This is a genomic window from Brucella sp. IR068 (genome assembly GCF_049065885.1).
Classification (GTDB): Bacteria; Pseudomonadota; Alphaproteobacteria; order Rhizobiales; family Rhizobiaceae; genus Brucella; species Brucella intermedia.
On sequence record NZ_JBAKHE010000010.1, the window covers coordinates 53069 to 168411 of the forward strand.

The window sequence follows — 115343 nt, forward strand, 5'->3', positions numbered from 1 at the left end:
AGCGCTTGTTCCTGAACTGAAACTCGAGAGTAAGAGAAGTCGCCATTCCCACCTCACATCGGAAGCAGGGCCATAGGCGCGTATCGAATGTGCTGCTTGATCAGGGCTTCGTACTGAGCGGTCAGCATCTTGCTGTCGAGCTTGATCTCAGCCTCCGTCAGCGCCGGCTGGCTGGAGAGGTGGATCAGCGCGAGGATGCGGGCGGCTTCCTGCAACCACTTCGGAACCTGATCGAGTTTGTAGGACTCCGCGTCATCTGCCGATGGTTCGAAGCCGTAGGTGTACTTGATCTCGACAGTCTGGCGGTAATAGGCCGTCTTCCAGTCGCGACCGACGCCTTTCTCCTTGTTCCAGACCAGCACAGAGCCAAGATCGGCCTGCTGAGCATCGGAAAACAGCATCGGATTGTTCGTGGCCGTCGCGGAGGTGATCTCGGTCACCATACCGTATGTGAGGCGGAACTCGGTGCGATTGACCCCTGGCTCCCGAATTGTCGGCTCGGGAACCCAGAACGTGTCGATGTGCTCGCCCCGCGTGAAGGTGGTATTCAGACGCGCTGCGATCTGAGGTTCAGCCGCGTTCAACGCCATTTTGATGGCATCGTTGATATCGGTCATGTCGTCGAAACCGAGCGGGTCCCGAATGTCCTTCACAGAGGCGAGCAGCATGAATTAGACCTCCAGGGCGCCGTCGGTAGAGTCGTCGATCTCCTGGTCTTCACCAGTGCCGGCGTCTTCCGGTTCCTTTTCCTGCTCGGCGGGTTTCTCGCCACCAACGGTATTCAGCTTGGTCAGAAGCTCTTCCTTCTTCGCCTGCTGCTTGCCTCGGTTAATGACGACGCCGCCCTTACCGGCTTTCTTGGCCGGCTTCGCCGCGGGTGCCGCTTCCTCTTTGTCATGGCCTTCGCCTTCACCGGAGACGAGAGCACCTCGTGCCGTGCCCGCACGCATGGCAGCGTCCCGCTCTTCCGCCGAAATATCGAAGCCAAGTACCTTGGAAATCGCGAGGTGGTGCGGCTTGCCAGAAGCGGTGAACGCGTCTTCATCGTCCACGTCCAGCTCATCGATCGCATCAAGGATAGCTGCATGGAGATCGGCCTTTTTGCGAGGCTTGTCGCCGGTGGCCGCAAGATCAGCAGCAGTGATACCCGTCACCTTGAACCGTTCATCTTCCATAAGTTCGAGTGCGATATCGACCGGAATGTCCTCGCGTGGAACGCGCTGAACGAACAAAATTCCGCGGGTGTTCAGGCTGCGCGGGCGAAGAAGTTCTACTTTTGGCATTGTGCTCTCCTTAGCTTTTCTGCCTCTCAAACAATAATGGGCAGCCTAAATCAGACTGCCCATTTTTGCAATTAATTGCATATCGCTTATTCTTCAGCGATGTTTTCGTAGGCCACGATCGCATCTGGCTCTTCGATCTGGAAGTCGACGCGGGTGGTCAGTACGATGATGTACACACGAGCCGTGATATCCTTGTCAAATTCCATCGAAACCTGACGCTGGATGCCAAAGATAAGGTTCAGCGGATCGGTGTACAGCCCTTCTTCTTCCGGCATCAGAGCAACGTCAGCAACGCTAGACCCGAAAGCAAACAGTGGGCTGTTGCCCTGCACCATGTTGTCACCGAGACCAGTACCGCGGTCAGCGAGGGTGTCCCGGTATTCCGTGGCGTTGTTGACCGACACGAAGTGGGTCAGAGCAGCCTTGTTCCGCTGATACTGCGACGGAAGCGACTTCAAGCCCTTCTTAAAGATAGACTTGTTGATCGTCTGATTGCCAGCATCGACCGCATGACCGGTGGTCTTGGCACGCTTCAACCAACCGTCGAGCTGGCTCAGGTAATCCTGATCGTCCTGGTCAGCAGCGTTTACGTACGCCTTGTCAGCGAGCAGCGCCAGCTCTTCCAAGTCGAGAGCAGCACGCTCAGCGATCAGGTCAATGATGGTCTGACGGAGACCGCCTGGGCCGGTGTTGGACGCTTCGTTGTTTGCCGAGATGGCGCGCTCGATGTTGTCTTCGAGAACGTCATACGGCAGACGAACTTCTGCGATCTGTTCCTTCGTATCCAGCTCGAGCTGTTCGGTCGTCGGCTTGGAGCGCTGAGCCTGGGTCAGAGCTACGCCGGAGGTGGCCTTGCGGAGGATACGCTTGCCGAAGCCGATCTTGTTGATCTTACGCTTCGGAGCCAGCATTTCGACCACACGGCACTGCCGGATCAGGGTCGGCTGTTTGATCAGCTTGCGAATGAAAGCGGCACCCTGTTCAGGGAGCAGTTCGCCGCCATTTGCGCGCAGGTCCTCGATCACCAGATCGGCTTTGCGGAGGAGGCTGGAATTGGTCGTCATGGATATAGTTCCTTTCGCTGTACTTTGCTTGCCTTCCGCATTACGCGGCGCTGATGCGAGAGATGGCAGTGTCGAGAAGTGGGATTTCACCGGAATGAGCTTCCGACTTGGAAGTGCGAACCCGGTCGCCCGGATCTTCCGCGAACACGGTGCCGTTCAGTGCCGCGTCGGTCTTGCGAGCCATGGTGGCTACCTGATCGACTCGGGCGTTCAGATCACCGACCTGCTTCTCCATGCGGGACTGGAGGCCGTTGACCTGTTCCGAGACGCTCTTCTGGAGGGCAGCGATTGCCGCCAGAATGTCGGCGTTGTCGGATTTCGTGAGATCGGCTGCGGTCGGCTTGACCTCGGCAGCCTGCTGGGCGCCCGAACCGGACTGGTCTTCAGGGAGCGTCTGCTGCTCACCACCAATCTTGTCGTCGCCTTCGTTCTTCTGGACTGGCTCTTCTTCCTTCTTCACACCGCCGAAGCGTGCGAGCCCGCTGTCGCCGTCCGGGATGGAGCTGCCGGTCGTGCCACCATTCAGCTTCATCTTCTTGTCGTCGGCAGAGGCGTGGGAAACGGCGCGCTGCGTGTCGGCAGGAGCGGCTGCGAAGCCACCAGCGTCACCAGGCTCATGGCCGGTCGGCTGAGGGACGCCCTTGAGCTCGTCCTTCTTGGCTTCTTCCTTCTCCTTGTCCTTCATCTCGTCTTTGCCCTTGTCGGCGTCAGACTTGTGAGTTTCGACAGGCTGTTCGTCGGGATTGCCGTGGGTCGGTTCGCCAGTGCTGTTAATTGCAGTGTGCGCGGCGTCGTCAGCCGTTGCGCTTGGCGTGGTTCCCGTGCCCTTACCAGCTTCGAAGCCGGCGCCAGTACCATTCTTGCCTGCATCAGCCTTGGCCAATGCGACTTCCATCTTGAAAGCCTGCACCGGCAGTGACGAAGCCATTGCCGTGACGTAGGTCTTGAAATCGTCAGCAGCCTTGGAAATTGCCTGGGCAGCCTCAGACGGGCTGGTTGCTTCGTAGAGGATATTGGATACCGTCGTGGCAAAGGCATCGTGTGCGGCGCAAAGCGTCGGGTAGAAACCGTTGGTCTTCAGGACGGTGAGGAAGTCCTTGGACTCGTAATCGTAGTCCATGAACGCCTTCTTCATATTCGATACGACAAAAGCCACACCTTCATTCGCCTTGATGACGACGGTGTCCTTTGCCGCGTCCGCGTTCTCCTTGGCGATGACGACGACGCCATCCTTCTCCACCGGAGTGTACTGCAGCGGGTCGAGGCCGGCGTCCTTGAACGTCTGAGCCAGAGCGGTAGCGTCGACGCCTGGCTGCACAATAGCCGCAACGACCTCCGGCACTTCAGGCTCGCCCTTGTTCAGAAGCATGCGGCCAATTTTGTACAGGTCCATGGGTTCATCCCCTTTCGTGATACGGAACGGGATGCGGTTCGCTCCCCGCTTCACCATTGATACGAAGTTCACGTCCGTCCCCACGAGTTCGGTGGCCTTGATCTCAAGCTTGGGCATTGAGCACTCCTTCGACGAACGAGAACCGGTGGGAGTGACCGTTCGAGTCCTCCGTGGCGGTTCCCCGCAAAATTCGATGCATGTGACCGTCGACGACGTCGGTGTGGCCGCCCAGGAAATTGCCGTCCTGGTCGTACTTGACGTAGAAAACGTGGGAGTGGCCTTCGGCCTCGAGCGTCAATCCCCGGATGACGTCGGGCATGTCGACCTCGATAACGCTGTCGACACGAACCCCGAAGCCATCAAGAGAGAAGCCGTTGAGCTCCCCGGACTTGACCAGGCTCCAGATCTCCGGATCGGGGACCTTGACGCCCAGCACCCAGCTCCCAGGAATGAAAGTCGGGTCACCCTCACGCGCAATGAAGCTTTCGACGACGTAGCAGCCACTTTCCTGCTGAGAGTGCTGGATATCGATCTTCTGAACGAAACCCTTGCGCATGAAGCCATAAGCCATCTCCTGGATGGTCTCGACCGTCATGAAGTCCCCCTGGCTGTCAGGGAACCCCGGCGCAAACACCTCACCAAAAACGAGCTGCTGTTCTTCGTCCTGCTTCTTGATCTGGATCGACTTCTGGCTCGCATCGCCCTTCAAAGCATGATGAACCGGGGCCGCTTGCGCGCCCTTCATCCACCCGTCCTTGAAGCTTGTTCCGAACAACCCGGTCTCCCCGTCTCATGTGCGTGTCACGAGCCGGAGAATACGCAGGGGTTTCCTGTTTGCAATTAATTGCAATGAAAGCGGACTAATACGTGTGCCGACGTCAAACCGACAGACCGGCTTCCACGATTAGTTCACGAACGAGATCGTAGTTCTCATCAGACCACGCCTGAAGAGCGGCCTCGCGCTTCGACTGGTCTTTGATCCTGTTGATGACGTCGAGCCATCCAGTGGGTTTCTCGAGCCATGGAGTTGCCGGTTTTGCGGGCTTTGGAGTCACTTTCGGCTTCTCTGGGAGAGCTGCTTCCGTGATCATCAACGATCCGATCGGGAACTCCTCGGTCACCGTACCAGTGAGCGAGAGGTAGCCGCGGCATCCGGGGTGATAAGGCGGGCTGCCGTAGCCTGCATTCTGCATGTCACCGATTGACATTGCATACAGACTCTTGAGGCCGGCCTTTGTCTGAAGTGGCCACGGAGCAAGTCCCTTCAGCTCTTTCGGGTCGGTGGTCGATAGCACGTTCATGGTGCGCGAGAACTCATTCTCCACGCGGAACGTCTTGCCATGCATGTAACGGCATACAGGGCATGTCAGCTCGTCCAGCACCTCATTCACCTGGTACGTGTCAATCTCGGCGTCGATCGCCTCTGCGAGGAAACCGAGAGACACCAGCCGGCTTGTCGTGAGGTTCGCGCCTATGTCGATGATCTTGCCGCCTTTGCCCATCACGGCGTTGTTCAGCTTCTCGGCAAGGCTGAGGTTTGCTGCCTTGTTCAGGCGGATTTCCTTGATACCGGATGACCAATCCTCCTTCACAGGTGCGAACACCTCTGGCCCGAACTCGAGGTCGAAGGTGAACGGCTCGATCTTGCTAATGTCGATTTCTTGGTTTTCGTCGTAAGAGATCGTGACGTGTGGTCTGTAGCTCGGGTGATCCCACGAGGCTCCCGAGTCTTCAAAGCGCTCGTGGTCGTCATGCAAGTCTTGGCTCTCAAAAGTGAGAACGATCGCCTTGCCGAACCGCTCTATGGTGCGCTTGCCGCCCGACGCACGCACACCAGGCGCAGAATAGCCAGGGTCGCCCCAATCAATGGGCGTTTTGCTGTAGCAGACGGTAACGTGCATCTCCTCTGGCGGAACAGCCGTCTTGAAGCCATTCAATCTTGCCCATGCAATCAATTGCACTGCGTTGAGCAATGGACGATGGACATAAAGCGTCTGCTTGCCCGACTTGGCGATGGCCTCCCGGAACTCGATCTCTTCCTGGCGGATAATCGCATGCAGCTCTTTGCGCAGCAGCTCGGCCCCGTCTCGCTCGATCATAAAATTCATCTGCTCGAGGGCTTGCTGCATCCCATACGGGATTTCAGCGGAGCCTGTCACAAAGCTCGTCTTTTTCAGATCCTGTGTGACATTCTGGGCGCCGAACAGGATCGAGGATACGGCCAGCTCCTCAAGGCGAGCGAAGTGGTTTCCCACAACTCCGTTCATCGTGATCTTGTCGACGTATTCGTGGGCGTAATCCCACTGCCCTTGGGCGAGCATCGGCTCCAGTGCCTTGATGTGCCGCGCTGCCTCCTTACGCCAACCAGCCCGCATCACAGCGGACTGGGTGGTTTCCAAGGCGATGAATGCTTTCGCATCAAGCATGTCTCACCTCAGTGTACGTGGCCGCAGCAATCCTGCTTGGCCAGGCTACGGTTCATGACGGAGATCGTGCAGGAAGCCAAATCCGTCAGCCCCTCGCTGTCGAGCGTCGTATCGATGAACTGAAGATCCGCCGACGCCTTCCGGAAGCGATCGAACCCCGCGCTGTCGAGTGAGTTGATCAGCGTGATGTTCTTGGCCAGGGCGACCGTGTCCCGGTTGCGGAGCGCGATCATAGTGTCAAGGGCTAGGTCATTCACGCCGCGATGCTCGATCTTCTCGACCGGGGTCGGTGTCTTGGCTGAGACCTTTGGCTTGGCCCCAGGTTTGGTCGGCTCGTTCTGGTTGGCCGGGATTTCCTTAGGGACCGGGACGATGTTGCCGTCCGCGTCGATCGTATGGCTGGCTCCCGTGAGAACACGAGGCTTGTCGCTGACACGAATGTCGGTGCCGCAGGCTTCGTTGATCTCGTAGATGATATCTTCCATGTCGACCTGATTGGTCTGGATCGCCATGTTGATGCCTTCGAGCTTGAGCGTGGCGTCTTCGATAACGAGCGGCTTGGATACCATCTTGTAATCGTGGAAGCCCAGCGCCTTGATCAGCTTCAGGCTGATAATCTCGTCGAACTCGTCGCGCTCCGGCTTGAACACCTGAGCCTCAGCAACCGTGTAGCTGGCGAAGGCGGTCGCGAACGAATAGTCGTCGGCCTTGCCCACGAAGATCGGAGGCAGGCGGAACGAGCGACGAATGCGGGTCTCGCACTTGTCGTCATAATTCTCGAACATCGCATCGTTCTGACGCTCGGCCCCGAAGCGTTCCACCGTCACGCGGACAGTGCTTTCCTTGTCCATGGAGCCGCCGGTGGGCTCAACCTCCAGCACCTGAATGCGGTTCTTCTGGCCGGCAGTACCCTGAGCCAACTTCTGATCGAGGGCGTTGCGTGTCTCGTGCTGGAGAGAGCCGCCTTGCAGGATGATCAGCGCCGGGGGGACGCCGCCATTATCGAAGAACTCCAGATTAAACTCTTCGGCCTTGCGGGAGCCAAGAACGGACGGCAGCTGGCTGATCCAACGGGGAACGCCATAAGGCGTGTGCGAGTCGGGAAGCAACGTGAAGTGGATGATCTCGGTGCCACGAATGTCCGCTGGCAGCCTGTTACCGACTGGTGACCATGAGCCCCGCTTCTTATGGACGTCGCGGGTTGCGCCGAACTCCTTGAAGTAAACGAGGCTGACTCCGTTCACCATCTGGCAGAAACGACGCTCGCGCTGCATGACGGTGATCGTCTCGTCCTTGCCGCGGCGCTTGACCGTGCGCTTGACTGGGATCGGATCGTCCAGCTTGACTAGACGCATCATCTTGGCGTCGACGCGACGAAAGAACACAATCTCGTCCTGCGGGTTGCGCAGCACTTCGAGATAAGCATTGCCAGTACGCTCGAGATCGCGGCGCAGTTCCTTGCGTATTGTCTGGAAGGAGACACCAGGCCACGGCTGGCTAAAGAAATCATTCAAGTGGTCGATATGTGTGTCGTCGTGGTGGTCCTCGGCTTCTTCGCCATCTTTTTCGAAGTCGTAGCCGGTGCCATCAACGTTGGTGACCATCGCCTCGACACAGGGGCTCAGGGCGTTGTTCTCCTGAGCGAGCCTGTCGAGACTTTTGAGGTTGTACGGTGGTTCGAGAATACCGACGTCGCGAGCGGCGCCGATATAAAGGTCCTGGTATTCGTCTTCACTTTCGAAGGCGTTGGCGGCTACTGCCTCACCATTCGCCTTCGTCACCTTTCCGCGCAGCTTATCGAGGACCGGGTCCCCGTCGCCCTGAAACTTTACCAGGCGCAGCTGAGGGCGATTGCCCTCTGTCTTGTTCTCGTCGCTCATCACACACCTTCTTTGTCAGCTGTCACTCCAGCTTACCGGTATGCAATTAATTGCACAATCATTAAGCGGCGAGTTTCAGCTTCTTCAGATCAGCGAGGGTTGCTCCTGCCTCTGCGTCCGCGGTGAACTTCAAGACAGGGTTCCACCCCAGCTCGTGGAAGGGCAGATTGCTCATGATTTCCGTGAGGCGTCCAGCCCACAGGGTCGCTTCGTGCTCCGGCACATAGGCGATCATGGCGTCGTGGATTTGTCCCACAATCTGCACTGGCGAGTTCGGGTAAGCATCCTCGATCAGCGCGATCGCCCAGCACATCATGTCAGTCAACGTCGACTGGATCGGGGAATTGATTGCCTGGCGCTCGGCTCGGGACTTGATTTCACGATCCCACGACTTGATCATCGGTAGGTGGCGGATACGGCCCAGTGGTGAGCGAACCTGTTCCGTCATGCTTACCAGTGTGCGCTGCTTCTCGTGGTAACCGAGCAGACCCGGATACAGCTCGAAGAAGGCGTTACGCATCGCTTCGGCTTCTGCGAAGGAGAGCTTAATGCCGTAGTTGGCCCACGCATACTGACGGAAGCCTTCGACCTGCATTCCGTAAAGGAGTCCAAAGTTGGCCGGCTTGGCATTTCCGCGGTTCTTTTCGAATGCGGCTGCCAGTGCGGCGTCTTCGCTGTCCTTCCACTTCAGGAACTCCTGCACGTCCACCTGAGCAAGCTTGGCTCCGGTCAGTGCGTGGAGGTCGAGGCCGTCCATGTACGCCTGGATCATGGTCTTCTCGTTCGCCACGCAGGCGACGACCTTCAGCTCGCCCTGGCTGTAGTCGAGAGACAGGACGACATAGCCCTTCGGCGCCGGGAAGCATTCGCGAATGCGCTTGGCCCACTTGGTCTTCTTCGGCACCACCTGGAACGGCGGGTCTTTGGCCGACAGGCGCCCCGTTACGGTGCCGCTTTCATCGTCATCGTGGCCTTCGAACTCCGCACGACCGAGGAAGTATGTCGTATGGAACTTGCCGTCCGGACGCAGGTGCTTGAGAAAGCCTTCCACGAAGGTCGAGAGCGTTTTGGCCGCCGAGTCCATCTCGGTCAGGACACCAACCATCTCCATGGCCGCCGGCACATCTGCAAACTGGCGAAGATGGGCCTTCGCCATGGAAGGTTCGCCTGTCTTGCCGGTGGTCATCTTGGGCTTGAGGTTCAACCCGTGAGGGGTGAAGAAGAACTCCTTGAGGATGGATGGCAGTAGCGGGTTCTTACCAGCCGCGATCTGGTCGTCGATCCGGTCCCGGTACTTGATCCGCATCCGGTTCGGAAGGATTGCAAGCGCCTTGTCCTGGTTCTCCTTGACTACCTTCTTGAGGTCATCGCGGAGGATCGCGAACTTCTCCTGATCCACACAGACACCACGGCGCTCGATCTTCTCGAAGGCGCGCGCGGCAGGATGAAGGATGGTGATGTAAAACTTGGTCAGTTGCTCGTCTTCAGCGAGCTCGTCCCGGAGGTTGTCGGCCACGCGTTGGGCCGCATCCGTGTCGCCTCCGGCATAAACGAGGAAATCGTCATTCGCCGGGATCTTCTCCATGTGGCCCTTGTCGTACTTGTCGTTGAAGCTGTCGTCATACCCACCCATGTCCGTCCGAACCTTGGCGTGGATATTCAGGCTGTTCGACAGGTTCTCGTTCAGCAAAGTTCCGACTAGCATGTTGTCGAACTTGAAGTTCGTGCACTCAATGCCCCACTTCTCCGCGATCCAGATCAGGTCGTACTTGCCGTTGGAGAAACGCAGCTTCACCTTCGGAGACGTCAGGAGCCACTGGATCTGATCGAACAGCGGCACGTTGGGGTCGAGATCTATCGGGCGCTTTTGCGGGCCCAGATACAGAACTTCCGCGGTCATCGGCTTCGCAGTGAAGCTGATCGAGACTATGTCCTTGTCCGGATACCACGGATAGAAGCCCATCGTTTCGGTATCGCAGGCTACGTCGACGGCCTTGCCTGTCTTGGCGTACCGTTCCTCGATCCAATCGATCATGGGCTGGTAAGTGTTCACCCATTTATACTGGCCGAGGTTCGGCAACGGAGAACCGGTGCGCATCACGCGGGCCGCCAGGCGAACGTCCCAGGCGAGCAACTCAATTTTTTCCGGCTCGGTCATCATCGAGTACGGGTCGAACGTCAGGAGGTAATGCCCGCCACCCCGCTTCAATGGCTTTTCCCGTAATGAGTTGAGAGTCAGGTTCTTCTGAACCAGACCCTCTCGCCGCATCGTTTCCAGTGGCTTGCTGCCGCAGACAAGGACTACGTCCCCTTTCCCGGCCTCCGGCACAGGGTCCTCCTCTTTCCACGGTACGAACTTGTGAGCCGGAACGTCGGGCCGGAACGACCTCATAATCGGGCCAAAGGTTTTCTGCAGGAGCGAGGTTTCTGACGTTGTCCAAATCAAAATCGTCATATCGTACTTTCAGTGCAGTTAATTGCAAATCAGACGGCAGCGAGCTCCGTCCACTTGTGCTTGTCGATCTTCATGAACGACTTAACGACCGCCTTGCCGAGAAGGTTGAGGCAGCTCTTTATGTCTTTTGGCTTGTAGTTTTCGATCCAGTTGTGGCTCTGCTCCATGTGAGCGAGATTGAGCAGATGAACGGTGATCTTGCCTTCTGGGTCGACTTCAACCAGAGCCGCAAGGTTTCCGCCCACCTTGGCGATGATGGCGATACGGTTTCCGATCAGCCCGGAAGAAACAACCTTCTGGTTAAATTCGAATACCTCACCGTGGATACGCCACTTCTTGATGCGCCCACCGGTCAGCTTGCCCGAGTAGCCTTCACCATCCAGCGCCATACCGAGCGCATCGGCCAGCGCGTAGACGCGGTTCGTGTAGCTCACTTCTCCCATACCAGCTTCCCCTTGAAATTCACGCAGCTCCACTTGCCCAGCGTGATGCCTAGAAACGACAGAACGAACTGCACCTTGTCAGACGTCCTTTCGGTCACATGAAACGACACCTTCTCCTTGGTGAGGCTGGGGAACAGTGATTCTGTCTCGATAACGTCGCCGGGTTCAAGCGCGTCGAATTGCTCTCTAGTGAGCATGATCATCCTCTTATTTGTTGATGACAGCCAGGTTCGGTATCGGTGTCTCCAATCCGATGCCAAGACCGGTAAGAATGGCTCCCAGCGTTTTGTTGGCGAGACTGATATCGTCACCAACATCGAAGTGAACCGAGGCGTAACCATCACCCTTCGATAGTTTCGAAAAGCCGACGGACTGTATCTGATGCTGGTACTGGCTCCAGTTGGGGCCTTCTATGCGAACAGACAACTGGCCCTTCTTTAGCCGAGCAGCAATCCTCAGATCCGAATTAGCACCCACCATGAAATATCTCGATCCCGGCGACGATCCGTGAACCGGTTGATACATGTGCGTGGCATCGCGCAATTTCACCAGATCCGCTGTCTTGATCTTATCCATGTCAAACATCGGCCAGAGCGTCCCCGCATTAGGAACTTGCTGGGCCGCCACAACTGGATGCTGCATTGCAGCGCTGGCGATTGTCGCTACGGATGCCTGTTTTACCGCCTCCGAAAAGGTCATCGGAGTTTTGGTGATTGGCGGCAGCTTACCCAAAGTTCCGGGCAACTGTTCGGGCGCAGGGGGCAACGTGTCCAGATAAGCCCCGTACTTGCTTTTGATGTGTTCGACCACGACCATCATTTGATGAGCCAGAACAGACATTTTGGCCGAGGTCAGGTTCCCCTTCGCAAGGTTTGCCAGTTCTATCAAGCCGAACTTGACGTCATATGTGGCGACAACCCCATAATGATCAACAGTCGGCACCTGAAACAGGAGCGCAGACGACATGAGGTTGACCTTGAGCGGGGACTTGCGAAGCCACTCGATATCGGCGTCGGGAATGTTGAGCTTTTTCAGAACGGTCCAGGCTGTCGTGTTCGCCTTGCCGGTCACCTTGATATTCACAGCCACCACTAACCTCCTTGTATCGGATAGCCCTTCATTTTGATCTTACTTGAGGGGCCTGCTTGTGCAATTGAAAATGCAATTAACTGCACAATTAAAGCATAATGCTATTCCCAAATCGAGCCGGCGCCCTTTAGATATCCATACACCTTGGCGGTCGCCTTACTGGAGCCGGACCGCGACGAGTAACTGCCGAAGTCCTTCACATTGGACGACTTGTTCGAGCCCTTGCTGTGCGAGCTCTTACTCGCCTTCGATCCTTCGACCTTCTTGATACCGAAATGCTCGTGCAGGAAGTCCATCTGGGACTTCGACTCGACCGCCTTCTGACAGTAGTTCTCCCGCACGTAGGTAACCGCATCCTGCTCACCGAAATCGGAAACGAGAGCCGCGAGGAATGTCCCCGTACGACCGTGTCCACCGATGCAACCACAATGCACCTTGCGACCATCCTCGAGCTGCTGCCGAGTCCACTTGACCAGCTTCTTGAACTCGTCCGGCTTCTGCGGAACGCCCATGTCCTGAATGCGGAAATAGACCTCGTCACCCTTCTTCCATGGGTAATGGCGCTCGGTCCAACGCATCGACCCGTCGAAGCCGATATACACGTCAGCGTCCAGAACGACAGGATCGGAGCAGGACCCGCCGTAGATCACTAGTTCCGTACCTGGAAGCTTCAAGGGCGGGTGTTTCGTGTAACACCTGTGGGAATTTGACCAGTTCTTGCTGGAGCCCGTGTACCCCTTGCTCGACCCGCTGAACAGGTCATCTGAGGAGTACCTCGCCCCCCGCGAAACGGATCGGTCATTGCTCAGTATGTCATCCAGGCTCTTGCGCGGCATGCTGCCCTCCATGGCTAATGCTTGTTGGTCGAGAGCATGTGACTGGCTGCGATACCCAGCCTCATACGCCGCCCACTCTGCTGTGTCTTGGGGGTGTGGGTTAGCTTTCCCCTCACCCCAGAAATCGTCGGCGCCCAGAATGAACGCCTGCTGCTCTTCGCTCGTTTCGTAGGTCACGCAGCCTCCCGGATCAGTTCGATCTTCTTCACATGAAGCTCGGGCATTACCACAAACCAGTTCTTCTCGAACTCGGCCTTCTCCTTAGCGGCCTTTTCCTTGGCTGCTTTTTTGGCGGCGGCCTCTGCGTCCTTCTTCGCCTGGGCAAGGGCTGCGGCCTTCTTCTCGGCTTCGGACGCCTTCTCAGACATGCCGTACTTGTCCACCTGCACGGTCTTTTCGGACGGATACTTGTGCACGGAGCCGAGGGCTTCCACGACATACCAGTCGACGTAGTCGCCAATGTCCTCGGGGAAGCGCTCTTTCAGCTGCTTGAACGTGCCCGTCATCTGCTTGTCGGCAAACTTCGAGATTTGCGCGTCGTCCATCACCGCTTCCGGTATTTGGCCCGAGCGTTGCACGTCGAGGATGCGCATCAGCGTGTGCGAGTACATCGAGTAAAAGTGGCCCTTGTTGAAGATCGGGCCGTTGTTGTGTGACAGCGTCCAGATCGTATCGAGCATCATTTCCGCGGTGAACTCGCCATTGACGAAGCGAGCCAGACAGTCAGTCACCTGCCCCCACTTCTTGCCGCCGTATCCACCGTTCCAGATCGAATTGTAGAACTGCCAGCGGATGCACTCGACGAAGTTGCCAATGGTCGTGTTCGGCGGGCTGCTGACCAGCTTTTCGTGGATCGAGCCTTCACCGCCCGACATTTTGAACCACTTGGCGGTCGCGTCACCGAACTTGGCAACCATCTTCGGCACATCAGCCGAGAGCGACTTATTGTGGCGAGCCTCGCGGGTACAGATCACCAGCAGATAATAGAAGGCCCGCATCGCCATCGGCACCATGCGGTTGTGGTAGGCTTCCACCCATTCTAGATCCCACTTTTCCAACGGCTGCAGCGGATCGTACCGTGAGGATATCAGCGCCACACCGTGGTTCATCCCATAAAACCAAAGGGCTTCCTTCTCCGGCACCGTGTTCGACGCCGTATCGGCTGCCTTGAATTTCTTGAGGGCGGCAGACACCATGTGCACTGGCACGTTCGACATGTCCCGGTTTGAAGTCAGAACCCGAGATTGATGGTAGGCCAGCGTATTCTTGGGGTCAGTCAGCGCCATCCTTGCACCCTCCTTGGTATGAATAGCTTATCGGTACTTTGAAGGAATACCGAACGGGGTCAATGGTTTAACCCCGTCTGATTGCAATTAATTGCATTGTCCGAAGCAATTCACCACTTGAGGCGAAGCAAGTTACGAATACGCTCGCGCCATGCAATGCTCTGGATGACCGCCTGGACATGGCTCACATCGAAGCCCGCGACATATGCGGCCTGCATGTCAGTTTCTACAGCGTGAGGCGTGTAAGTGGACCGCACATACTTCACAGGGTCCGCGATGCCTACCGCCTTCGCGATCAGTGCGAGGAACAAGCCGGTTCGCCCCCAGCCGCCCATACAACCGACATAAACGCTGTCGCCACGAATAGCCGCGGTAATCGTCTCGATGAGAGCGACTTCGACTTCCCGGTCATCTTTCGGGATGCTGAAATCCTGGATTGGTAAGTGAACGTTTACGCCCACGACAGGAACCTGCTCGGCGCGGACGCAAACCCCGAAGGTCGCCTCTTTCACCTTGGCGTAGTTGTTGAACGGCCCTCCGATGATATCGAACTTCATCCAGGCGAAGCGCCACCCAAGAGCGATAGGCATTACACCGTTCGAACCGGCTGGCTTGGTTGAGGTATGCGCGTTCATGTGACCCTCCTTGGTCATTGCTGTTGAATTATCGGCTTTTAGGACGCCGGGAAATCAACCCTGGTTACGTCCGTGATCAGATCGCCAACGACGCGAAGAACGAAGTTCTGAAAACGTCTGTTGCCGTATTCGTGAGTGACCGGGGCCGATCGTGCGGCCATACGGATCAATCTTTTCTCAGTGTCTCCGTAGACACCCATTTCACGCCCGCGCTCGATGGCTTCTGGCGTCGTCCTGTATTCCTTCGCCATTAGTCGACCTCCACCGCCCGCATCTTGTCACCCCGAAGGATCAGGATGCCCTTGGGGGCTTCAATGGCGACCCTGACTGTTCCGAGTGGAGGATTGGAGCCTGCAGAAACAAGCACGTCCTCCATAATTTCCTCGGACTCGGCGTCAGTGATCCGGTAAACCTTTCCGGCAGCGTCGATCATTTCGAAATCGTGCGGGGCATGGATCTGCCCCACAACGAAGCAGTTGTCTCCGATGTAGACGTCTTCTCCGTTTTTGAGGCTGAGCACCAATGCCATTCCACATACTCCTTTTGCAATTAATTGCAACACTATGCCATCTGCGACAAAGTCGAAAAGACTGCATAATCAACGGGAACAGCGCGAGGCTCATCACCTGCTCCAAGCACCTTGAAGCCTGCAGCGTTGAATACTGCCGCTTCTGTGGCCGACAGACCCATCACGCGCAGACCCGCAAGCTGCTCCCGGTGAGCGTAGAGCGCTTCCATCAGGACCGTGCGGAAGTCGTCCTGAAACGGATCGAAGCCAAACACTGCGACCAACCCATGGTCAATTTCCGGCATGAGTTGATCGGGTGACCGAACGTCGAGGATCGTAAAATCTCGTACCGCCGAGATCGACAGATCTTCGAGCAAGGCTTCCACGACCTCCTTATGTCCCCACCAGTGAGCGACCTGCACCACCTGTGTGTCCTGATCAGTCAGGTCGAAGAGCGGGGTGCCGGGTATGGCATTCGTAACCTGGCAGCACCAAAGACCAACGGTCTTGACGGCAGGCAACTGGGAACTGTCAACGACCGGAACTTCGGTATCGACCCACACCTGTCCCGTGGCCCCGTCGATCGTGACACGGCTTGCCGCCTTCAGCTGGCTCCAATCAAGATCGGTGCACCCCACCACGCACGGCTTATCCATGGCTCGAGCAACAACTGCCGCATGGCTGGTAGCGCCGCCTGTCTGCGTCAGGATACCCAAGGCTGCATTCATCCCGGCGATATCGTCAGGCGTCGTCTCATGCGTCACAAGGATGCAAGGCTCGGTGCAATTAACCGCATCATCCGAACTGAACACGGGCTTCCCGCTCACCACACCGGGGCATGCCGGCAGGCCAACAACATCGGGCTTGAGGCCGAACTTCGGGTCGATGATCGGTCGCTTCACCACACGATACTGCTCTGGCGTCAGTCGTCTCAACGCTTCTGCATAGTCTATCTTTTCATCTTCTACGAGGTCGACGGCGATCTGGAATGCCGCGGCTGCCGACCTCTTACCGGTACGCGACTGCAGGAGGAACAGCTCGCCCTTCTGAACCGTGAACTCGATATCGACCATGTCGACATACGCATACTCGAGATCCGCGCAGAGTTCTTTGATCTGCTCGTATATCTCCGGCCACGGCTGAGGCAATTCGGGCATCTTCTCAAGGTTCACCGGGGTCCGGATACCGGCCACCACGTCCTCGCCCTGCGCGTTCTGCAAGAACTCGCCCATGATCTTGTTTTCTCCGGTCGACGGGTTGCGGGTGAACAGGACGCCCGTCCCCGAGTCATCGCCCATATTACCGAACACCATGGCCTGTACATTCACGGCGGTCCCCATGGACGCGCTGATGTTGTTCAGCTTCCGGTATTCGATTGCCCGAGGGTTCATCCAGCTGTCGAAGACTGCCTTGATGGCGGCCTCCAACTGCTCATAGCGAGTGTCTGGGAAGTCGAAGCCCTTCTCGTCCGCGAAGACTTCCTTGTAACGAGCGACCAGCGTCTCGAGGTCGGCTACCGTCAGGTCCGTATCCCCACTCGCGCCGACTTCCTTTTTCAGGTCCGTCAGGGTCTGATCGAAACGCTTCATCGGCACACCGAAGGCGGTCGCACCCAGCATCTGGATCAGGCGGCGGTAGCTATCCCAGGCAGCTCTATCTCCGATGCGCTTCTCCCACTGTGCCATGACTTGCGTCGTCAGGCCGACATTCAGGATCGTGTCCATCATGCCTGGCATGGAGATAGGAGCGCCGGAGCGAACCGAAACGAGCGGGGCGTAGCCGAACTCCCCGGTTAGCCAGACGTCCCGCAGATCAACCTCGTCCATGATCGCCTTGATCGCGTCCTTATAGGCGAGCTCGAGCTTGTTCTCCTTCATCTTGGAGAGCTCGTTGCAGACTGTCGTGGTGATCGTGAAACCGGGCGGAACAGGCATGCCGGCCTGGGCCATCATGACCAGACCGGCGCCCTTACCTCCGAGGATCTTCTTGGCTGTTTTCTGGTCCTTGTCGGTCCAGTCGCAGAGCTTGCCAGAGAAGCGGAAAATCTGATCCTTCACCTGTTACCCTCCTTGGTGATTGGTGCTTGTCCTCACTTTAGAGAATGACCGGGAAGGATCAAGGGAAAATGCAATTAATTGCATACTAAACGTAGAGGCCCTGCAGCATGGCGCGGACCATCAGCTTACCGGCAGCGTCCTTCCATTTCTGCTCCTCAAGTCGCCAGAACGGGCCGGTGTCGCCCTTCTCCTTGTGCTCGTCCTTGACGTCGTCCATCAGGAGCATCGACACGAGGACGGCCTGGTTCTTAACGTCCTGCCACTTTCCTTCATCGATCAGGCGAAGGATCAGCATTGCGCAGATCATAAGGCCCTCGCGGGGATCGTCGGGCGAGAGGTCATGCAGGAGGCTGGTGGCAATGTCGTCCGTCTTCTTTGCCAGGCGAGCAACCGATAGATCATCGAGGCCGGCGAGAGGAGCGGCCACGGCCACATTCAGGTGCTGCATAACGTCCGAACGCACTTCGTATCCGGTTTTCTGGCATTCCTCCAGCATCAGAAACAGCATGTGTGCCGGCACCATCTGCTCGGTCACGTTCTTGTCCCTTGCGCGCATGTCCAAAGGGGCGTGATCCATCATCTTTCTCCAGTGTTGCTCCCCAGCTCGTCGCCAGGTCGTCGATTTCATACTCTGTCGCTAATTTTACGGTGCTGCCGTCGAGGTCATAAGGAATGCCTCGGACGTCCAGCTCCGCAGTGAACCCTTGGAGGTTCGTGTCAGACCACAGCCTAAGCCGATGCTCGCTCATTACTGATCTCCCTACCGTACTGGTCGACGCGGGTGTAGAACTGCTCGCGCTCTTCCTTCTTGTCGATCGAGTTCTTGCTTGCTGAGGTCTGGAACTTGGGTCGCTTGTGCAGCGGGACCTTGTGCTTGACCCAGATCTCTCGGCGGTTGGTGAGCCCGATCGCCACGCCGGCCATGGAGTCAGAAACGTCCTTCGACCCGTTTGGCGGGTGATCGATTTTGTTGTCCTTCTGGTTGATTTCGAGCGTAATAAGCTCCTTCTGAGCCTTCGGGTGGGCGGGCGCTCTTACGCGCGTGTCGTAGAATGCCTGCTTGAGCAGATCGTAGGCGTATGTGTCGGTATCCATGGACTGGTAGCCCACGATGAAGCCATTATTGTGCAGCACCTGCATCGAGTCTTTCGACTGATACTGATCGAACGTTACCCACTTGATCGGCATTTTCAGTCTATCGCGCAGTAGGTACAGCAGCTTGCGAATGTTCTCGAACTCGATCTCACCACCGCGCGGCGGGCGCACTTCCAGAATGAAGTCATATTGGATGATGGGCAGCGCCTCGACGTAATCGCCACGGTTGACGTCGACGAAACCAGGCACATGCCCGACCGTCACGCCGGCACTGTCCTTCGACACGGCCAAGTCAATATGTGCAAAGCGTGGCTCGAACGGATTGACGAAGCGCTTCGGATAAACCTCGAGCTTGGTCGCCTTAAAATCGCAGTCCTCCCTAGAGAGGATCGATGGTACTTTTCCAAAGCAGGAGGCTACCGCTTCCGTGTTCAGAATGAACGGATGCAGTGCCATGGTTGCGACACCGGCAATGTCTCGCAGCGAGGACAGGATATCATTCTCGAACTTGTCCTTGTGCTCGATCGGGACTTCCATGACCAGATGATTGTCGGTCGGATCGATATCCTCGTCGTCATCAACCAGCCGCGGCTTGCGGGTCTCGTCCCCGATGAACACCTTGAACCAGAACGGATGGTCGATGCCGTACTTTTCCTCGTCCCGAACGCCCTTGTGGAACAGATACTGCTCGGGCCGGATCTCCCAGCGGCGCTTATCGTAAATGTAGATCGTGCTGAACCCGCGCTTGGCGATCTGGGCACGAGCCTCTTCTTCCTTCTTGTCGGTGAACTGGCCTGGGTAGTTACGAGACGACACTAGGCAGAGCATCCCCGGCAGCACACCAAGCTGCATGAAGCGGGACTCACGGCGTCGGGCGATCGAGTTGTAGTTCTTGACCGCCTGGTCGTGCGTGCCGCCGTCCTTCGACTGCTTGGAGTTTTCGGTGACGGCCATGAAGTTGACTTCGTCGATGATGCCCCCGATCACGTTCTGGCCGATAGCAGCAGCGTCGTGACCCGCGACGGGCTTCACATAGACGTTGCGCGGGAACACCAGCTGGCTCTCCAGCCCGGTATCGAACATGTAGTTCTTCTGGAAATACGGGGCTTCCTCGACCATGTTGCGGAAACGCCTGTAGTCGAGGTCCTGCGCGAGGTGCTTGTTGATCGACTGGAAGATGATCAGAATTTCCGACGTGCTGTCCAGGTCGAACATCTTGTGCGGATCGGCCATGCAGCTCAGCAGATAAAGCTGATACGCCTGCGTGTAGAGCGCCAGGTGGGTCTTGCCCACGCCGATACCGCCCGTGAGGACCGTTTCCGTGTATTTGCCCGAATTGATTTCCAGCCCTTCCTTGATTAGGGCCGGCCACACAGAACCAGGCTTGTTGAGATAGGTCGGGGCGTCCACAAACGTGCGAAAATCGACGGGGATCGCCCGCCAAATGTCAGGCTTCATGGCCTTCTCGCGCACGAACGCGATGGCCATCAGGAGATACTGGAGCTTCTCCTCCTTGTTGGTGATGGTCTTTCCGACCGTCCAAATGGCTTCACCCTGCGGACCCATCGTCTGCAGGATGCGGAAACATTTCGATAGCGGGTGCTCCCTATCTGTCTTCGGCGCTGAAGGCTTCATTCTGTTCCATCATCTCAATCGACTGGTAGAGTTGTTCTTGTTCTTCGGTCCACTCGAAGGAATGCATCTGACCGTCCGTGCCCTGATACTGACCCTTGTAGGTTTTCGACGCCTTCTGCAGGATGCCGGTATCCAGCTGGATCTTTCCGAGGTCGACGAGCATGTCCTTTAGCAGACGCATCTCGTTCGACGCATCCTTGAGGATGATGCCCTGCGGCAGCCCCTCCTCCTTCTGGAGAAGCTTGTGCACGCGACCTTTCTGCAGCTGGACGACGCTTTCGAGCTCATCCATGGCGTTCAGGCGGGCGCTGATCTGGGCGATGGAGGCGTTCTTCTGGACGCCAGCTATACGCTCGATCGTTTTGTCCCTGAGCTCGGAGCCGCGATAGCGCGTGAGCGCCTTGGCAATCGCGTCTTCCTTCATTTCGAGCAGGTGGCCATTCTCGTGGAGGCCCCTGGCGATCGAACGAGCAGTCTCGCCGGCCAGCAGTTTGGCTTCCACGGCTTCCACGATTTCGGGACCGAGTGCCTTGAGCTGTCGGAACTCGCCCCCTTTTGTGCTGTATTTCTTCTTTTTGATCCGGATACTCATACCGCCGCGACCTTATCGAGGTGCTCCTTGGTCGGAGCCACGGCGAGACCTTCCGGGAGCGAGGTCTTCGGAGCCTTCTTGAGGATTTTGTCGAGGGCTTCCTTCATTTCTCCTTTTGCAATTGATTGCATTATCTGCCCGACGACGTCGTCAACGGTGCGCTCATTGTCGATGCAGATATCGGAGATCACGTCGAGAGCGTTCATGGTCTTGCCTTCGATACGCAGCCACATCGAGCGCTGGCCGCCGTGGTCGAACACCATAAAGCCGTATGGCAGCGTGTCGCCGTATTTGGTGAACATTTCATTCAGCAGCTTCGACAGGCCGTCGACCGTCTTGATCTCCTCGGCGGCTTCCTTGAACTTTTTCTGCAGGTGCTTATCGGGGAGCGCCTTGGCGGTCTGGTCGACCAGCTTGCGGAACTCGGCTTCTTCCGCGAAACCGAAGGCGTCCTGCAGCACTTCGTCGGTGTAATTTGCGGAGAGCTTGTTGTAGAGGTCGAAGAACGCCTGCGGGTCCATACGACCGCGGATCATGTTCATTCTGACGAGCTGGAACTTCTCGGCTTCCTCGTCGAATTTCGGGTCCATGATGACCGTAACAGGAACAGTCTCAAAGCCCAGGTAGGCCGCGCCATCGAAACGGTGGTGACCGCCGACGATGCGGAATTTGAGGCCCTCGTTCTCAAACAGTGCCGGGAAATACGTCTCAGGGTAGTCCTCTGGCGCTTCATCTACGAGCTTCTGCACAGCCTCGATATCGAGCGGGCGCACGAGGATCGCGTCAGTGATCCCGGTCTTTTCCATGTTGTCGATCAGGAGATCGAACTCTCGCGCCGACATTTTGTTGGGGTTGTCTTCGTTCTTTTCCAACAGTCCCAACGGGAGGTTCAGGCGCAGAAGATTGTTCGTTTTTTCAAGGGCCGTCATGACACCTCCTTGTTCGTGGACAGCAGCGCGGACAAAAATGCCACCCCCGGTCTGAGGGTGGCAATGCAATTAATTGCAATGGCTCAGGTTGTGAACCGTTACTTTTCCAGCTTCGCCGGCTGCGGTCCTCGTTTCTGGTCCTGATACTTCCCGTCGTACCCCTTGTCGTCCGGGTTCAGGATCCGGTGGAACAGCACCTGCACGATGGCCGTCGAGTCATCTATCCGGATCACCTTGTCGGAGTGGTTGGTCAGCTCCAGGGTCAGGTATCCCTTCCAACCTGGCTCGATCACTGTGTTCTGAGCAGCGAGCCCCAGGCGAGCCCAGGTCGATTTGTCATGCACGATGCCGACCAGGTCGGTAGGCATGTCGAACTTCTCCAGCGTCGAGGCCAGTGTGAAGCCACCTGGCGGTATCTCGAGGCGCTGGTCGACCCGAACATCGTAACCACAAAAGCTCACCCCGTAGGTCAGCCCGTTGTAGCGTGTGCGCTCGCAGAATGGTTCGATGATGCGGCGGTTGCGGATTTCTGAGCCGGATAGGATCATGGTGCTTTCTCCATATGCCCGACTTCGACGGAGGCGTCCTTGAAGCCGTGGAACAGCTGCAGGCCGAGCTTGTAAGGGTGGAAGGGAGTCGAGAACGTGATGTTGCGCTCGAGGCGGTCTTCGGGCTTGGTCTTCTGGTCGAGCATGTCGACTTCACCAGACTCGCCCATGAAGCGGAGGCCGTCGAAGATCGTGCGGATCTCCTTGTCGCCCTGCTTGGTCCCGAGAAGCTCGGACAGACGGACGACCATCTTGTTCTCACCGAGGCTCTTGAGCTCCTCGCGCCGGTCCTCGAGCTTCTGCTGGTAGGCGTCGACCGCGGTGGACAGCTTCGAGAACAGCAGGTCTTCCGACATGCGCTTCTGGTAGGTCGGCTTGAACCAGTTCTCCTGCCACTCGACGAACTTCGCGTAGAAATACTCGTAGTCGTCGTAGAGCGCCTTCACGAGGCCAGGCATCTGGCTTGGGCCGTCAGCGAAGAACGGGTAATCCTTGCCGAGCAAGCTCTCATACGACTTGGTCCGGATCGTGAGGACCGGGGTGCCCAGCATGATCGGTTCTATCAGGGATAGAGAGAAGCCGCCACCGTTCGGCATCTTGATGAAGGCGTGCATTTCCTCCTTGACGATCTTCCAGAACTCCTCGCGCTTCGGCATCCGGACGTCCACCAGCTCCTTGTCGAATACGGGAACGACCTTCGAGACCGTGCAGACGACGAGCTTGACCTTGTCGCCCCGCGTCACCCAGGTCTTGATCATTAGGTCATGGATATCGACGATGTTGTTCGCCTTCTCCATGCGCCCGATGTAGGCCAGGCCGAACGGCTTATCGCCGCCCTTCTTGTAGAACTGGTCTGGCGTCTTGACGTGATAGTCCTCGAACTGAGCAGTGACGACGTTCTCCAGCTTGTCGTGGAGAGAGCGCACGAGGGACGGGGCGAAGAACTGGCGGGCCGACCGGACGATCTCCGGCTTCTCATGATAGGAGCAGACCCAAGATCGATCTGAGGCCAGGTGCCCCTCGACCGTCATGCGATCGTGGACGTCCGGGATCATGGTCGGGACGGTGGTCTTGAACTCCATCATCGGCATGTCCTCGATCACCCAGACCTCTTTCTGCCACCACTGCTTGCGGGTGCGAGGGCTGTTCATGATCACGCGGAACAGCGGCACGAGGCCGGTGCGCACGGTCAAGAGGACGTCGAAATCCCAATGCGAGCCGTTGAAGGCCAGGACTTCATCGAACTCCGGGGACATGGTGATGTAATCGCGGACGCGGTCCCGAGCTCGAGGCATGCGCAGATACGAGACATTAGGGTGCTGCGGGTAAAACGCCATTTCCTCGTCTGTGACGACGGTCGGCACGACCCAATAGAAGAACACGTCCGAACGCGCTTTCAGGGTGCGGGTGACGAACTCATGGAACTGGATCGTGGTCGAGCATTTGGCCGGCTCGGCGGTCAGTACGGGGTCGAGCAGGATCTTCAATTCACGATCTCCTTGATGACGAAGGTGACTTCCGCGAACGGGACACCGATTTCGTGGCCGCGCATGGCGCCGAGGATCATTGCTGCGTCAGGCGAGACGCCTCCGACACGACCATCGAACTGCGACTTGTGCGCCCTGAGTGCCTCGATCTTCTTGTTCGCCTTGCGCGTGGATGCGGGGTGGTAGCGACGACCGAACTCTGGCGGCTGGTTCGTGTACTGATTGCCGGGGTATTCGTAGGCGTAGAGGTTCGCCTTGGCGCCACCTGGCCGGAATGCTGTCACTGCGGCGTCGAACAGGACACGGTGGTCCTGATTGAAGGACGGAAGGCAGACATAGACGTTGGTCGCCATGACATGCGCGATCTGCCTCTCGATGAGCCAAACCAGCCCACCGTAATCGACAGCGAGCGCCTTGTTCTCCTTGAACCAGTCGGCAAGGGTGCAGCTCTTGACCCCGAGAATATCCATTGCGGCCTGCGTCTCGAGTACTCGGCTCTGGCCCTCGACGACACTGCCATCAGCCCTCTGGTAGCTGCCGCCCGCGGCGATGACGACATGCACCACGTCGCCCTTGGAGATCCATTTCTGGATGGTGGCCCCTAAGCCAAACTCCGCATCGTCGTGATGCGGAGCCAAAATCAGATGCGTTGCCAATTGCGACCTCCTACCTGGCAAGCTCGACCCAGCGGCCTCTGGACATGATCCAGTCGACAGGGTCGGGTTCGTTTGAAATTAATTGCACAATAGACGGGCTGTCCTTGAAAGACGAGGGGTCCTGAACGAAGCAGGGCACCCGCTTGAACCGCTCGGCCTCGAAATAGCTGGCCGTCCCCTGACCCATGTAGAACGAGGTCATTTCCGGCACGGTTGCTGCCAACCGGCGATCAAGGCGATCGGTCTTGGTCACGCCCTCCCCAACGTCGAAGCACATGTGAAACTTCGCTTCAACTCGCAGTGCATCGCAGATAGCGAAGATCAGTCGCATGTTGAGGGCGGCAATGTTCTCGCCGGGGACCACATTCATCAATTCGTAGACGATGCGCTCGATACGCTTCTTGTACGGCCCAGACACCTGAGCTGCGGCTTTCCACGTCTTGCTGATCCGGCGTGTATCGTTGCCAACATGGACTTGACTGATCGGGCTATCGTCCTTGGCGTCAACCGGGAGAGTCAGCCAGGCGCCCTGGTGCTGGATGCGATTGAGATAGCCGTCCTTAGCCCACTGGACCCCGCACGAGAGCACGAACGTGTCTACGGAAAGGACTTTGTGCCAGAAGCCCGCCCACGGCAGGAACGCTGGCTGATGGCTGGATACGCGCATGGTCACTCCTATTTGCGCACGAGGCTGGCGGCTATGAGCGAGTGAACGCCCAGGAACTTCTCACCGGTCATGTAAGACCACTCGATACCCAGGCCGGCCCGTGCCGCGTATACATTAAGCAGGCCGAGGTCGAACCGATGCCTGATCGTGGGATCGGCCTTGAACCCCCGAAGCCAGTTATACGGCTTACGCAGCATCGTGTGCGTCCTGTTCGGGTTGAGGATGACGATGCGCCCATTGCGCTCCAAGCAGGCCCTCAAATGCGCTAGCGTCTCCACGACGTCTTGCGTGTGCCCGATGACGTGTAGGCAAAAGATCAGATCGAACCTTCCAAGCTGGGCGGGCACGAAACGACCCATTCGCTCGTAGCGAATGCGGTATCCTGTGCTACCGCCCGGATAGCCTTCAGCTCGGGCAATCATCTCAGTCGACGTGTCTACACCCACAGCCAGAGCACCCTTGTCCGCGACCATTCGGCATAGCTTTCCTGGTCCGCAACCGTAGTCCAGCACCTTCAGGTTCTTATACCCCGCGAAGCTCAGGCTGTTCTGCTCAACGACGGATAGCAGCTGCCAAGCCTCATAATCCCAAGATGGTCGGGTCTGGAAATCCTGGACCCGATCCGCGTACTTCACTGCTTCTGATGTATGGCTGCCCAAAGCACTTTCTCCCGGCATTCATTGAGGAAATCGATTTCGCTGCGAATTGCCGCCAGGTAATCCTTGGCCGGCTCTCCGAGCTCTGCGAAACGTTCAGGCCCGCTCACGGCGTGGATCAGATCCATGCAGGGCTGGCCGTAGACGACACGCTCAGCCAGGCACCCGCCTTCTGCGTGGAAGACCCCGCCGAACTGGAGTCGGTCCTGCGTGCCAGACGGCATCAGCTGAACGAACGGTTTCATGACCGCGCTCTCACGGAAGAACTTCTTGATCGCGATCTTGCCTTCCCGCGTGTACTGGTCATATGCCGCGCCCAGGAGCTTCCCGACTTTCGTCGGATACACCTTCTGCTTCACGATCGTGGGCTGCTCGCAGTCGGTCAGCATGTCGTGGATCAGCGGCATCGTCGCGAACATCGCTTCGCCCAGGCGGCTGGCGGTCTTGGCTGCGACATACAGGAGAAACCTCGAGGCGCCCTGCTCGACCATCATGCGGTACAGACCCGTCGGCTTGCGGTCATTCCAGTCCGGAAAGGTGTGACCAGAGTAGCGTTTTGTGCCTGCCAACAGCCAAGCAGCGCACATGCGCTGAGGGTAGGTAAACTCGCTGTTCATCGCAGCTGCAATTAATTGCACATCGGGAGCCTTGGCCCACTCATCTTTGGGAACCAGCTCCTCTCGATCAGCTGTTACCAGCAGGTTCACCGCGGTGCGATCTTTCTCGCCAGCTGCCAGCTCACCCGCCATCCAGATCATGAAGCGGCGCTCGTCCAGCGTCTTACGCCAGTGAGCGTGCCCCATGGCAGCGAGAATGATCCCGACATAAAGGGGATTGCCCATCATGCAGTCCTCGACAGCGATCACACCCAGACGTTTCAGCGTGTGCGATTTGTCCATATCGAAGGCTGCTGAAACTGCGAACCTGGCTTCGTCCGTCAAGCCGAACCGTATCGATTTCTGGAGGCTCGAAATCGTTCGCCACTTGTTGTTTGGGTCCGTCCCGTGCCCGACCTCTGCAGGCATGTAGAACCCTTTGATACGCTGCTCTGCAGCCTTGAGGAACGTGTGCTCGACGGTGTTAACAGCCTCCTTGCTGAACATTCCGTCTTCGATCTCACTTGGCTCTGGAGCAGCCAGCAGAAAATCTGCCAACTGATTGTCCGCGAACGCCTGTCTGAATTTCTCTGCGTAAGTCACCAAAGTACCTCGATCATGGTATTTCGACTTACTGTAGCTGTGAGCCGAGCGGTTACCATTTGTTTTTGATCGCCGCTTCAATGATTGCATTCAGGCGTGACTTGACCAGGCTTGCCGAGCGCAGAGTCGCACACTTCTCCAGTGCCGCCACCATAGACAGGATCTTGTCGGGGACCTGCGTACGGATCGCGGCCTTGCGAAGCCGGGGGACAGAAGTGTCGTTCAGGACCTCCCATTCGTAGGCCAGCTCCTCATGCATCTTCTCGCCGGGGCGAAGGCCAGTGAACTCGATCTTGATATCCTTGTTCGGGGTACGCCCTGCCAGCGTGATCAGCTGAGAGGCGATATCGAGGATCTTCACGGGCTCGCCCATGTCGAGGATATACAGTCCGTACCCACCGCCGCTGGTGCGCTGGTGGTCTGCAGACGACAGGACCAGACCTACCGCCTCCTTGATGCTCATCATGTATCGAGTCATGTCGGGATGCGTGACCGTCACTGGCCCACCCTGAGCTATCTGACGCCTGAACAGCGGGACGACCGAGCCCGAGGAACCAATGACGTTCCCGAAGCGGACTTGGGAAAGGTGGTTCGACTCGATTTTGGCCGCGAGCGCCCTTGTGAACAGCTCTGCCACCCGCTTGGTCTTGCCCATGGTCGACGACGGGTGCACGGCCTTGTCGGTCGACACCAGCACCATACGAGCCCCTGCCCCGATGGCAGCTCGAGCCACGTTGGCGGTTCCCATGACATTCGTCATGACGGCTTCTATCAGGTTGTGATCGTTCTCCAGCAGCGGGACGTGCTTGAGGGCAGCAGCGTGGAAGACGACGTCGATATGATGCGTGTGCATCAGGCTCTCGATCGCATCCCGGTCCCTGACGTCGAGGATGGCTGCCAGCTTCTTCTGGTTCGGTGCGCCCTGCCGGATCGTGGAGTCGATCTCATAGAGGTTCAGCTCCGAATTGTCGGCCAGGACCAGAAGTTCTGGCTGCGATCCGGCGACCTGGAGCGCGAGCTCCGAACCGATCGATCCCCCGGCACCGGTCACGAGGACCTTCATGCCGCGGACGCTGTCATAGAAAGGCCCGTCCGATGGGATTGTCGGACGGGGGAGAAGAAGGGGCAGCGCGAGGTCTTCGTTCAAACCAGCGAGCATTCGACGAGCTCCCCGGCTGTTTCGACAACGGCAGCAATGACTCGATCGACGTCATCCTGGATCATCTTCGAGTGGATCGGGAGGCTCACGACCTGCTTGAACAGGTTCTCGGCCAGCGGGCATTCATTCACGCCGGCTTTCTGCCAGGCTGAGTGCAGGTGCAGGGGAATGAAGTGGACCGAGCACTGGACGCCTCTCTCGGCCATACTTGCGATGAACTCGTCCCGGCGCGGCACGTAGATCTGGTACAGGTGGTACGACGAGCCCACCGGATGCTTGAGCGTGGCGATGCCCGCCTTCTCGAAGGCGGCGTCGTAATCATGGGCCACCTGCTCCCGGAGATAACGCATCATCCAGCTGCGATCGAGCTGCACGATACCCAGAGCCGCCGACAGGTCGGTCATGTTGGCCTTCCAGCCCTCGGCAGCAATGTCGTAGCGCCAGCCGGCCTTTGCGTTCGTGTACCGGTCGAACAGAGACTTGTCGAAGCCGTGCAGGCGCAGCTTGCGGATGCGGTCGGCCAGATCATCGTCGTTGGTCGTGATCATCCCGCCTTCGCCGGTCGTTATGCATTTAGTTGCATAGAACGAGAAGAACGTCGCCTTGCCGGTCGAGCCAACCATGGAACCGTTGGAGTTGCGGGATGGGACGGCGTGAGCCGCATCATGGATGATGGGGATGCCCCGATATTCTTCGAGATAGCCGAGAGCCTCGTACGGGACGCCGGCAAAGTGCGTCGGCATGATCGCCTTCGTGTTCGGCGTGATCAGGCGATCGAGCTCTACTACGCTCATGGCAGGATCGGTGAGAAGGCTGTCGCACAGAACGATCTTGGCCCCGAGGCGATGCGCCATCATGGCCGGCCCTGAGAACGTGTACGCCGGGACGATGACCTCGTCTCCCGGACCGACCCCAAGCGCGTCTAGTATCAGGAGGGCGCCAGCCGTGGCGCTGTTCACCGCGAGAGCGTGCTTAACGCCGATGAAGGCTGCGAACTTTTCCTCAAATTCCTTGGTCTTGCGACCGGTGGTAACCCACCCTGAGCGGAGGCATTCTGAAACGGCTTCAACTTCGCGCTCGGAGATATCGGGTACTGCAAATGGCATGGTGTTCATGGCGCCCTCCTTGTTTTGCAATTAATTGCACAAACATCTAAGAAATGGGAGAGTTAAATCGGCCCAACTCGCGATGAACTACCAAGACCTCTTGCCCGCGGGATCGAAGATAGGCGGCAAGCAGCTCCGCCATTGCTACGGATCGGTGGCGCCCCCCCAGACACCCGAATGCAAGGGAGCCTGTTTCGTTAAGCTTATGGGCAGCGCTATCGAAAATTTGCTCGTACTGAGCGTCTTTCCGAACAAACTCCTGCACGGCCTTGTCCTTCCCGGTCAGGGGGCGCAGCCGCATGTTGTTGTGAGGGTTACGCATGTCACGCACATCGATAACTGCAATGTCGCGAGGCCGGCTGTATTTGAAGCCGAAGGACATAATCTTATACATCACCAATCCCATACTTCTAATGCGGTTATCTGGTCAGCGTCTCGGTCGAGCATCAGCCATTCGCAGCCGAGGCTCTTGGCGAACTGGATAACCTGCCAAAGCTCTACAGGGATGCCAGCCAGCGTCTCTTCGTCAGGCTCTATACCTGTCCACAGGAGCCAGCCGTACACCCCTTTCTCGAAGACGATAGTGCCAGGTATATTGTCTTTGGATAGCCGCTCGGCTGTCGCCTCGGTAACGTGGCCTGTGCTGATCGTCAGCACCTTGTCCATCTGCGGGTGCATCACCTGATCGGTGACGTTGATGCCGTGCTTCTTCAGCACCATGATGGCGAGGTTCAGTTCGTCCTGGGCCTGCAAGGTCTCCAGCGCTTCGGCCCAATCCTTGACCTTTTGAACAGCATCCAGTTCCCACTGCGTGGGTTCGTCCACGCCATCGGTGAGCATCGCGTCATCGAGATAGTTGCCAGCCAAATCGGCCACGTGCCGCAATTCATTAATCGTTGGCTCAGTTACAACTCCCACATTTCCCTCCATGGATTAGTGAAATTAATTGCACGTTACTGTAGCTAAAGGCCGGTTCTGGTCAAGCTTGTTGTCGATAAAAGATCCATGGAAAGGATGCGAGTTACGGCGAGCTTGGAGCGTCGATCGGGGTTCGTTTCGATAGCGGCCTGGCGTTTGAGGCGCTCTTCCCTACTCACCTGCTCCATCGCCTCGAGCTCGTACCCGAGATAGTCGAGGATGCGTTCCATCGTGTCGATTTCGGCTGAAGTCTTCCCCGCCTCGATGCGGCGAAGGGTATTCCGGTTCACCTGTGCGCGGTCTGCCAACACCCGCTGAGATACGCCTTGCTCAATTCTCAGTCGTCGGATCAGCTCTCCCCAAAAGTTATTGCCTGCCATGTCGCCCTCACATTTCGTAAATCTTCGTTGAAGGCTTAGCCTTGAGCCTCGGCAGAACGGTCTCGGCCACCGTATTACCAACCCCAACATAGAACAGGGTCCGGGTGACTTTGCGCTGGCGAGCAAGCTTCTGGAGGTCAGTGACCATGGCCCTGAATGCACCCTTCTTGCGAAAGCTCATTTCGACATAGGCCATGTGGACTTCGAACGTCTCAGAGTCGACGTCATGCTGCCACAGCAGGCAACCAACCAGCTCGTCTCCACTACGGGCGAAAAGAACCTCTGTTTGAGGCGTGATGAGCGGGAAACTGATGCGATCCGGCGTGAAGCCTTCCTGAACCATTTCATTCCAACCTTCGGCAATGATCGCAAATGCCTCGGTGTTCTGCACGTTCTTGCTATAGCCAACGGTTATCACAGACACGCACCCTCCTGGTCGTCGTTATCCTGCAATGCAATTAATTGCATAATCAATAAACATGTTCGTCGTGTTTATCGAGAAAAAACGACAAAAACCCCACAGCAATCGGTGCGAATTTTACACCTATTGCTGCAGGGCTTCTTGACTGTCGCGATAGCTAGCTGATCAGGAAACCTGTTTGAGCCCCACCATCTTGTCTGCCACCCTAGCAACCGACGTGGCCAGATCCACTAACGTGCCGTTGTTGTCGATGATGAACTCGTAGAGACGCGGGTCCGGGCAATCAGCATCTGCACTGTTGCTGGTGATGTGCTTGACGTCTCGCTCGACGAACAGCGTGCGAACCTCTGCCCCGTCCTCAGTGAGACGATCCTTCATCTTGAGCAACAGATTATGTTCCCGTATCGACACGAACATGATCCGGTGACCACTCCCGCCTGCCGAGAAATTGCGGAAAGCCTTTGCAACGCCTTCTGTACGGTAGCTGCAGTGCCTCTCCAGACTGTACCCGACCTCAGCAAGAAGATCGCGGTCATCGTCGGTCTTCTGGCTCACGTCAATATTACTGCGGGCGAGTAGCTCACGAACGGGGTCGATGCTGGAGTAGTTATCTGACCTCCAACCGAAGCCGGTCAGCAGGCCCCGCATCATAGCTATGGCAGTGTCTTTGCCGGCCCCTGCCCTTCCGTTGACGAACACGACTATCTTCCTCATGACGTCTCCATGCAATTAATTGCAAATAGGGCGCCCAGAAGGACGCCCCAAGTTGATCGATCAGGCTGCTTCCTGGATCGAGAATGCTGTCGGCACCTTCTCCGTCTTGAGCTTCGCCTGGTCGGGCAACAGCTTGCGCGCCATGATGGCACGGATACGGGCGTCAGCAGCTTCCAGATCGACTTCGTAGACCTCGGTGAGAAGCAGCAGTTCCTTGAGATGCGCGATGCTGTAGCCTTCGGTCTTGTCGACGATGGCCTTGCGGCGATCTTCCGCTATGCCCGGTTCCTTGGCCTTCAGGAATGCGTCACGAGCAACGGCAGTCGGCAGCGCGATCGTGATGACCAGGTCGAACCGGCTCGGTCGGTTGGCGATACGGTCAGGCAGCTTCTCGAGGTGGTTCGTGGTGGCCACGATCACGACGCCGTCATGCTGGTGCTTGCCGTCGAGCAGATTGAGCAGATGCTCTTCACCGCCGCCGCGGACCACTGCGTCGATATCTTCCACAACGATCATGATTGGACGATCGGCTTCCTGCTTGCGGATCAGGCCGATACCCAAGGCGATAGCCGAGACGTCCTGCGCGAGAAGCACGATACCCTGGAACTTCGTCACGAACAGGTCGATGAGCAGTTCGCTGTTCGAAGTCTTGCCGGAGCCGGGAGGTCCTTCCATGATGATGCCGCGCTTGTGGACGACGCCGCGTTCCTTGTAGCGATCCTTGCGTTGCATGAACTGATCGATCTCGTTCAGCACCTCTTCAGCACCCATTTCCGGCAGAACGATCAAATCGTCTTTCACGACCTTTACCTGGTCGAGATACACGCCGATGCGCTGGCTCGCGCCAACAGAGTACACTCCTGCTGGAAGCTTGTTAGCGGTCGGGGTCGGAACCCAGAACCGACCATGCGAGGTCGCCCACGCGTTCGAGGTTGTCTCGATCTTGAAGTCTTCTCCGTCCATTATCTTCTCCTGTGTCGGTCCTAATTGAGAGTGGGGGTGTTGACCGGATCACCCCCACCGGTCTCGTCAGTTACGACCTGATCCAAGATCTCCCGGAACGAGTCTTCGTCCACGTTTGTGACGGTCATGACGATTGAGGTATCAGGAATATCGTCGGCAGGTATAGCCGCAAGAATGATGACACCCGCACAAGGAAACTCTTCGGCCAAGGCGTCCAATAAGTCCTCCATCCTTGCTGAGAGTGCAGTATTCGAAGCGTATGTCATCACTTTTCCTGAAATTAATTGCACATCTACTTTTCGTTGATGGCCGATGCATTTGCAAGGTTAGTCTCTGCCTCCTTGCAATCAACACTTACTATTTCTGCATCAATACCATTTTCTTGGATCATAGCGGTGAGAATACTGGCAGACGGCGTAAGCATCTCCACCAGTTCGTGCTGGAAGTAATCTTTCAGCGCCCCCACAGCAATCTCCTGAACTGTAATCTCCAACGTCAAGGTAATTACTGCACCACCCAAACATTCACCGCTTTTCATATCTTACTCCATACTAAATTTAAGACGTGCCTGTTTCATGTAACCCTTGGCAATACTATCGCATTGCCGGTTAACCCAGCTCCTTCCTTTTCCGGCTTTGTGTCCTCGCACATGCCTGAGACCCAAACGCTGGTTTTCGGGAACTAGAGCATTGATCACAGCCAATGCCTTCGCCTCCAACGTCGTGGGCTTTGTCGCCGTCGATTTCTGGATTGGGCACCCATCAGGGTGATTATTAACTTCGCAGCTACTGACAGCGGACGCAATTAGGCCAAGTGCCCTCAAGCAGTCGGACTGGACCAGCACTTTGACTCCGTCACCAAGCAAGCCGTGGCAATCCAGGCTCTGCATTGCGTTGGCAATTGCGCATAGTTCTGCCTCAGCTGAGTTTGGTATTGCTCCCTTGAACGCCCCGCCGAAGAGCTTTCCATTAGGCCATCCGGCCTGTTTCGCCCAAGCACCCCATCCTCCTACTTTGGTCGAGGGACAATGAGACGCGTCTACAAATAACGTGATCAATCTGGTCATGCGGGTGGGTATCCCTCCTTGGCTCCCCTCCTATCCAACTCCATCCTGTTGCAATTAATTGCATGACGCGTTGTTAAATGCACGTAACATTTTTGGGGATTGTTGTGGACAACGGTAAACTTTAATCGGGAGGTAGCAAATCTAAGCTGCCTCCCTGAACCTCGACACCAGGACAAACGGAATATGCGTTAGAGGCTGTAACGGTCGACCGCTACCATCTTTAAACCAGCGATTTCTCGTGTGTGTTATAGGCTGTAGCGTACCTCCGCTACCATTCTCTTTCTCCAGCGATAATCCGAGTTTGGCGGCGTCACCGGTTAACCGTGGGTTTTGCGCTTGGAACACATCGTTCGAAACCCGACCATCGAACGACAAACTCAATTGGCAGCAGAAGCAATGATGCGGCAAAGTCCTTCGCGTACGACTGACTTGCTCGTCGCCTGTCCCGCCTGAATGGTGAAGATCGCATCGACACGCGTGCTCTTGCCCTGCGCCCGGGCAGTGACGCGCAAGGTCTGGATCCGGCCCGATCCTGTCGTTTCCTGAAAAGCCTCGATAGAAGCGAGTTGCTTGTTCACCTTGATACCCGAAAACCCTTCAGCGGCAATGGCTTGCGCCAGACGCTGCAAGGCGGCCGAAGACTTCACGCCGGTAAAGCTCTGTGTCGAGCGATAGCTCACGGATGTTACCAGCGGAACGCCATCGGATTTGAAATTCTGTTCGCACGAAGCCGCAAAGCCCACTCCGCCGGTGGCAAGGGTCAACAGACCCGCAAACAGAAACACCCGCATTCATTCCTCCTTCAACCGTGTTCAACCATCGTACTATTAGATCGTCGCAACTGCTTCGCCAACGGGAAGTTGATGCCCATGCGGCAACACTTCACTGGATTGTGGCCGGTGCAGCGACTATATCCGCGCCAGAGCCCGTTTTCCCGGCGAAAAGATATCAACAGGCGACATGACCGTTCTCATCAATCAGCCTCACCCATCCATCGACCCGGCTTCAATCGAAAGACTGGTGACGACGTTCTATGGACGCGCGCGCGAAGATGCAGTTATCGGGCCGATCTTTGCCGATGCGGTCGATGATTGGGATCACCACATCGCGCAGATCGCCGCGTTCTGGTCGTCGGTCATCCTCAAGACCGGCAATTACGATGGCCGCCCCATGGCCCCGCATCTGAAACTGGGACTGAGGAACGAACATTTCGACCGCTGGCTCGACCTTTTCGAGAAGACTACGCGCGAAATCTTTCCGCCGGAAACTGCAATCATCTTCATCGACAGGGCTCGCCGAATTGCCGACAGTTTTGAAATGGCAATCGCTACAAATACGGGACAGATCGCCGCGCCGCGGCATTCGGGCCGTCCTTTTTAACTAAAAGAGCACGCAACTCTTGCGGGCAATGCCACATATCTTGTCATTGAATATTTAACTATATAAGCACGTCTTCAGAACAGGCGGGCCGCAATGCCTCTGCGTCAACAGAAAATAAAGGCTTGCGGGAGCAGAAAAAGCCGGACGCATACTGATGTGTTTGCGATGTTGCTAACATTCGCAACATATCACTTGCATAAAGAGACAGAATTTCGAACAGTTGCCGCAGCTTTTCGAGAGGCTTGAGAGATCGTGCCGTCGCATCAACCCAGACGCGAACCTTCGACTTGAGCGAATAAGCAGGGAGTTAGATTATGAATGAATCCATTCGCGAACTTTTGGCCAAGGTCGGCGGTCTGCCGGGACCGGTGACGGACATTGCCGATGATGCCGATCTTTACAGCGCAGGCCTGTCCTCCTTTGCCTCGGTTCAGCTCATGCTCGGTCTGGAAGACAAGTTCGATATCGAATTTCCGGATCAGTATCTGAACCGCAAGTCTTTCGCGAGCATCAAGGCCATCGAACAGACGATCACCCAGATTCTCAAGGACAAAGAGGCCGCATAATGAATGCCGGGGCGGGAAACAGTCTTTCAGAGCGCGCAGGCCGCGTAGCGGCCATAGCGGGTAAATTTTCCGATAGCGTCGATAAGGAAGGCCGCTTCCCGCGTGAAGCAATCGATGCGATGAAGGCCGAGGGCTTGCTTGGCATTCAGGTGCCGAGCGAACTGGGCGGCGAAAGCGCGGAAATCGACCAGATTGCGGAATTGTGCTGCATTCTCGGTCAGTCCTGCGCATCGAGCGCGATGATCTTCGCGATGCATCACATCAAGCTTTCAAGCCTGGTGGAACACGGCCAGACGGTCGAATGGCATCGGGACTTCATGCGCAAAATCGCAAAGGATCAGCTGCTGCTTGCTTCGGCTACCACCGAAGGCGGCATTGGCGGCGATCTGCGCAATTCGATCTGCGCTATCGAAGTCGAAAGGGACAAGTGTCGTCTGGAAAAGAACGCCACCGTCATTTCCTACGGCACCTATGCGGATGCCATCCTGATCACATCGCGCTCCCATAAGGATGCCGCATCGTCGGATCAGGTGATGACGGTGTTTCTGAAAGACCAGTACACGCTTGAAAAGACGCATGACTGGGACACGCTCGGCATGCGTGGCACCTGCTCGGAAGGGTTTGTGTTCCGTGGCGAGGCCGACAAGGTGCAGATCCTGCCGCATCCTTTCGCGGAAATCGCAGCGCAGTCCATGCTGGCGCAATCGCATACGCTGTGGAGTTCGCTCTGGTACGGTATCGCTGTCGACGCGGTCAACCGGGCGCAGGCATTCGTGCGCGCCGCCGCAAAGCGCAATCCGGGCGCGCCGCAGCCGGGTGCATTGCGTGTCGCCGAAGCCTCCAACATGCTGCAGATGCTCAAATCCGAAATTGTTGCCTGCCTGAAGACCTATCGCGAAGCCAGGCATCATCCCGACAAGCTGGCCTCGATGGGTTTTGCGATTGCGATGAACAATCTCAAGATTGCCGCTTCGCAGATGATCTTGCAGATCATCAATCACGCCATGCTGGTCTGCGGCATCATGGGCTACAAGAACGATACGCCCTTCAGCCTCGGACGCCATCTGCGTGACGCGCATTCCGCGCAGCTGATGATTTCAAACGAGCGCATCCTCGGCAATACCGCCACCATGCTGCTCATCCACAAACAGAACACCAGCCTTTTGGGATAACCTCCATGGATGCTCAGAGATCATTTCTCGACCGGCTTTTCGATTCCGGTCTCCTGATCGACACCGGCGTGGAAGGTCTTTACGGACGCTCCGGCCAGTTCGAAGATGTCATCCAGGCATTTGAACGCCTGATCGACCGTACCGGAGGCGATGACGGCGCCGAGGCAATCCGCTTCCCGCCCGGCATGAACCGCGCTTTCTTCGAAAAAAGCGGCTATATGAAAAGCTTCCCGCAACTGGCTGGCACCGTGCACAGCTTCTGCGGCTGCGAGCTTGACCACGTCAACCTCATCAAATGCATGGATGAAGGCAAGGACTGGACGACGGAACAGAAGGCAACGGACATCGTTCTGACGCCAGCAGCCTGCTATCCACTTTATCCGACCGTCGCCAGGCGCGGGCCGCTGCCGCAGGGCGGCGGGCTTTACGACCTGCAATCCTATTGCTTCCGTCACGAGCCATCGGTGGACCCTGCCCGTCAGCAGCTTTTCCGCATGCGCGAATATGTGCGCATGGGCACTGAAGCCGATGTGATGGCGTTCCGCCAGCTCTGGATCGATCGTGGCACGGAGATGATGAAGAAGGTCGGGCTGCCGGTTGAAATCGACGTCGCCAACGACCCGTTCTTTGGCCGTGCAGGCAAGATGCTGGTAAACAACCAGCGCGACCAGAACCTGAAATTCGAACTGCTCATCCCAATCACCAGCGTGGAAAAGCCGACCGCCTGCATGAGCTTCAACTATCATCAGGATCAGTTTGGCGTGAAGTGGGGTCTCTCACTCGACGACGGTTCGGTGGCCCACACGGCATGTGTCGGCTTCGGGCTGGAACGCATCGCACTGGCGCTCTTCCATCACCACGGTCTGGATGTCGAAATCTGGCCGGAAAACATACGCAAGGAATTGTGGGGCTGATCGCACTCATGCAGGCTGTTTTTCCGAACATCGCGCCCGACCGTTACACGCCGCACGCCTTGCATGCCCAGACGCGTATCTGGCCGGAAACCAACTGCTATGTCGATCTGTGGATCGAAGTGCTGGCAACATTGGGCATCGCCCCGGAAGCCATGCTCGGCTTCACGCTGACGCAGGATTTCGAGGGCGACCAGTTCACCTTCTTCAAGGTGCCGCTGGAAGACCTCGAAGCCCTTTACGGCGTGCGGGCGACGGAGCTTGCAATTTTCGACCGTGTGGAAAGCCATGTCGCCGAGCAGATCGCGCGCGGACGTCTCTGCATGGTCGAAATGGACAGCTATTTCATGCCGGATACGCATGGTGTCAGCTATCGTACTGAACATGGCAAGACCACCATCGCCATCAACCGCATGGATGTTGAAAACCGCCAGCTCGATTATTTCCACAATGGCGGTTTCTACCATCTCGAAGGCGAGGATTTCGATGGCGTTTTCCAGCGTCAACTGACGGATGCCGACCTGCCCTTCCTGCCCTATACGGAATTCGCCAAGTTTCCGAAGCACGTGCCGGACGAAGCCCATCAGCGACGCGTGGCTGCAATCCTTCTGCCGCGCCATTTTGCGCGCAGGCCGAAGGAAAACCCGATCCGTGCCTTTGCAAGCGTGTTCCCCGCTCAGGTGGAAGCAATCGCGGAACGCCCGTTCGGCTTCTTCCACAAATATGCGTTCAACACGCTGCGCCAGCTCGGCGCCAATTTCGAACTTGCGGCAAGCCATCTTGAGTGGCTCGGACAAGGCAAGCGCTTTGCAACGGCGTCCGCAGATGCCCTGCAGATTGCGGAAACGGCAAAGGCGGTTCAGTTCCAGCTTGCCCGTGCCGTCATGCGCAAGAAGTTCGACGCACTGGGCGGAACGCTTCAACCGGCAGCAGATGCCTGGGATCGGCTGATGGCAGCGCTTGCAACGGAACTCGGTCGCGATGCTGCTTGAATTCAATCCGACGACCTGCCCGCTCTCGACCGGCTGGCGGCTCGTTCTCACCGGTCCAGATGCGGCGCAAACGCCGCATGACGCCAGGTCCGGTGAGGTGATCAAGGACGCACCGGTACCCGGCACGGTGGCGGAAGCTCTGGAAAAAGCGGGGCGCTTCGACCGAAACAACCCCCTCCCGCTCGACAATCAGGATGCCTGGTATTTCCTCGACCTAGACGAGGCAGCCGGCCCTGCCATGCTGCATTTGGGCGGGCTTGCCACGATCTGCGATGTCTTTCTCAACGGCGAACTGCTGCTGCAAACCGACAGCATGTTTCTCAAACATGATCTGTCCGTCACGCTGACCGGCAAGGACGAACTTGCGCTGTGTTTTCGCGCGCTCGCGCGCCGTCTCAATCAAAAAGGCCCGCGTGCCCGCTGGCGCACGCAGCTGATGAACACGCAAGGTTTGCGCCTCATCCGCACGACCGCGCTCGGCTATATGCCGGGCTGGTGTCCGGAAGTCCAAGCGGTGGGACCATGGCGTCCCGTCACAATCAGCCGCGCCCATACCGAAGCCATTTCAGGCATCACCATCCGCGCAAGATTGACCGAAAGCGGCAATGGAGAACTTGAAGTCAGTTTTATTTATAGCGGCAGCGCCGGAACGCTGGTCCTCCATTGCGCTGGGCAACAGGCCATTTGCGAGCGCCAGACCAGCGGCGAGTGGACTGCGAAGCTGACGCTCCCCAATGTTGAACCATGGTGGCCGCATACGCATGGTAATCCGGCGCTTCACGCCGTTGAACTTTCGCTCGACGGCGAAATGCGCCTGCTCGGGCGCACGGGCTTTCGCCGGATCGAGGTCGACCGCGGGCCGGACGGTAAGGGATTTGCGCTCAAGCTGAACGGCGAAAAGGTTTTCTGTCGCGGTGCCGTATGGAGTTCTGCGGATATCGTCCGCCTTCCCGGCACACGCAGCGATTACCAACCGTGGCTGAAGCTCGCACAGGAAGCGGGCATGAACATGCTGCGGTTAAGCGGCATCACCGCCTATGAGACGCCGGATTTCTACGCACTTTGCGATGAGCTTGGCATCATGGTGTGGCAGGACTTCATGTTCGCCAATTTCGATTATCCGGTGAAAGACGAGGCATTTGTCACGAAGGTGCAGGCAGAAGCGTCACAGCTTCTTGCTGCCATCGGACCGGCGCCATCGCTGACCGTGCTTTGCGGCGGCAGCGAAATCTACCAGCAGGGCGCTATGATGGGCCTGCCGGAGACGACATGGAAAGGCCCGCTTACCGAGGAAATCCTGCCGGCTATCGCAGGCAAGATTTGCCCCGACATTCCCTATGTGCCGAATTCGCCCTGCGATGGCGCCCTGCCCTTCATCAGCAATGAAGGCGTCAGCCATTATTACGGCGTCAGCGCCTATTGCCGCCCGCTGGAAGATGCGCGCCGGGCGGAAGTGCGCTTTGCAACCGAATGTCTGGCCTTCGCCAACGTGCCGGAAGCACGCACGCTGAAAATCCATCTTGATGTGCCGCCTGTGCACGATCCGCGCTGGAAGGCACGCGTGCCACGCGATCGCGGCGTATCCTGGGATTTCGAGGATGTGCGGGATAGCTATCTGGAGATGTTATACGGTTACGATCCCGCGCGGTTGCGACGCGAGGATGTGGAACAGTATCTCCACCTCTCCCGTGCCGTCACGGCGGAAGTGATGGAAGCGACTTTTGCCGAATGGAGACGTCCGGGAAGCACCTGTTTCGGCGGGCTTGTCTGGATGTTTCAAGACCTTCTGCCCGGTGCCGGGTGGGGCATGATCGATGCGGCGGGCGAACCCAAGCCGTCCTGGCACGGCCTCAAGCGTGCCTTTCGTCCGCAACAGCTTGCCTTGACCGACGAAGGCGTCAACGGCCTTGCGATTCATGTTCTGAACGAACAGGCAGAATCCGCTGATCTTTCGCTTGAATTAGCTTGCCTGCGCACTGGTTCGCAGCCGGTGGTTTCCGGTCGCCGCGATCTTTCGATGGGAGGTAGTTCAGCGATCACCATTCCGTCAACTGATCTGTTCGGCGCGTTCTTCGATGTCACCTACGCCTATCGTTTCGGCCCTCCGGCGCATGACGTGACGGTGGCGCGACTGAAACGTAATGATATTACCATCGCCGAGGCGTTTCACTTTCCGCTCGGACGGACAAAAGCCTTTCACGACGCCGCCATCGAAGCCGTGATTGTGGAAGAGAACGGGAACTGGTTCCTTGATCTCAAAACACCGGTTCTGGCCCAATCCGTCAGCATCGATGCGGGCGACTGGCGCCCAGCCGACAACTGGTTTCACCTCGCCCCCCACGGGACGAAACGCGTCACGCTTATCCCGCGCAACGAAACACCGGAAAAACCGTCCGGCGAAATTCGTATCGCCGGTTCGTCCCGGATCGTCTGGTTCTGACTATTTCAGGGCCAGGGAACGGATCGCGTCGATATAGATCTTGCGTGAATGTTCCGGTGTCAGATTGTGATCGGCATCGGGAATGATGGCAACCGACACATTGTCGAAGCCTTGCACGCCGCTGCCTGCCTGATCGAAATAGAAATTGAAATGTTCGCGCCCGGGGTCCTTTTCGGCATAGACCAGCGCCAGCGGCACATCACGCTGTTTCAGTTCGTCAAAAGCCGAATAGACCGCCCGCCCTTCCGCTGTGCGGCTGCGCAAAAGCTTGCGTGCCAGGCCCCGAATGCGCCCGGCCACCCCGCGTGTGAGGTTGCGCAGTATGGCGCGGATATCCAGTTCGCCACGGAGCAGGCGCTGGAACGTTTCGGCGCGCAAGGCTCGGCTGCCGTAATCCTCCAGCGTGCGATTGCCTTCGCGAAGAGCCTCGTCGATCGAGCGTCCCGGCGCCCAGTAGAAGGTGACGGGATTGACCAGAACCGCGCCGGAAATGCGCTCGTCCTTGAGGGCCGTGTTAAATCCCAGGAACGCGCCGCTGCATCGCCCGGCAACAACCGGACGCCCCCAGCCGAGCGCGTCGAGATAGTCGAGAGCTTCTGCAACATCGGCCTCGGGGCCGTGGGTGTAAAGCACCTGTTCCGGCATGCCGGGATTGGGTGGGCTGTCGCCCGCATTTGCAATATCAAAGCGCAGCGAAGCGACGCCTTCCCGTGCGAGCTTGCGCGCCATATCGACGGTCGTGCCTCCCCATCCAACGCGACGGTCGTAGGATGAGGAAAGGAACATGACCGTCCTCCCCTGCTGTTTGTCAGAAGGGGTACAGAGAACACCTGAAAGCCGGTTTTCGGAACCGAAAGAAACAGGCGTTTCGATAAAACCGTCGCCCCGTAACGTGCCGCCAAGAGCGCTTTCGTCCGGCTTATTTTGTGCAGGCGTGGAACCTGCCAGCCCGGCCACCCAATCGACAAGCCGGCCAGCTACCTCCAGCGGCAGGCGCGAGATGACGGGGTTGGAAATCAGCTTGTCGTAATCGGCGAAGGCCTCAACCGTCACGTCGCTGCCAAGCTTTTCCAGATGGGCCGCCAGTTCTGCATCGTTGGGGCGATCCGTTCGCGCCAACAACAGGCACCGGGGCGCAGGTTTTGCTTCCAGCGACAGGAGATTGATCTTCTTCACATCGGCGGCTACTTCCGGCTGCATCGTCAGGGAGGCGATGGAAACGCCGTTCCTGATCCTCTGCTCGTCCGTCAGTCCGAGATCGGCATCGACCATGCTCGACCAGACTGCCAGTTCACGCGTGTAGAACCGTCCGGAGATAACAGGTGCCAGAAGCGCCAGGGCCGCAACGCCGTCGATCTGCGATGCCGTTTCGGCAGCAACGGCTCCTCCAAGGCTTTGCCCGATGATAACGACACGGCTAGCCCCCGACAGAGCGCGCGCTTTCCGGGCGGCCTCGACCAGCGTATCGCGCCAGAGACCCAAACCTTTGGAAAAATCGATGTCGTCGCGCCCGTCGCCGGTGCCCGGCCAGTCGAAACGGAAGGAACTTATGCCCTGCGCTGCAAGTCTGTCCGCGATGATGCGCCAGAACTTCCGCGTCGTACAGAGTTCCTCCAGCCCCCAGGGGCTTGCAAACAAGACGACCGTATCCAGAGCTTCACCAATGGGCCGCTGATAAAGCCCGAGCGTATCGCTGAAGATGAGAGGGCTGGCGGCAGACCGGACGGTATTTGCCGATTGCCTGAAGGATGTTGCGTTTTCCACCCTGTCATCCATGCCCGATGCATCCCCAATCTCAGAAGTACCCTCTGCAATAATGGAAATCGTGCCCGGCACAAGGATTTATCGCACTGATTGAAAAAACATAACCCCGCCGCGCGTCGAGCGCGGCAGGGTTGCAACAGGTGAAGCTGAGTAAAATCGCTCCTGGAAATGAGAAAGATCAGGCCGCAGGCTTGGTCTTTTCGCCTTCCAGCAGCTTCTCGTGGCGCAGCAGCATGCCGTAGAGATCGCGCGGCTCGTCGGGGTCTGCAAGCAGGTCCAGTTGCTCATAGAGGCCGGTATCCTTCAGCTTGTCGCGCACATAGCGCAAGGCGGAAAAATCTTCCGTGGCGAAACCAACGGAGTCGAACAGCGTGATCTGGCGGGCGTCCTTGCGACCGGTGATCTTGCCGGTGATGACTTCCCAAAGCTCATTGACCGGATAATCTTCCGGCAATTGCTGGATTTCGCCTTCAATGCGGGTCTGCGGCGGATATTCGACAAAGATGTCGGAACGGCGCAGGATATCGCCGTGCAGTTCCGTCTTGCCGGGGCAATCGCCGCCAACCGCATTGATGTGCACGCCGGCGCCGACCATGTTGTCGGTCAGGATCGTCGCATTGGCCTTGTCGGCGGTGACAGTGGTGATGATATCCGCGCCTTCGACAACCTCTTCAATCGTCTTGCAGGCGACGATGTCGAAACCGGCACCCCGCAGGTTGCGAATGCACTTGGCGGTGGCTTCCGGATCGAGATCGTAAAGACGAAGCTTGTCGACGCCGAGCAGCGCCTTGAATGCCAGAGCCTGGAATTCGCTCTGCGCGCCATTGCCGATAATGGCCATCGTGCGGGAGTTCTCACGCGCCAGATGCTTTGCAGCAACTGCCGAAGTCGCAGCAGTGCGCAGCGCGGTCAGGATGGTCATTTCGGTCAGCAGCATCGGATAGCCGCTGCCCACATCGGCCAGCACGCCGAAGGCGGTGACGGTCTGGAGACCTTCACGCGTGTTTTTCGGATGGCCGTTCACATATTTGAAGCCGTAAAGCGTACCATCGCTCGTCGGCATCAGCTCAATCACGCCTTCCTTCGAGTGCGACGCCACGCGCGGCGTCTTGTCAAAGTTTTCCCAACGACGGAAATCTTCTTCGACATAGTCGGCAAGTTCCTTGAGGAAGGTTTCCACGCCGACGGACAGCACCAGCTTCATCATATGATCGACGCTGACGAAGGGGACGATATTGAGGTTGGGTTGGGTCATCATTGCTCCTTGAGCATGTTTCAATAACTAATCGTCGGGCGGTCCATGACACTGCGGCCAAGCAGGCTCGCCATCAGGTCCACCATGACGGTGGCGGTACGTCCGCGTTCATCGAGAAAGGGATTGAGTTCGACGAGATCGAGGCTCGTCACCAGCCCGCTGTCGTGCAGCATTTCCATGATGAGATGCGCTTCGCGGAAGGTTGCGCCGCCCGGGACCGTGGTGCCGACGGCAGGCGCGATGGACGGGTCGAGGAAATCGACGTCGAGACTGACATGAAGAAGGCCGTCTTCGGCTTTCACGCGCTCAAGGAAGCGGCGCAGCAAGGCCGCAACGCCGTGCTCATCGATCAGGCGCATATCATAGACGGCGACTTCGGTTTTCTTGATTGCTTCCCGTTCCGCCGGATCGACGCTGCGAATGCCGAGCATGCAGACGTTTTTTGGATCGACCGGCGCGGCGAGCGTCGGGAAATAGCCTTCGAAGCCTTTCTGGCCGGTGTAGTAGGCGACGGGCGTCCCGTGCAGGTTGCCGCTGGTTGTCGTTTCCAGCGTGTGGAAATCCGTGTGGGCATCGAGCCAGAGCACGAACTGCTTGCGTCCCTTTTCAGCCGCACGGCGCGCAATGCCCGGAACGGTGCCGGCGGCAAGAAGGTGATCGCCGCCGAGGAAGATCGGGAAACCGTCCGCACTTTCGCGATAGGCGGCTTCGCTGATTGCCTCGATCCAGGCAACGGCATGGGGCAATGCCTTGATTGCTTGGTTCGGATGCTCCAGCGGGCGCTGGACAGCCGGTGCGAGATTGCCGAGATCGGTAAACTCGTGGCCGAGTTCCTCGATAGCCGAAGCAATGCCCGCGGCACGGTAGGAATCGGGGCCCATATTGCAGCCCACGCGGCCGGTACCTTCCTGAACGGGCAGTCCCAGAATCTTGCAATGCATAAAGTGGAGTCCTTCTGAATATCCAGATCAAGATTCACCATTTACGCTTGGCGATGTGAAGCAACCGGATTGGCAATTTTATCGGTTTGGTTTATCAGAATGTCGGTTTGGCTTTTCAAAATGGAGAAAGCATGGACGATCTGGATGAAAAGCTGATTACGCTTTTGCGCCATAACGGGCGACGCAGCATTTCTGATATTGCTATCGATCTCGGTGTTTCGCGGGCAACTGTCCGGGCTCGCATGGAGCGGCTGGAAAATTCCGGCGATATCATCGGCTATACCGTAATCCTGCGCTCGGATGCTGTCGATCTGCCGGTGCGCGGCATCATGATGATCGAAATCGAAGGCCATGTGGCCGACCGTGTGGTCAAGGCGCTTGGCGGCTTTTCGGAAATATCGGCAATCCATACCACCAATGGCCGCTTCGATCTGGTGGTGGAACTGGGCGCTGCCACGCTCACCGATTTCGACGCCGTCCTGCGCCGCATCAGGCTGGTGCCCGGCATCAAGGCCAGCGAAACCAATCTGCTGCTGGCCACACCGCGCTCGACACGAGCAAGGCTCTGATAACAAAAACCCGGCATTTCGCCGGGTTTTGTATTCTCCTGATCAGGCAAGCACGGGATAATCCGTATAACCCTTGGCGCCACCGCCATACATATGCTGCTGATCGAGTTCGTTCAGCGGCGCATTGTCTTTAAGGCGACGCACGAGGTCCGGATTGGCAATGAAGGGCTTGCCGAAAGCCACGACGTCGGCGCGACCGCTTTCGACTTCCTCTTCGGCAAGCGCGCGGTCGTAACCATTATTGACCATCCACGCCGCCTTGCCGCCCGCATCGCGATAGACCTGCTTGAGACGCGCATAATCGAAGGGCTGCGGTCCCTGCTGGAAATCGCGCGGACCACCCGTCGCGCCTTCAATGATATGGATATAGGCCAGACCGTATCCCGCCAGTTTCTCGACCACATAATCGAACAGCGGCTGCGGATCGGGATCGGAGGCATCATTGGCTGGTGTGACCGGCGAAAGACGGATACCGACTTTGCCTGCCCCCGCCGCCTTCGTCACGGCGTCGACGACTTCAAACAGGAAACGGGCGCGATTTTCGATCGAGCCGCCATATTCATCGGTACGGTGATTGCTGCCCGAACGGAGGAACTGGTCGATCAGGTAACCGTTGGCCGCATGGATTTCCACGCCATCGAACCCCGCCACTTCAATCGCATCCCTTGCAGCCTTGCCGTAGGTGGCGACGATTTCCGGCAGTTCGCTCTTGTCCAGGGCACGCGGTTCGGAGGTCGGCGCGAAGCCGCCCGTGCCGTCCGGTTGAACGAGATAGGTCTTCGACTTGGCCGTGATCGCGGAAGGCGCGACCGGCTGGCCACCATTCGGCTGCAAGGTGGTGTGTGAAATGCGTCCCACATGCCACATCTGCACGACGATCTTGCCGCCTGCGCTATGCACGGCGTCGGTCACGCGCTTCCAGCCAGCGAGCTGTTCAGCGGAATAGAGACCCGGAACATCGGCATAGCCCTGTCCCTGATGGCTGATCGGCGTTGCCTCGGTGATGATGAGGCCGGCACTCGCGCGCTGTTCGTAATAGGTGACGTTGAGGTCGTTTGGCACGGCGCGCGGCGAACGATTGCGCGTCAGGGGGGCCATGACGATGCGGTTTGCGAGCTTGAGATCGCCTACGGTAACGGGATCGAACAATGAAGCCATGGATACATTTCCTTCAAATGGGAAAGATTGGGCAAGTGGGAGAGGTCGGTTTCAGGATGGATTAAAGATCGGAGAGGGCTTTGACGAAGGCGGCTATCGCCTCCTCGTCGCGCTTGTAGAAAGTCCATTGCCCGACGCGGTGGGGCGTTATCAGCCCCGCTTTGGTCAATACGGACAAATGGGCGGAAACGGACGACTGGGAGAGGCCGCACCGTTCGAACTGGCCCGCGCACACGCCCATCTCCAGAGGCATGTGCTGGCCGGAGAAATGATTCTCCGGCTCCTTGAGCCAGCTCAAAATGTCGAGACGCACAGGATTGGCGAGCGCTTTTAATATCTCGTCCAGAGGTATAGGCTGAACATCCGACATCGCAGTCACCTCGCTGATCTTCCAATGCGTATCGTCATTACCCGATATAAGTATTGTTAAAATCCGATTTAAAAAGGTGCAGGCAGTTCACATCGCCGTGAACACGAACGCTGACGCCTTTCCTGTGGAACATCGATACTGCCTTGATTGCGCCGAACCGGCATCCGACTATGTTCGGCGTGACTATTAAGAAATGGAAGTTACATGGCCGATATTACCAAGCGCATTGCCGGGATCATCGCGGCGGAAATCAACGCAAAGCCGGATCAGGCGCTCGCCGCCATCGGCCTGCTGGACGAAGGCGCGACCGTGCCTTTCGTCGCCCGCTACCGTAAGGAAGTCACCGGCGGCCTTGACGATACGCAGTTGCGCCAGCTTTCCGAACGCCTCGCCTATCTGCGCGAACTGGAAGCCCGTCGCGCTTCGATCCTGGAATCGATTGGCGGTCAGGGAAAACTGACGCCTGAGCTGGAGCTGAAGATCGCAGGCGTCGCAACCAAGGCCGAGCTTGAAGATCTTTATCTGCCCTATAAGCCGAAGCGCCGCACCAAGGCGGAAATCGCCCGTGAGCGTGGCCTCGGTCCGCTTGCCGAGGCCATTCTGACGGACCGCAAGCTTGTGCCTGTCGAAATCGCGGCGCAATACATCACCGCCGATGTTCCCGACGTAAAGGCAGCGCTCGATGGCGCACGCGACATCATTGCCGAAGGCTTTGCGGAAAACGCCGAGCTGATCGGCAATCTGCGCAACTATCTCAAGGAACGCGCAGTTCTCCGCTCCCGGGTTGTCGAAGGCAAAGAGGCCGCTGGCGCGAAGTTCTCCGACTATTTCGACCATTCCGAACGTTGGGCAAATGTTGCGGGCCACCGGGCCCTCGCCATGTTGCGCGGCCGCAACGAGGATTTCCTGTCGCTCGACATCGAGATCGACGCCGACGATACCTCGCCTGTGAAGCCGGTCGAACGCAAGATCGCCGCCGCCTATAATATCGGCGGAACGCTTCCCGGCGACCGCTGGCTGATGGAAGTTGCAGGCTGGGCATGGCGCGTGAAACTTTCGCTGTCGCTCTCGCTCGATCTGATGCGCGACCTGCGCGAGCGTGCCGAAGAAGAAGCCATCAATGTCTTCGCCCGCAACCTCAAGGATCTGCTGCTCGCAGCGCCTGCTGGTTCGCGCGCCACGATGGGGCTTGATCCGGGCATCCGCACCGGGGTCAAGGTAGCGGTGGTCGATGGTACGGGCAAGTTGCTCGACACGACGACGGTCTACCCTTTTCCGCCAAAGAACGACGTGAGCGGCACACAAGCCGAACTTGCAAGCCTGATCCGCAAGCATAAGGTCGAATTGATCGCCATTGGCAACGGCACCGGCAGCCGCGAAACCGAACGGCTTGTCATCGACATGCTTTCCGACATGCCGGCACCAAAACCGCTAAAAGTCATCGTGTCGGAAGCAGGCGCTTCGGTCTATTCAGCATCCGAAACCGCAGCCGCCGAATTCCCGCAGCTCGACGTGTCGCTGCGCGGCGCAGTTTCCATTGCGCGGCGTCTGCAGGACCCGCTGGCCGAGCTCGTTAAGATCGAGCCAAAATCCATCGGCGTCGGCCAGTACCAGCACGATGTCGATCAATCCCGCCTGGCGCGTTCGCTCGATGCAGTGGTCGAAGACGCCGTGAACGCGGTCGGCGTCGATCTCAATACGGCTTCCGCTTCACTGCTGGCGCGTGTTTCGGGTCTGGGAAAGTCGCTCGCCGAAGCAATCGTGGCGCACCGCGATGAAGCCGGAGCCTTCAAGAACCGCAAGGAGCTTTTGAAAGTCGCACGGCTCGGCAACCGCGCTTTCGAGCAATGCGCGGGCTTCCTGCGCATTTCCAACGGCACAGAGCCGCTCGATGCCTCCTCCGTTCACCCGGAAGCCTATGGCGTCGCCAAGAAAATCGTCGCCGCTTGCGGTCGCGATGTGCGCAGCCTCATGGGCGACAGCGCAGCGCTGAAGGCACTTGATCCGCGTCTTTTTGTCGATGAGCGTTTCGGTCTGCCGACCGTGCGTGACATCATTGCCGAACTTGACAAGCCGGGCCGCGATCCGCGTCCGGAGTTCAAGACTGCGACCTTTGCCGATGGCATTGATGACATCAAGGACCTGAAGCCCGGCATGTTGCTTGAAGGCACCGTGACCAATGTTGCGGCCTTCGGTGCATTCGTTGATATCGGCGTGCATCAGGACGGACTTGTCCATGTTTCGCAGCTTGCGGACCGTTTCGTCAAAGACCCGCATGAAGTAGTCAAGGCTGGTGATGTGGTGAAGGTGCGCGTGACGGAAGTGGATGTGCCTCGCAAGCGCATCGGCCTGACGATGAGAAAGGACGGAGGCGAAGCCCCTGCCCCACGCGGGAATGCAGGCCGAGATCAACGGCCCGCCAAGAACTTCACACCGCAACGCAAACAGGAGCAGCCATCGACCGGCGGCTTCGGCGCAGCATTGCTGGAAGCTATGAAGAAGAAATAGAAAACAGCGAACGGCTTTTACGACCTTATGTAAAAGCCGTCAGCTTGCTGCTGGTTGCAAGGGGCGATGGATTTGCCCTGAAATCCTTCGACCAACGGCGATCATCGGCTTTTCCACATAGCGATATGTTAAGATCGAAACCACGAAGGATGCAATCACGCACAATGCCATTGTGATAAGATCGCTTATAGCGCCTGTCGGCGGCAGGAACAGGTAGATCGTCCAGCAGACCGGAACGTGAAACAGATAGATCGAATAACTTATCTCACCGGTCGAGGATAAAAGCTTGGATTGCGGTCTCATCGTCCAAAGTGACAGAAGAAAGACGGAATAAGCAGCAAGATAAGATGCAATGACAGGCAATTTTCCCACGATGAAAAACGTGTCGTTTCGAGCGAGGGAAAAGTCTCCAATTGAGACAATGATGCCCATTTGTACAATAATCAGCACCAGAGCCGCCGATAAGGTGCCCCTTTCTTTCTCAATGACGGTAAGACGAAGCAACAATCCGCAAAACAGGAAGGATAGATGAAGCCCGATATAGACAACGGGCAGGTTGATGCCGAGAGAACGTAGCAGAAACGGTCCACCCGTTGAAAGCGCCAACAATAATCCGGCAGCCAAGATCAGCATCGGTTGGCGCAAAATTCCAGCCATGAAGGCCACGGCGATCAAGATATAGAAGATTAGTTCGATGAAAAGCGTCCAGTAAACGCCAGAAAGCCAAGGCTGTCCGAATGCATTCGCCGCCATTGTCGCATTGGCTAGCAGCGTTTTCAGTTCAGGGGCACCGCCTGTAAACACCAGATAACCATACATGAAAATCAAAGACAGCCAGAACGCCGGGTAAAGACGGAAAAAACGTCCGATTGCAAATCGTCTGATCGGCTGGAGCTGGTCGCTCTTGATACTGAAAGGCACCACAACACCGCTGATCAGGAAAAACAATACAACGCCAAAACGGCCAAAATCGAAACTGGAAATTATTGAGTTAAGAGAACCAATCAGGGTCGTATTCTGATTTGACGCCTCTCGGAGAAAGTCGCCAAGAATGTGATGAAACAAAACTGATATAGCCGCGATTGCACGCAAGCCGTCGATATTGGAAAACCGCCCTGCCCCCATATTTCTCCAGAGCCCCCACACGAAACATCGTATCTGGCATATATCAGTATATTTTACACTACAAGTTGAATATCCTAAATCTTGTTACCTATCGGAAAGCCGGTTGAGGCTTTTCTCACCGGCATGTCAGCGGTGGGAATGATCCAGCCGTTGCGGATGGCGATGCGCACTTCGTCGCCCTCTTCCAGCCGCACGGGATCGCGCACCTCGAAATGCAGGTGAATATCCGGCTTCGCGACCGGCGATGCCTCAATGCGCGAACCGCCGCCCCGATAAACCGAGCGCTTGACCCGCACGGGAATGCCGCCGGTTTCGGTCAATGTCAGGTCCTCTGCCCGAACGCAGAGCTGCGCATTGGCGCGTGGCATTTCCGTGCCTGAACAACGCACCTGTGCGCGGCTGCCCAACACCAGCGCCTCGCAATGGCCACGTTCGGCAAAAGAAAGCACCTCCGCAGGTAATACCATGCCGTGGGCGATGAAGGAGGCCACCATTTCGCTCGCCGGCTCCTCATACAGTTTGCGTGGCGTGTCGAACTGCTGGAGCCTGCCATGATCCAGCACCGCAATCCGGTCGGCGAGCGCCATGGCCTCAGCCTGATCGTGAGTGATATAAATGATCGTGGTACCCGTGCGCTTGTGAAACGCCGCGAACTCGTCTTCCATCGAAGCACGCAGATGCACGTCGAGATTGGCGAGGGGTTCGTCGAAAAGGACGAGAGACGGTGCAGCCACCAGACAGCGAGCCAGCGCAACACGTTGCCGCTGACCGCCCGAAAGATTACCTGGGCGTCGATCACCGAAACCGGCGAGATCAACGAGCGCCAGCGCCTCGTTAACTCGGCGTTCGCGCTCGGCCCTGGCAACCTTTGCCACCCGCAGACTGTAACCGACATTCTCGGCCACGGTCATATGCGGCCAGAGCGCATAGTTCTGAAAGACGATACCGACCTGCCGCTTTTCGGGCGGCACGCTACCGCCAATATGAGAAACGCGGCTGTCACCAATGTGGATTTCACCGCCATCGACATCTTCAAATCCCGCGATCATGCGAAGAAGCGTGGTCTTGCCGCAGCCCGAGGGTCCGAGGATGGCAACAAACTCGCCATCCTTCACATCGAGAGACACGCCGGACAAGGCCTGAAACTCATTGAAGGTCTTGGAAACAGAAGCGATTTTCAGTCGCGCCATGGCAGCACTCCGTTTGGAAGACGCCGCGCAAACAGATTGGTTGCAAGCATCAGCATGAATGTCACCGCAACAGCCAGCATGGAGATGGCTGCTGCATAGGCGGAATCGCCCGCCTGTTCGAAAGAAAACATCACCACGCCCAGCGTTTCCGATCCCGACGCCCAGAGAAGCGCTGAAACCGTCAACTCACAGAAAGCGGTCATGAAGATGAGCACGCCGCCCGCAAGCGTCGCCGGTGCGACGAGGGGAAATATAATGGTCCGCAGGCGATAGAAAAGCCCCGCGCCTGCAACACGCGCGGCCTCCTCCATCGCACGGTCGATCTGATGCAACCCGGCGACCGTCGGCCGCAGAGCCAGCACGAAGAAGCGCGCGAGATAGGCAAACAGGATGATCCAGAGCGTGTTGTAAAGACTGACGCCAATCACCGGCAGCGGTTTCAAAAACAGAAGCAGACAGGCAATCGCCAGCACCACGCCCGGCAGGGCATACGGCATTTCGGCTGCAAAATTGAGGATCGGCGTCCAGCGACGCTTGCGCCATGCCAGCATATAGGCAAGCGGAACGGCGATCAGGACAGCGAAGAACGCTGCCGACAGTGACAGGACCACACTATTGCGAAACGCGCGCGCGGCACCGGCATGTTCCATAAGGACGAAGCGGAAATTTTCGACTGTCGCGGTCGCAAAGGTCAGCGGCACGCCGTAAGCCGGAACCAGAGCGGAAAGCGTGAGCCCGATCAGCGGCAGGAAGAGTACGACCACGATCAGCAGCCAGGCGGAGGCTTCCACCGGCACGCGCCAGCGGCCAAGCGCAAAGGGAGCGGCTGGCAGAGACGTCGAGACAATGCGGAAATCACGTCTGCGGGACGCATATTCCTGCGCAGCAATGCCAGCCATGGCAATCAGGCCGATCAGCACGGACAACACGGCGACGCCCGAAAGCACAGACGGTCCGCCGCCCGCAAGACGCTGATAAATCAGCGTCGGCAAAACCAGATAATTCGACGGTATGCCGAGAAATGCCGGAATGCCGAAATTCCCCACGCAGGAAACGAAGGCCAGCGCGGCAGCACCGATAATCGACGGCGTCATCAGCGGCAGGATGATGGTGCGTAACACGGTCCATTTTCCGGCACCGGCGCTAAGTCCCGCTTCCACCAGTTCGCGTGGCAGTTTGCGCAAACCTGCGCGCACGATCAGGAAAACCAGCGGGCCGTATTGAACGCCCAGCAAAAAGATGATGCCCCAGACGGAATAGAGCGGATTCCGGCTGCCAAGCGGCGGCGCCATCCCCACAATCTTGAGGAACTGGCTTGATGGCCCGAAAAGCTGGAGCCAAGCCAGCGCCGTTACCTGCGGAGCGATCAAAAGTGGAGTGACATAGAAAAGCACGAAGACATTGCGGCCGCGCATGTTTGTCAGCCCGACGAGCAATGCCGCGACAATGCCGAACACCAGCGCCAGCAGGGTCCCGCCAATGCCGATCTGCAACGAATGCCATGTCGCAACCCAGGTCGACTGGCTTCCGAGTGTCTCCACCAGCGCCGAAGTCGAAAGCTGCCCCTGCGGCGCGACCAGTTCGACCAGCAGCCTGCCCATCGGCAGAAGCGACAGAACCGCCACGATCAGTGTTATGCCAGCAATCAGGGCCGCATCGCGGCCCTGAAGGTCTCTCATGATGCGCATCGAGATGCCTTATCCGCCAAACAGCTCGGAGAACTGCTTCTTGTCGACATCAGTCTGATCGAGAACCTTCTGGGTGTCGATAGACATGATGTTGATCTTGGTGCCTTCCGGCAGCCAGGCAGGACGGCCAACACCTTCCTTGGCAGGCAGATAACCCTGCTCGAGCGCCAGCTTCTGGCCGTCATCCGACAGGATGAAGTCCACGAACTTCTTCGCGCCGTCGACGTTCTTGGCGGTTGCCATGATCGCGACCGGTTCGGTCACCGCGGGCACGCCTTCCGACGGGAATACGAACTCAACCGGCGAACCCTTGGCCTTGGCGTTGAGCGCCATGAAGTCCACCAGGATACCGTATGGCTTTTCGCCGCTGGCGACAGACTTCAGCACTGCGCCATTGCCTTTGACGCTCGCCAGTTCGTTGGCCTTGAGGTTCTTGAAGTAATCCCAGCCCAGATCCTTGTTGAGCGCGAAGCCGCTCAGCAGATAGGCGGCAGCGCCGGAGTAAAGCGGGCTCGGCATGACAACCTGACCCTTGTAGTCGGCCTTGGCAAGATCGGCCCAATGTTCAGGCTTCTGTGACGCGCCTGTGTTGTAAGCTATGCCGGTGGTGATCAGTTTGGAACCGAAATAAGTCTTGTCGGCGTCATAGCTATCTGCGGCAAAGCCATCGACCTTGGCCTCCGGATAGGCGAGCAGCCGCTTGTCCTTCTTGAGGCCTTCCATCGTCACCGCATCGGCAATGAGAAGAACGTCGGGCTGCGGAGCGCCAGCCGCAAATTCGGCAGCAAGCTTGGTGAGGAGTTCGCTCGTGCCCGAGCGGAAAATCTGCACATCCGTATCGGGATTGGCCTTGCGGAACGCTTCAACCGTCTTGGTCGCATCCGCTTCCGGCTGCGAGGTATAAAGCGTCAGCGTATCGGCCTGCGCCACGGCGATGGAAAGAGCAAGAAGCGCAGGTACGACAGCGGCCCGCTTCAGCATCTTGTTCATGGGATTCGCTCCTCGAATTTCTGTGTAATGTTCGCCAGCATGACCAGCGATGCCGGTGCGATCCTGACGCGTGCGAAGTGATAACGCGCAGATACTGCCATGGCGATAGGCACGATCATTTCCATTCATGGTGCACCTGTCAAACATCCTGCAACGTGAAACCGGAAAAGCAAAAGCCTTCCGGCGGAATCATTCCATCGGAAGGCTTGTAAGGCATTGAGGCAGTTGCCGAACAGCCATCCGTTTCTCCTGATTTGGAGAGATGCGGATGGCATTAGAGGAATTGCACTGCGGTTTTATGACAGCCGCAAACCTATCCCCGGTGAACCGGTCGGCAGATCAGATAACGATCTCGGCGACATGCGCAATCTGTGCGCCAGCCTCGTAATAGGCTTCACGCAGACCACGGAAATTCTGTTCCTTCGGATCGCTGACCGGCAGCGGCAGATCGTCTTCCTTGATCTCGCCTGAAACGAGTTGCGAAAGCAGTTTTCCGAAGACTGTACCCGGCGCGATGCCGCGGCCATTATAACCGGAGAACCCGACGACATTGCGCGCCAGGCGATGGAATTTCGGCAGGCTGTCATCGGTCATGCCGATCTTGCCATACCATTCGGCTTCGAACTCGACTTCGCCGATCTGCGGGAACAGTCGCTTCAACGACTTCTTGGCCCATGCCTTGTGCACGGCAGCACCCGTGTTGCGCAGCGCACCGACGCTGCCGAACACCAGGCGGCCTTGGCTGTCAAAACGGAAGGACGAAAGCACTTCCTTCGTATCCCATACACCCTGACGCTCCGGCAGAATGCTCTTCTTGAGATTGTCCGACAGCGGCTTTGTAGCCATGTTGAAATATGGCAGATGAACAAGTTCGGCGCGAACTTCCGCCCACGGCGCATTGGTATAGGCGTTGGTTGCCACCACGACCCAGTTGGCCGTCACGGAACCCTTGGCGGTCTTGACCACCCATTTGCCGTTCTTTTCCTCAGCGCCGGTCACGGGGCTTCCGGTAAAGATGGTCGCGCCAGCGGCGACAGCGGCATGGGCAAGCCCGCGCACATAGGCCAGCGGCTGGATCGTACCGGCGCGCAGATCGAGCAGCGACCCGGCATAGGCTTTCGTGCCGACCTTGGCTTCGGTTTCTCTCGCATCGAGCAGCTTCACATTCGCGCCACGACGCGCCCACTGCTCATAACGATCTTCAAGTTCTTTCAGACCCTTCTTGCCGACGGCGCAATGAAGAGTGCCCTGCTTCTCGACTTCACAGGCAATCTTGTGTTTCTCGATAATCTCAAAAACCAGCTTCGGCGCATTGCCGAGGACATCGAGCAGACGGTCGCCATATTTCTGGCCAAGCACGCCGGGCAGATCATCCGGCATGACCCACATGCCCGCGTTCACCAAACCGACATTGCGTCCCGAACCGCCGTATCCGATCTCGACGCCTTCAAGCACGATGGCCCGCGTGCCTTTTTCGGCCAGATGCAAGGCCGTCGACAGGCCGGTGAAGCCGCCGCCCACAATCACCACGTCCGCAGTCAGATCACCTTGCAGCGCAGTCGTCTTGGGAGCGGCAGGGGCGGTCTTTTCCCAAAGACCATGGGAGCGCGGATCGTTCAGCATTGAGACAACCATTTCATACCGAGCATTTCCAGCAAAAGTGTGAAGCGGTTTTGCGTTCGGAAATGCGTAAAAACAAACAGTTAGAGCGGTTCCCGGTCTTTTTCATGATCGACCGCTCTCGTGGAATACGGGCACCCTGCCCGGTTGTTTCTATTTCACGCCGCGAAAGCCACTTGGACAGCGTTATTTGCGCAACAATTCATTCCGGTTTGGAATGAACCAGCATCGAATAATCCGTATTTCCAACCTGTCCGGCAATCCACTGGCAGAAGACCTGCGTCAGCGGGTTTTCCAGTTTTCCTTCCGGGACAACGAGATAATATTCATTCTCGGTCCGCATCGGCTTCTCGAAAAGCATGACCAGTTCACCGCTGCGCAATTCCTGCTCTATCAAATAAAGCGGCAGAAGCGCGAAACCCAGCCCGGCCAATGCCGCACCTATAACCATAGAGAACTGGTCGAAACGGTGGCCGCGATAGGCCGACTGTCCTTCCACGCCGCAGCTTTCAAACCATTGCGCCCACATTTTGGGCCGTGTCGCAAGATGCAGCAGAGGCTCGTTTTCAAGTTCTTCCGGAGCGGACGGATGACGTGCCTTCAACAGGCTTGGACAAGCAACCGGCACAATAACCTCACTACACAGGAAAGTGCAGGTGGCGTGGGCCCATACCGGCTGCCCGTAATGGATGGCCAGATCGAAGGGCTGTTCCTCGAAGTCGAAAACGCCGGAACGCGACGCTACATTCAACGCGATCCCCGGATGCTTCTCCACGAAATCAGGAATGCGCGGCATCAGCCAGCGCGTGCCGAATGTCGGCAGGGTCGCCACACTGAAAGAAGAGGTGGACTGCGCCGAAGCCATGGCGCGCAACATCGTATCCTCTGTCTGGTTGAGAAGACGCCGCACTTCCGGCAGAAACTTGCGGCCGGCATCGGAAAGCAGAATGCGCTGGCGAATGCGCTCGAACAGCAGCACGCCGAGCTGGCTTTCGAGATCCTTGATCTGACGGCTGACAGCGCTTTGGGTGAGATTGAGCTCATGCGCAGCCTGGGTGAAACTTCCGTGACGGGCAGCACATTCAAAGGCTTGCAGCGTGGCGATGTCCGGGATCAGTCTTCTGCTCAGCTTCATTCCATTCTCGCATTAACATAGTTGCTTTCGTCGCAAGCATAACCGCAAAACGGTCTATATGATACATTTTCATCATAATCCATGCATGATCCTCCCAAACAAGACATGCGTCACCCGAAGATGCCCCACTCGACGGAAATTTTCGCCATGAAAGACCAGAAATTCGTTTCGCCGGACGCCATTCGTTCCGCCTTCTCGGCTGCGATGTCTGCCATGTACAAGCAGGAAGTGCCTGCTTATGGCACATTGATGGAACTCGTTGCCGATGTGAACGCCAAGGTGCTGGCGGATGACAGCCATCTGCATGAACGCCTGACGGAAACAGATTCGCTTGAGCGCATCTCGGAAGAGCGCCACGGCGCAATCCGTCTCGGCACTGCTGCCGAACTTTCCATGATGCGCCGTGTGTTCGCGGTCATGGGTATGTTCCCGGTCGGCTATTACGATCTGAGCGCCGCTGGCGTTCCGGTCCATTCGACAGCCTTCCGCCCGGTCGCCGATGCCGCCCTGAAACACAACCCGTTCCGCGTCTTCACCTCGCTTCTGCGCCTTGACCTCATCGCCGATGAAAAGCTGCGCGCTGAATCGGAGGAAGTTCTCTCCAAGCGCAACATCTTCACCGCTGGCGCCATCGCGCTTGTAAAAAAGGCGGAAGCTGAAGGCGGCCTCAACGATGAAGATGCCAAGGCCTTCGTCGCTGAAGTGCTGGAAACCTTCCGCTGGCACGATCACGCCAATGTCAGCGCCGAACTTTATCATCGCCTGCATGATGCACATCGCCTCATTGCCGATGTCGTGTCCTTCAAGGGTCCGCATATCAACCACCTGACGCCGCGCACGCTCGACATCGACGCCGTGCAGGCCCAGATGCCGGAACGCGGCATCAACCCGAAAGCCGTTGTTGAAGGCCCGCCAACCCGCAAGTGCCCGATCCTCCTGCGCCAGACCTCTTTCAAGGCGCTGGAAGAAGAAGTATCCTTCGTCAACCCGGACGGAACCTGGACACCGGGCTCGCATACCGCCCGTTTCGGCGAGATCGAACAGCGCGGCGTGGCGCTCACGCCAAAGGGTCGTGCGCTTTACGACAAGCTTCTCAACGACACCCGCGCTATTGCCCGCCCTGCCCCGGACGGCTCGAATGCGGCTGAATATGTGAAGGCGCTGAGCGATACTTTCGCGGCCTTCCCCGATACATGGGCTGGCGTGCGTGAGGAGGGCCTCGGCTACTTCGCCTATTCGGTCAAGGATGCGGCACGTCTTGCAGCTTTCAAGCCGGATACCGATATCGAGGTTCTGATTGAAGCAGGCGCGGTTCAGTTCGACCCGATCATCTATGAAGACTTCCTGCCGGTCAGTGCTGCCGGTATATTCCAGTCCAATCTGGGTGACGACGAAACGCAGGATTTTGTTGAAAGCCCCAACCAGAAGCGTTTCGAGGATGATCTGGGCGCGAAAGTGCTTAATGAATTCGAGCACTATGCCCGCATCGAACGCGAATCCATCGAAGCCGTTCGAGCAGGCCTGAAGGGCCTCGAAGCGGCGGAATAAACGCATAACCCCGAAAAGTTGCAAACTTCTCGGACAGGATTATGCGCAAACAACTCATACAGAGAGGAAAGCCATGAACACCGCTGTTAGAAAAATCGACGTGAAGAAGGAAGCCGCCGATCTGCTTTCCAAAATCGGCGTGGATGCATCCGCCTATACCGGTGGCAACCTTGCCGGTTTCAGCCCTGTTTCGGGCGAACAGATTGCTGCGGTCAAGACCCACAGCAAGGAAGACGCCGTCAAGATCATCGACAAGGCCGACGAAGCCTTCCGCGCCTGGCGCAACGTTCCAGCCCCAAAGCGCGGCGAGCTGATCCGCCTGCTCGGTGAAGAGCTGCGTGCTTCCAAGGAAGATCTTGGCCGTCTCGTTTCGCTCGAAGCTGGCAAGATCCCGTCTGAAGGCCTTGGCGAAGTGCAGGAAATGATCGACATCTGCGATTTCGCGGTCGGCCTGTCGCGCCAGCTCTACGGTCTCACCATCGCAACCGAACGCGCTGGCCATCGCATGATGGAAACCTGGCATCCGCTCGGTGTCGTCGGCGTTATCTCTGCCTTCAACTTCCCCGTCGCCGTCTGGTCGTGGAACGCCGCTCTTGCAATCGTCTGCGGCAACTCGGTCGTCTGGAAGCCGTCTGAAAAGACCCTTCTGACCGCTCTTGCCTGCGATGCGATCTTCAAGCGTGCTCTGAAGCGTTTTGGCGACGCGCCGGAAGGCATCTCCCAGCTTCTGCTCGGTGATCGTGAAATCGGTGAAGTCCTCGTCGACAGCCCGAAGGTCCCGGTCGTTTCGGCAACCGGCTCGACCCGCATGGGCCGCGAAGTCGGTCCGCGCCTTGCCAAGCGTTTTGCTCGCGCAATTCTCGAACTCGGCGGCAACAATGCCGGCATCGTCTGCCCGTCGGCCGATCTCGACATGGCGCTGCGCGCAATCGCTTTCGGCGCAATGGGCACCGCTGGCCAGCGCTGCACCACGCTGCGCCGTCTCTTCGTGCATGAAAGCGTTTACGACGCCCTCGTCCCGCGTCTGCAGAAGGCATATGCCAGCGTCACCGTTGGTTCCCCGCTTGAAACCAGCGCTCTGGTCGGTCCGCTGATCGACAAGGTTGCTTTCGACAACATGCAGAAGGCGCTCAAGGAAGCGGCTGCTCACGGCGGCAAGGTACAGGGCGGCGAACGCGTCGATGCTGGCCATGAAAACGCTTACTATGTGCGTCCGGCCATTGTCGAAATGCCGAAGCAGGAAGGCCCGGTTCTCGAAGAAACCTTCGCCCCGATCCTCTACGTCATGAAGTATTCCGACTTTGACGATGTTCTGGCGAGTCACAATGCTGTGGGCGCAGGCCTGTCGTCATCGATCTTCACGCTCAACCTGCAGGAAGCAGAGCGCTTCCTTTCGGCTGAAGGTTCGGATTGCGGCATCGCCAACGTCAACATCGGCACGTCTGGTGCGGAAATCGGCGGCGCATTCGGCGGCGAAAAGGAAACCGGCGGCGGTCGTGAATCGGGTTCGGACGCGTGGAAGGCCTATATGCGCCGCGCAACCAACACCATCAACTACTCGAAGGCTCTGCCGCTGGCCCAGGGCGTTTCCTTCGACATCGACTGATCGGTCTGGTTCAGGATCAAAAGAAAACCCCGCTTCGGCGGGGTTTTTTGCATCGGAATATAACCAATCGCTCATACTGTTGATAATAGCCAAAAGTTACATTGCAGCAGCCCGCCATGTCTGAATAAACGAAACATGTTTTTCATAGTTATTTTGGGGCAACATGTTTAAATCGACTTCATATCGCCTGCTCAGTCTGCTGGTAGGCTCTCTTATTTTGACCGCTTGCAATACAAGCTCCGATCCTACGGCGCTTAACAAAAGTGCGATCGACAATGCTCGCAAGACAGAGGGCTATGTCGCTACAAAAGGTGCTGCAATCGTCGCCCGCGTGACTATTAACGGCAAAATATGCCATCAGGCGAATATTCAATTGCAAGCAGTAGAGAACGGCCAGTTAGTGCCGCGTAATATCACCAGTATCGGACAAAATTACTCCTTGGCGGATATTGGCAAGATCACCCTCAGAATGGCCACCCTGAACATTCCCGGTGTCTTCGACGTAATAGACAGCCAGGATATTCGCGTATCATTCCAGCCGATTGCACCCGGCGATTATGGCATAGCTCGCGTCATCTGTAGCTGGGATTCGAATCATCGAAGCGTGCTTGAAGCCAGCAGCAGTGGCTTCTTTGGGCTCGGGAGAAAGAAAGCGCTTGTTCCATTGGCGATTGACGGCACAATTTCGGTGAAAAAAGGGGAGATCGTGGATGCGGGAGTCCTCAACATCATTTCCACGAGTAAGAGGCGCGCTGTCATTCTGGCATCTCCGGCACCGCAAACATATCGCGACACCATCAAGCGTCATTTGCCAGAACTCTATCCAAAAATTACATTCCGTCAGTTCAGCCGTTAATCTTTAGGGCGCATCCCGAAAACCGCATCGTTGTTTTGGGAGCGGGATTGGCGATTAGCGGAGATTGTGGTTATGACATGCCGAAAATCGTGGCTTTTGAGAACCGGCGCGCAGCGTACTTGAGTACGTGAGCGCCGGAAGCGCAAACGCATGATCCCAAAAAGTTGCAGACTTTTTGGGATCATGCGCAAAAAAGACACGCCGTCAGAACCGCAATATCAGCCCATGCGTTCGGAGGCGAAGGAACCGGGAGAAGCAGGGAATACAACTGTGCGATTGCCGTTGAGGAATGAGCGGTGATGGATATGCGCGTGAACGGCTCGCGCCAGAACCTGCGCTTCCACGTCACGGCCAATCGACACATAGTCGGCGGCGCTCTGTGCGTGCGTGATGCGCGCCACATCCTGCTCGATGATCGGGCCTTCATCAAGATCAGCCGTCACATAATGCGCGGTCGCGCCAATCAGCTTCACGCCACGCTCATAAGCCTGCTTGTAAGGATTTGCGCCCTTGAAGGACGGCAGGAACGAGTGGTGGATATTGATGATCCGGCCCGACATCTTCTGGCAAAGCTGGTCGGACAGAACCTGCATGTAACGCGCAAGCACCACCAGTTCGGTGCCTGTATCTTCCACGATATCCAGAAGGCGCTGCTCGGCTTCCGGCTTGTTGGCCTTGGTTACGGCGATGTGATGGAACGGAATGTCGTGATTGACGACAACCTTCTGATAATCGAAATGGTTGGAGACCACGCCGACAATATCGATCGGCAGTGCGCCGATCTTCCAGCGATAGAGAAGATCGTTCAGGCAATGGCCGAAACGCGAAACCATCAGCAATGTCTTGGTGCGGTGGGCATTGTCATGGAACTCGAAATTCATGTCGAAAGGTGCCGCCACGGACGCAAAGCCCTCACGCAGCACGTCGAGCGCTACGCCTTCTTCGGAAATAAAGCTGACGCGCATGAAGAAGCGACCGGTGTCCAGATCGTCGAACTGGGCGCTATCGATGATGTTGCAACCCTTGCCGGCAAGATAACCCGAAATCGCGGCAACGATACCACGGGTGGACTTGCAGGTGACGGTCAGGACGAAATTATGCATCGGACTTCCTCAAATTTTCGAAGGCGCAAGCCAGGGCGACCACATCGCGAACCTAATCCACGAAGCGGCCCCGGCCATGCCAGAATGCGTAATGCACTGACGGGATTGCGCTATCAAGCGACTTTGGAAGAAAGATTGTCCAATTTTGTTTCGAGCCGCATCCCGCGTTCCGGGATGCGGACCAGCATCAAAGATGCGGGTTGCGATTACGATAGCGGGCAACCAGCGAGCGGTTCACATCGCCCGAGCCCGGCATGTTGGCGCTGAGATAAATCGGGGCGTCGCCCTCGCCCACCAGCCTTGCCGCCACATCGGCAAAAACGGCATTGAGAATGGTCACGCCAAGCGCGGTTGAAACCGGGCCGACTTTCAGCGCACTGCCTTCCACTTCCAGCACCGCATCCCCCGCAGGCGCGTCATTGTCCAGAACGACATCGGCCAGAGAAAGCAATTGCGTGCACCCCTTGGCGATGGCGTTGGAATAGGTGACGGAGGTGACCGCAATAACGGCAGCGCCCTTCTCACGCGCAAAACGTGCTGCCTCGATGGGAGCGGCATTGACGCCGGAATTCGACACGACGATCAGCACGTCGCCTTCACGAATGCCATAGCGTTCGAGAATTGGCAGCACCGCTCCTTCGATCCGCTCGAAATGCGAGCTTGCCACTGCCCCGTCCTGCAGCATGATCGCCCCGCAAAGAATGGGCACGGTGATTGCCAGTCCGCCTGCACGATAATGCAGTTCTTCTGCCATCATATGCGAATGGCCGGTGCCGAACACATAAACGCGCCGATCCGCCTTGGCCGCAGCGGCGATGAGTTCAGCCGCCTTGGCCATCGGGTCGGCAAGGCGATCGCGCAGGCCGGAGAGCCGGGCGATCAGATCATTGAAATAACGATCGGTGATTTCGGTCATCGGCCTTACCCCGCGATCTGCTTTTCACCCGAAAGCCACGTGGCTTTCGCAAACAATCCGTCATCAAGATGGACCGCATCCATTCGCATGCCGGGTCGGAATGTACCGCGATCATCAAGACGCAGATAGCGCGCGGGATAGTGGCTCGCCATGCGCAGCGCCTCGGCCAGCGTGAGTTCCAGCTCGGCCACGCCGAAACGAACAGCCGACGCCATGTCGAGATCCGAACCGGCAATGGTGCCATCCGCCAGCACGAGCTTGGAGCAGATGCCGCCCGGCACACGACGGACGGCGCGCCCGTTGATTTCGAAGCTTTCAGAGTCCGAACCCACCAGAGCCATGGCATCCGTCACGAAAAACAGATGCGCGTCGCCGCGCTTTGCCCTGAGCGCAAGCCGCAGCGCCATCGGATCGACATGGTGGCCATCGGCAACGATGCCGCACCAGATGTCGGGATGATCGAGCGCCGCGCCTGCAAGCCCCGGCGCCCGGTGACCGATCTGGCTCATGGCGTTAAAAAGATGGGTGACACTGCGCGCACCGGCATCGAAGCGCTTGAACGCCTCTTCCGCTGTAGTGTCGCTGTGGCCGATGCTGACGACGACACCGCCATCGCTTAACCGGCGCACCTGGTCCGGCGTAACCTGCTCGGCAGCAAGCGTGACAAGCAAGGTGCCGATCTGCTTTGCCGTATGGATATAGAGCGCAATATCGGCATCATTGACGGGACGCATCAGTTCCGCCAGATGCGCGCCTTTCCGTGCAGGCGCCAGATGCGGCCCCTCAAGATGCAGGCCGGCAACGCCCTTGTCCGCCTTGACCGCTTCAATCGCCGCTTCGATGGCGCGGTCGCGAACCGGCGTCGTATCGGTAATCAGCGTGGGCAAAAGGCTCGTCGTTCCATATTTGCGATGCCCCTTGGCAATCGTGAACATGGTTTCGGGCGTTGGCTGATCGTTCAGCATGCGCCCGCCGCCGCCATTCACCTGCGCATCGATGAAGCCGGGAGCCAGAATGCCGCCATTCAGACGCTCGACCTCATGGGCCTCGCCGAGCGATGCTTCCGGCACAATGGCTTCGATCCGGCCATCGCCGAACACCAGCGCGCTCTGATCGTGAAAGCGCTCGCCGTCGAAGACACGCGCCCCTGCTATTGCTGATTTTTTCGTCATACCGTCACCGTAACCTTGTTGAGATTGCGCGGCTTGTCAGGATCGAACCCCTTGCGGCGCGTGACCGCTTCAATGACGCGGTAATAATTGATGAGGGAAACCAGCGGATCGAGATGCGCGTTACCCGTGCTCGCCGATGGCAACCGGAAGCCCGGCGTTTCCGCATCGGATAGCGATACGATGCTCGCCCCGAACGAGTGCAGCCGCTTGAGCGCCTGCATGTTGGTGTCAAAGGCTTCGTCGCGTGGCAGGAAGGAAACGATCGGGAAGCCCTCCTCCACCAGACGCATCGGACCATGCATCAGTTCGGCCAGAGAGAAAGCTTCGGCATGGATATTCGCGGTTTCCTTTGCCTTCAGCGCAGCTTCGAGTGCAATCGCAAAGGCCGTGCCGCGACCGCCGGTATAAAGCGAACGCGCATTGAACAGAAGGTTTTCTACTGCCTCGCGGCCATCGGGCCGTGTTGCAGCAAGCGCGTCCGGCAGGCGTTGCAGTCCGGCTTGCAGGCTTGCGTCACCGCTGGCCGAAGCAACGACGCCCGAAAGCGCGGCGACCGCGGCGATGAACGACTTGGTTGCGGCAACGCTTTTTTCTTCAGCGGCATGGAGCGCCAGCACGACGTCGGCAGCGTTACCAAGCGGACTATCGACGACGTTCACGACGGCGATTGTCGTTGCACCACCTTTTTTGGCGGCTTCCTGCGCCGCAACAATATCGGGGCTGGCACCCGATTGCGAAACGGTGAAATGCAGGCCGTTCTTGAGCTTCAGCTTGGAACCATAGACCGATGCCACCGATGGCCCGATGGACGCGACGGGAATGCCCATCGTGATTTCCATCAGATATTTGAAGAATGTTGCCGCGTGGTCGGACGAACCGCGTGCGGCGGTGGTGATGACGGCAGGTTCGCTCTTCTGGAAGATGCGCGCGATTTCCGCGAACGTGCCTGCCTCCTTCTCAAGCAGACCGGCGACGACGGCTGGCGACTGTTCGGTTTCCTGCAGCATCAGGGAGGAAGGGCTGTTCATGGTCATTCTCCAATTTTCAGTTCCGCGACGAAGTCATAGGCATCGGCGCGATAATGCGAACGGGTATATTCGACGATCCGGTCGTCTTCGAGATGCGAGACGCGCTCGATAAGCAGTGCGGGCGCGCCCCGATGCACGCCAAGCAGGCGGGCTATGCCGGGATCGAGCGTGACCGCCGTCAGGCGTTGCAAGGCGCGTACCGGCTTGTGGCCGCGCCGCGCCAGAGCGCCATAAAGCGAGGTTTCATCGACGCGGTCCTGATCCAGAAAATGGCGTGGAACCACCGCGCGTTCAAAAGCCATCGGCACTCCGTCGGCGAGACGCAGGCGGTCAAGCCGCACCACGGTCGTATCGACACCGACCCCCAGCCGGAAAGCTTCGTCCGGCGATGGCCTGTCGACCTTGTTGGTGACGACGCGCGCGCCCGGCTCCTTGCCGCGCGACAGCATGTCCTCGGAAAACGAAGTCAGGCGCCACAGATGCTGGCTGATGCGTGCCGGGCGCTCCGCGACGAAGGTGCCGCTGCCGCGCCGCGCTTCCACCACGCCCTGTGTCAGCAATTCCTTATAGGCATTGCGAACGGTGATACGGCCGACGCCAAGCTGCTCCGCCAGATCGCGCTCCGGCGGTAACCCGACGGCGGGCGCAAGCTCCCCTTCCTCGATCAACTCACCGAGAATGCGTGCGAGGTTCCGGTAAAGCGGTCCCGTAAGCTGCGGATCATGCAGGCCGCGCTCTTCAATCGCCGTGATCAATGTGGTTCTATTCATAACTTACATAATAGAACCTATATAGAACCAATGGCAAGTGACAATCTCATGAAAAAAGCCCGGTCGTAACCGGGCTTTTCTGTTAGTGCGATGGCGAAGCAGTATGTGCCTCGGCTGGTGGCGCATCGCCGTTGCGTTCCGGCTCCTTGATCCGGAACCAGGCGACATAGAGAGCGGGCAGGAAGAGGAGCGTGATTGCCGTGCCAGCGATGATGCCACCCATCATGGCATAGGCCATCGGTCCCCAGAACACTTCACGCGCGATGGGGATCAGCGCCAGGCTTGCTGCCGCCGCCGTCAGGGCAATGGGGCGCATTCGGTGCTGGCTCGCCTGTGTCACTGCATCCCATGGGTGCATGCCCTCGATGATATGCTCCTCGATCTGCACGATGAGGATGACCGAGTTCCGGATGAGAATGCCGACCAGCGCCAACACGCCGAGGATCGCCACGAAACCGAGCGGCTTGCCGCTTGGCAGCAAAGCGGCAACGACGCCGATCAACCCGAGCGGTGCCACAGCCACCACAAGGAACAGCCGCTGAAAGCTCTGCAACTGGATCATCAGGACGGTTGCCATGACGAACAGCATCAGCGGAACGACCGCCGCAATTGGTCCCTGGCTCTTGCCGCTTTCCTCCACCGTACCTGCCGTCTGGACATCATATCCCGCTGGCAGCTTGTCGGCGAAGGTCTTGATGGCTGGTTCCAGATCCTTGACGATCGTATCAGGCATCGTCTTGTCGATGATGCCGGCGGCAACCGTGATGGTGGGAATACGCGACCGACGATAGATAACCGGCTGCTCCAGCTCATACCGGAAATTCGCAATCGCCGCCAAGGGCACCGAAGTCCCGTTGCCGGTTGCGATCTGGAGGCTCTGGAGCGTATCGATCGAATCCCGTTCCTGCTTCTGCGCCCGTGCGATCACGTTGATCAGGTAGATGGAATCCCGCACCTGCGTGATCGTGATCCCGCCAACGATACCGTTGAGGGTCGTTGCAATATCCTTCGACGAAATGCCGAGCTTTCTCGCCTTGTCCTGCATCACATCGACGCGAATGACCCGGCCAGGCTCGTTCCAGTTGTAGTTGACGACGCCGAGCCGCTTGTCCGCACTCAGGATACCGGCAAAATCCTGCGCGACACCCCGCAGCTTCTGGATGTCCGGTCCCGAAATGCGATACTGCACCGGACGCCCTACCGGCGGTCCAAGCTCCAGATATTTCACATAGACGTCCGTACCGACATAGTCCTTGCGCAGCACCTCGTTGAACTTGTCGCGGAGCCTGTCGCGCGCTTCAATGTCCTTGGCAACGACGACCATCTGCCCGAAATAGGGGTTCGCCGGCTGCACATCGAAGGATAGGATGAAGCGGATAGCCCCTTGCCCGATATAGGTGCTCCAGTGATCCACATCGGGATTATCCCTGAGCATCGTCGCTTCGAACTTTTCCATCTGCGCTCTGGTGTCGGTGATGGAACTGTTCTGCGGCAGCGTCCAGTCGAGCACCAGTTCCGGGCGGTCCGACTGCGGGAAGAACTGCCGTTCGATGAAGCCCATCCCGAAAACCGACACGGCAAAAAGTGCGATGGTCGCGATGATCGTGATCCATTTATGCCGCATGGCCGCGAGCAGGACCTGCGAGAATATTTCGAAGAAGCGGCTTCGCTTTTCTTCATGCGCCTTCATTTTCTTCGGCAGGAAGGTGACCCCCAGCAAAGGCGCAAACAGCACTGCCACGATCCACGAGACAATCAGCGAAACCGCAATCACCACGAACAATGTGAACGTGTACTCACCGGCCTGGCTGCTATTGAGCCCGATCGGTATGAAGCCGGCAATGGTCACAAGCGTGCCCGTGAGCATCGGGAAAGCTGTACTGGTATAAACGTAGGTCGCCGCCTTGTTGATCGGATCGCCTGCCTCCAGCCGCGCGACCATCATTTCCACCGCGATCATCGCATCATCGACCAGAAGGCCGAGCGCAATGATCAGCGCACCGAGTGACACGCGCTGCAGCGAAATATCCAGCAGCGACATTGCCAGGAAGGTGATCGCCAGCACCAGCGGGATCGACAGCGAAACGACAAAGCCCGCTCGAACGCCCAGGCTGACGAAGCTCACCGCCAGAACGATGACGACAGCCTCGAACAGCGCTCTGGTAAAGCCGGAAACCGCATCCTTGACGACTTCGGGCTGATCCGCGACCTTGAAGACATTCACGCCAACGGGAAGTTCCTGCGTCACCTGGCTCATCATCTTGTCAAGCGCCGCACCAAATTCCAGCAGATTGCCGTTCGGCTTCATGCCGATGCCAAGGCCGATGGCGTCCAGCCCGTTCACCCGGAAAATCGATGTCGGCGGATCGACATAGCCACGCGTGATGGTCGCCACATCGGAAAGGCGGAAGAAGCGATCATTGACGCGCAAATTCACCGCGCGCAGGTCGGCTTCCGACGTGAATTGCCCGCTGACACGCACGCTGATGCGTTCCGGACCGGCTTCCACGACACCGGAAGGCGTGATGGCGTTCTGGTCCTGCAACGCTTGCAGGATTGCCTGCTGGTCCAGTCCGAGCGCCGCAACCTGACGTGTGGAGAATTCCAGATAGATCGCCTCGTCCTGCGCGCCGATCAGCTCGACCTTGCCTGCATTCGGCAAGGTGAGAATTTTCGCCCGCGTGCTTTCGGCATAGTCCCGCAGCTGCCGCATCGAAAGACCATCCGACGTGAAGGCAAAGACATTGCCGTAAACATCGCCGAACTGGTCGTTGAAATATGGCCCGAGAACGCCTTGAGGCAGCGTGTTCTGAATGTCGTTCAGAAAGTGACGCACCTCGGTCCATGATTTTTTGACCTGTTCGGCGCGCGCGGTATCTTTCAAAAATACGAAAACGACCGATTTACCCGCCGTCGTTATGCTGCGGGTATAGTCGAGCGTATCGAGTTCCTCTAGCTTCTTTTCCAGCCGGTCCGTAACCTGATTGAGCGTTTCCTCAACGGAGGCTCCGGGCCAGTTGGCCTGCACGACCATCGTCTTGACGGTAAATTCCGGGTCTTCCTCCCGGCCGAGATCGATATAGGAAATAAAGCCCGCGACTAGAAAGACGAGCATGAAGTACCAGACCAGGGACCGATGGTTCAGAGCCCAGTCAGACAGATTGAATCCTTTCTTCACAGACCCGTTCCTTTCGCGTCCAGGCGGACTTTCTGTCCTTCCTTCAACTCATTCACACCGGCAATCGCAACGTAGCTTCCGATATCGACACCCTCGGCGACAAAACTGCCGCCGCGCCGCTCGATAACCTGCACGTCGTGAAGGGAAACCGTCTGTTTGCTGGGGTCGATGACCCAGATTCCGGTCTTGCCGTTTTCTTCGTGCAAGGATTGGATCGGGATCGTTACCAGGTTCTGTTCGGGTGCAGCCATCGCCGCCCGGATCGTCGCGCCGAGGCGAAAGCCGTCGGGCGGATTGTCGAGGGCAATGCGCACGCGCCGCGTGCGCGTCTGGGCGTCCGCCTGCGGGGCGACCTCACGCACGGTCCCCTTTCCGGTGACAGTCGGGTCGGCCTGAAGCTGCACATTGAATGGCGTGTCCCTTTCAAAATATTGCGTCATGCTGTCGGGAATATCGAGGACCGCTTCTCGAACATCCGGACGTGCGACCGTCATCACGGTTTGTCCCGCGGCGACGACCTGCCCCACTTCGGCGCTCGTTGCGGAAATGACGCCATCGTAATCCGGGCGCAACACGGCATAGCTGCGCTGATCCTGCGCCTTTTTCAGACCCGCCCGGGCCTTCTCGAGCCCTGCGTGAGCGCTGTCCCGCGCCTGCCTTGCCGCATCATAATCGGCCTGGGAAACATTATTGCCCTTCAGCAGGATACGCTGGCGCTCCTCGCTTGCCGAGGCGTTGGCAAACTGTGCTTCCGCGCTCGCCAGATCGGCCCGTGCGGACTGGACGGCAAGATCGAGATTGGCAGGATCGAGCATGGCCACCATCTCGTCCTTCTTTACAAGATCGCCCACCTGAACAGGCCGATTGATGATCCGGCCCAGCACACGAAAGGCAAGATCGGTGGAATAACGAGGCTCGATCGTACCGGCAAAGCCCGTCTGCGTTACAGGCTTGGGCTCGACCACCATGTAAAGAACCGGACGCGCGACGTCCGAATCCGCCTGCTTGTCTTCTTCCTTGCCACAGGCGCTAAGCAGAACCGCCGCGCCAAGCAGGGCGACATAACCCGCCGCGCGGATCGTGGGAAACTGGATTGCCGTTTTCATTGTGCAACGAGCCCTTCCTGTTCCGGCATGATCTCGGCCGGTTCGCCGGAGCGCAGCATCTGCGCGCCCTTGGTGACGATCAGCTCGCCTTCCTGTAGCCCGCTCTCAACGAGTAACCGGCCTTTTTCGTAGGCGAGCACTTTGATCGGGACCAGCGTTGCCACTTTCGAATCCTTGGAGAGCCTCCAGACAGCCGTGCGTCCGGCATCCGAAGTCATCGCGCTCCATGGCAGAACGACGACCTTCACACTTTCCATATGAACCGTGCCCGTCACCGTGGCGCCCAGCGCCATCTGGTGCGGGGTTTGAGCTATCCCGACCTTGACCCGCACAGTGCCGGTCTGCGCATCGACCACCGGCGAAATTTCGCGGATCTTTCCTTCGGCGCTTATCGAAGCATCGGAGAGAAGGGAGATCGTTACACCCATCCCGATCTTGGCATGGTTGACCAGCGTTTCCTGCACGTCGAAGACCGCATCGCGCGGACCGTCCTCGGCAATCGAAAACGCCGTCTGCGCCGCCTGCACCACCTGACCGGCCTCTACATTGCGCGCAGTGATCACGCCTGAAACAGGCGCCTGCAACTCGGTGTAGGACAGTTCGTCGCGCGCGTTGTTGAGCTGGCTTTCCGCACTGGCAAGGGCGCTTTGCGTCGTCTGAAGGTTCTGGGTTGCCTGATCATAGGTGCTGCGCGTCGTAAACCCTTGCGACAGCAAGGCCTTCTGTCGCGCAAAGTTGGCTTCCGCCTGCACCAGCTGCGCCTGCGCGGCATCCTTGGAGGCTTGCGCAACGCGCAGATTAGCCTGCTGTTCGACATCGTCGATACTGGCGAGGGGCTGTCCCTTTTCCACATGCTGGCCGACTTCGACCAGACGCTGAACGACCTGACCGTTCAGCCGGAACGATACATTGACAAGCGATCGCGCCGCTATCGACCCGGATAATGTCAGCTTTGGCTGATAATCACTGGCGACCGCTTTGACCGCCGCCACCGGGACGACATTGAGTTCATCCGCCCGCGCCTGAAACGTTGCGCCCGGCACAAGCAGCCCCATGCAGGCAAGAATTATGGCGGCCATCCCGAAACGGGGAAAAACGTGCCGGTTCACAACGCGCCCTCCTCTATTCCGCAAACCGTAAACAAATGAATTTACTGCCATTTACACGAATCTCGCTGGTTCGGTTCGTTTGAGAGTGCAACGAAAGCCACGCACGCGAAAGCGGCGTCGTAAAAGATATGGTTTCATATTTCTCGCTGTCAAAATCTCTTCGGAAATGTTTACACCAAACAATTGGGCGGCTTTTGCCTTTCATCAGAAAATTTATAAGTAAAAATGTAGGTACGAGCAGAGTTTGAAGAAATGTTCCGGGAATACCGGCGATTGCCTCCTACCCTTGCACCTCCCGGACAAGCCTTTGCCCGGCAGCGTTCAATTCATAACGTGTGCGCTGCGTGCGCGGATCGCGCTGCCTGATCCGCACATAACCATGGTCCTGCCCGAGCACTGAAATTTCCCGGAGCACGAGAGCATGGGCAACGCCCAGCAACCGCGCAAAGGTTCGGCTGTCTGAGGCGATATCCAGCGCCAGCCCAGCCACAATCCCGGCACCGAGCGTGGTAAGATTGCCGGACGCAGCCATAAGAGCATCGACGAACGCCATATATTCCGCCTCGCTCTCATCCATCATGCGGCAGCCGACTTCAGGGGACGGAACGAAACAATCACCGACTTTGAGGTCGGCGTGTAGCTTTCATCACCGGAACTGGCGAGCGGCACCAGCACGTTCATTTCCGGGTAGTAGCCTGCAATGCAGCCGCGCGGAATATCGTAGGGCACGAAGCGGAAATCGCGTGCAATCCGCTCCACGCCGTCATCGAACTCGCCAATAATATCAGCCCGGTCGCCGGCCTCGACGCCGAGATCGGCCATGTCGTCGGCATTCATGAAGACGACCTGCCGTTCGCCATAGACACCGCGATAGCGATCATCCATGCCGTAGATGGTGGTGTTATACTGGTCGTGGCTGCGGAATGTCTGCAATACATAGCGTCCGGGCGTGCCGCGCGCTTGCTGGTGCTCCACGGATTCCGGCAGGGCGCCGGCCCAAAACGTGGCCTTGCCCTTCGTCGTGTTCCATTCCAGTTCCCGGGCGGAGTTGCGCAAATGGAAGCCGCGCGGTACCCGCACGCGCTTGTTGAAGTCGTAAAAGTCTGGCAATACGCGGGCAATACGGTCGCGGATGAGATCATAATCGTCGGCAAGTTCCAGCCAATTGACCGGCTGCGGCCCAAGCGTCGCCTGAGCCATGCCTGCAATGATCGCCACTTCCGAGCGCAGATGAGCAGATGCAGGCGCATTGATGCCGCCCGAGCCGTGCACCATGCTCATGGAATCCTCCACCGTCACGATCTGCGCAACACCCTTGGAGTTGAGATCGATTTCAGTGCGTCCGAGGCACGGCAGGATGAAGGAATCCTGCCCCGGCACCAGATGCGAATGATTGAGCTTGGTTGCGATATGGACCGTCATGCGCTGGCTGGAGAGCGCTTTCGAGATGAGCGGGCTGTCCGGCGTCGCCCGTGCAAAATTGCCGCCAAGGCCGATAAAGGCCTGAGCCGATCCGTCGAGCATCGCGCCGATGGCACCCAGAACATTATGCCCCGGCTCGCGCGGAACGTTGAAGCCGAACTCCTTTTCCAGCGCATCGAGAAACGCGACCGGAGGCCGCTCGTTGATGCCAACGGTGCGGTCGCCCTGCACGTTGGAGTGGCCGCGCACCGGACAGAGGCCCGCGCCCGGCCTGCCGATATTGCCGCGCAGCAGCATGAAATTGGTGATTTCCCGGATCGTGATAACCGAATGGCGGTGCTGGGTGATGCCCATCGCCCAGGTGCAGATGACCCGTTCGGATTGCATGTAGATCTGCGCCGCGCGTTCGAGCGACTGCCGCAGAAGACCGGACTGATCCTCGATCTCCTCCCATGAGGTGGCGTCGACAGCCGCACGATAGGCTTCCAGTTCCGCCGTATGCGTGCTGAGAAAGGCCCTGTCGAGAATCGATGGCTTGCCTGCGGCGAGCGCTGCATCGTCTGCCGCGAAAACCGCCTTGGCCATACCGCGGAAAGCGGCGAGGTCGCCGCCAAGACGCGGCTGGAAATAATCGCTTGCTATGGCTTCGCTGCCGCCATGCAGCATTTCAAGCTTGTTCTGCGGATCGGCAAACCGCTCCAGCCCGCGTTCACGGATCGGATTGAAAACGACAATGCGCGCGCCGCGTTCAGCCGCACGGCGCAGATCGCCCAGCATGCGCGGATGATTGGTGCCCGGATTCTGACCGACGACGAAAATGGCGTCTGCCATTTCGAAATCTTCCAGAAGCACCGTGCCCTTGCCGACACCGACCGACTGCTTCAGCGCCACACCGCTTGCCTCGTGGCACATATTGGAGCAGTCGGGGAAATTATTGGTGCCGTAGGCGCGCACGAACAATTGATAGAGGAACGCAGCCTCGTTGGAAGCACGGCCGGACGTATAGAACTCGACGCGGTTCGGACTGTCGAAGCTCTTGAGAATATCGCCGATGGTCTTGAAAGCCTCGTCCCATTCGATGGCTTCATATTGATCGGTCGAAGCGTTGTAACGCATCGGATGGGTCAGGCGACCGGTATTTTCCAGATCGTAATCCGTCCAGCTACGAAGCTTGGAAACCGTGTGTTCGCGGAAAAAGGCCGGTGTCGTGCGCCGGTCGGTCGCCTCCCAGGCGACAGCCTTCACGCCGTTCTCGCAAAACTCAAACGAAGAGCCATGTTCCGGATCGCCCCAGGCGCAACCGGGGCAATCGAACCCGTCAGGCTGGTTTGCCTTGAGAAGCGTGCGTGCGCCTGAGAGTGGAGCGCCGCTGGCGAGCAATTGCTTGCCGCAGCTTTTCAATGCGCCCCATCCACCCGCAGCAGCGGATCGCTTGCCGATGAAACCGGTTTTGGTGGCCTTGCTCATCCGTTACCCTCTAACCCGATTGCGGGCTCAGTTGCAGGAACGCCTTCTCTGATCGGCAGGAAGTTGCCTTGGGCGTGTGGCATTACCATAAGAGGAATTAGCCGGTCCTTCAATTAACCGCGAGGCAATTGTTATTCGATACTTGTTCGTACTTGATTTCAGCCGCGCGATCCGTCATGCGATTGGTCAAGAAAAATTACCACAAGGGGTGGGATAGATGCCCAACATCGTTGAAATCGCCGATCTGAAGCGGCTTGCCCAGCGCCGCGTCCCCAAGATGTTCTTTGATTACGCGGATTCTGGCGCCTGGACCGAGTCGACCTACCGCGCAAACGAGGACGACTTCAAGAAGATCAAATTGCGCCAGCGCGTTCTCGTCGACATGACAAACCGCTCGCTGGAAACGACGATGATCGGTGAAAAAGTGTCCATGCCGGTGGCTCTCGCCCCAACGGGCCTGACCGGCATGCAGCACGCTGACGGCGAAATGCTGGCAGCGCAGGCAGCCGAAGCCTTCGGCGTTCCCTTCACCCTTTCGACCATGAGCATCTGCTCCATTGAAGACGTTGCTTCGGTTACCAAGAAGCCGTTCTGGTTCCAGCTCTATGTGATGAAGGACCGCGACTTCGTGAAGAACCTGATCGGCCGCGCCAAGGCTGCGGGCTGCTCTGCATTGGTGCTGACGCTCGATCTCCAGATTCTGGGCCAGCGCCACAAGGATATCCGCAACGGCCTTTCCGCCCCGCCGAAATTTACGCCGAAGCATATCTGGCAGATGGCGACCCGTCCGGGCTGGTGCCTTGGCATGATGGGCACCCAGCGCCGCACCTTCCGCAACATCGCCGGTCACGCCAAGAACGTCACCGACCTTTCCTCGCTCTCCTCCTGGACCGCGGAGCAGTTCGACCCACAGCTCAACTGGAACGACGTTGCGTGGATCAAGGAGCAATGGGGCGGCAAGCTCATCCTCAAGGGCATTCTCGACGCCGAAGACGCAAGAATGGCGGCGAAGTCCGGTGCAGATGCTATCATCGTGTCGAACCATGGCGGACGCCAGCTCGACGGCGCGCCATCTTCAATCTCCATGCTGCAGCCGATCGTTGATGCTGTCGGCGACGCGATCGAAGTTCATGTCGATGGCGGCATTCGTTCCGGCCAGGATGTGCTGAAAGCCCGCGCGCTAGGCGCGCAGGGTGTCTTCATCGGCCGCCCGTTCCTCTACGGCCTCGGCGCGATGGGCAAGGACGGCGTAACGCTGGCGCTTGAGATCATCCGCAAGGAGCTGGATGTCACGATGGCGCTCTGCGGTAAGCGCGACGTCAACGAGATCGACAAGTCGATCATCCATTCCATTAACTTTTGACGATGTTTGGAGCCGGCCCCGTGCCGGCTCCTATACTTTAGCTATTACTTATACAATATCGCGCCAGACGCGAATTCTAGTAGAAAATACACCGCAGGGTTACTTAATAACCAAGTGTTAAACATATCTCTTTACCATATCCGGCAATGCGGCTTGTGAGCCGATTTTCTGTTCGGATTTGGAGTGGGAACCGATGAAGTGCATTTCCGCCATTGCCATCGTGGCTGTCAGTCTGATGGCGGGATCGAGTGCGGCCTTTGCCGCTGATATAATTGCAGAGCCTGTTATTGAGCCAATGCCGGAACAGGTCAATGCCTCCGGCTGGTATATCCGTGGCGACCTCGGTTACAATTTCAAATCCAGCACGGGCGGCGAGTGGAACTTCTGGAACCAGTTCGATCCACCCTATCGCGGCATTGACGACACGCTGCGTTACGACGATTTCAACCTCAAGGCAGGCGCAACCTATGGCGTGGGTGTCGGCTATCGCTTCACCGACACATTCCGCGCCGATGCCACGCTGGACTACTTCCGCGCAGGCATCAACGGGCGCACCCCCTGTCCGAGCTATGTGAAGTCCGGGAAGGGGCTCAATCCGGTCGAGGACAATTGCAACTACGAGGATTCGTCCACGGCCAATATCTGGACGGCCATGGCCAATGCCTATGTCGACCTGCCGCGTACCGGCCCTGTCACGCCTTATCTCGGCGCGGGTCTTGGTGCTGCCTATGTCAGATATGACGACTGGAAATCCCATGAAGTCTGCGCTGGCTGCACCTATTCCAGCGAAAAGGGCGGACTGGACAGCTGGCGTTTTGCAATGGCTCTCATGGCCGGCGTCAGCTATGACCTGACCGAACAGCTCAAGCTGGATGTTGGCTATCGCTATATGCGTATCAATGGCGGCAAGGCCTATGGATACGATGCGGACGACCGCAACACCAACCCTTACGGCAGCGCCGAAGGACCGGGCGCCACCGGAACGCAGGCCAAGGACAACGGCTTCAACATGCACACGATCCGCGCCGGTCTGCGTTACGAATTCCGTTAAGCATCGTGCTCACGTGAATAGCAAAGCCCGGTTCAGCCGGGCTTTCTTCATTTCAGCCGCGTGAAACCGGCGCTTTCGACAATAGCACCGTGCGGATGGCGAAACTGGAATGAATGCGCGCGACACCGGGCAATCGCGACAGGATTTCCTTGTGAATGACCTCATAGGCCGCAGCATTTTCAGCTTCGACGCGCAGAATGTAATCTGCATCACCCGTCATGAGATAGCACTCCTGCACTTCGGGATGCCGCCGCACCGCTTCCTCGAAACGGTTCAGAAATTCCTCCGTCTGCCGGTCGAGCGTAATGCGCACGATGGCGACCAGCCGCTCATCGCCACCGGATGAGCCGACGATGGCCGTATAGCCACGGATAACGCCGCTTTCCTCCAATATCTGCACCCGTCGCAGACAGGCGGACTGGGAAAGCCCCACCTCGCTGGCCAGCTGGCTGTTGGTCATGCGCCCGTCACGGCGCAGGCAACGGATGATGTTGCGGTCTATACTGTCGAGCGTTGCCATGAATAATCTTCAACCGAAAAGCTAAAATATGCGCAAGTTGTGCGGAAATTCGCATAATATGCGATAAATAGCAAAAACATTCGAATAGTCTTCGATTAATATATGAGCAAGCTGTGGGTGTGAGGAGCGGCCGGGTTTCTCCGCCGGGGCTTTATACGCTCTGGGCGGCGCGCGATCCATATCGTCAGCGGCTTTCAGGCGTTCTCATTGAGTAGTCGGAGGCTTGGAAAGAACCGCGTAAATGGTTGATATGGCGATGCAATTTTCACAGGACGAGCGTGACCTTGCCGCCGGCGGCGTCTTGACAATCGATCTTGCGGCGCTGCGGCACAATTATTCGGCCATTGCCCGTCATATCGCGCCCACGCGCGCCGCTGCTGTCGTGAAGGCGGATGCCTACGGCCTCGGAGCCAGCCGCGTTGCCCCGGCCTTTTACGATGCCGGTTGCCGTGATTTCTTCGTCGCCCATCTTGGCGAGGCCATTGCGCTGAAGCCGTTTCTCCAGCCCGATGCGACACTTTACGTTCTGAACGGTCTTCAGCCGGGAACGGAAGAAGCCTGCGCTCGCGACGGCATCCTGCCGGTGCTGAACTCACTCGAACAGATCGAAAACTGGGGGGCACTCGCCGCCAGACAGGGCAGAAAGCTGCCTGCCCTTCTGCAACTCGATACCGGCATGTCGCGTCTTGGCCTCTCCGCCAGTGAATTCGAGCGCCTTCTGGAAAATTTCGCGCTTCTGGACAATATCGATATCAAGTTTGTCATCAGCCATCTGGCCAGCGGCGACGAGCCAGAAAATGCGGCAAACGCGCGCCAGCTTGCCAATATGACGGCCCTGCTTGTGCGACTGCCGAAACTTCCGGTTGCCTTCGCCAATTCCGGCGGCAGCTTTCTTGATAAATCCTATCATTTCGACCTCGCCCGCCCCGGCGTTGCGCTTTATGGCGTTGGGCCCGAAAATGAGGTCGTTCCTGTCCTCACCCTGTCGGCACGTGTCATTCAGGTGCGCGATATCGACAAGGGAGCGGCGGTTGGCTATGGCGGCACCTATGTCGCTGAAGGCCCGACGCGGGTCGCGACCATTGCGGTGGGCTATGCCGATGGCTGGTTCCGCTCTCTCAGCAACAAGGGTTCTGCCTTCTTTGGCGATACGCGCCTGCCGATCATCGGTCGCGTCTCGATGGACTCGATCACGCTCGACGTCAGCGCATTGCCGGAAGGCACGCTGAAACTCGGCAGCCTTGTGGAACTGATTGGTCCGCACCAGCGTCTCGAAGACGTGGCACGCGACTGCGACACCATTCCCTATGAAATTCTGACTGCGCTCGGCAACCGTTATGCACGTGTCTACGTGGAGAGCGGCGCGAGCGACATAAAAGCATAAGACAAGAGGCGAACATGCAGATCACCATCCTCGGCAGCGGCGTCATCGGCGTTACGACCGCTTACTACCTCGCCAAGCTCGGTCATGAGGTAACCGTTGTCGACCGCGAAGAAGGCCCGGCACTGGAAACGAGTTTTGCCAATGCCGGCCAGGTTTCGCCCGGCTACGCCTCGCCCTGGGCTGCTCCCGGCATCCCGTTCAAGGCCGCGAAATGGCTGTTCCAGAAGCACGCGCCGCTCGTTCTGCGCCCGACCTGCGATCCGGTCCAGTACAGCTGGCTCCTGCAGATGCTCGCCAACTGCACCGACAGCCGCTACAAGATCAACAAGACCCGCATGGTGCGCGTGGCCGAATATGCGCGCGATTGCCTTGTCGATCTGCGCAAGGATACAGGCATCGAATACGACCAGCGCATGCAGGGTACGCTCCAGCTGTTCCGCGAACAGTACCAGCTTGACGGCATCGGCAAGGACATTGAAGTGCTGCGCCAGGATGGCGTGCCGTTCGAAGTGCTCGACCGCGAAGGCTGCGTCAAGGTGGAACCGGCGCTTGCGCATGCGAAGGACAAGTTCGTCGGTGGCCTGCGCCTGCCGCATGACGAAACCGGCGACTGCTTCAAATTCACCAATGCGCTGGCAAAGATTGCCGAAGGGCTTGGCGTGAAATTCCGCTTCGGCGTCAACATCAAGTCACTGCTGATGTCGGGCGGCAAGGTTTCCGGCGTCGAGACTTCGCAAGGCATTCTGACTGCCGACCGCTATGTGGTTGCGCTTGGCAGCTACACGCCTGCACTGGTCAAGTCGCTCGGCCTCAACGCCCCGATCTATCCGGTGAAAGGCTATTCGATTACTGCGCCGATCATCAATGAAGAACGCGCCCCGGTTTCGACCGTACTCGATGAGAGCTACAAGATCGCCATTACCCGCCTCGGCGACCGCATCCGTGTCGGCGGCATGGCGGAAGTGTCGGGCTTCACCAAGGATCTGCCTGCCGCGCGCCGCGCAACGCTGGATCTGTCGGTCACCGACCTGTTCCCCGGCGGCGACCTGAAAGCTGCAACCTTCTGGTCGGGCCTGCGCCCGATGACACCGGATTCCACGCCGATCATCGGTGCAACGCGCTATGACAACGTGTTCATCAATGCCGGTCATGGAACGCTTGGCTGGACCATGTCGTGCGGTTCCGGCAAGCTGCTCGCCGACCTTATTTCCGGCAACAAGCCGGATATCCGGGCGGACGACCTTGGCATTTCCCGCTACGAATAAGAAAATGCCTGTGCGCCGTCAAAAACTTGGCGGCGTGCAGGCGCTGACGATTTCGCACGGCACCAAAACTTCCTGAACCCAAATTCTGCTGCAATCCCGTGTCTCATTGGATGCGATCTTGCCGCGTTGATTCTGGTCGGGAAACTTGCATGAGACGAGTGTATAAGTTCACTGGCCTTTTTCTGGGTCTGATAGTTGTTGCAGGTGTTCTGTACGGTGGAAAAGGATACTTGGACGCTCTGTCGGATGCGCCGGAATTACGTCAACGCGCCGATGCATTAATAGTCCGGGGACAGGGAGGAAACTCGCTCGGTGGGGAACATCTGGCGATATTGCTTGCTGTAGAAGACCCCAATTTCGCCAACCACATTGGCGTTGATTTTTCCACGCCCGGAGCAGGCGCGACGACAATCACCCAATCGGCATCCAAACGCCTTGCTTTCAAAGAATTTCATCCCGGCCTCGGCAAGATTCGGCAAACCGGTTATGCATTGGGCCTCGAAAGCCGACTTTCAAAGGAACAAATCCTTGCCCTGTGGCTCGATACTCTGGAAATGGGTGAAGGTCCTCAAGGATGGATGACTGGTTTCAATAATGCCAGTTCCCTGATTTATGGGCGAGCACCTGCCGAATTGAACAACCTGGAATTCATGCGGCTGGTTGCCGTTCTCATCTCACCGGCGTTGTATAAACTGAGCGAGAAAGACACTGCTCTCGATGAGCGTGTCGGACGAATAGAACGTCTCGTAGCAGGCAAGTGTGCAGCCAAAAGCCATGGCGACGTCTGGCTCGAAGGATGTCGGCAACCTTCCGATGGTTAACTGGAAGTTATACCGTTTGCCTCCCTCTGACTAAAAACTTGGCGGCGTGCAGGCGCTGACGATTTCACACGGCACCGGGCCAACGCAACGAAACCGGTGCGGCAGCTTCGAGGAAAAATAATAGGCATCGCCCGGCCCCAATATGCGGCGTTCGGCTCCAACCGTCACTTCAATGCGGCCTGAAATGACGATGCCTCCCTCCTCGCCCTCGTGCATCAAAAGCACTTTGCCCGTGTCGGAACCGGGCTCGTACCGCTCCTTCAGCATCTGCAGCGAACGTGAAAATAGGTGGTCCCCCACCTGCCGGTAGGAGATCGGCCCCTTGCCGATTTCCACAAGCTCCTCCGCCTGATAGAATACCTTGTGCGGCGCATCCGGTTCGAGCGCGAAAAACTCGGCCATGCCGATGGGAATTCCGTCGAGAATGCGCTTCAATGCGCCGACCGACGGGTTGGACTGATTGGCTTCGATGAGGGAGATGGTCGAATTGGTCACGCCTGCCCTTTTGGCAAGCTCGCGCTGTGACAGATTCTGCCGCATGCGCACATAACGAAGCCTCCCGCCGATATCGATGCTCATCGAACCTTCCCTTCATGTTTATGATGTTCGATATAGCACAAACCCGATAATTATCCCACATGAAAACAATAGCTTAATATCCTGAAGAAAAGGACTTGTTGCCCTTCGCAAAGCATGTCCTGCTACCCCCAAACAGGAGGACACCATGCTCACCAAAACCAACGCGCCAAGCCTTGAGAATTTCTGGATGCCGTTTACCGCAAACCGGCAGTTCAAGGCAGCGCCTCGCCTGCTCGCAAGTGCTTCGGGCATGTACTACACCGACACCGACGGCAATCAGGTTCTGGACGGCACGGCAGGTCTGTGGTGCTGCAACGCCGGTCATGGCCGCAAGCGCATTACCGAAGCGGTCGAACGCCAGATTTCCACCATGGATTTCGCGCCCACGTTCCAGATGGGCCACAACGTCGCCTTCGACTTTGCCGAAAAGCTAGCCGCCATTGCGCCCGGCGGACCGGATGCGAAGCTCGACCGCGTGTTCTTCACCAATTCCGGCTCGGAATCGGTCGACACCGCACTGAAGATCGCCATCGCCTATCAGCGCGCCATCGGACAGGGCACCCGCACCATGGTTCTGGGTCGCGAAAAGGGCTATCACGGCGTCGGTTTCGGCGGCATTTCCGTCGGCGGCCTCGTCAATAACCGCCGCGTCTTCCCGCAGATTCCCGCCGATCACCTGCGCCACACGCTCGACATCGAGAAGAACGCCTTCTCCAAGGGCCTGCCTGCGCATGGCATCGAACTGGCGGATGATCTGGAACGCCTGGTGCAGCTGCATGGCGCGGAAAAGATCGCTGCCGTCATCGTTGAACCGATGTCCGGTTCGGCTGGCGTCATCCTGCCGCCGAAGGGCTATCTGGAGCGCCTGCGCGCCACGGCTGACAAGCACGGCATCCTGCTGATCTTCGACGAAGTCATCACCGGTTTCGGCCGCCTCGGCACGCCGTTTGCCGTCGATTATTTCGGCGTTGTGCCTGACCTCGTGACCACCGCCAAGGGCCTTACCAATGGCGCCATCCCGATGGGCGCGGTCTTCGCCGGCCGCAAGGTGCACGATGGCCTGATGACCGGTCCGGAAAACGCCATCGAGCTTTTCCACGGCTATACCTATTCCGGCCATCCGGTCGCCTCCGCTGCCGGTCTCGCCACGCTGGAAGTCTATGCCGAAGAGGGTCTCCTGACCCGCGGTGCGCAGCTTGCCGACCACTGGCAGGAAGCGTTGCACTCGCTCAAGGGCGCTTCGAACGTCATCGACATCCGCAACCTCGGTCTGGTCGGCGCCATCGAGCTTTCATCGCGCGAAGGTGCACCGGGTGCCCGCGCCTATGACGTCTTCGTGGATTGCTTCAAGAAGGGCCTGCTGATCCGTGTCACCGGCGATGTGATTGCCCTTTCGCCGCCGCTGATCGTGGAAAAGGAACAGATCGACACGATCGTTTCCATCATCGGCGACGCCATCAAACGCGCAGCCTGACCAACACCCAGGTCATGCTGCCTTTTAGCCGCCGCTGTTCCCCTGCGGCGGCTTTTTTCCACTCCACTTATCCCTGCGAGGGCGTGAAGTTCGCCACCAGCGCATGGCTGTCTCCGGGATAGGTAAAGCGAACATGCGTCACCGGCTGGTCAGCGTTCCACGTCTGGCGTTCGATCACCAGACAGGGCGAACCCAGCGGAATACCGAGCATGCCCGCATTTTCCTGCGTGGCGGCAATTGCGCGGATGGAGTGTTTTGCGCTGCTCCACGGAACGCATGAAACCAGCCAGGGGCCGGGCGAATTTTCGGCAAAGTCTGTTGACGCCGCCGTTGGAACCGCATCCAGACTGATGATGCGCTCCTCCAGGGCAAAGACGCGCTTGCCCGCAAAGTGACGGCAGACAAGTTCCACCAGCGGCGTATGGCGCGGCATATCGATATGCCTTGCGTCGGCTGGCCCGCTCAACCGCTCGCGCCGGCTCGTCAGTTCGAACCGATAGGCGACGCCAAGCGCCGCCACCTCATCGCGAATATCGTGGATTTCGAGGATTGCCGCCTGCGACTGCGGAAAGGAGACGAAGCTTCCCGACCGGCGCTTGCGCTCGATCAGGCCCGCCTTGGCAAGCTGGGTCAGCGCCTTGTTCACGGTCATGCGCGAACAGCCGTACTGTTCCGTCAGTTCATGCTCGAACGGGATGCGATGGCCGGGCAGCCACTCCCCCGACAGAATGCGCGATTCGATATCGTCCAGAATACGCTGATGCAGCGAAAGCGCCGGTGTTTCCTTTGCGATCGAATCTCCGCCAGCCATGCCGTCTCCTGTCAGGCGAGTAATTCGCCTATGGTTTTCTGGAAAGCACGCTCGGCTTCATCGCGCAAGCGGTGACGCCCGCCTTCCACCTGTTTAACGCCGCGCACCCATACATCGTTGATATGGGCGCGACCGCCGAAAATCCAGCCGTCCAGCACTGCGTCGCCTTTTGCATGCGGCAGACGCCCCGCATCAAGCGCAACGAAATCGGCTGAAGCGCCAATTTTCAGGCCATCGCCGGCGCGTCCCATGGCGATATTGCCGCCCGCAACCGCGCCATCGAACAGCGCACGCCCGGTCGATCCTTCGTTTTCGGCCAGCACATTGCGAGCGCGATGGAACAGACGCTGCGAATATTCGAGTTGTCGCAACTCGTCGCCAATGCCGATCAGCACGTTCGAATCCGAGCCTATGCCGAACTTGCCACCGGCAGCGGCAAACACCGTCGCGTTGAAAGTGCCGTCGCCGAGATTGGCTTCCGTCACCGGGCAGAGACCGGCAATCGCACCCGCCTCGGCCATATGCTTCGTTTCATCGTCGGTCATGTGGGTGGCATGAATGAGGCACCAGCGCGACGACAGGTCCTGATTATCGAGCAACCATTCGACCGGGCGCTTGCCCGACCAGGCGATGCAGTCCTCCACTTCCTTCACCTGCTCGGCCACATGGATATGCACCGGCGCATCGGGCAGAAGCTGCGTAACGACCTTGAGTTCATCCGGCGTGACGGCGCGCAAACTGTGCGGCGCAACACCCAGAACAGCGCCATCGAAACCCGCCAGTGCCTGTTTGCAGCCTTCCAGCAGTCGCGCAAAGCGCTCCGGATCGTTGATGAACCGGCGCTGGCCTTCATTGGGAGCCGCGCCGCCAAAGCTCGAATGCGCATAAAAGACCGGCAGGAGCGTCAGGCCCATGCCCGCCCTTTTGGCAGCGGAGACAATGCGATCCGCCATTTCGGAAAGATTGGCGTAAGGCGCGCCATCACGATCATGGTGCAGGTAATGGAATTCGCCGACGCGCGTAAATCCAGCCTCCAGCATATCGACGTAGAGGCGCAGCGCCACGGTTTCCGCCTGTTCCGGCGACATGGTGAGCGCGAATTTATACATGATCTCGCGCCAGCTCCAGAACGAATCGGCGGACGGGCCGCGCCGTTCCGCAAGCCCTGCCATGCCATATTGGAAAGCGTGGCTGTGCAGGTTCGGCATGCCCGCGATGACGACAGCATGAGGCTCATCACCCGGCTTCACGGACGAACCCGCTTCGAGCGACACGATCTTTCCATCAGCAATGCCGATCCGCACGTCGTCGGCCCAGCCGCTCTCGAAGAGCGCCTGACCGGCATGGACAAAACGTGTTTTGAGCGTGGCATCTGACATGGATAAGCTCTCCTCGACTTCGTTCTCATGCATTTCTACGCAAAGCAGTTTCCGCTTTTGGATCGAAAATGCCCCGGCGCATTTTTTTCTTTGCTGTTCCGGTAATATGTATATACATTATCTCAAAACAGGGGAAGCGAGAAAACGCTCATGCTCAAGAATTCAAGCACCGTTTTCACCAACGCTCGCATTGCGACGCTGGCGGAAAATGCCGCAAATCTCGGTTTGATCGAACGGGCGGCGATTGCCGTCAGGGATGGCAGGATCGTCTATGTCGGCCCCGAAAGCGCGCTGCCGGGTGAATATGATTCCTTCGACAGGATAGATTGTGGCAACCGGCTCATCACGCCGGGATTGATCGACTGCCACACGCATCTTGTCCATGCAGGCAATCGCGCGCACGAGTTCGAACTGCGTCTCAACGGTGCATCCTATGAGGAAGTCGCGCGCGCTGGCGGCGGCATTGTTTCCTCGGTCAAGAACCTGCGTGCCGCCAGCGAAGACGATCTGGTGCGCGAAACCCTGCCCCGCCTCGATGCGCTGATTGCCGAAGGCGTCACCACCGTCGAAGTCAAATCCGGTTACGGTCTCGACCGCGACAGCGAGATCAAGTCCCTGAAAGCGGCTCGCCGTCTTGGCGAAGAGCGCGACGTGGCGATCCGCACGACCTTCCTCGGCGCGCACGCCCTGCCGCCCGAAATGAACGGCGACAAGGCCGCCTATATCGATCGCATCATCAATGACATGCTGCCCGCCATTGCCGCCGAGGGGCTGGCCGATGCCGTCGATGGCTTCTGCGAGGGGATCGCCTTTCTGCCCGATGAAATCACCCGCGTGTTCGATGCGGCCAAGGCCCATGGTCTTGCCGTCAAGCTTCATGCAGACCAGCTTTCCAACCTGCATGGCGCGGCACTTGCCGCGTCCTATGGCGCGCTTTCGGCCGACCATCTGGAATATACGGACGCGGAAGGCGCTGCCGCGATGGCCAAGGCCGGAACCGTGGCCGTGCTGCTGCCCGGCGCCTATTACTTCATCCGGGAAACGCAAAAGCCGCCGGTCGATGCCTTCCGCGCCGCAGGCACCAGGATGGCGCTTGCCACCGACAACAATCCGGGCACTTCGCCGCTGACTTCGCTGCTCCTGACCATGAACATGGGCGCAACGCTCTTCCGCATGACGGTGGACGAATGCATCGCAGGCGTCACCCGCGAGGCCGCACGCGCGCTCGGCATACACGAGCGTACCGGAACGCTGGAGACCGGCAAGGACGCCGATCTCGCCATATGGGACGTCGACCGTCCGGCTGAACTTGTCTACCGCATCGGCTTCAATCCGCTCTGGAAGCGGGTGTTCAAAGGCCAGCTTTAACTCATTTGCAATGGAGCCTTCCATGACCATCATCCTCAAGCCCGGCAGCGTATCGCTGGAAACGCTTGAAACAATCTATCGCGATGGCCTCCCCGTCCGCATTGATCCAGCCTTTCATGCCGGTGTTGAAAAAGCGGCAGCGCGCATTGCGGAAATCGCGGCAGGCGACGAGCCGGTTTACGGCATCAATACGGGCTTCGGAAAACTCGCCTCGATCCGCATCGCGGCAGGCGATGTCGCCACCTTGCAGCGCAATCTGATCCTCTCGCATTGCTGCGGCGTCGGCGAGCCGCTTTCGGAAAACATCGTGCGTCTCATCATGGCGCTGAAGCTGATTTCGCTCGGTCGCGGCGCATCCGGCGTACGGCTTGAAGTCATCACCCTCATCGAAGACATGCTGGAAAAAGGCGTGATCCCGATGATCCCCGAAAAAGGCTCCGTCGGCGCTTCCGGTGATCTGGCGCCGCTTGCGCACATGACTGCGGCCATGATCGGCGAAGGCGAAGCCTTTTATAAGGGCGAGCGCCTCTCCGGCGCAAAGGCGCTGGAAAAGGCCGGCCTGAAACCGGTCGTGCTTGCCGCCAAGGAAGGGCTGGCACTGATCAACGGCACCCAGACTTCGACTGCGCTCGCACTCGCAGGTCTGTTCCGCGCCCATCGTGCGGCGCAGACGGCGCTCATCACCGGCGCCCTTTCGACTGATGCCGCCATGGGATCGGACGCGCCTTTCCACGAGGAAATCCACACGCTGCGCGGCCACAAGGGTCAGATCGATGCCGGGCGGGCCCTGCGTGCCCTGCTCGAAGGTTCCGTCATCCGCCAGAGCCACCTTGAGGGCGACCAGCGCGTGCAGGACCCCTATTGCATTCGCTGCCAGCCACAGGTCGACGGCGCATGCCTCGACATTCTGCGGCAGGCCGCACGCACGCTTGAAATCGAAGCCAATGCCGTCACCGACAATCCGCTGGTTCTCTCGGACGGCCGCGCGGTATCGGGCGGGAATTTCCACGCCGAACCCGTTGCCTTCGCCGCCGATCAGATCGCGCTCGCAATCTGCGAAATCGGCGCGATTTCGCAGCGCCGCATCGCTCTGCTGGTCGACCCGGCCTTGTCCTTCGGCCTTCCGGCTTTCCTCGCCCGCAAGCCGGGGCTCAACTCCGGCCTGATGATCGCCGAAGTCACTTCCGCCGCGCTGATGAGCGAGAACAAGCAGATGGCGCACCCGGCCTCGGTCGATTCCACCCCCACCTCTGCCAATCAGGAAGACCATGTGTCCATGGCCTGCCATGGCGCGCGCCGTCTTCTCCAGATGACCGCCAACCTCAATGCAATCATCGGCATCGAGGCGCTGACCGGCGCGCTCGGCGTCGAACTGCGCGAACCGCTGACCACCAGCCCTGAGCTTGCCAGGGTGATCGCCGCGTTGCGTGACCGCGTGCCGACGCTGGAAGACGACCGCTATATGGCCGACGACCTCAGGAACGCTGCCGATCTGGTGGCCGATGGCGTGCTTGCCGGGGCGGTTTCGGGCGGCATCCTGCCCTCGCTGGAGGCCTGATCATGAGCGCCTTTGAAGTCCGGCAAGGCACGTCGCCCGTCATTCTGGGCCTTCCTCATACGGGCACGGATGTTCCCGGCGACATCTGGGCGCGCCTCAATGAAAATGGCAGGATTCTCGCCGATACCGACTGGCACATCCACCGGCTTTATGACGGTGTCCTTGAAGGCGCGACCATGGTTCGCGCCACCTTCCACCGCTATTGCATCGACGCCAATCGCGACCCGGAAGGCGTCAGCCTCTATCCCGGCCAGAACACCACGACGCTGATCCCGGAAACCGACTTTGACGGGCTTTCGATCTGGAAGGACGGCGAGGCGCCGACCGAAACCGATATTGCGGATCGCATCGCCCGTTTCCACAAGCCCTATCACGACGCGCTTGCCGCCGAGATCAGCCGTGTGAAGGCGATCCACGGCGTCGCTATCCTATATGACTGCCATTCGATCCGGTCCCATATCCCGTTCCTGTTCGAAGGCAAGCTGCCGGATTTCAACATCGGGACGGATATGGGCAAGACCTGCGCGCCCGCCATCGAAGCCGCCGCTGTCGAGATAACGGGACAGGCCGAGGGCTACACGTCGGTCCTCAATGGCCGCTTCAAGGGCGGGTGGACGACCCGCCATTACGGCAAGCCCGAAACCGGCGTGCACGCCATCCAGATGGAGCTTGCCCAGTCCACGCATCTGGCCACCGAAGCGGTTCCCTTCGCCTATGACGAGGCCAAGGCGGACAAGCTTCGCGTACATCTCAAATCTCTTTTGCAGCAGCTGGAACAGCTGGCTCCCAAATTAATTTCCTGAGGAGAACATCATGTCCAATCCACGCCATAACGAGCGCGAAGTGCGTGCTCCACGCGGCAGCGAACTCAATGCAAAAAGCTGGCTGACCGAAGCGCCGCTTCGCATGTTGATGAACAACCTCGACCCTGACGTGGCCGAGCGCCCGCATGAGCTGGTCGTCTATGGCGGCATCGGTCGCGCAGCCCGCACATGGGATGATTTCGACAGGATCATCGCGACCCTCAAGACGCTCAACGAAGACGAAACCCTGCTGGTGCAGTCGGGCAAGCCCGTCGGCGTGTTCCGCACCCACAAGGATGCGCCACGCGTCCTGATCGCCAATTCCAACCTCGTGCCGCATTGGGCAACCTGGGACCACTTCAACGAACTGGATAAGAAGGGTCTTGCCATGTATGGCCAGATGACCGCCGGTTCGTGGATCTATATCGGCGCACAGGGCATCGTTCAGGGTACCTATGAGACCTTTGTGGAAGCCGGTCGCCAGCATTATGACGGCAACCTCAAGGGCAAATGGATTTTGACTGGCGGTTTGGGCGGCATGGGCGGCGCGCAGCCCCTTGCAGCGGTTATGGCCGGCGCCTGCTGCCTTGCGGTCGAATGCGACGAAACCCGCGCCGATTTTCGTCTGCGCACCCGTTATGTCGATGAAAAGACCCACAGCCTCGATGAGGCCCTGGCGAAGATTGAAGCATCGACCAAGGCAGGCGAGGCAAAGTCCATTGCGCTCATCGGCAATGCGGCCGAAATCTTCCCGGAACTCGTCAAGCGCGGCGTGAAGCCGGATATCGTCACCGACCAGACTTCCGCTCACGATCCGGTGCACGGCTATCTGCCGATCGGCTGGTCCGTCGCCGAATGGCGCGCCAAGCAGGAAAGCGATCCGAAGGCCGTTGCCAAGGCTGCCCGCGCCTCGATGAAGGTGCAAGTTCAAGCCATGCTCGACTTCTGGAACGCAGGCATTCCAACGGTCGATTACGGCAACAATATCCGCCAGATGGCGCTGGAAGAAGGACTGGAGAACGCTTTCGATTTCCCGGGCTTCGTGCCGGCCTATATCCGCCCGCTCTTCTGCCGCGGCATCGGGCCTTTCCGCTGGGCTGCCCTTTCCGGTGACCCTGAGGATATTGCCAAGACCGACGCCAAGGTGAAGGAACTGTTGCCGGACAACAAGCACCTGCACAACTGGCTCGACATGGCGAAGGAGCGCATCGCCTTCCAGGGCCTGCCTGCACGCATCTGCTGGGTCGGCCTCGGCGACCGTCACCGCCTTGGCCTCGCCTTCAACGAAATGGTCAGGAACGGCGAGCTGAAAGCGCCGGTCGTGATCGGTCGCGACCATCTCGACAGCGGCTCGGTTGCTTCACCGAACCGCGAGACCGAAGCGATGAAGGACGGCTCGGACGCCGTCTCCGACTGGCCGCTTCTGAACGCGCTTCTCAACACGGCCTCGGGCGCGACATGGGTGTCGCTCCATCACGGCGGCGGCGTCGGCATGGGCTTCAGCCAGCATTCGGGCATGGTCATCTGCTGCGATGGCACCGAAGATGCCGATGAGCGCATCGGTCGCGTGTTGTGGAACGACCCTGCAACCGGGGTCATGCGCCATGCCGATGCGGGCTATGACATAGCGCTCGACTGGGCGAAGCAGCAGGGCCTGCGCCTGCCCGGCATACTCGGAAACTGAGGTCGAATGGCGCTCACGATCCTCAAGGCCGAAAACCATCGCCGCATGCCGTGGAAAAACGGCGGCGGCGTCACGGTCGAAATCGCCATTCATCCGCAAGGCGTGTCAGTCGATGATTTCGACTGGCGCGTTTCCATGGCCACGGTGGCCAGCGATGGCCCGTTTTCCGTCTTTCCCGGTATCGACCGTACATTGTCGGTGCTGGAGGGAGACGGCATCCTGCTCGATGTCGAGGGGGAGGAAACGAAGCTCACCCGCGAAAGCGCACCGCTGGCTTTTGCCGCCGATGCGCATTCCAGCGCGCGGCTGCTCGGATCGGCCATTACCGATCTCAACGTCATGACACGGCGCGGTCGCCTCGCCCATAAGGTCAGGCGCCTGCCTGTCGATGGCACCACATTGACCGTGGCCGATGGCAACCCGGCGCTTCTTTTCTGTTCCGAAGGCCAGCTCGATTTGAATTCAGGTTCCGGGGCAGTTCGCCTGGAGAAACTGGACTGCGCGGTTTTCGCAGGCGGCAACGCCGAGCCCCTGACGATCAGGGGTAAGGGAACCGCATTTCTGATCTCGATTGTTGCAATCTGACCAGAGCCGTCCGCAGCAGGCAGACAGCCCGCACGAAAAATATTCCCTTAAAACATTCAGTGGCATATGAAAGGGCCGCGACTTGTGTCGCGGCCCTTTCACTTCAGGATTCATCCCACATGGCCGTTTCAGCAGAAGACCTCGAAAACCGTATTGTCTACGTCAACGGTGAATATGTCCCCGCCCGCGATGCACGCATTTCCATCTTTGACCGCGGCTTTCTGTTCGGTGACGGCATCTATGAAGTGACCGCCGTGCTGGAGGGCAAGCTCATCGACAGCGAACCGCATATGCGGCGCCTGCGCCGCTCGACCGGCGAGATCGGCATTCCGATGCCGATGGATGAAAACGAGATCGTGGCCGTCGAGCGCGAGCTGATCCGCCGCAACAATCTGACCGAAGGCCTAGTCTATCTGCAGGTGACACGCGGCGACGGGCGCGACCGCGATTTCGTGCCTGCAAAGGGCATGAAGCCATCGGTTGTCCTGTTCACGCAGGAAGCGAACCTGCTCGACAAGCCTGCGCTGAAAACCGGCGCGCGCGTGCTGTCGCTGGAAGATCTGCGCTGGAAGCGCCGCGATATCAAGACGGTCTGCCTGCTGCCGCAGGCGCTCGCCAAGGAAATCGCCAAGAATGCCGGCTGCGATGAAGCGTGGATGATCGAGGACGGCTATGTGACCGAAGGTGCGTCGTCCACTGCTTATATCGTCACGCAGGATGATGTCGTCGTCACGCGCCCCAACAGCAATTCCATCCTGCCCGGCTGCACGCGCCTGTCGCTGCTGCAACTGATCGCCGAGACCGGCATGAAGCTGGAGGAGCGCCTTTTCACCATCGATGAGGCCTATGCGGCAAAGGAAGCTTTCCTCACCAGCGCAGGCACATTCGTCACGCCGATCACCGTCATCGATGAAAAGTCCATCGGCGATGGCAAACCCGGTCCGGTCGCCCAGCGCCTGCGCGAAATCTATCTCGATCACGCCCGCCGCACGGCGATCTGAGGCACGACGCACCCATTTTTCTTCGCTCCTCATCCTGAGCTTGTCGAAGGATCGAAGGGCGAGGGAAAACGCACAACGCCTGCCCTCGTCCTTCGAGGCTTCGCTTCGCTCCGCACCTCAGGATGAGGGATAAGCGTCGCGCCAGACAAAGCTTAAATGATTTCCCCCAACACAAAACCGCGCCGGAATTGCTTCCGGCGCGGTCTGGAGCTTCGCCCGCCCCGACGGCAAGCACCAGGCGTATTTTGGTTATGGTGAGCCGAAAATGGTGGAGTTTGAGAACCGAAGCGCAGCGTACTTCTGAACATAATCCCGAAAAGTTGCAGACTTTTCGGATAAGATTATGTGCCTAAAGAAGGTACGTGAGCACCGGAAGCGCAAAACAACGCCATTTGTAGGCCGCCAGAGCCGAAATATCAGCGCTTCTGGTTATAGACGTCGATACAGACAGCCCCCAGCAGCACGATCCCCTTGATGACCTGCTGATAGTCGATGCCGATGCCGAGGATCGACATGCCGTTGTTCATGACGCCCATGATGAGCGCGCCGATCACCGCACCCGTCACACGACCCACACCGCCATAGGCCGATGCGCCGCCGATGAAGCAGGCCGCGATCACGTCCAGCTCGAAGCCGATACCGGCCTTGGGCGTCGCCGTGTTGAGGCGCGCTGCGAAGACGAGACCGGCAAGTGCTGCCAGCACGCCCATATTGACGAAAGCGAGGAAGGTCAGCCGCTCGGTCTTCACGCCGGAAAGCTTTGCCGCATGGCGGTTTCCGCCCACTGCATAGATTTGCCGTCCGAGCACCGTCCGGTTGGTGAGAAACGCATAGGCCGCAATCAGAACCGCCATGATGATGAGCACGTTCGGCAAGCCGCGATGCATGGAAATCAAGAGCGACAGATAGGCAATCGCTGCAAAGAACAGAATGTTCTTGATGACGAACAGGCCGAACGGCTCCGTTTCCACTTCATGGGCAATATGGCGCTGGCGTGATTTCACGTTCTGCCAGATCATGAAACCGGCAAGCAGCACGCCGATGATGAGCGACGTCAGATAGACACCGCCGGTCGTACCGATAATTTCCGGAATGAAGCCGGACGACAGTTTCTGGAACACGACCGGAAACGGACCCACCGACTGCCCGCCCAGCACGGCCAGCATCAGGCCCTTGAAGACCAGCATGCCCGCCAGCGTGACGATAAAGGACGGTATATTGAAATAGGCGACCCAGAACCCCTGTATCGCGCCGATGAGACCGCCCACCAGCAGGCAGAGAATTGCCGCGATGGGAAAGGGCACGCCGAGCCTCACCATCATCACGGCGGCAAGCGCGCCGATAAAACCGCAGACCGAGCCGACCGAAAGATCGATATGGCCGGTGACGATGATGAGAAGCATCCCCAATGCCATGATGACGATATAGCTGTTCTGAAGCACCAGATTGGTGAGGTTCAGCGGCTTCATCAGCACGCCGCCCGTCACGATCTGGAAAAATATCATGATCGCGACCAGCGAGAGCAGCATGCCGGATTCGCGCAGATTGTTCTTGAGGTAACGCCCCACGCTGCTTGCAGGAACTTTCGATCCACTGCTTCCGATGATATTCTCGCTCATTGCCGTTTTCCCTTGTTCCGCATGATGGCGCGCATGATGTTTTCCTGCGTTGCTTCCTCGCCGGCGACTTCGCCGACAAAGGCACCTTCATGCATGACGACGATGCGGTCGCAGATGCCGATCAGTTCCGGCATTTCCGAAGAAATCACGACCACGCCCTTGCCGCTGTCTGCCAGTGAATTGATGATTGTGTAGATGTCGTATTTCGCGCCGACATCGATGCCGCGCGTCGGCTCGTCGAGGATGAGCACGTCGGGGCCGGTGAAGAGCCACTTCGACAGCACGACCTTCTGCTGGTTGCCGCCCGAAAGCGTGCCGGTTTCCTGATAGACGTTGTGGCAGCGAATGCTCATCTGCTCGCGATAGGAATTCGCGATCTTCATTTCGCGAATGTCGTCGATGACGCCTTTCGGACTGACGCCGCGCAAGTGCGCGAGCGAGATGTTGCGCGAGATGTTTTCGCCTAAGACCAGGCCGAGCTTCTTGCGGTCCTCGGTCACATAGGCAAGCCCTGCCTTGATCGCCCGCGCCACGGTGGAAATGTCCGCCTGCCTGCCGTTGATGCGTGCGTCGCCGCTGATATTCGTTCCCCATGAACGCCCGAAAAGGCTCATGGCGAATTCCGTGCGGCCCGCGCCCATCAATCCGGCAATGCCGACGATTTCGCCCGCACGCACCTTGAACGATACGTTCTTGACCGAATGCCGCTCGGGGTGCAGCGGATGATAGACCGACCAGTTATCGACTTCGAAGATGACTTCGCCGATCTTGGGATCACGCTTCGGGTAGCGGCTTTCCAGGTCGCGATCCACCATCTTGCGGATGATGTCGTCCTCCTCCACTTCGCCTGCATGACAATCCAGCGTGGCCACCGCCTTGCCGTCGCGCAGCACGGTGATCTTGTCGGCGACCTCGCGGATTTCATTGAGCTTGTGCGAAATGAGGATCGACGTGATGCCCTGCGCGCGAAACTCCCGCAGAAGCGCCAGCAACGCCGCGCTGTCGGTCTCGTTGAGGCTCGCGGTCGGTTCGTCGAGGATCAGGAGCCGCACGCGTTTCGACAATGCCTTGGCGATTTCGACAAGCTGCTGCTTGCCCACGCCGATATCGGTGACGAGCGTATCGGGCTGTTCCGACAGGCCCACCTTCTGCAAAAGCTCGCGGGTGCGCTTGTGCACCGTGCTGCGGTCGATGACACCATAGCTCGCGGGCGGATTGACGAGGAAAATGTTCTCGGCAATCGTCATCAGCGGTATGAGCGCCAGTTCCTGATGGATGATGACGATGCCAAGCGCTTCGGAATCGTTGATGTCGCGAAACTGCCGTTCCTCGCCGTCGAAGAAAATCGACCCCTCATAGCTGCCATGCGGATAGACCCCCGACAGCACCTTCATCAAGGTCGACTTACCCGCCCCGTTCTCACCCACAAAGGCGTGGATCTCGCCCGGCATCACGGTAAAACTGACATCGCTCAGCGCTTTGACAACCCCGAAAGACTTGCTGATGCCGCGCATTTCCAGAAGCGGCTTGCCGGAGATATCCGGCTCGCCGTCAGGCTGCTCGCGCAGGACAGGATTGGCTACATTCATCGCTCGCTCCCATTACAAATTCTGCAACCATTGCCCTCGCTGGAAAGACAACGCTGTCAATCGCCAAGCCTACCCCAGCCGAAAGGCTGGGGAGTTTGGGGCAATGGCTTGCAGAATAGTTCCGGGCACATCCTCCGATACGCCCGGAACAATAAATTACTGAATCTGGTCTTCCTTGTAGTAACCGCTATCGACCAGAACCTGCTTCCAGTTCGACTTGTCGACGATCACCGGCTTGAGCAGGTAGGACGGCACGACCTTGACGCCATTGTCATAGGTCTTGGTGTCGTTGACTTCCGGCTCCTTGCCGCTCATCAGCGCATCGACCATGTCGACCGTGACCTTGGCGAGTTCACGGGTATCCTTGAAGATGGTCGAGTTCTGCTCACCGGCGAGGATCGACTTCACCGAAGGCACTTCCGCGTCCTGACCGGAGACGACCGGCATCGGCATGTCGCCACTGCCATAGCCTACACCCTTGAGCGACGACAGGATACCGATGGAAATGCCGTCATAAGGCGACAGGACCGCATCGAGCTTCTTGTCGGCATAATAGGCGGAAAGGATCGAATCCATGCGGGCCTGAGCGGTTGCACCGTCCCAGCGCAGGGTCGCCACCTTGTCCATGCCGGTCTGGCCGCTGCCGATAACGACCTTGCCGCTATCGATATAAGGCTGAAGCACCGACATCGCGCCGTTGTAGAAGAAGTAGGCGTTGTTATCGTCAGGCGAGCCGCCGAAAAGCTCGATATTGAACGGGCCCGGCTTGTTCTTCAGGTCCAGAGCCTTCTCGATGGACTGCGCCTGCAGCACGCCGACCTGGAAATTGTCGAAGGTCGCATAGTAATCGACATTCGGCGTATCGCGGATCAGGCGATCATAGGCGATGACCTTGATGCCTGCGTCATGTGCCTTGGCCAGCACGTCGGAAAGCGTCGTGCCGTCGATCGATGCCACAACGAGAACCTTGGCGCCCTTGGTCACCATGTTTTCGATCTGCGCAAGCTGGTTGGGCACGTCGTCTTCGGCGTATTGAAGATCGGTCTGGTAGCCGCGTTCCTTCAGCACCTTGACCATGTTGTCGCCATCGGCGATCCAGCGCGCCGAAGACTTCGTCGGCATGGCGACGGCGACAAGACCCTTGTCTTCCGCATGCGCCAGACCGCTAAAGGCAAGCGCGGCCATCGCGACTGCCAGTGTTAGAGATTTCATGCCTGCCATTGTCTCACTCCCAAATTGGGACAGGTTTTTCTGCCTGTCGTTCTCCCAAAATTTCCGCCCCCACCTTCCGGCCACGCGGAATTCTTCCCGTCGCGAAGCTCCTCAGCCCGCGATCTTGTCCCATGCCGCAACCGCGCGCTCCGCACGTTCACGAACTTCGGCCGCCGTAAAGCCGGCCTTGTAGAGACTGGAACCCAAACCGAAGCAGCTTACTCCCGCTGTCCGATAGGTCGCAAAATCAGCCTCGGAAACGCCACCCACGGCGCCGACCGGAACATCTTTCGGCAAGACGGCGCATACCGCCTTGATGCCGTCAGCACCCAGCACGCTGGCCGGAAAGAATTTCAGCGCCGACGCGCCTGCGCGGATGGCCGTGAAAGCCTCCGTCGGCGTGAACACGCCCGGCATTGTCACCATGCCATGCTGTCCGGCACGGCGGATGACCTCCGGCTCGACATTCGGGCTCACCAGCAGCCTGCCGCCGACATCATTGAGGCGGTCCACATCTTCAACGGTCAGCACCGTTCCCGCGCCAATCAGCACATTGGCAGGCGCGAGCTTCGCGGCCTTTTCGATCGACACAAACGGCTCCGGCGAATTGAGCGGGATTTCGATAGCCTCGAAACCCGTCTCGATCAGCGCGCCGACAATCGCCTCGGTTTCCTGCCAGCGGATGCCGCGCAGGATAGCGACCAGCGGATAGCGCAATTTCGGCCATGCGATGCGCCCGCTCATTGCGCAATTCCTCCGAAGGCGTGTCTTGCCGCCATGAAAAGGCCATCCCGCACCAGCTCGTCCGCCGCCACGCGCCGGACCTTCAGCCCCGCGATTTCAAGCGCGCTGGCATAAAGCGCCCCCATCGTGTCGTCCGAAAGGAGCAGCACTTCTTCAGGTCCGCCATGGAGCGTGCGCCCGCCAGCGACTTCCAGCCCGATCAGCAGGCCCGACAAACGGGCCAATTGGTCCGTCGGCTTGCGATCATGCACGAGCCAGCCTGCACGAACGGAAAAAAGCGCGTTGGAAATCAGCGCCGGGCTTTCCAGCGAGGCTTTCACACCCGCAGCGAAAGCCTCGCCATTCGGATCGACCGCACCCGCACCTTCCAGCGCACCGGCCAGCACCGATCTGTCCTTCAGGAGAGCGAACATTTCGCCGGTCATGAAGGTGCGGTAATCGGCAAGTCCGCCATCGGCAATCCGCACCCATTTGGCATGGGTGCCGGGCATGACCACCACCGCATCCCGCGTTCCGCGATGCACAAGGCCCAGAAGCTTGGTTTCCTCGCCACGCATCACGTCCGGGGCCAGTTCATCCCGACGCGCGACACCCGGCAGCATGATAACGTGGCGACGCGCAGGCACGCGCACCGCCGCCTTCACGATGCCCTCCAGCCCGGCGGGCAGGCTCATATAGGGCGCTTCGATCCAGCCGGTCCGCGAACCGGCCATGCCGCATATCACCACCGGCAGATCGTCCGCTGCGCCGACAGAAGCAAGGTGCCGTTCGAGCGTTGGCTCGAAACCGGCTTCCTTTGCCTGCAGCAGACCGTCATCGCCGCGGCTTTCGCCCAGCACATTGCCATCGGCATCCAGCGTCCAGAGGCGGAACCGGGTGGTGCCCCAGTCCGCTACTGCTGCAAATGGCTTTTTATCGAGAGCCATCGGGACCGGCCTTAGTGATTGTCTCGCGGCAGGCCGCGCGTATGCGCGATATCCTGATACTTGACCGCATTTTCCAGAACCGCGCCGGTTTCCATCTGGCCGACAACGGCGCGCTGGATTTCCTGCCACGGCGTCTGGCTTTCCGGATATTTATAGCCGCCCGCAGCTTCCAGCGCCTTGCGGCGCTCGGCCAGTTCCTCATCCGAGATGAGAATATCCGCCGTGCCGCGACCGAGATCGATGCGCACGCGGTCGCCGGTCTTCAGAATGGCAAGACCGCCGCCCGCCGCAGCTTCCGGCGAAGCGTTGAGGATCGAAGGCGAACCCGATGTGCCCGACTGGCGACCGTCGCCGATGCAAGGCAGCGAAGTAACGCCCTTCTTCAAGAGGTAATCCGGCGCGCGCATGTTGACGACTTCCGCCGCGCCCGGATAGCCGATCGGACCGGCACCGCGCATGAACAGCACCGTATGCTCGTCGATTTCCAGCGACGGATCGTCGATGCGGTGATGATAATCCTCCGGTCCGTCAAACACGACCGCCTTGCCCTCAAAGGCATTCGGGTCCTTGTCATCGGACAGGTAGCGATTGCGGAACTCGTCCGAAATCACGCTCAGCTTCATGATCGCCGACGAGAACAGATTGCCGCGCAGCACGCGGAAACCGGCATGCTTCTTCAGCGGCTGATCATAGGTCTTGATGACATTGCTGTCTTCGATGGTCGCGTTCCTGCAGTTCTCGCCGATGGTCTTGCCGTTGACGGTCAGCGCGTCCTCATTGATGAGGCCCTGCCCCATCAGCTGATTGACGACAGCCGGTACGCCGCCGGCATGGTAATAGTCCTCGCCGAGATATTCACCGGCGGGCTGAAGATTGACCAGAAGCGGAATTTCCTCACCATATTTCTGCCAGTCATCCACCGTCAGGTCCACGCCGACATGACGGGCAAGGGCGTTCAGGTGGATCGGCGCATTGGTCGAGCCGCCGATAGCGGAATTGACGCGGATCGCATTGACGAAGGCATCCTTCGTCAGAATATCCGACGGCTTCAGGTCTTCGTGAACCATTTCCACGATGCGGCGTCCGGTGAGATAGGCCACCTCCTGACGGTCGCGATACGGCGCCGGGATGGCGGCGGAACCGGGAAGCTGCATGCCGAGCGCTTCGGCAAGCGAGTTCATTGTCGTCGCCGTGCCCATCGTGTTGCAATAGCCGGTCGATGGAGCAGACGAAGCAACGAGCTTCACGAAGCCCTGATAGTCGATTTCACCCTTGGCGAGCAGTTCGCGCGCCTTCCAGACGATGGTGCCCGAACCGGTGCGTTCGCCACGGAACCAGCCATTGAGCATCGGTCCGACCGAAAGGGCGATGGCCGGAATGTTGACGGTTGCCGCAGCCATAAGGCAGGCGGGCGTGGTCTTGTCGCAGCCGATCGTCAGCACCACGCCGTCGAGCGGATAGCCATAAAGCACTTCCACGAGGCCGAGATAGGCAAGGTTGCGGTCGAGACCCGCCGTCGGGCGCTTGCCGGTTTCCTGGATCGGATGGACCGGAAACTCGATGACGATGCCGCCAGCCTCACGCACGCCTTCGCGCACGCGCTTGGCCAGTTCCAGATGATGACGGTTGCAAGGCGAGAGGTCGGAACCCGTCTGCGCAATGCCGATGATCGGACGACCGGACTGCAGCTCTTCCTGGCTCAGGCCGTAATTCATGTAGCGCTCCAGATAGAGCGCGGTCATGTCGACATTATCGGGATTGTCGAACCAGGCGCGGGAGCGGAACTTTGGCGGTTTCGGAGAGACGGGCTTGTTCATTTCATTGTCCTGCGTGGGTGAGAGACCGGACAGCGGTCTCGATTCCTTCGACGCCGATCCTTAAAATCAGATCGACATTCCAAATGTTTGGTTCATCGCGCATCTTGTCCGAAAACCGTTTTACACTTTTCGGGATGCGCTTTAATCTTCAAATGCTTCGACGACATGCCGCTTTCCGAGCAGAAACGCATCGGCCACATGGGTCAGCGGAGCGAGATCGACATCCGAACGCCCCGCACGGATCAATTGCACGAAACGCTTGTAAAGTCGTTGATATTCGCGGTCCGGCTCGGCCATCTTCTCGGTTCCGGCAATGGCCAGGCGGCTGCCGCCATGGCTGAGCAGAACCGTGCCCTTGTCGGTCTCGACGCGAATGTCCCAGGTCTGGGGGCCGGTCTGGCGCCAGTCCAGCTCGAACGAAACCGGTATGCCGCTTTCTGTCTGGAATTTGAGATCGGCGGCAATCGGCGCCGCACGGTTTTCAGGAAAATACAGATCGGACTGCGTCAGGAAAAAGCGCTCCGGCAGGATATGCGTCACGATGGAAAGCGCATTGATGCCCGGATCGAACACGCCGAGCCCGCCCGGCTCCCATATCCATTGCTGGCCGGGGTGCCAGTGGCGCACGTCTTCCTTCCATATGACCGAGACCGAACGGATTTCCGCATCTTTCAGGAATTCCCGCGCCGGTTCGACCGCCGCCGCTTCCCGCGAATGCCATGTGGCATAAAGCGTCACGCCTGCCGCTTGCGCGAGCCGTTCCAGCGCCTGCACTTCCGAAATGGTCGCGCCCGGAGGTTTTTCCAGCATCACATGCTTGCGCGCCTTCAAGGCGGCGTAAGCCTGTTGAAAACGCCCTTGCGGCGGCGTGCAGAGCGACACCGCGTCAATGGCGACATCGCTGCCAAGCAGCGCATCGATATCGTGAAAGGACGGCAGGCCGTCCAGCCCGGCATTGCGGCTGGCGATGGCTTTCAGCTCGATGCCCTCGACGGCCTCGATGGACGGCAGATGCTGGTCGCGCGCGATCTTGCCGAGACCGACGATTGCGACAGCGATGTTCGATTCAGCCGCCATTTCAGAGCGCCTTCACAACAACGTCTTCGGCGGCCGCCTGCGCCAGCCTGTTGACCAGCGGATAGCGGAATGGCTTGGCGGAAATCTCGAACCGGTCGCCAGTTTCCGTCTTCACACCTTCCGAGAAGGACAGGGTCGCCGTGCCGAAGAAGTGGACATGAATGTCGCCCGGACGGCGGAACAGCTCATATTTGAAATGGTGATGTTCCAGATTGGCGATGGTGTGCGACATGTTCGCTTCGCCCGACAGGAACGGCTTTTCAAAAATGATCTCATCGCCGCGACGAATGCGCGAAACGCCTTCCACATGATCCGGCAGCGCGCCAACATAGAGCTCCGGCCCAAGCGCTGCCTGCCGCAGCTTGGAATGGGCGAGCCAGAGATAGTTCTGCTTTTCGGTCACATGGTCGGAAAACTCGTTGGCAAGGCAGAAGCCAAGCCGGAACGGCGTACCATCCGGGCCGATCAGATAGATGCCTGCAAGCTCCGGCTCTTCGCCGCCGTCTTCGGCAAAGGAAGGCGAAACCAGTTCGCCGCCGGTAGCAACCAGCGCGGAGCCGTCGCCCTTGTAGAACCATTCCGGCTGAACGCCGGTCTCACCCGGCTTCGGCTTGCCGCCTTCGACGCCCATCAGGAACATGCGCATGGAATCGGTCGGCTTCTCGGCAGCCTGCGCAGCCTTGTGCATCTTGTCGCGGCCATCGGCGGAACCCAGATGCGTCAAGCCCGTACCGGCCACGATCAGATGCGCCGGATCGGCATGCGTGATCGGCAGGCCGACGCGGCCCGCTGCCAGGGCGGCATCGATATCGACAGCTTCGCCCTTGCCGCTCTTCGCCACCTGTTCTTCAAGGCTGATGCCTGCGGCAATTGCCGCCGAGGCCAGTTCATAGGTCGTTGCCACGCCCCTGACGACATGCGCCGCTCCCTCGTCATTGCAGGCAGCCACACGCATTTCTCCGCTTTCGTCGCGGAACTGGACCAGACGTAACATTAAACCTCCCGTTTTCCGCATTACCCTTTGCGGAATTCACCCGGACCGCTTGAAAACACCAGACGGCGTCAATCCACGGTTCGCGTTATTAATATGACTATTTTGCTGCAGCCTGCTTTGTCAAGCAAGCAGACGCCCCCACATGCATCGTTCAGAAAAGCTGCTCCCCGCGCAATGATACAAGCCTTTGTTTCATATTCATAAATTTAGATATTGCCCGTTTGTCGCACCAGCATTTTATTGGGAATTATCGAAAGGCGCTTGCCATAAAGTAATATTATATGCTTCATAAACACGAAGGCCGGGAGGGCCTTATTATTGGGAGGAACTATCATGAAACGCAGTCTGGCGGCTCTGACGGCCGCACTATCGCTTGCCCTGATTTCGAGCGCATCCGCCGCATCGCTGACGGTCGGTTTTTCGCAGATCGGTTCGGAATCGGGCTGGCGCGCCGCAGAAACGGCCCTGACCAAGCAGGAAGCCGAAAAGCGCGGCTATACGCTGAAATTCGCCGACGCCCAGCAGAAGCAGGAAAACCAGATCAAGGCCGTCCGCGGCTTCATTGCTCAAGGCGTCGATGCGATCCTGATCGCGCCGGTCGTCTCCACCGGCTGGGATGCGGTCTTGAAGGAAGCCAAGGAAGCGGAAATTCCGGTCGTGCTGCTTGATCGCCAGATCGATTCCCCGGAAGATCTTTACCTCACCGCCGTCACCTCCGATCAGGTGCATGAAGGCAAGGTGGCCGGCGACTGGCTGGTGAAGGATGTGGGCGACAAGCCATGCAACGTGGTTGAGCTTCAGGGCACCACCGGCTCCTCGCCTGCCATCAACCGCAAGAAGGGCTTTGAGGACGCGATCAAGGGACACGACAACATCAAGATCACCCGTTCGCAGACCGGTGACTTCACCCGCACCAAGGGCAAGGAAGTCATGGAAAGCTTCATCAAGGCCGAAGGCGGCGGCAAAAATATCTGCGCCGTCTACGCCCATAATGACGACATGGCCGTCGGCGCCATCCAGGCCATCAAGGAAGCTGGCCTGAAGCCGGGTACGGAAATCAGGATCGTGTCGATCGACTCCGTGCCGGATATCTTTCAGGCCATGGCGGCTGGAGAAGCCAACGCAACCGTCGAGCTGACGCCGAACATGGCAGGCCCGGCCTTCGACGCGATTGAAGCCTTCAAGGACAAGGGCACCGTTCCGCCGAAATGGATCCAGACGGAATCGAAGCTTTACACACAGGCTGACGATCCGAAGACCGTCTACGAAGCCAAGAAAGGCCTCGGCTACTGATCCGCTTCATCCGGGCCGCTGTCGGCCCGGATACCCCTTTGCGAAGCGCAAACGGAAGAATGCCATGGCTGCAAAAGACGCTGCATCGGCGGTGGGAACACCGCTTCTTGAAGCCCGTTCGATCACCAAATCCTTTCTGGGCGTAACCGCGCTCGACCATGTCGATTTCACGCTTCACCGCGGTGAAATCCACGCCTTGCTCGGCGAAAACGGCGCGGGCAAATCCACGCTCATCAAGATCCTGACCGGGGCCTATCACGGCTTCGATGGATCGATCCTGCTTGAAGGCCAGCCGATTGCGCCCGCATCCGTGGCGGAAGCCCAGACGCTTGGCATCGGCACGGTCTATCAGGAAGTGAACCTGCTCGAAAACCTGACGGTTGCAGAAAACCTGTTCCTTGGACGCCAGCCGAAACGTTTCGGGCTGGTCGATCGCGGGCGGATGGAAAGGGATGCGGCGCAGCTCCTTTCGCGCTACGGCCTCGCTATTGATGTCGGTGCGCCTCTGTCTGCCTATTCCGTCGCCATCCGCCAGATCATCGCGATAGCACGCGCCGTCGATCTTTCCGGCAAGGTGCTGGTGCTCGATGAGCCGACCGCCAGTCTCGACGCGCGTGAAGTCGAAATGCTTTTCGGCGTTCTGCGCCAGTTGAAGGCGGAAGGACTCGGCATCGTCGTCATTACCCATTTTCTGGATCAGGTCTATGCGATTGCGGATTGCGCCACCGTGCTACGCAACGGTCGTCTGGTCGGCAGTCGAAACCTGTCGGACCTGCCGCGCACCGACCTTATTTCCATGATGCTGGGCCATCAATTGCAGGAAACCGTGCGCCGCCAGCTCACCGAGGATGTCAGCGCGGAAACGGTCGCGCCGATCCGTTTTTCGGACTTCGGCAAAAAGGGCAGCGTTGCCCCATTCGATCTCTCGATCAGGCCCGGAGAAGCCGTCGGCATTGCCGGTCTGCTTGGGTCCGGACGCACCGAAACCGCGCTTTTGATGTTCGGCGTCGATCAGACCGATAGCGGAAGCCTGACCGTCGATGGAAAGGAGACCCGGCTGCCCTCGCCCGTTGCGGCGATTGCCGAGCGCTTTGCCTTTTGCCCGGAAGAGCGCAAGACCGATGGCATCATCGGCGATTTTTCGGTGGCCGAAAACATCGCGCTCGCCGTTCAGGCGAAGCGGGGCTGGTCGAGACCGATCTCTGCACGCGAGAAGACGGCGCTTGCCCAGCGCTATATCAAGGCGCTTGATATCCGGCCTCCCGATCCCGACAAGCCGATCAAGTTCCTGTCTGGCGGCAACCAGCAGAAAGCCATTCTGGCGCGCTGGCTCGCTACCGATCCGCGTCTCCTGATCCTGGATGAGCCAACGCGCGGCATCGATATCGGCGCCCATGCCGAAATCCTCAAGCTCATCGGCGAGCTTTGCGCGGAAGGCATGTCGCTCGTCATCATCTCGTCGGAATTCGAGGAGCTTGCCGCCGTGGCCAACCGTGTCGTCGTTCTCTCGGATCGCCGCCATGTCGCGGAACTAAAAGGCGAGGAAATCACCGCCGACAACATCGTGCGCGCGATCGCAGAGACCGGAAGCGAAAAGGAAGCGGCAGCATGATTGCCCGCATGACCAGAAAACTGAAAAGACTTGCCCCCCAGCTCGCTGCCCTCGTGCTCATTCTGGCGGCGAACACCATCATCGCGCCCGGATTTCTCGACATCTCCTTCCAGAACGGACGCCTCTATGGCAGCCTGATCGATATTCTGGTGCGTGCAGCGCCCGTGGCCATTCTGTCCGTCGGCATGACGCTTGTGATCGCAACCCGCGGCATCGACCTTTCGGTCGGCGCAGTGATGGCGATCAGCGGCGCCTTTGCCGCTTCGCTCATCGTGGCGGGCTATCCGCTTGCTATCGTCATTCCGGCCGCACTTGGCGTCGGCCTGCTCTGCGGCCTGTGGAACGGCTTCCTGGTCGCCGTCTTCGATCTCCAGCCGATCATTGCAACGCTCATCCTGATGGTGGCGGGGCGCGGCATCGCGCAGCTTATCACCGAAGGCGCGATCCTGACCTTCAACAATGATTCCTTTGCCGCACTTGGTTCCGGCTCCTTCCTCGGCGTGCCCGTTCCGGTCCTGATCTGGATTCTGGCCGGTCTCGCAGTGGGCCTTGCCGTGCGCACGAGCGCGCTCGGCTTCCTGATCGAAGCAACCGGCATCAACCGTCGCGCGGCGATGCTGGCGGGGGTCAAGGCGCACTTTCTCCTGTTCAGCGTCTATGCGGTTTCCGGCGTTGGCGCAGCCCTTGCCGGGCTGATCGCGGCGGCGGATATTCGCGGCGCGGACGCCAACAATGCAGGGCTGTGGCTCGAACTCGACGCCATTCTGGCGGTCGTCATCGGCGGCACGTCCCTCAATGGCGGGCGTTTCTCGATCATGGCCTCGCTGCTCGGTGCTCTCATCATCCAGTCGATCAATACCGGCATCCTGATGGCGGGCTTTCCACCGGAATTCAACCTCATCATCAAGGCGATCATCATCGTGATCGTACTCACCTTCCAGTCACCGGCCATCGTCCAGCTGATCGCCTTCCTGCGCTCCGAGCGCAAGGGCGACGGAACCAAGCCGGTCCGCCAAAGCCAGCAGGGAGCACAGCAATGAGAGCGCTACGCAATCTGCCTTTCCTGACAACCGTTGCAATCTTCCTGCTTGCCTATGCGATCTGCATCATCCAGTTTCCGAACATGCTGTCGACGCGGGTGATCGGCAATCTTCTGACCGACAATGCCTTTCTGGGCATTGCCGCCGTCGGCATGACATTCGTGATCCTTTCGGGCGGCATCGACCTTTCGGTCGGCTCGGTCATCGCCTTCACCAGCGTCTTCGTCGCCGTTCTGGTGGGGCAGCTCGGCGTGCACCCGCTTGTGGCTTTCGCGCTCATTCTGGTGATCGCGGCCTTGTTCGGGGCGTGGATGGGCGTGATGATCCATTTCCTTGGCATCCCGCCTTTCGTCGCCACGCTTGCCGGCATGTTTCTGGCACGCGGCGCGGCCTTCCTCATCTCCACCCAATCCGTACCCATAGCGCATCCGTTTCTCGATACCTTGCAGGGGCTTTATCTCCGGCTTCCGGGCGGCGGAAGGCTGACATTCATCGCCATGCTCATGCTCGCGGTCTTCATCGTCGGCGGCATCATCGCCCATCGCACGCGCTTCGGCGCCAATATCTATGCGCTTGGCGGCAACCAGCAATCGGCGGAACTGATGGGCGTTCCGATTGCCCGCACCACAATCGGCATCTATACGATGTCGGGCGTGCTTTCCGGCCTCGCCGGGATCGTCTATACGCTTTACACCTCGTCCGGCTATTCGCTGGCGACGGTCGGCGTGGAACTCGACGCCATCGCTTCGGTGGTGATCGGCGGGACGCTCCTGACGGGCGGCGCGGGCCTTGTGGCAGGCACATTCGTCGGCATTCTCATACAGGGCCTGATCCAGACCTACATTGTTTTCGACGGAACGCTGTCTTCATGGTGGACGAAAATTGCTATCGGTATATTGCTGTTTCTGTTTATCGCCCTGCAACGGGGACTCTTGTGGTTTTCCGATATAAAACACGCGCGGCAACGCATGAAGGAGGCCTGAATTGGGATTGCTGGAAACGGCCATAACCGGACGCAAGCGCCATAACAGCCACGCGGTGGTTGTGGGGGAACTGGGCCGTGGGATCGTGGCGGGCAACATTCCCGAAGGCTCGATCCTTCCCGGCGACCATGAACTTTCGTTGCGCTTCGGCGTATCCCGCACCGTCCTGCGCGAGGCGATGAAGACGCTTGCCGCCAAGCGCCTGATCGAACCCAAGGCCAAGGTCGGCACGCGCGTTCTGGGTCATGCCAGCTGGAATTTCTTCGATCCCGACGTTTTGACCTGGCGCTTCGAGGCGGGCTTCGATGAAGTCTTCGTGGATCATCTGGCGGAAATGCGCATGGCGCTGGAACCGGCGGCTGCGGCTGCGGCAGCAGAGCGCGCCTCCAGCGACGAGATCGTCGAACTTTATGCCCTTGCCGCCAAATTCGACAATCCCGACCACACGCCTGAATCCATCGCCAAGGTCGATCTGGAATTCCACCTTGCCATCGCCCGCATGTCGGGCAACCCGTTCATGCGCTCGGTCAGCGGCCTGATCGAGGCGGCGCTTGCAATCTCGTTCCAGCTTTCATCGCCTGCGGCATCGCGGGAAGGCATTGCCGAATGCGCGGCCAATCACCTGCGCATTGCCCATGCCATCGCATCGCGCGACCCGCAGAAAGCGCGCCAGGCCATGGAAAGCGTCATCAAGCTTGGCGTCGATCGCATCCGGGACGTTATTTGAGCATTTTCCAGCAAAAGTGGGAACCGGTTTTGCGTTCGAACATGCGGTAAAGGAGAAAGAGAGAGGTTCTTACGGCTCCATCATATAGAACCACTCTCAAGGTTACGATACCTTCAGATCAAACTGCGGCTCGCCGCGCAGCGTATTGCTTACCGTGCAGATTTCCTCGGCCATTTCGGCAAGCCGGTGCTTTTCGTCCTCGGTCAGATCGCCACCGAAATGAAAGGTGATATCGAACCGCTCGATGCGCGACGGCCCTTCATGCGCCTTGTCGCCCTTCACCTCCACCCGCACATCGGTCAGTTTGTCCTTCAGCTCGAGCTTGCCGGCAGCGATGCGCGCACTGAGCGCCATGCAGGCCGCGACCGACGAATAAATGAGGTCGAGCGGGTTGAAGCCTGCCTGACTGACACTGGTGACGATTTCGACAACGCCGCCGGTCGGCGTGGTGATGACCGGAAGTTTTCCGTGCGGCATTTCAGCGACGGCGCCCGTCTCGCGGGTCCTGACTTTAAGTTCGCTCATTCCGGAATTCTCCTGTAGTCCACGTGCCGCGCCAGCCAGCAGCCGACGGTCATGCCTGTTATCCCGCTTTTGGCATCGCGATGGAAGACAAGTTTCCATTCGCCGGGCGACGGCGCATCCATGGAGCGCTGCACCGGCAGCAGCCAGACATCCGGGCCTGCCTCATAGAGCGGATACATGTCGCTCTTGCCGAGAAAACCCTCGAAGGCCCCGTAGAAAGCGCCGCCCTCATTGACGATCAGAAGATCGGCTTCAAGCTCGTCGCTGCGATAGCGCCCCGCGATATCCTGCTTCGCCGCCCCTTTGAGGCGCTGCATCGTCAGGCTGAGATTTTCATCCTCACGCGTCAGATGGATCGTATCGCCCTTGCGGCGGATCGTGGTCATCGACGAGCGCGCTTCGTTCTCGCCCATCACATCCATCACTTCCGGCCCGGTGCCAAAACGCGCCTTCATGCGCCCGCGCCCGGCATCTTCGAGGCTCAGCATAAGGCCGGTTTCATGGTCCAGCCACGAACCGAACCAGGCGGCATCGGCTTCGACCCGGACCTGTTCTGTCGTGGAAACGCCAAGAGCGATATTCATCAGCTTGAAGGCGACATCGGACGCGCCGCCTTCAAAATTGAACAGGGCAATCGTCGAGAGACGCTCATCGGCGCAATGCCAGCGCTGGCAGCGCCAGCCGCGCAGCGCCCCGCCATGGCCGGTGAGCCGCCTGCCGCCTGCTTCCTCGAACTTGAGGCCGAGGCCGTAGGGAGCCGCATTGCCATCGCTGAAAGTCTGCGGGCCGCTCAGGCGACGATAGATTCCGTCTTCGTCGTCGCGTGTCGCATCGATAAACTGTTCCCAGGCGATCATGTCGTCGAGCGACGCGCAGATGCCCGCATCGCCCATCCAGTGGATGCGATTGACGGCAGGCAGGAACCCGCGCACCGTATCGCCCTCATAGCCGGTGCATTCGTCGAACAGCGCGGTATCGGGGATGAGTTCTGCGGTCTTCATGCCCGCAGGCTTGAAAATACGCTCCGCCAGAAGCTCGACCAGGGTTCGGCCCGTATGGCTTTCGATAAGATCAGCCAGAATGCGGAAATTGCCGTTGCAATAGGAATAATGCGTGCCCGGCGCGAAATGCGTGGTCTTCAGGCGGCGCAGCAGGCTTTGCGCCTGTTCTGGCAGAAAGACGCCTTCCGGATCGGCCCCGCACAGAACAGTCAGCGCCCAGTAGTCGCGCAGGCCCGACTGGTTGTTGCACAGGTCGCGCACGCTCGGGCGCTCTTCCGTGAACCTGTCGAGATAGGCGGCAAGCGCATCGTCAAGAACTTCCGGCTCGCCAACGCTGTCCAGCAACACGGCGCAGGTGAACTGCTTGCTGACCGAGCAGATCGGCATGCGCGTTTGCGGCGTCATCGCCTTTCGCGCTGAAAGATCGGCAAAGCCCCAGGCGTGGCGCAGGACGACCTTGCCATCCTTCACCACGGCGACCGCGCCGCCCGGCCCCTTATAGTGCTGCGGAACGGTGCGAACGAAAGCTTCTAGCGCGGGAAGATCGAATTTTGACATGATGCTCAGGCGACTCAGATGAAATCAACAGCCGCCACGAGGCATCATTTTGTCCGTTCGATCAAGGCCATGGCCGCATGCGGATTATGCGCCTTATAGCCGCTGATGACATAGAGAAAGACATCGCGGGCGATATAATCGGCAACGGGCGGCGTGACGGTCTTCAACCCTTCGGCAAGCTCTCCGGCGGCAACTGCCTTTGCGCGCGCCGCCCACTGATCGAGTTCGTCCTTGCCATAACCGCCCGGCTGGCTTTCCTTCGTCCCCATGATGCGGAAATAGGCGAAAGGCGCCGTCATATCGGCAAATTGCGGAAAGTCGCTGTCGCCCGCAATCACCACTGCCACACCATATTCGCGCAGCAGCGCAATGAACTCCGGCGAGTTGAAACTGTCGTGGCGCACTTCCACAGCATGGCGCACGTCGCGCCCGTCGACCCGCTTGGGCAGAAGCTTCAAGAACGCCTCGAAATCCACGGGGTCGAACTTCTTCGTTCCCATGAACTGCCAGTTGACCGCGCCGAGCTTGTCTTTCAGCTCCATCATGCCGCCGGTCATGAACTTCTCGATGCTCTCGCCCGCTTCGGCCAGCACGCGGCGATTGGTGGAAAAACGCGGCGCTTTCAGCGAAAACACGAAACCGTCCGGTGTTTCATCGTGCCATTTGGCGAAGGTCGCAGGTTTCTGCGGACCGTAATAGGTGCTGTTGATTTCGATGGAAGTGAGCTTGCTCGACGCATATTCGAGCTGGCGCTTCTTCGGAAGTTTCTCGGGATAGAAGCTCTCATCCCACGGTTCATAGGCCCAGCCGCCAATGCCGATGCGGATCTCGCCCGTCTTTTCCCTGGCCATTGCCTTTCCTCCATACCGGTGCATCATGAGTTCATACTGTTTGGTCATGATGTTTAATCTGTATTCGCACCGCTGGCTATGTTCATATCAGCGTGCTTGACTGGGAGGAAAAGCAGACGGCTGAGGGTAAAACCTGGCCGCGAGACCAAGGCCCGGTGCACCTGTCGGCCATTTGGGTGCGTCTGACCATGAGTTCCCGTTCCCCCAAACACATGAATTGTCCGGAATTTCGGGACGATCTTTTTGAAAAGAGGCGGAAAAACCGCCCTTGCAAGGCAAGCCGGGAATGGCGAGCCAGACATGGTGAGATTGAGGAAATGCATACAATGACGAGCAAACCCAATGCCCGTACCGGAGGCCAGATTTTGGTGGATGCGCTGCGCATCCACGGGGCCGACCGCGTCTTCTGCGTACCCGGCGAGAGCTATCTCGCTGCGCTTGACGCCTTTCACGATGCCAGCGATGCGATCGACCTGATCGTCTGTCGGCAGGAAGGCGGCGCGGCCTATATGGCGGAAGCCTATGGCAAGCTGACCGGCAAGCCCGGCATCTGCTTCGTCACACGCGGCCCGGGCGCGACCAACGCCTCCGTCGGCGTGCACACCGCTTTTCAAGACTCGACGCCGATGCTGCTCTTCATCGGACAGGTCGCTAGCGATCAGGTCGAGCGCGAGGCGTTTCAGGAAATCGATTATCGCCGCATGTTCGGCCAGATGGCCAAATGGGTCGTCCAGATCGACGATGCGGCCCGCATACCGGAACTCGTCAGCCAGGCCTTTCACCGCGCCGTCAACGGACGTCCCGGCCCGGTCGTGATCGCGCTGCCGGAAGACATGCTGACTTCCTATGCCGCCGTCAGCGACACACCGGCCTATAAGCAGGTTCAGATGCATCCGGGCGCGGACCAGTTGCAAGACATGCAGGCGCTGCTTGCAAAGGCTGAGCGGCCGCTCGTGATCGTCGGCGGTGGCGGCTGGAATGACGATGCCGTCAGCGACCTGCGCAAATTTGCAGAAAACATGCACCTGCCGGTCGCTGCTTCCTTCCGCTGTCAGGATATGTTCGACAACACTCACCCGCTTTATGCTGGCGAAATGGGCACCTCGATCAGCCCCAGGCTGGCGCAGCGCGTGCGCGATGCCGACCTGCTGATCGTGATCGGCGCACGCCTTGGCGAAATGACGACGCAAGGCTACGAACTCGTATCCATTCCGGTGCCGCAGCAGAAGCTTGTCCATATCCATCCGGGCGCTGAGGAACTGGGTCGCGTCTATCATGCGGACGTTCCGGTCAATGCCTCCATGCCTGCCTTCTGTGCGGCAGCGGCCAGGCTTGCGCCGGTCTCCGATCCTCGCTGGAAGGCATGGACCGACAGCGCCAATGCCGATTACCGCGACAACATCAAGTCGCCGGTCATCCCCGGCGAAGTTCAGATGGGCGAAGTGATGGAATGGCTGCGTGCGCATCTGCCAGCCGACGCCATCATCACCAACGGCGCGGGCAACTATTCCGCCTGGCCGCATCGCTTCTACCAGTACCGCACCTATCGCAGCCAGCTTGCGCCCACCAACGGCTCGATGGGTTATGGCGTACCGGCTGCGGTTGCCGCCAAGCTTACCGCGCCGGAACGCACCGTCATTGCCTTTGCAGGCGACGGCTGTTTCCTCATGAACGGACAGGAGCTGGCAACGGCGGCGCAATATGGCGCCAACGCCATCTTCATCGTCGTGAACAACGGCATGTACGGCACGATCCGCATGCATCAGGAGCGCACCTATCCGGGCCGCGTTTCGGGCACCGGCCTTGCCAATCCCGACTTCGCGGCATTGGCGCGCGCCTATGGCCTGCATGGTGAAGTGGTGGAGAAGACGGCTGATTTCGCCCCGGCCTTCGAGGCTTGCGAAAAGTCCGGCAAACCCGGCCTCATCGAAATCCGCATCGATCCTGAAGCGCTTTCCCCGAAGATGAGCCTCAGCCAGATGCGCGAACAGGGTTTTGCGAAGCAGAAGTAAAAACAAGAGAGCCCCGGTTTTCCGGGGCTCTTTCATCTGCTTTATCTGGCTTTACTTTACAGGCGGCGCATACATCAGCCCGCCCTTGTTCCACAGCGCATTGAGGCCGCGGTCGATCTTGAGCAGGCTGCCCTTGCCGATGGTGCGTTCAAACATTTCACCGTAATTGCCGATCGTGGAGACGACATTATAGGCCCATTTCGGCTCGAGGCCGAGCTGCTGGCCGCCATCGCCTTCCGAGCCGAGGAAACGGCGCACATCCGGCTTCTTTGAGTTGAGGTCCGCTTCAGCCGAGGCTTGCGTGACGCCCAGTTCCTCTGCCTCAAGCAGCGCGAACAGGGTCCAGCGGACGACGTTGAACCATTTGTCGTCGCCCTGTCGGACGGCAGGTCCAAGCGGCTCCTTGGAAATCACTTCCGGCAGAACGGTGAAGGCGTCTGGTTCGGCAAGCTTGAGGCGCTGCGCGTAGAGCGCGGATGCGTCGGTCGTGTAGACATCGCAGCGGCCCGTTTCAAACGCCTTCAGAATACCGTCGGCGGAATCGATCACCACCGGCTCATACTTGATATTGTTGGCGCTGAAATAATCGGCGGCGTTCTGTTCGGTGGTGGTGCCCTGTTCGGTGCAGACCGACGCGCCGTCAAGCTTCAGCGCGCTGTCGACGCCAAGGTCCTTGCGGATCAGGAAGCCCTGCCCGTCATAATAGGCAGTGCCGACGAAAAGAATGCCCATGCCCGCATCGCGTGAGAGCGTCCACGTCGTCTGGCGTGAAAGCAGATCGACCGTGCCAGATTGTAAGGCGGTAAAGCGCTCCTTGGTCGAAAGCGGAATGAAGCTCACCTTGTCGGGATCACCGAAGACCGCCGCCGAAACCGCGCGGCAGAAATCGATGTCGAAGCCGGTCCATTTGCCCTGATCATCCGGCGACGAAAAGCCGGCGACGCCCTGGCTGACGCCGCAATTGAGCTTGCCGCGTTCCTTGACCGTCGAAAGCGTGTCCGCTTGCGCCCCACCTTGAGCGGACAGGGCAAAGCCCGCCGCCAGCAACGAACCCAAAAGAATATTTTTCATTGTTCCTCCTCCCAGAATATCGGCCCTCGCCTCGGAATTTGAGCAAAGCCGATTCATTGCCCGGCGACATTCCCGCCGGGCTTGTTGTTATTTCAATCAGACACGAACCAGGGTCAGGCCCTATTTCAGCGCAGCCGCGAAACTGTCCTCCAGAACGCTCAGGAGATGATCCGCATTGGCGCGGCTGAAGATCATCGGCGGACGCATTTTCAGCACATTGTCGAACGGGCCTTCGGTTCCCATCAGGATGCCGCGCTCGCGCGCGCCGTCGTTGATCTTTTTGGCCAGCGCGGTTGCCGGTTCCCTGGTCTTGCGATCCGTGACCAGTTCGATGCCGAGGAACAGCCCCTGCCCGCGCACATCGCCGATGATGTCGAAGCGCTTCTGCATCGCGCGGAACCCGTCGAGGAGATAGTTGCCTGTCTCCAGCGCGTTGCGGCGCAGGCCGTCGCGTTCGATCACATCCAGCACCGCCAGACCCGCCGCGCAGGAAACCGGATTGCCGCCGAATGTGTTGAAATATTCCATGCCATTGTTGAAGCTGTCGGCGACTTCGCGAGTCGTCACCACAGCCGACATCGGGTGGCCATTGCCGATGGGCTTGCCCATGGTGACGATATCCGGCACCACGTCCTGCATTTCAAATGCCCACCAGTGGCTGCCGACACGGCCGAAGCCGACCTGCACCTCATCTGCAATGCAGACGCCGCCAGCAGCGCGCACCATCGCATAGACTTCACGCAGATAGCCTTCCGGCAGGAAGACCTGACCGGCCACGCTCGGGATCGATTCCGCGATGAAAAAGGCGGGGCCGCGTCCAAATTTCTTGATGGCTTCGATCTGTTCGGCCACGCTTTCGACAAAACGCTTGCCATGTTCCGCCAGCGGCCAGTTTTCCGGTGCGCGATAGCTGTCGGGAATGGTGGCCTCGAACACATGGTCCGGACGGCCCTTGCCGCCCTTGCGCTTGTATTTATAGGGGCTGAGGTCGATCAGTTCCTGCGTCGTGCCGTGATAGGCCCAGTCGAGCACCAGCGCATCGCGCTGGCCCGAATGCGCGCGCGCCATGCGCAGCGCCAGACTGTTCGCCTCGCTGCCCGAACAGGCAAATGTCGCCACCGTCAAACCTTCCGGCAAGGTCGCCGTCAGACGCTCGGCATAGGAAACGATATTGTCATGCAGATAGCGCGTATTGGTGTTGAGGATCGCCGCCTGTCTGGCAATTGCCTCCACCACTTCCGGATGCGCATGGCCGAGATGGCAGACATTGTTGAAGCAGTCGAGATAGGCGCGGCCCCGATTGTCGATCAGCCATGCGCCCTCGCCGCGCACGAACTTGATCGGCTCGGAATAGGAGATGGAGAGGTTCGGCAGCAGAATATCCTTGCGCGCGCTGACGATTTCGGCGCGCGTGCGCCCGCTCTGGTGGAAAGCTTCCGCCGGAA

General features: G+C 58.7%; 108 protein-coding genes (2 of these 108 running past the window's edge). 29 read left to right on the plus strand and 79 right to left on the minus strand.

Going from position 1 to position 115343, the window contains the following annotated elements; genetic code table 11:
* The 40 genes from ACOWVS_RS16860 to ACOWVS_RS17055 form a co-directional block, all read right to left on the minus strand.
* A protein-coding gene (locus tag ACOWVS_RS16860; protein ID WP_075042125.1) for a hypothetical protein crosses the window boundary here: on the minus strand, positions 1–46 show its start. The gene continues 608 nt to the left of window position 1, outside the view; 46 of the gene's 654 nt are visible here — the first part of the coding sequence; the start codon lies at positions 44–46; the stop codon falls past the left edge of the window.
* 7 nt (positions 47–53) lie between these two features.
* The gene (locus ACOWVS_RS16865) at positions 54–668 is read right to left on the minus strand and encodes a hypothetical protein (protein WP_075042124.1); all 615 of its coding nucleotides are present in this window, start codon (positions 666–668) and stop codon (positions 54–56) included.
* Between the two features lie 3 nt (positions 669–671).
* Positions 672–1283: a hypothetical protein gene (locus ACOWVS_RS16870; RefSeq protein WP_075042123.1), complete on the minus strand. Its 612-nt coding sequence runs from the start codon at positions 1281–1283 to the stop codon at positions 672–674.
* 86 nt (positions 1284–1369) lie between these two features.
* The gene (locus ACOWVS_RS16875; RefSeq protein WP_075042122.1) at positions 1370–2347 is read right to left on the minus strand and encodes a phage major capsid protein; all 978 of its coding nucleotides are present in this window, start codon (positions 2345–2347) and stop codon (positions 1370–1372) included.
* A gap of 40 nt (positions 2348–2387) precedes the next feature.
* Entirely contained in the window at positions 2388–3857 is a 1470-nt protein-coding gene (locus ACOWVS_RS16880) for a hypothetical protein (protein ID WP_075042121.1), read from the minus strand.
* Complete coding sequence (locus ACOWVS_RS16885; RefSeq protein ID WP_081375275.1) at positions 3844–4515, minus strand: XkdF-like putative serine protease domain-containing protein; 672 nt, start codon at positions 4513–4515, stop codon at positions 3844–3846. The genes ACOWVS_RS16880 and ACOWVS_RS16885 overlap by 14 nt, the downstream gene beginning before the upstream one ends.
* A 103-nt stretch (positions 4516–4618) precedes the next feature.
* The gene (locus ACOWVS_RS16890) at positions 4619–6166 is read right to left on the minus strand and encodes a hypothetical protein (protein ID WP_075042120.1); all 1548 of its coding nucleotides are present in this window, start codon (positions 6164–6166) and stop codon (positions 4619–4621) included.
* An 8-nt stretch (positions 6167–6174) separates the two neighbouring features.
* Positions 6175–8046 carry a phage portal protein gene (locus ACOWVS_RS16895; RefSeq protein ID WP_075042119.1) on the minus strand — a complete coding sequence of 624 codons (1872 nt, stop codon included), beginning with the start codon at positions 8044–8046 and terminating at the stop codon, positions 6175–6177.
* Between the two features lie 61 nt (positions 8047–8107).
* Positions 8108–10501 carry a DNA polymerase gene (locus tag ACOWVS_RS16900; protein ID WP_075042118.1) on the minus strand — a complete coding sequence of 798 codons (2394 nt, stop codon included), beginning with the start codon at positions 10499–10501 and terminating at the stop codon, positions 8108–8110.
* Between the two features lie 29 nt (positions 10502–10530).
* Complete coding sequence (locus ACOWVS_RS16905; RefSeq protein WP_075042117.1) at positions 10531–10944, minus strand: hypothetical protein; 414 nt, start codon at positions 10942–10944, stop codon at positions 10531–10533.
* Positions 10932–11141, minus strand: coding sequence for a hypothetical protein (locus ACOWVS_RS16910; protein WP_075042116.1), 210 nt, complete (start codon positions 11139–11141; stop codon positions 10932–10934). Before ACOWVS_RS16910 ends, ACOWVS_RS16905 begins: the two co-directional genes overlap by 13 nt.
* Before the next feature lie 10 nt (positions 11142–11151).
* Positions 11152–12033: a hypothetical protein gene (locus ACOWVS_RS16915; RefSeq protein ID WP_075042115.1), complete on the minus strand. Its 882-nt coding sequence runs from the start codon at positions 12031–12033 to the stop codon at positions 11152–11154.
* Between the two features lie 101 nt (positions 12034–12134).
* Positions 12135–12707: a protein-tyrosine phosphatase family protein gene (locus ACOWVS_RS16920; protein ID WP_139309276.1), complete on the minus strand. Its 573-nt coding sequence runs from the start codon at positions 12705–12707 to the stop codon at positions 12135–12137.
* Between the two features lie 335 nt (positions 12708–13042).
* A complete protein-coding gene (locus tag ACOWVS_RS16925) occupies positions 13043–14155 on the minus strand; it encodes a hypothetical protein (protein ID WP_075042113.1) in 1113 nt (370 codons plus the stop codon).
* A gap of 110 nt (positions 14156–14265) precedes the next feature.
* Positions 14266–14790, minus strand: coding sequence for a protein-tyrosine phosphatase family protein (locus ACOWVS_RS16930; protein WP_075042112.1), 525 nt, complete (start codon positions 14788–14790; stop codon positions 14266–14268).
* A gap of 38 nt (positions 14791–14828) precedes the next feature.
* Positions 14829–15041 (minus strand): hypothetical protein, encoded by a 213-nt coding sequence (locus tag ACOWVS_RS16935; RefSeq protein WP_075042111.1) that lies wholly within the window; start codon positions 15039–15041, stop codon positions 14829–14831.
* Positions 15041–15319: a hypothetical protein gene (locus ACOWVS_RS16940; RefSeq protein ID WP_075042110.1), complete on the minus strand. Its 279-nt coding sequence runs from the start codon at positions 15317–15319 to the stop codon at positions 15041–15043. Before ACOWVS_RS16940 ends, ACOWVS_RS16935 begins: the two co-directional genes overlap by 1 nt.
* A 32-nt stretch (positions 15320–15351) precedes the next feature.
* On the minus strand, positions 15352–17355 hold the full coding sequence (locus tag ACOWVS_RS16945) for a PEP/pyruvate-binding domain-containing protein (protein ID WP_075042109.1): 2004 nt from the start codon (positions 17353–17355) through the stop codon (positions 15352–15354).
* 85 nt (positions 17356–17440) lie between these two features.
* A complete protein-coding gene (locus tag ACOWVS_RS16950) occupies positions 17441–17935 on the minus strand; it encodes a hypothetical protein (protein WP_139309275.1) in 495 nt (164 codons plus the stop codon).
* A 149-nt stretch (positions 17936–18084) separates the two neighbouring features.
* Positions 18085–20085: a hypothetical protein gene (locus ACOWVS_RS16955; protein ID WP_139309274.1), complete on the minus strand. Its 2001-nt coding sequence runs from the start codon at positions 20083–20085 to the stop codon at positions 18085–18087.
* Positions 20057–20677 (minus strand): hypothetical protein, encoded by a 621-nt coding sequence (locus ACOWVS_RS16960; RefSeq protein ID WP_075042106.1) that lies wholly within the window; start codon positions 20675–20677, stop codon positions 20057–20059. Before ACOWVS_RS16960 ends, ACOWVS_RS16955 begins: the two co-directional genes overlap by 29 nt.
* Complete coding sequence (locus ACOWVS_RS16965; protein ID WP_075042105.1) at positions 20674–21606, minus strand: ParB/RepB/Spo0J family partition protein; 933 nt, start codon at positions 21604–21606, stop codon at positions 20674–20676. Before ACOWVS_RS16965 ends, ACOWVS_RS16960 begins: the two co-directional genes overlap by 4 nt.
* Positions 21607–21704: 98 nt before the next feature.
* Complete coding sequence (gene dcd / locus ACOWVS_RS16970) at positions 21705–22154, minus strand: dCTP deaminase (protein ID WP_075042104.1); 450 nt, start codon at positions 22152–22154, stop codon at positions 21705–21707.
* Positions 22151–23641: a hypothetical protein gene (locus tag ACOWVS_RS16975; RefSeq protein WP_075042103.1), complete on the minus strand. Its 1491-nt coding sequence runs from the start codon at positions 23639–23641 to the stop codon at positions 22151–22153. Before ACOWVS_RS16975 ends, dcd begins: the two co-directional genes overlap by 4 nt.
* A complete protein-coding gene (locus tag ACOWVS_RS16980) occupies positions 23638–24297 on the minus strand; it encodes a PIG-L deacetylase family protein (protein ID WP_075042102.1) in 660 nt (219 codons plus the stop codon). Before ACOWVS_RS16980 ends, ACOWVS_RS16975 begins: the two co-directional genes overlap by 4 nt.
* 10 nt (positions 24298–24307) lie before the next feature.
* Positions 24308–24964, minus strand: coding sequence for a WbqC family protein (locus tag ACOWVS_RS16985; RefSeq protein ID WP_075042101.1), 657 nt, complete (start codon positions 24962–24964; stop codon positions 24308–24310).
* Positions 24965–24972: 8 nt separating this feature from the next.
* On the minus strand, positions 24973–25623 hold the full coding sequence (locus ACOWVS_RS16990) for a class I SAM-dependent methyltransferase (protein WP_170873270.1): 651 nt from the start codon (positions 25621–25623) through the stop codon (positions 24973–24975).
* Complete coding sequence (locus ACOWVS_RS16995; RefSeq protein WP_139309273.1) at positions 25596–26774, minus strand: hypothetical protein; 1179 nt, start codon at positions 26772–26774, stop codon at positions 25596–25598. Before ACOWVS_RS16995 ends, ACOWVS_RS16990 begins: the two co-directional genes overlap by 28 nt.
* 97 nt (positions 26775–26871) lie before the next feature.
* Positions 26872–27978, minus strand: a complete 1107-nt coding sequence (locus ACOWVS_RS17000) for an SDR family NAD(P)-dependent oxidoreductase (protein ID WP_075042098.1) — start codon at positions 27976–27978, stop codon at positions 26872–26874.
* A complete protein-coding gene (locus ACOWVS_RS17005) occupies positions 27963–29093 on the minus strand; it encodes a DegT/DnrJ/EryC1/StrS family aminotransferase (RefSeq protein ID WP_075042097.1) in 1131 nt (376 codons plus the stop codon). Before ACOWVS_RS17005 ends, ACOWVS_RS17000 begins: the two co-directional genes overlap by 16 nt.
* 37 nt (positions 29094–29130) lie before the next feature.
* Positions 29131–29478, minus strand: coding sequence for a RapZ C-terminal domain-containing protein (locus tag ACOWVS_RS17010; protein ID WP_075042096.1), 348 nt, complete (start codon positions 29476–29478; stop codon positions 29131–29133).
* On the minus strand, positions 29478–30002 hold the full coding sequence (locus ACOWVS_RS17015) for a hypothetical protein (RefSeq protein ID WP_139309272.1): 525 nt from the start codon (positions 30000–30002) through the stop codon (positions 29478–29480). The genes ACOWVS_RS17010 and ACOWVS_RS17015 overlap by 1 nt, the downstream gene beginning before the upstream one ends.
* A 44-nt stretch (positions 30003–30046) precedes the next feature.
* Positions 30047–30382, minus strand: a complete 336-nt coding sequence (locus tag ACOWVS_RS17020) for a helix-turn-helix transcriptional regulator (protein WP_075042095.1) — start codon at positions 30380–30382, stop codon at positions 30047–30049.
* 7 nt (positions 30383–30389) lie between these two features.
* The gene (locus tag ACOWVS_RS17025; protein ID WP_139309271.1) at positions 30390–30806 is read right to left on the minus strand and encodes a GNAT family N-acetyltransferase; all 417 of its coding nucleotides are present in this window, start codon (positions 30804–30806) and stop codon (positions 30390–30392) included.
* A 162-nt stretch (positions 30807–30968) separates the two neighbouring features.
* Positions 30969–31517 (minus strand): hypothetical protein, encoded by a 549-nt coding sequence (locus ACOWVS_RS17030; protein WP_075042093.1) that lies wholly within the window; start codon positions 31515–31517, stop codon positions 30969–30971.
* Positions 31518–31577: 60 nt separating this feature from the next.
* On the minus strand, positions 31578–32480 hold the full coding sequence (locus ACOWVS_RS17035; RefSeq protein WP_075042092.1) for an AAA family ATPase: 903 nt from the start codon (positions 32478–32480) through the stop codon (positions 31578–31580).
* Between the two features lie 20 nt (positions 32481–32500).
* Positions 32501–32746, minus strand: a complete 246-nt coding sequence (locus tag ACOWVS_RS17040; RefSeq protein WP_075042091.1) for a hypothetical protein — start codon at positions 32744–32746, stop codon at positions 32501–32503.
* Positions 32747–32772: 26 nt separating this feature from the next.
* On the minus strand, positions 32773–33018 hold the full coding sequence (locus tag ACOWVS_RS17045) for a hypothetical protein (RefSeq protein WP_075042090.1): 246 nt from the start codon (positions 33016–33018) through the stop codon (positions 32773–32775).
* A gap of 3 nt (positions 33019–33021) precedes the next feature.
* Positions 33022–33546: an RNase H family protein gene (locus ACOWVS_RS17050; protein WP_075042089.1), complete on the minus strand. Its 525-nt coding sequence runs from the start codon at positions 33544–33546 to the stop codon at positions 33022–33024.
* 377 nt (positions 33547–33923) lie between these two features.
* Positions 33924–34337 carry a hypothetical protein gene (locus ACOWVS_RS17055; protein ID WP_063620691.1) on the minus strand — a complete coding sequence of 138 codons (414 nt, stop codon included), beginning with the start codon at positions 34335–34337 and terminating at the stop codon, positions 33924–33926.
* 169 nt (positions 34338–34506) lie between these two features.
* On the opposite strand from ACOWVS_RS17055, the gene ACOWVS_RS17060 reads away from it, so the two are divergent.
* The 6 genes from ACOWVS_RS17060 to ACOWVS_RS17085 all read left to right on the plus strand — a co-directional run bounded on the left by ACOWVS_RS17060 (position 34507) and on the right by ACOWVS_RS17085 (position 41007).
* On the plus strand, positions 34507–34926 hold the full coding sequence (locus ACOWVS_RS17060; RefSeq protein WP_063620689.1) for a group III truncated hemoglobin: 420 nt from the start codon (positions 34507–34509) through the stop codon (positions 34924–34926).
* A 314-nt stretch (positions 34927–35240) separates the two neighbouring features.
* The gene (locus ACOWVS_RS17065) at positions 35241–35492 is read left to right on the plus strand and encodes an acyl carrier protein (RefSeq protein ID WP_006467457.1); all 252 of its coding nucleotides are present in this window, start codon (positions 35241–35243) and stop codon (positions 35490–35492) included.
* Complete coding sequence (locus ACOWVS_RS17070) at positions 35492–36664, plus strand: acyl-CoA dehydrogenase family protein (RefSeq protein ID WP_063620687.1); 1173 nt, start codon at positions 35492–35494, stop codon at positions 36662–36664. Before ACOWVS_RS17065 ends, ACOWVS_RS17070 begins: the two co-directional genes overlap by 1 nt.
* Before the next feature lie 5 nt (positions 36665–36669).
* On the plus strand, positions 36670–37578 hold the full coding sequence (locus ACOWVS_RS17075) for an amino acid--[acyl-carrier-protein] ligase (protein WP_063620685.1): 909 nt from the start codon (positions 36670–36672) through the stop codon (positions 37576–37578).
* Between the two features lie 8 nt (positions 37579–37586).
* Entirely contained in the window at positions 37587–38567 is a 981-nt protein-coding gene (locus ACOWVS_RS17080) for a DUF1839 family protein (protein ID WP_063620932.1), read from the plus strand.
* Positions 38557–41007 (plus strand): glycoside hydrolase family 2 protein, encoded by a 2451-nt coding sequence (locus ACOWVS_RS17085; protein ID WP_075042088.1) that lies wholly within the window; start codon positions 38557–38559, stop codon positions 41005–41007. The genes ACOWVS_RS17080 and ACOWVS_RS17085 overlap by 11 nt, the downstream gene beginning before the upstream one ends.
* On the opposite strand, the gene ACOWVS_RS17090 is transcribed toward ACOWVS_RS17085, so the two are convergent.
* The 3 genes from ACOWVS_RS17090 to rocF form a co-directional block, all read right to left on the minus strand.
* On the minus strand, positions 41008–42783 hold the full coding sequence (locus tag ACOWVS_RS17090; RefSeq protein ID WP_075042087.1) for an alpha/beta fold hydrolase: 1776 nt from the start codon (positions 42781–42783) through the stop codon (positions 41008–41010).
* 166 nt (positions 42784–42949) lie between these two features.
* On the minus strand, positions 42950–44026 hold the full coding sequence (locus tag ACOWVS_RS17095; protein ID WP_006471597.1) for an ornithine cyclodeaminase: 1077 nt from the start codon (positions 44024–44026) through the stop codon (positions 42950–42952).
* Positions 44027–44046: 20 nt separating this feature from the next.
* Positions 44047–44967: an arginase gene (gene rocF, locus ACOWVS_RS17100; RefSeq protein ID WP_075042086.1), complete on the minus strand. Its 921-nt coding sequence runs from the start codon at positions 44965–44967 to the stop codon at positions 44047–44049.
* 131 nt (positions 44968–45098) lie between these two features.
* Here rocF and ACOWVS_RS17105 point away from each other — a divergent pair, with 131 nt between their 5' ends.
* Positions 45099–45536, plus strand: a complete 438-nt coding sequence (locus tag ACOWVS_RS17105; protein ID WP_006471598.1) for an Lrp/AsnC family transcriptional regulator — start codon at positions 45099–45101, stop codon at positions 45534–45536.
* Positions 45537–45578: 42 nt separating this feature from the next.
* Here the strand turns inward: ACOWVS_RS17105 and ACOWVS_RS17110 are convergent, their stop codons facing one another.
* Both ACOWVS_RS17110 and ACOWVS_RS17115 read right to left on the minus strand, forming a co-directional pair.
* A complete protein-coding gene (locus ACOWVS_RS17110; RefSeq protein ID WP_063620679.1) occupies positions 45579–46694 on the minus strand; it encodes an alkene reductase in 1116 nt (371 codons plus the stop codon).
* Between the two features lie 61 nt (positions 46695–46755).
* Positions 46756–47064 (minus strand): ArsR/SmtB family transcription factor, encoded by a 309-nt coding sequence (locus ACOWVS_RS17115; protein ID WP_006471599.1) that lies wholly within the window; start codon positions 47062–47064, stop codon positions 46756–46758.
* 204 nt (positions 47065–47268) lie between these two features.
* Here ACOWVS_RS17115 and ACOWVS_RS17120 point away from each other — a divergent pair, with 204 nt between their 5' ends.
* Positions 47269–49572, plus strand: coding sequence for a Tex family protein (locus tag ACOWVS_RS17120; RefSeq protein WP_063620678.1), 2304 nt, complete (start codon positions 47269–47271; stop codon positions 49570–49572).
* Positions 49573–49611: 39 nt separating this feature from the next.
* Here ACOWVS_RS17120 and ACOWVS_RS17125 read toward each other — a convergent pair whose 3' ends face one another.
* The 7 genes from ACOWVS_RS17125 to ACOWVS_RS17155 form a co-directional block, all read right to left on the minus strand.
* Positions 49612–50697 carry an acyltransferase family protein gene (locus ACOWVS_RS17125; RefSeq protein WP_210272905.1) on the minus strand — a complete coding sequence of 362 codons (1086 nt, stop codon included), beginning with the start codon at positions 50695–50697 and terminating at the stop codon, positions 49612–49614.
* Positions 50698–50771: 74 nt separating this feature from the next.
* Entirely contained in the window at positions 50772–51887 is a 1116-nt protein-coding gene (locus tag ACOWVS_RS17130; RefSeq protein ID WP_063620676.1) for an ABC transporter ATP-binding protein, read from the minus strand.
* Entirely contained in the window at positions 51875–53575 is a 1701-nt protein-coding gene (locus ACOWVS_RS17135) for an ABC transporter permease (protein ID WP_063620675.1), read from the minus strand. Before ACOWVS_RS17135 ends, ACOWVS_RS17130 begins: the two co-directional genes overlap by 13 nt.
* A 9-nt stretch (positions 53576–53584) precedes the next feature.
* Complete coding sequence (locus ACOWVS_RS17140) at positions 53585–54565, minus strand: ABC transporter substrate-binding protein (protein WP_063620674.1); 981 nt, start codon at positions 54563–54565, stop codon at positions 53585–53587.
* Entirely contained in the window at positions 54562–54690 is a 129-nt protein-coding gene (locus tag ACOWVS_RS17145) for a hypothetical protein (RefSeq protein WP_021587031.1), read from the minus strand. Before ACOWVS_RS17145 ends, ACOWVS_RS17140 begins: the two co-directional genes overlap by 4 nt.
* A gap of 214 nt (positions 54691–54904) precedes the next feature.
* Positions 54905–56188, minus strand: coding sequence for an NAD(P)/FAD-dependent oxidoreductase (locus ACOWVS_RS17150; protein WP_025090559.1), 1284 nt, complete (start codon positions 56186–56188; stop codon positions 54905–54907).
* A 199-nt stretch (positions 56189–56387) separates the two neighbouring features.
* Positions 56388–57320, minus strand: a complete 933-nt coding sequence (locus ACOWVS_RS17155; protein ID WP_006467474.1) for a LysR family transcriptional regulator — start codon at positions 57318–57320, stop codon at positions 56388–56390.
* Between the two features lie 147 nt (positions 57321–57467).
* Between ACOWVS_RS17155 and ACOWVS_RS17160 the strand changes: the two genes are divergently transcribed.
* The 3 genes from ACOWVS_RS17160 to ACOWVS_RS17170 all read left to right on the plus strand — a co-directional run bounded on the left by ACOWVS_RS17160 (position 57468) and on the right by ACOWVS_RS17170 (position 61330).
* Positions 57468–58868, plus strand: a complete 1401-nt coding sequence (locus ACOWVS_RS17160) for a 2-oxoadipate dioxygenase/decarboxylase HglS (protein ID WP_063620673.1) — start codon at positions 57468–57470, stop codon at positions 58866–58868.
* Positions 58869–58941: 73 nt separating this feature from the next.
* The gene (locus ACOWVS_RS17165) at positions 58942–60474 is read left to right on the plus strand and encodes an aldehyde dehydrogenase family protein (RefSeq protein ID WP_063620672.1); all 1533 of its coding nucleotides are present in this window, start codon (positions 58942–58944) and stop codon (positions 60472–60474) included.
* Between the two features lie 163 nt (positions 60475–60637).
* Positions 60638–61330, plus strand: a complete 693-nt coding sequence (locus ACOWVS_RS17170) for a hypothetical protein (RefSeq protein ID WP_063620671.1) — start codon at positions 60638–60640, stop codon at positions 61328–61330.
* 218 nt (positions 61331–61548) lie between these two features.
* On the opposite strand, the gene purU is transcribed toward ACOWVS_RS17170, so the two are convergent.
* From purU to ACOWVS_RS17220, 10 genes are all read right to left on the minus strand, one after another.
* Positions 61549–62433: a formyltetrahydrofolate deformylase gene (gene purU, locus ACOWVS_RS17175; RefSeq protein ID WP_006467477.1), complete on the minus strand. Its 885-nt coding sequence runs from the start codon at positions 62431–62433 to the stop codon at positions 61549–61551.
* Positions 62434–62620: 187 nt separating this feature from the next.
* Positions 62621–63349 carry an SIS domain-containing protein gene (locus tag ACOWVS_RS17180; RefSeq protein ID WP_025090562.1) on the minus strand — a complete coding sequence of 243 codons (729 nt, stop codon included), beginning with the start codon at positions 63347–63349 and terminating at the stop codon, positions 62621–62623.
* Positions 63350–63354: 5 nt separating this feature from the next.
* Complete coding sequence (gene nagA / locus ACOWVS_RS17185; protein WP_025090563.1) at positions 63355–64521, minus strand: N-acetylglucosamine-6-phosphate deacetylase; 1167 nt, start codon at positions 64519–64521, stop codon at positions 63355–63357.
* The gene (locus tag ACOWVS_RS17190) at positions 64518–65549 is read right to left on the minus strand and encodes an SIS domain-containing protein (protein ID WP_025090564.1); all 1032 of its coding nucleotides are present in this window, start codon (positions 65547–65549) and stop codon (positions 64518–64520) included. The genes nagA and ACOWVS_RS17190 overlap by 4 nt, the downstream gene beginning before the upstream one ends.
* Positions 65550–65551: 2 nt before the next feature.
* Positions 65552–66319: a GntR family transcriptional regulator gene (locus ACOWVS_RS17195; protein WP_006467481.1), complete on the minus strand. Its 768-nt coding sequence runs from the start codon at positions 66317–66319 to the stop codon at positions 65552–65554.
* A gap of 82 nt (positions 66320–66401) precedes the next feature.
* On the minus strand, positions 66402–69497 hold the full coding sequence (locus tag ACOWVS_RS17200) for an efflux RND transporter permease subunit (protein ID WP_075042085.1): 3096 nt from the start codon (positions 69495–69497) through the stop codon (positions 66402–66404).
* Entirely contained in the window at positions 69494–70603 is a 1110-nt protein-coding gene (locus ACOWVS_RS17205; RefSeq protein WP_063620668.1) for an efflux RND transporter periplasmic adaptor subunit, read from the minus strand. Before ACOWVS_RS17205 ends, ACOWVS_RS17200 begins: the two co-directional genes overlap by 4 nt.
* The gene (locus tag ACOWVS_RS17210) at positions 70600–71763 is read right to left on the minus strand and encodes an efflux RND transporter periplasmic adaptor subunit (RefSeq protein ID WP_063620667.1); all 1164 of its coding nucleotides are present in this window, start codon (positions 71761–71763) and stop codon (positions 70600–70602) included. Before ACOWVS_RS17210 ends, ACOWVS_RS17205 begins: the two co-directional genes overlap by 4 nt.
* Before the next feature lie 229 nt (positions 71764–71992).
* The gene (locus ACOWVS_RS17215) at positions 71993–72292 is read right to left on the minus strand and encodes a hypothetical protein (protein WP_063620666.1); all 300 of its coding nucleotides are present in this window, start codon (positions 72290–72292) and stop codon (positions 71993–71995) included.
* Positions 72289–74601 (minus strand): FdhF/YdeP family oxidoreductase, encoded by a 2313-nt coding sequence (locus tag ACOWVS_RS17220; protein ID WP_063620665.1) that lies wholly within the window; start codon positions 74599–74601, stop codon positions 72289–72291. The genes ACOWVS_RS17215 and ACOWVS_RS17220 overlap by 4 nt, the downstream gene beginning before the upstream one ends.
* 217 nt (positions 74602–74818) lie before the next feature.
* Between ACOWVS_RS17220 and ACOWVS_RS17225 the strand changes: the two genes are divergently transcribed.
* Together ACOWVS_RS17225 and ACOWVS_RS17230 are read left to right on the plus strand one after the other, a co-directional pair.
* Positions 74819–75964 carry an alpha-hydroxy acid oxidase gene (locus ACOWVS_RS17225; RefSeq protein WP_063620664.1) on the plus strand — a complete coding sequence of 382 codons (1146 nt, stop codon included), beginning with the start codon at positions 74819–74821 and terminating at the stop codon, positions 75962–75964.
* A 193-nt stretch (positions 75965–76157) separates the two neighbouring features.
* Entirely contained in the window at positions 76158–77015 is an 858-nt protein-coding gene (locus ACOWVS_RS17230) for an outer membrane protein (RefSeq protein WP_063620663.1), read from the plus strand.
* Between the two features lie 52 nt (positions 77016–77067).
* On the opposite strand, the gene ACOWVS_RS17235 is transcribed toward ACOWVS_RS17230, so the two are convergent.
* Positions 77068–77535 carry an Lrp/AsnC family transcriptional regulator gene (locus ACOWVS_RS17235; RefSeq protein ID WP_021587044.1) on the minus strand — a complete coding sequence of 156 codons (468 nt, stop codon included), beginning with the start codon at positions 77533–77535 and terminating at the stop codon, positions 77068–77070.
* 241 nt (positions 77536–77776) lie between these two features.
* Between ACOWVS_RS17235 and alr the strand changes: the two genes are divergently transcribed.
* From alr to ACOWVS_RS17250, 3 genes are all read left to right on the plus strand, one after another.
* Positions 77777–78919, plus strand: coding sequence for an alanine racemase (gene alr, locus ACOWVS_RS17240; protein WP_063620662.1), 1143 nt, complete (start codon positions 77777–77779; stop codon positions 78917–78919).
* 14 nt (positions 78920–78933) lie between these two features.
* Positions 78934–80184 (plus strand): D-amino acid dehydrogenase, encoded by a 1251-nt coding sequence (locus ACOWVS_RS17245; protein WP_006467491.1) that lies wholly within the window; start codon positions 78934–78936, stop codon positions 80182–80184.
* A 230-nt stretch (positions 80185–80414) separates the two neighbouring features.
* Positions 80415–81005 (plus strand): transglycosylase domain-containing protein, encoded by a 591-nt coding sequence (locus tag ACOWVS_RS17250; RefSeq protein ID WP_245670661.1) that lies wholly within the window; start codon positions 80415–80417, stop codon positions 81003–81005.
* A 30-nt stretch (positions 81006–81035) separates the two neighbouring features.
* On the opposite strand, the gene ACOWVS_RS17255 is transcribed toward ACOWVS_RS17250, so the two are convergent.
* On the minus strand, positions 81036–81584 hold the full coding sequence (locus tag ACOWVS_RS17255; RefSeq protein WP_006467492.1) for a cupin domain-containing protein: 549 nt from the start codon (positions 81582–81584) through the stop codon (positions 81036–81038).
* Between the two features lie 145 nt (positions 81585–81729).
* Here ACOWVS_RS17255 and ACOWVS_RS17260 point away from each other — a divergent pair, with 145 nt between their 5' ends.
* Complete coding sequence (locus tag ACOWVS_RS17260; protein ID WP_063620660.1) at positions 81730–83058, plus strand: aspartate aminotransferase family protein; 1329 nt, start codon at positions 81730–81732, stop codon at positions 83056–83058.
* A gap of 67 nt (positions 83059–83125) precedes the next feature.
* Here ACOWVS_RS17260 and hutC read toward each other — a convergent pair whose 3' ends face one another.
* Complete coding sequence (gene hutC, locus ACOWVS_RS17265) at positions 83126–83869, minus strand: histidine utilization repressor (RefSeq protein ID WP_006467494.1); 744 nt, start codon at positions 83867–83869, stop codon at positions 83126–83128.
* Positions 83870–83880: 11 nt separating this feature from the next.
* Positions 83881–85248 (minus strand): formimidoylglutamate deiminase, encoded by a 1368-nt coding sequence (locus ACOWVS_RS17270; RefSeq protein ID WP_075042084.1) that lies wholly within the window; start codon positions 85246–85248, stop codon positions 83881–83883.
* A gap of 150 nt (positions 85249–85398) precedes the next feature.
* On the opposite strand from ACOWVS_RS17270, the gene hutI reads away from it, so the two are divergent.
* The 6 genes from hutI (at position 85399) to ACOWVS_RS17300 (ending at position 92247) form a co-directional block, all read left to right on the plus strand.
* Complete coding sequence (gene hutI, locus ACOWVS_RS17275) at positions 85399–86616, plus strand: imidazolonepropionase (protein WP_063620658.1); 1218 nt, start codon at positions 85399–85401, stop codon at positions 86614–86616.
* 22 nt (positions 86617–86638) lie between these two features.
* The gene (gene hutH, locus ACOWVS_RS17280; RefSeq protein ID WP_025090576.1) at positions 86639–88174 is read left to right on the plus strand and encodes a histidine ammonia-lyase; all 1536 of its coding nucleotides are present in this window, start codon (positions 86639–86641) and stop codon (positions 88172–88174) included.
* A gap of 2 nt (positions 88175–88176) precedes the next feature.
* Positions 88177–88977, plus strand: a complete 801-nt coding sequence (gene hutG, locus ACOWVS_RS17285; RefSeq protein WP_075042083.1) for an N-formylglutamate deformylase — start codon at positions 88177–88179, stop codon at positions 88975–88977.
* 10 nt (positions 88978–88987) lie between these two features.
* Positions 88988–90661 carry a urocanate hydratase gene (gene hutU / locus ACOWVS_RS17290; protein WP_075042082.1) on the plus strand — a complete coding sequence of 558 codons (1674 nt, stop codon included), beginning with the start codon at positions 88988–88990 and terminating at the stop codon, positions 90659–90661.
* A gap of 6 nt (positions 90662–90667) precedes the next feature.
* On the plus strand, positions 90668–91246 hold the full coding sequence (locus tag ACOWVS_RS17295; RefSeq protein WP_075042081.1) for a HutD family protein: 579 nt from the start codon (positions 90668–90670) through the stop codon (positions 91244–91246).
* Positions 91247–91365: 119 nt separating this feature from the next.
* Positions 91366–92247, plus strand: coding sequence for a D-amino-acid transaminase (locus ACOWVS_RS17300; protein WP_075042080.1), 882 nt, complete (start codon positions 91366–91368; stop codon positions 92245–92247).
* 416 nt (positions 92248–92663) lie between these two features.
* Here ACOWVS_RS17300 and mmsB read toward each other — a convergent pair whose 3' ends face one another.
* The 8 genes from mmsB to araD1 all read right to left on the minus strand — a co-directional run bounded on the left by mmsB (position 92664) and on the right by araD1 (position 102225).
* Entirely contained in the window at positions 92664–93866 is a 1203-nt protein-coding gene (mmsB, locus tag ACOWVS_RS17305; protein ID WP_006467502.1) for a multiple monosaccharide ABC transporter permease, read from the minus strand.
* The gene (mmsA, locus tag ACOWVS_RS17310; RefSeq protein ID WP_075042079.1) at positions 93863–95455 is read right to left on the minus strand and encodes a multiple monosaccharide ABC transporter ATP-binding protein; all 1593 of its coding nucleotides are present in this window, start codon (positions 95453–95455) and stop codon (positions 93863–93865) included. Before mmsA ends, mmsB begins: the two co-directional genes overlap by 4 nt.
* Before the next feature lie 156 nt (positions 95456–95611).
* Positions 95612–96676, minus strand: coding sequence for a multiple monosaccharide ABC transporter substrate-binding protein (gene chvE / locus ACOWVS_RS17315; RefSeq protein WP_006472962.1), 1065 nt, complete (start codon positions 96674–96676; stop codon positions 95612–95614).
* 102 nt (positions 96677–96778) lie between these two features.
* On the minus strand, positions 96779–97411 hold the full coding sequence (locus tag ACOWVS_RS17320; protein WP_021587055.1) for a 2-dehydro-3-deoxy-6-phosphogalactonate aldolase: 633 nt from the start codon (positions 97409–97411) through the stop codon (positions 96779–96781).
* Positions 97408–98337, minus strand: a complete 930-nt coding sequence (locus ACOWVS_RS17325) for a 2-dehydro-3-deoxygalactonokinase (RefSeq protein WP_063620653.1) — start codon at positions 98335–98337, stop codon at positions 97408–97410. The genes ACOWVS_RS17320 and ACOWVS_RS17325 overlap by 4 nt, the downstream gene beginning before the upstream one ends.
* 11 nt (positions 98338–98348) lie before the next feature.
* On the minus strand, positions 98349–100154 hold the full coding sequence (locus ACOWVS_RS17330; RefSeq protein ID WP_063620652.1) for an IlvD/Edd family dehydratase: 1806 nt from the start codon (positions 100152–100154) through the stop codon (positions 98349–98351).
* Positions 100155–100295: 141 nt separating this feature from the next.
* Positions 100296–101231, minus strand: a complete 936-nt coding sequence (locus ACOWVS_RS17335) for a Gfo/Idh/MocA family protein (RefSeq protein ID WP_075042078.1) — start codon at positions 101229–101231, stop codon at positions 100296–100298.
* A 1-nt stretch (position 101232) separates the two neighbouring features.
* Positions 101233–102225, minus strand: a complete 993-nt coding sequence (gene araD1, locus ACOWVS_RS17340; RefSeq protein WP_075042077.1) for an AraD1 family protein — start codon at positions 102223–102225, stop codon at positions 101233–101235.
* A 333-nt stretch (positions 102226–102558) separates the two neighbouring features.
* Here araD1 and ytfQ point away from each other — a divergent pair, with 333 nt between their 5' ends.
* The 5 genes from ytfQ to ACOWVS_RS17365 all read left to right on the plus strand — a co-directional run bounded on the left by ytfQ (position 102559) and on the right by ACOWVS_RS17365 (position 107880).
* Entirely contained in the window at positions 102559–103518 is a 960-nt protein-coding gene (gene ytfQ, locus ACOWVS_RS17345; protein WP_075042076.1) for a galactofuranose ABC transporter, galactofuranose-binding protein YtfQ, read from the plus strand.
* 64 nt (positions 103519–103582) lie between these two features.
* The gene (locus tag ACOWVS_RS17350) at positions 103583–105130 is read left to right on the plus strand and encodes a sugar ABC transporter ATP-binding protein (protein WP_075042075.1); all 1548 of its coding nucleotides are present in this window, start codon (positions 103583–103585) and stop codon (positions 105128–105130) included.
* The gene (locus ACOWVS_RS17355) at positions 105127–106170 is read left to right on the plus strand and encodes an ABC transporter permease (protein WP_075042074.1); all 1044 of its coding nucleotides are present in this window, start codon (positions 105127–105129) and stop codon (positions 106168–106170) included. The genes ACOWVS_RS17350 and ACOWVS_RS17355 overlap by 4 nt, the downstream gene beginning before the upstream one ends.
* Positions 106167–107153: a galactofuranose ABC transporter, permease protein YjfF gene (yjfF, locus tag ACOWVS_RS17360; RefSeq protein ID WP_021587062.1), complete on the plus strand. Its 987-nt coding sequence runs from the start codon at positions 106167–106169 to the stop codon at positions 107151–107153. The genes ACOWVS_RS17355 and yjfF overlap by 4 nt, the downstream gene beginning before the upstream one ends.
* A gap of 1 nt (position 107154) precedes the next feature.
* A complete protein-coding gene (locus tag ACOWVS_RS17365) occupies positions 107155–107880 on the plus strand; it encodes a FadR/GntR family transcriptional regulator (RefSeq protein WP_006467514.1) in 726 nt (241 codons plus the stop codon).
* 102 nt (positions 107881–107982) lie between these two features.
* On the opposite strand, the gene ACOWVS_RS17370 is transcribed toward ACOWVS_RS17365, so the two are convergent.
* The 3 genes from ACOWVS_RS17370 to ACOWVS_RS17380 are packed head-to-tail and all read right to left on the minus strand — an operon-like array spanning position 107983 to position 110815.
* On the minus strand, positions 107983–108405 hold the full coding sequence (locus tag ACOWVS_RS17370; protein WP_025090588.1) for an OsmC family protein: 423 nt from the start codon (positions 108403–108405) through the stop codon (positions 107983–107985).
* On the minus strand, positions 108402–109964 hold the full coding sequence (locus ACOWVS_RS17375; RefSeq protein ID WP_075042073.1) for a D-aminopeptidase: 1563 nt from the start codon (positions 109962–109964) through the stop codon (positions 108402–108404). The genes ACOWVS_RS17370 and ACOWVS_RS17375 overlap by 4 nt, the downstream gene beginning before the upstream one ends.
* Positions 109965–110008: 44 nt before the next feature.
* Complete coding sequence (locus ACOWVS_RS17380) at positions 110009–110815, minus strand: DUF72 domain-containing protein (protein ID WP_063620645.1); 807 nt, start codon at positions 110813–110815, stop codon at positions 110009–110011.
* A 326-nt stretch (positions 110816–111141) separates the two neighbouring features.
* Between ACOWVS_RS17380 and ACOWVS_RS17385 the strand changes: the two genes are divergently transcribed.
* Positions 111142–112827 carry a thiamine pyrophosphate-binding protein gene (locus ACOWVS_RS17385; protein WP_063620644.1) on the plus strand — a complete coding sequence of 562 codons (1686 nt, stop codon included), beginning with the start codon at positions 111142–111144 and terminating at the stop codon, positions 112825–112827.
* A 51-nt stretch (positions 112828–112878) separates the two neighbouring features.
* Here ACOWVS_RS17385 and ACOWVS_RS17390 read toward each other — a convergent pair whose 3' ends face one another.
* Both ACOWVS_RS17390 and ACOWVS_RS17395 read right to left on the minus strand, forming a co-directional pair.
* Positions 112879–113898, minus strand: a complete 1020-nt coding sequence (locus ACOWVS_RS17390) for an amino acid ABC transporter substrate-binding protein (protein WP_006467521.1) — start codon at positions 113896–113898, stop codon at positions 112879–112881.
* Positions 113899–114018: 120 nt separating this feature from the next.
* Positions 114019–115343: the 3' end of an aminotransferase class III-fold pyridoxal phosphate-dependent enzyme gene (locus tag ACOWVS_RS17395; RefSeq protein WP_063620643.1), read on the minus strand. The gene runs 1726 nt beyond the window's last position; 1325 of the gene's 3051 nt are visible here — the last part of the coding sequence; the start codon falls outside the window, past its right edge; the stop codon is at positions 114019–114021.

What these genes read in the sequence shown, in the direction of transcription:
- ACOWVS_RS16865 (WP_075042124.1), bottom strand. Translation starts at nt 668, where the DNA reads ATGCTGCTCGCCTCTGTGAAGGACATTCGGGACCCGCTCGGTTTCGAC.
- ACOWVS_RS16870 (WP_075042123.1), bottom strand. Translation starts at nt 1,283, where the DNA reads ATGCCAAAAGTAGAACTTCTTCGCCCGCGCAGCCTGAACACCCGCGGA.
- ACOWVS_RS16875 (WP_075042122.1), bottom strand. Translation starts at nt 2,347, where the DNA reads ATGACGACCAATTCCAGCCTCCTCCGCAAAGCCGATCTGGTGATCGAG.
- ACOWVS_RS16880 (WP_075042121.1), bottom strand. Translation starts at nt 3,857, where the DNA reads ATGCCCAAGCTTGAGATCAAGGCCACCGAACTCGTGGGGACGGACGTG.
- ACOWVS_RS16890 (WP_075042120.1), bottom strand. Translation starts at nt 6,166, where the DNA reads ATGCTTGATGCGAAAGCATTCATCGCCTTGGAAACCACCCAGTCCGCT.
- ACOWVS_RS16895 (WP_075042119.1), bottom strand. Translation starts at nt 8,046, where the DNA reads ATGAGCGACGAGAACAAGACAGAGGGCAATCGCCCTCAGCTGCGCCTG.
- ACOWVS_RS16900 (WP_075042118.1), bottom strand. Translation starts at nt 10,501, where the DNA reads ATGACGATTTTGATTTGGACAACGTCAGAAACCTCGCTCCTGCAGAAA.
- ACOWVS_RS16905 (WP_075042117.1), bottom strand. Translation starts at nt 10,944, where the DNA reads ATGGGAGAAGTGAGCTACACGAACCGCGTCTACGCGCTGGCCGATGCG.
- ACOWVS_RS16910 (WP_075042116.1), bottom strand. Translation starts at nt 11,141, where the DNA reads ATGCTCACTAGAGAGCAATTCGACGCGCTTGAACCCGGCGACGTTATC.
- ACOWVS_RS16925 (WP_075042113.1), bottom strand. Translation starts at nt 14,155, where the DNA reads ATGGCGCTGACTGACCCCAAGAATACGCTGGCCTACCATCAATCTCGG.
- ACOWVS_RS16930 (WP_075042112.1), bottom strand. Translation starts at nt 14,790, where the DNA reads ATGAACGCGCATACCTCAACCAAGCCAGCCGGTTCGAACGGTGTAATG.
- ACOWVS_RS16935 (WP_075042111.1), bottom strand. Translation starts at nt 15,041, where the DNA reads ATGGCGAAGGAATACAGGACGACGCCAGAAGCCATCGAGCGCGGGCGT.
- ACOWVS_RS16940 (WP_075042110.1), bottom strand. Translation starts at nt 15,319, where the DNA reads ATGGCATTGGTGCTCAGCCTCAAAAACGGAGAAGACGTCTACATCGGA.
- ACOWVS_RS16950 (WP_139309275.1), bottom strand. Translation starts at nt 17,935, where the DNA reads ATGATGGATCACGCCCCTTTGGACATGCGCGCAAGGGACAAGAACGTG.
- ACOWVS_RS16955 (WP_139309274.1), bottom strand. Translation starts at nt 20,085, where the DNA reads ATGAAGCCTTCAGCGCCGAAGACAGATAGGGAGCACCCGCTATCGAAA.
- ACOWVS_RS16960 (WP_075042106.1), bottom strand. Translation starts at nt 20,677, where the DNA reads ATGAGTATCCGGATCAAAAAGAAGAAATACAGCACAAAAGGGGGCGAG.
- ACOWVS_RS16965 (WP_075042105.1), bottom strand. Translation starts at nt 21,606, where the DNA reads ATGACGGCCCTTGAAAAAACGAACAATCTTCTGCGCCTGAACCTCCCG.
- dcd (WP_075042104.1), bottom strand. Translation starts at nt 22,154, where the DNA reads ATGATCCTATCCGGCTCAGAAATCCGCAACCGCCGCATCATCGAACCA.
- ACOWVS_RS16985 (WP_075042101.1), bottom strand. Translation starts at nt 24,964, where the DNA reads ATGCGCGTATCCAGCCATCAGCCAGCGTTCCTGCCGTGGGCGGGCTTC.
- ACOWVS_RS17000 (WP_075042098.1), bottom strand. Translation starts at nt 27,978, where the DNA reads ATGCTCGCTGGTTTGAACGAAGACCTCGCGCTGCCCCTTCTTCTCCCC.
- ACOWVS_RS17005 (WP_075042097.1), bottom strand. Translation starts at nt 29,093, where the DNA reads ATGAACACCATGCCATTTGCAGTACCCGATATCTCCGAGCGCGAAGTT.
- ACOWVS_RS17010 (WP_075042096.1), bottom strand. Translation starts at nt 29,478, where the DNA reads ATGTATAAGATTATGTCCTTCGGCTTCAAATACAGCCGGCCTCGCGAC.
- ACOWVS_RS17020 (WP_075042095.1), bottom strand. Translation starts at nt 30,382, where the DNA reads ATGGCAGGCAATAACTTTTGGGGAGAGCTGATCCGACGACTGAGAATT.
- ACOWVS_RS17030 (WP_075042093.1), bottom strand. Translation starts at nt 31,517, where the DNA reads ATGAGGAAGATAGTCGTGTTCGTCAACGGAAGGGCAGGGGCCGGCAAA.
- ACOWVS_RS17035 (WP_075042092.1), bottom strand. Translation starts at nt 32,480, where the DNA reads ATGGACGGAGAAGACTTCAAGATCGAGACAACCTCGAACGCGTGGGCG.
- ACOWVS_RS17040 (WP_075042091.1), bottom strand. Translation starts at nt 32,746, where the DNA reads ATGACATACGCTTCGAATACTGCACTCTCAGCAAGGATGGAGGACTTA.
- ACOWVS_RS17045 (WP_075042090.1), bottom strand. Translation starts at nt 33,018, where the DNA reads ATGAAAAGCGGTGAATGTTTGGGTGGTGCAGTAATTACCTTGACGTTG.
- ACOWVS_RS17050 (WP_075042089.1), bottom strand. Translation starts at nt 33,546, where the DNA reads ATGACCAGATTGATCACGTTATTTGTAGACGCGTCTCATTGTCCCTCG.
- ACOWVS_RS17055 (WP_063620691.1), bottom strand. Translation starts at nt 34,337, where the DNA reads ATGCGGGTGTTTCTGTTTGCGGGTCTGTTGACCCTTGCCACCGGCGGA.
- ACOWVS_RS17060 (WP_063620689.1), top strand. Translation starts at nt 34,507, where the DNA reads ATGACCGTTCTCATCAATCAGCCTCACCCATCCATCGACCCGGCTTCA.
- ACOWVS_RS17065 (WP_006467457.1), top strand. Translation starts at nt 35,241, where the DNA reads ATGAATGAATCCATTCGCGAACTTTTGGCCAAGGTCGGCGGTCTGCCG.
- ACOWVS_RS17070 (WP_063620687.1), top strand. Translation starts at nt 35,492, where the DNA reads ATGAATGCCGGGGCGGGAAACAGTCTTTCAGAGCGCGCAGGCCGCGTA.
- ACOWVS_RS17075 (WP_063620685.1), top strand. Translation starts at nt 36,670, where the DNA reads ATGGATGCTCAGAGATCATTTCTCGACCGGCTTTTCGATTCCGGTCTC.
- ACOWVS_RS17080 (WP_063620932.1), top strand. Translation starts at nt 37,587, where the DNA reads ATGCAGGCTGTTTTTCCGAACATCGCGCCCGACCGTTACACGCCGCAC.
- ACOWVS_RS17085 (WP_075042088.1), top strand. Translation starts at nt 38,557, where the DNA reads ATGCTGCTTGAATTCAATCCGACGACCTGCCCGCTCTCGACCGGCTGG.
- ACOWVS_RS17090 (WP_075042087.1), bottom strand. Translation starts at nt 42,783, where the DNA reads ATGGATGACAGGGTGGAAAACGCAACATCCTTCAGGCAATCGGCAAAT.
- ACOWVS_RS17095 (WP_006471597.1), bottom strand. Translation starts at nt 44,026, where the DNA reads ATGACCCAACCCAACCTCAATATCGTCCCCTTCGTCAGCGTCGATCAT.
- rocF (WP_075042086.1), bottom strand. Translation starts at nt 44,967, where the DNA reads ATGCATTGCAAGATTCTGGGACTGCCCGTTCAGGAAGGTACCGGCCGC.
- ACOWVS_RS17105 (WP_006471598.1), top strand. Translation starts at nt 45,099, where the DNA reads ATGGACGATCTGGATGAAAAGCTGATTACGCTTTTGCGCCATAACGGG.
- ACOWVS_RS17110 (WP_063620679.1), bottom strand. Translation starts at nt 46,694, where the DNA reads ATGGCTTCATTGTTCGATCCCGTTACCGTAGGCGATCTCAAGCTCGCA.
- ACOWVS_RS17115 (WP_006471599.1), bottom strand. Translation starts at nt 47,064, where the DNA reads ATGTCGGATGTTCAGCCTATACCTCTGGACGAGATATTAAAAGCGCTC.
- ACOWVS_RS17120 (WP_063620678.1), top strand. Translation starts at nt 47,269, where the DNA reads ATGGCCGATATTACCAAGCGCATTGCCGGGATCATCGCGGCGGAAATC.
- ACOWVS_RS17125 (WP_210272905.1), bottom strand. Translation starts at nt 50,697, where the DNA reads ATGGGGGCAGGGCGGTTTTCCAATATCGACGGCTTGCGTGCAATCGCG.
- ACOWVS_RS17130 (WP_063620676.1), bottom strand. Translation starts at nt 51,887, where the DNA reads ATGGCGCGACTGAAAATCGCTTCTGTTTCCAAGACCTTCAATGAGTTT.
- ACOWVS_RS17135 (WP_063620675.1), bottom strand. Translation starts at nt 53,575, where the DNA reads ATGCGCATCATGAGAGACCTTCAGGGCCGCGATGCGGCCCTGATTGCT.
- ACOWVS_RS17140 (WP_063620674.1), bottom strand. Translation starts at nt 54,565, where the DNA reads ATGAACAAGATGCTGAAGCGGGCCGCTGTCGTACCTGCGCTTCTTGCT.
- ACOWVS_RS17145 (WP_021587031.1), bottom strand. Translation starts at nt 54,690, where the DNA reads ATGGAAATGATCGTGCCTATCGCCATGGCAGTATCTGCGCGTTATCAC.
- ACOWVS_RS17150 (WP_025090559.1), bottom strand. Translation starts at nt 56,188, where the DNA reads ATGCTGAACGATCCGCGCTCCCATGGTCTTTGGGAAAAGACCGCCCCT.
- ACOWVS_RS17155 (WP_006467474.1), bottom strand. Translation starts at nt 57,320, where the DNA reads ATGAAGCTGAGCAGAAGACTGATCCCGGACATCGCCACGCTGCAAGCC.
- ACOWVS_RS17160 (WP_063620673.1), top strand. Translation starts at nt 57,468, where the DNA reads ATGAAAGACCAGAAATTCGTTTCGCCGGACGCCATTCGTTCCGCCTTC.
- ACOWVS_RS17165 (WP_063620672.1), top strand. Translation starts at nt 58,942, where the DNA reads ATGAACACCGCTGTTAGAAAAATCGACGTGAAGAAGGAAGCCGCCGAT.
- ACOWVS_RS17170 (WP_063620671.1), top strand. Translation starts at nt 60,638, where the DNA reads ATGTTTAAATCGACTTCATATCGCCTGCTCAGTCTGCTGGTAGGCTCT.
- purU (WP_006467477.1), bottom strand. Translation starts at nt 62,433, where the DNA reads ATGCATAATTTCGTCCTGACCGTCACCTGCAAGTCCACCCGTGGTATC.
- ACOWVS_RS17180 (WP_025090562.1), bottom strand. Translation starts at nt 63,349, where the DNA reads ATGACCGAAATCACCGATCGTTATTTCAATGATCTGATCGCCCGGCTC.
- nagA (WP_025090563.1), bottom strand. Translation starts at nt 64,521, where the DNA reads ATGACGAAAAAATCAGCAATAGCAGGGGCGCGTGTCTTCGACGGCGAG.
- ACOWVS_RS17190 (WP_025090564.1), bottom strand. Translation starts at nt 65,549, where the DNA reads ATGAACAGCCCTTCCTCCCTGATGCTGCAGGAAACCGAACAGTCGCCA.
- ACOWVS_RS17195 (WP_006467481.1), bottom strand. Translation starts at nt 66,319, where the DNA reads ATGAATAGAACCACATTGATCACGGCGATTGAAGAGCGCGGCCTGCAT.
- ACOWVS_RS17205 (WP_063620668.1), bottom strand. Translation starts at nt 70,603, where the DNA reads ATGAAAACGGCAATCCAGTTTCCCACGATCCGCGCGGCGGGTTATGTC.
- ACOWVS_RS17210 (WP_063620667.1), bottom strand. Translation starts at nt 71,763, where the DNA reads ATGGCAGTAAATTCATTTGTTTACGGTTTGCGGAATAGAGGAGGGCGC.
- ACOWVS_RS17215 (WP_063620666.1), bottom strand. Translation starts at nt 72,292, where the DNA reads ATGATGGATGAGAGCGAGGCGGAATATATGGCGTTCGTCGATGCTCTT.
- ACOWVS_RS17220 (WP_063620665.1), bottom strand. Translation starts at nt 74,601, where the DNA reads ATGAGCAAGGCCACCAAAACCGGTTTCATCGGCAAGCGATCCGCTGCT.
- ACOWVS_RS17225 (WP_063620664.1), top strand. Translation starts at nt 74,819, where the DNA reads ATGCCCAACATCGTTGAAATCGCCGATCTGAAGCGGCTTGCCCAGCGC.
- ACOWVS_RS17230 (WP_063620663.1), top strand. Translation starts at nt 76,158, where the DNA reads ATGAAGTGCATTTCCGCCATTGCCATCGTGGCTGTCAGTCTGATGGCG.
- ACOWVS_RS17235 (WP_021587044.1), bottom strand. Translation starts at nt 77,535, where the DNA reads ATGGCAACGCTCGACAGTATAGACCGCAACATCATCCGTTGCCTGCGC.
- alr (WP_063620662.1), top strand. Translation starts at nt 77,777, where the DNA reads ATGGTTGATATGGCGATGCAATTTTCACAGGACGAGCGTGACCTTGCC.
- ACOWVS_RS17245 (WP_006467491.1), top strand. Translation starts at nt 78,934, where the DNA reads ATGCAGATCACCATCCTCGGCAGCGGCGTCATCGGCGTTACGACCGCT.
- ACOWVS_RS17255 (WP_006467492.1), bottom strand. Translation starts at nt 81,584, where the DNA reads ATGAGCATCGATATCGGCGGGAGGCTTCGTTATGTGCGCATGCGGCAG.
- ACOWVS_RS17260 (WP_063620660.1), top strand. Translation starts at nt 81,730, where the DNA reads ATGCTCACCAAAACCAACGCGCCAAGCCTTGAGAATTTCTGGATGCCG.
- hutC (WP_006467494.1), bottom strand. Translation starts at nt 83,869, where the DNA reads ATGGCTGGCGGAGATTCGATCGCAAAGGAAACACCGGCGCTTTCGCTG.
- ACOWVS_RS17270 (WP_075042084.1), bottom strand. Translation starts at nt 85,248, where the DNA reads ATGTCAGATGCCACGCTCAAAACACGTTTTGTCCATGCCGGTCAGGCG.
- hutI (WP_063620658.1), top strand. Translation starts at nt 85,399, where the DNA reads ATGCTCAAGAATTCAAGCACCGTTTTCACCAACGCTCGCATTGCGACG.
- hutH (WP_025090576.1), top strand. Translation starts at nt 86,639, where the DNA reads ATGACCATCATCCTCAAGCCCGGCAGCGTATCGCTGGAAACGCTTGAA.
- hutG (WP_075042083.1), top strand. Translation starts at nt 88,177, where the DNA reads ATGAGCGCCTTTGAAGTCCGGCAAGGCACGTCGCCCGTCATTCTGGGC.
- hutU (WP_075042082.1), top strand. Translation starts at nt 88,988, where the DNA reads ATGTCCAATCCACGCCATAACGAGCGCGAAGTGCGTGCTCCACGCGGC.
- ACOWVS_RS17295 (WP_075042081.1), top strand. Translation starts at nt 90,668, where the DNA reads ATGGCGCTCACGATCCTCAAGGCCGAAAACCATCGCCGCATGCCGTGG.
- ACOWVS_RS17300 (WP_075042080.1), top strand. Translation starts at nt 91,366, where the DNA reads ATGGCCGTTTCAGCAGAAGACCTCGAAAACCGTATTGTCTACGTCAAC.
- mmsB (WP_006467502.1), bottom strand. Translation starts at nt 93,866, where the DNA reads ATGAGCGAGAATATCATCGGAAGCAGTGGATCGAAAGTTCCTGCAAGC.
- mmsA (WP_075042079.1), bottom strand. Translation starts at nt 95,455, where the DNA reads ATGAATGTAGCCAATCCTGTCCTGCGCGAGCAGCCTGACGGCGAGCCG.
- chvE (WP_006472962.1), bottom strand. Translation starts at nt 96,676, where the DNA reads ATGGCAGGCATGAAATCTCTAACACTGGCAGTCGCGATGGCCGCGCTT.
- ACOWVS_RS17320 (WP_021587055.1), bottom strand. Translation starts at nt 97,411, where the DNA reads ATGAGCGGGCGCATCGCATGGCCGAAATTGCGCTATCCGCTGGTCGCT.
- ACOWVS_RS17325 (WP_063620653.1), bottom strand. Translation starts at nt 98,337, where the DNA reads ATGGCTCTCGATAAAAAGCCATTTGCAGCAGTAGCGGACTGGGGCACC.
- ACOWVS_RS17330 (WP_063620652.1), bottom strand. Translation starts at nt 100,154, where the DNA reads ATGAACAAGCCCGTCTCTCCGAAACCGCCAAAGTTCCGCTCCCGCGCC.
- ACOWVS_RS17335 (WP_075042078.1), bottom strand. Translation starts at nt 101,231, where the DNA reads ATGGCGGCTGAATCGAACATCGCTGTCGCAATCGTCGGTCTCGGCAAG.
- araD1 (WP_075042077.1), bottom strand. Translation starts at nt 102,225, where the DNA reads ATGTTACGTCTGGTCCAGTTCCGCGACGAAAGCGGAGAAATGCGTGTG.
- ytfQ (WP_075042076.1), top strand. Translation starts at nt 102,559, where the DNA reads ATGAAACGCAGTCTGGCGGCTCTGACGGCCGCACTATCGCTTGCCCTG.
- ACOWVS_RS17350 (WP_075042075.1), top strand. Translation starts at nt 103,583, where the DNA reads ATGGCTGCAAAAGACGCTGCATCGGCGGTGGGAACACCGCTTCTTGAA.
- ACOWVS_RS17355 (WP_075042074.1), top strand. Translation starts at nt 105,127, where the DNA reads ATGATTGCCCGCATGACCAGAAAACTGAAAAGACTTGCCCCCCAGCTC.
- yjfF (WP_021587062.1), top strand. Translation starts at nt 106,167, where the DNA reads ATGAGAGCGCTACGCAATCTGCCTTTCCTGACAACCGTTGCAATCTTC.
- ACOWVS_RS17370 (WP_025090588.1), bottom strand. Translation starts at nt 108,405, where the DNA reads ATGAGCGAACTTAAAGTCAGGACCCGCGAGACGGGCGCCGTCGCTGAA.
- ACOWVS_RS17375 (WP_075042073.1), bottom strand. Translation starts at nt 109,964, where the DNA reads ATGTCAAAATTCGATCTTCCCGCGCTAGAAGCTTTCGTTCGCACCGTT.
- ACOWVS_RS17380 (WP_063620645.1), bottom strand. Translation starts at nt 110,815, where the DNA reads ATGGCCAGGGAAAAGACGGGCGAGATCCGCATCGGCATTGGCGGCTGG.
- ACOWVS_RS17385 (WP_063620644.1), top strand. Translation starts at nt 111,142, where the DNA reads ATGACGAGCAAACCCAATGCCCGTACCGGAGGCCAGATTTTGGTGGAT.
- ACOWVS_RS17390 (WP_006467521.1), bottom strand. Translation starts at nt 113,898, where the DNA reads ATGAAAAATATTCTTTTGGGTTCGTTGCTGGCGGCGGGCTTTGCCCTG.